The 115343-nt window shown below is 48.9% G+C and carries 86 protein-coding genes, 3 rRNA genes and 1 riboswitch (2 of these 90 cut by a window edge); of the genes, 29 read left to right on the top strand and 60 right to left on the bottom strand.

The annotated features are described in order from the left end of the window. Positions 1–1136 carry the 3' portion of an asparagine synthase (glutamine-hydrolyzing) gene (gene asnB, locus HRM2_RS11325; RefSeq protein ID WP_015904145.1) on the top strand. The gene continues 793 nt to the left of window position 1, outside the view, so the window shows 1136 of its 1929 coding nt (coding positions 794–1929); its start codon lies beyond the left edge, outside the window; its stop codon occupies positions 1134–1136. A 275-nt stretch (positions 1137–1411) separates the two neighbouring features. On the opposite strand, the gene HRM2_RS25195 is transcribed toward asnB, so the two are convergent. Continuing rightward, the gene (locus HRM2_RS25195; protein ID WP_015904144.1) at positions 1412–2059 is read right to left on the bottom strand and encodes an LbetaH domain-containing protein; all 648 of its coding nucleotides are present in this window, start codon (positions 2057–2059) and stop codon (positions 1412–1414) included. A 183-nt stretch (positions 2060–2242) separates the two neighbouring features. Between HRM2_RS25195 and HRM2_RS11315 the strand changes: the two genes are divergently transcribed. Beyond that, complete coding sequence (locus HRM2_RS11315; RefSeq protein ID WP_015903451.1) at positions 2243–3499, top strand: IS110 family RNA-guided transposase; 1257 nt, start codon at positions 2243–2245, stop codon at positions 3497–3499. A gap of 472 nt (positions 3500–3971) precedes the next feature. Here the strand turns inward: HRM2_RS11315 and HRM2_RS25190 are convergent, their stop codons facing one another. Next, positions 3972–5240, bottom strand: coding sequence for a hypothetical protein (locus HRM2_RS25190; protein WP_015904143.1), 1269 nt, complete (start codon positions 5238–5240; stop codon positions 3972–3974). 323 nt (positions 5241–5563) lie between these two features. Between HRM2_RS25190 and HRM2_RS27635 the strand changes: the two genes are divergently transcribed. Both HRM2_RS27635 and HRM2_RS11300 read left to right on the top strand, forming a co-directional pair. Beyond that, a complete protein-coding gene (locus HRM2_RS27635; RefSeq protein WP_232364257.1) occupies positions 5564–5827 on the top strand; it encodes a hypothetical protein in 264 nt (87 codons plus the stop codon). Further along, complete coding sequence (locus HRM2_RS11300) at positions 5821–6216, top strand: hypothetical protein (protein ID WP_049770438.1); 396 nt, start codon at positions 5821–5823, stop codon at positions 6214–6216. Before HRM2_RS27635 ends, HRM2_RS11300 begins: the two co-directional genes overlap by 7 nt. Positions 6217–6447: 231 nt before the next feature. Here HRM2_RS11300 and HRM2_RS11295 read toward each other — a convergent pair whose 3' ends face one another. The 9 genes from HRM2_RS11295 to HRM2_RS11255 form a co-directional block, all read right to left on the bottom strand. Further along, positions 6448–7338, bottom strand: a complete 891-nt coding sequence (locus HRM2_RS11295) for a CoB--CoM heterodisulfide reductase iron-sulfur subunit B family protein (protein WP_015904141.1) — start codon at positions 7336–7338, stop codon at positions 6448–6450. Beyond that, the gene (locus HRM2_RS11290; protein ID WP_015904140.1) at positions 7335–7862 is read right to left on the bottom strand and encodes a 4Fe-4S dicluster domain-containing protein; all 528 of its coding nucleotides are present in this window, start codon (positions 7860–7862) and stop codon (positions 7335–7337) included. The genes HRM2_RS11295 and HRM2_RS11290 overlap by 4 nt, the downstream gene beginning before the upstream one ends. Positions 7863–7872: 10 nt before the next feature. Continuing rightward, positions 7873–11358: a response regulator gene (locus tag HRM2_RS11285; RefSeq protein WP_015904139.1), complete on the bottom strand. Its 3486-nt coding sequence runs from the start codon at positions 11356–11358 to the stop codon at positions 7873–7875. A gap of 65 nt (positions 11359–11423) precedes the next feature. Continuing rightward, positions 11424–12551: a Coenzyme F420 hydrogenase/dehydrogenase, beta subunit C-terminal domain gene (locus HRM2_RS11280; RefSeq protein ID WP_015904138.1), complete on the bottom strand. Its 1128-nt coding sequence runs from the start codon at positions 12549–12551 to the stop codon at positions 11424–11426. Positions 12552–12563: 12 nt separating this feature from the next. Then, positions 12564–12986, bottom strand: a complete 423-nt coding sequence (locus tag HRM2_RS11275; RefSeq protein WP_015904137.1) for a hydrogenase iron-sulfur subunit — start codon at positions 12984–12986, stop codon at positions 12564–12566. 12 nt (positions 12987–12998) lie between these two features. Then, positions 12999–16478, bottom strand: a complete 3480-nt coding sequence (locus HRM2_RS11270) for an FAD-dependent oxidoreductase (protein ID WP_232364256.1) — start codon at positions 16476–16478, stop codon at positions 12999–13001. Then, positions 16423–16857 carry a response regulator transcription factor gene (locus HRM2_RS11265; protein WP_015904135.1) on the bottom strand — a complete coding sequence of 145 codons (435 nt, stop codon included), beginning with the start codon at positions 16855–16857 and terminating at the stop codon, positions 16423–16425. Before HRM2_RS11265 ends, HRM2_RS11270 begins: the two co-directional genes overlap by 56 nt. A 316-nt stretch (positions 16858–17173) precedes the next feature. Continuing rightward, positions 17174–18904, bottom strand: coding sequence for a sigma 54-interacting transcriptional regulator (locus HRM2_RS11260; RefSeq protein WP_083776569.1), 1731 nt, complete (start codon positions 18902–18904; stop codon positions 17174–17176). A 188-nt stretch (positions 18905–19092) separates the two neighbouring features. Beyond that, on the bottom strand, positions 19093–19488 hold the full coding sequence (locus HRM2_RS11255; protein WP_015904133.1) for a secondary thiamine-phosphate synthase enzyme YjbQ: 396 nt from the start codon (positions 19486–19488) through the stop codon (positions 19093–19095). A 266-nt stretch (positions 19489–19754) separates the two neighbouring features. Here HRM2_RS11255 and HRM2_RS11250 point away from each other — a divergent pair, with 266 nt between their 5' ends. Continuing rightward, positions 19755–20741, top strand: a complete 987-nt coding sequence (locus tag HRM2_RS11250) for a thiamine pyrophosphate-dependent dehydrogenase E1 component subunit alpha (protein ID WP_015904132.1) — start codon at positions 19755–19757, stop codon at positions 20739–20741. 12 nt (positions 20742–20753) lie between these two features. Next, the gene (locus tag HRM2_RS11245; RefSeq protein WP_015904131.1) at positions 20754–21737 is read left to right on the top strand and encodes an alpha-ketoacid dehydrogenase subunit beta; all 984 of its coding nucleotides are present in this window, start codon (positions 20754–20756) and stop codon (positions 21735–21737) included. A 62-nt stretch (positions 21738–21799) separates the two neighbouring features. Here HRM2_RS11245 and HRM2_RS11240 read toward each other — a convergent pair whose 3' ends face one another. Continuing rightward, entirely contained in the window at positions 21800–22930 is a 1131-nt protein-coding gene (locus tag HRM2_RS11240; protein WP_187149361.1) for a hybrid sensor histidine kinase/response regulator, read from the bottom strand. 1 nt (position 22931) lies between these two features. Continuing rightward, complete coding sequence (locus tag HRM2_RS11235; protein ID WP_015904129.1) at positions 22932–24905, bottom strand: patatin-like phospholipase family protein; 1974 nt, start codon at positions 24903–24905, stop codon at positions 22932–22934. Between the two features lie 210 nt (positions 24906–25115). Between HRM2_RS11235 and HRM2_RS11230 the strand changes: the two genes are divergently transcribed. Together HRM2_RS11230 and HRM2_RS11225 are read left to right on the top strand one after the other, a co-directional pair. Further along, complete coding sequence (locus HRM2_RS11230; RefSeq protein WP_015904128.1) at positions 25116–27404, top strand: tetratricopeptide repeat protein; 2289 nt, start codon at positions 25116–25118, stop codon at positions 27402–27404. A gap of 85 nt (positions 27405–27489) precedes the next feature. Beyond that, the gene (locus HRM2_RS11225; protein WP_015904127.1) at positions 27490–29055 is read left to right on the top strand and encodes a glycerol-3-phosphate dehydrogenase/oxidase; all 1566 of its coding nucleotides are present in this window, start codon (positions 27490–27492) and stop codon (positions 29053–29055) included. Between the two features lie 63 nt (positions 29056–29118). On the opposite strand, the gene HRM2_RS27075 is transcribed toward HRM2_RS11225, so the two are convergent. The 3 genes from HRM2_RS27075 to HRM2_RS11210 are packed head-to-tail and all read right to left on the bottom strand — an operon-like array spanning position 29119 to position 32962. Then, on the bottom strand, positions 29119–30207 hold the full coding sequence (locus tag HRM2_RS27075) for an ABC transporter ATP-binding protein (protein ID WP_015904126.1): 1089 nt from the start codon (positions 30205–30207) through the stop codon (positions 29119–29121). Next, positions 30207–31880, bottom strand: a complete 1674-nt coding sequence (locus HRM2_RS11215) for an ABC transporter permease (RefSeq protein WP_232364255.1) — start codon at positions 31878–31880, stop codon at positions 30207–30209. The genes HRM2_RS27075 and HRM2_RS11215 overlap by 1 nt, the downstream gene beginning before the upstream one ends. After that, a complete protein-coding gene (locus tag HRM2_RS11210) occupies positions 31859–32962 on the bottom strand; it encodes a thiamine ABC transporter substrate-binding protein (protein WP_232364254.1) in 1104 nt (367 codons plus the stop codon). The genes HRM2_RS11215 and HRM2_RS11210 overlap by 22 nt, the downstream gene beginning before the upstream one ends. 76 nt (positions 32963–33038) lie before the next feature. Then, positions 33039–33141: riboswitch (TPP riboswitch) on the bottom strand. Between the two features lie 231 nt (positions 33142–33372). Between HRM2_RS11210 and HRM2_RS11205 the strand changes: the two genes are divergently transcribed. From HRM2_RS11205 to HRM2_RS11195, 3 genes are all read left to right on the top strand, one after another. Further along, complete coding sequence (locus HRM2_RS11205; protein ID WP_015904123.1) at positions 33373–33687, top strand: hypothetical protein; 315 nt, start codon at positions 33373–33375, stop codon at positions 33685–33687. 216 nt (positions 33688–33903) lie between these two features. Beyond that, entirely contained in the window at positions 33904–36312 is a 2409-nt protein-coding gene (gene lon, locus HRM2_RS11200) for an endopeptidase La (protein WP_015904122.1), read from the top strand. Positions 36313–36873: 561 nt separating this feature from the next. Continuing rightward, on the top strand, positions 36874–37398 hold the full coding sequence (locus HRM2_RS11195) for an excalibur calcium-binding domain-containing protein (protein ID WP_015904121.1): 525 nt from the start codon (positions 36874–36876) through the stop codon (positions 37396–37398). Positions 37399–37907: 509 nt separating this feature from the next. Here HRM2_RS11195 and HRM2_RS25185 read toward each other — a convergent pair. From HRM2_RS25185 to HRM2_RS11065, 24 genes are all read right to left on the bottom strand, one after another. Next, entirely contained in the window at positions 37908–39581 is a 1674-nt protein-coding gene (locus HRM2_RS25185; RefSeq protein ID WP_015904120.1) for a hypothetical protein, read from the bottom strand. A gap of 696 nt (positions 39582–40277) precedes the next feature. Beyond that, positions 40278–40394: ribosomal RNA gene (gene rrf / locus HRM2_RS11175) — 5S ribosomal RNA — on the bottom strand. A 108-nt stretch (positions 40395–40502) separates the two neighbouring features. Beyond that, positions 40503–43493 (bottom strand): 23S ribosomal RNA (locus HRM2_RS11170). Positions 43494–43793: 300 nt separating this feature from the next. After that, positions 43794–45356 (bottom strand): 16S ribosomal RNA (locus HRM2_RS11165). The 16S, 23S and 5S rRNA genes sit together here, the layout of an rRNA operon. A 298-nt stretch (positions 45357–45654) precedes the next feature. Further along, positions 45655–46773, bottom strand: a complete 1119-nt coding sequence (gene aroC, locus HRM2_RS11160; protein ID WP_015904119.1) for a chorismate synthase — start codon at positions 46771–46773, stop codon at positions 45655–45657. After that, on the bottom strand, positions 46763–47284 hold the full coding sequence (locus HRM2_RS11155; RefSeq protein ID WP_015904118.1) for a shikimate kinase: 522 nt from the start codon (positions 47282–47284) through the stop codon (positions 46763–46765). Before HRM2_RS11155 ends, aroC begins: the two co-directional genes overlap by 11 nt. Beyond that, the gene (gene aroA, locus HRM2_RS11150; protein ID WP_015904117.1) at positions 47281–48600 is read right to left on the bottom strand and encodes a 3-phosphoshikimate 1-carboxyvinyltransferase; all 1320 of its coding nucleotides are present in this window, start codon (positions 48598–48600) and stop codon (positions 47281–47283) included. The genes HRM2_RS11155 and aroA overlap by 4 nt, the downstream gene beginning before the upstream one ends. Next, positions 48597–49412: a shikimate dehydrogenase gene (locus HRM2_RS11145; RefSeq protein WP_015904116.1), complete on the bottom strand. Its 816-nt coding sequence runs from the start codon at positions 49410–49412 to the stop codon at positions 48597–48599. The genes aroA and HRM2_RS11145 overlap by 4 nt, the downstream gene beginning before the upstream one ends. 21 nt (positions 49413–49433) lie before the next feature. After that, positions 49434–50549 carry a prephenate dehydratase gene (gene pheA / locus HRM2_RS11140; protein WP_015904115.1) on the bottom strand — a complete coding sequence of 372 codons (1116 nt, stop codon included), beginning with the start codon at positions 50547–50549 and terminating at the stop codon, positions 49434–49436. A 262-nt stretch (positions 50550–50811) separates the two neighbouring features. Next, on the bottom strand, positions 50812–52041 hold the full coding sequence (locus HRM2_RS11135; RefSeq protein ID WP_015904114.1) for a hemolysin family protein: 1230 nt from the start codon (positions 52039–52041) through the stop codon (positions 50812–50814). A gap of 126 nt (positions 52042–52167) precedes the next feature. Beyond that, positions 52168–53358, bottom strand: a complete 1191-nt coding sequence (gene lpxB / locus HRM2_RS11130; RefSeq protein ID WP_015904113.1) for a lipid-A-disaccharide synthase — start codon at positions 53356–53358, stop codon at positions 52168–52170. After that, positions 53355–54170 (bottom strand): LpxI family protein, encoded by an 816-nt coding sequence (locus HRM2_RS11125; RefSeq protein ID WP_015904112.1) that lies wholly within the window; start codon positions 54168–54170, stop codon positions 53355–53357. The genes lpxB and HRM2_RS11125 overlap by 4 nt, the downstream gene beginning before the upstream one ends. Before the next feature lie 4 nt (positions 54171–54174). Continuing rightward, complete coding sequence (gene lpxA, locus HRM2_RS11120; protein ID WP_015904111.1) at positions 54175–54960, bottom strand: acyl-ACP--UDP-N-acetylglucosamine O-acyltransferase; 786 nt, start codon at positions 54958–54960, stop codon at positions 54175–54177. Next, the gene (lpxD, locus tag HRM2_RS11115; RefSeq protein ID WP_015904110.1) at positions 54957–56009 is read right to left on the bottom strand and encodes a UDP-3-O-(3-hydroxymyristoyl)glucosamine N-acyltransferase; all 1053 of its coding nucleotides are present in this window, start codon (positions 56007–56009) and stop codon (positions 54957–54959) included. Before lpxD ends, lpxA begins: the two co-directional genes overlap by 4 nt. A 9-nt stretch (positions 56010–56018) precedes the next feature. Beyond that, entirely contained in the window at positions 56019–56558 is a 540-nt protein-coding gene (locus tag HRM2_RS11110; protein WP_015904109.1) for an OmpH family outer membrane protein, read from the bottom strand. 132 nt (positions 56559–56690) lie between these two features. Then, positions 56691–59297, bottom strand: a complete 2607-nt coding sequence (bamA, locus tag HRM2_RS11105; protein WP_232364253.1) for an outer membrane protein assembly factor BamA — start codon at positions 59295–59297, stop codon at positions 56691–56693. A gap of 71 nt (positions 59298–59368) precedes the next feature. Next, positions 59369–60064, bottom strand: a complete 696-nt coding sequence (locus tag HRM2_RS11100; protein WP_015904107.1) for an ABC transporter ATP-binding protein — start codon at positions 60062–60064, stop codon at positions 59369–59371. Further along, positions 60057–61280, bottom strand: coding sequence for a lipoprotein-releasing ABC transporter permease subunit (locus HRM2_RS11095; protein WP_015904106.1), 1224 nt, complete (start codon positions 61278–61280; stop codon positions 60057–60059). Before HRM2_RS11095 ends, HRM2_RS11100 begins: the two co-directional genes overlap by 8 nt. Before the next feature lie 3 nt (positions 61281–61283). After that, positions 61284–62762 carry a lysine--tRNA ligase gene (lysS, locus tag HRM2_RS11090; RefSeq protein WP_041273886.1) on the bottom strand — a complete coding sequence of 493 codons (1479 nt, stop codon included), beginning with the start codon at positions 62760–62762 and terminating at the stop codon, positions 61284–61286. A 289-nt stretch (positions 62763–63051) separates the two neighbouring features. Then, positions 63052–63561 (bottom strand): HyaD/HybD family hydrogenase maturation endopeptidase, encoded by a 510-nt coding sequence (locus HRM2_RS11085; RefSeq protein WP_015904104.1) that lies wholly within the window; start codon positions 63559–63561, stop codon positions 63052–63054. A 90-nt stretch (positions 63562–63651) separates the two neighbouring features. Continuing rightward, positions 63652–65289 (bottom strand): nickel-dependent hydrogenase large subunit, encoded by a 1638-nt coding sequence (locus HRM2_RS11080; protein ID WP_015904103.1) that lies wholly within the window; start codon positions 65287–65289, stop codon positions 63652–63654. 3 nt (positions 65290–65292) lie between these two features. Beyond that, positions 65293–66237: a hydrogenase small subunit gene (locus tag HRM2_RS11075; protein ID WP_041273212.1), complete on the bottom strand. Its 945-nt coding sequence runs from the start codon at positions 66235–66237 to the stop codon at positions 65293–65295. 638 nt (positions 66238–66875) lie between these two features. Beyond that, positions 66876–68189: a two-component system sensor histidine kinase NtrB gene (locus HRM2_RS11070; RefSeq protein WP_015904101.1), complete on the bottom strand. Its 1314-nt coding sequence runs from the start codon at positions 68187–68189 to the stop codon at positions 66876–66878. A 10-nt stretch (positions 68190–68199) separates the two neighbouring features. Further along, positions 68200–69408 carry a type II secretion system F family protein gene (locus HRM2_RS11065; RefSeq protein ID WP_015904100.1) on the bottom strand — a complete coding sequence of 403 codons (1209 nt, stop codon included), beginning with the start codon at positions 69406–69408 and terminating at the stop codon, positions 68200–68202. 429 nt (positions 69409–69837) lie between these two features. On the opposite strand from HRM2_RS11065, the gene HRM2_RS11060 reads away from it, so the two are divergent. The 3 genes from HRM2_RS11060 to HRM2_RS11050 all read left to right on the top strand — a co-directional run bounded on the left by HRM2_RS11060 (position 69838) and on the right by HRM2_RS11050 (position 74304). After that, positions 69838–70389, top strand: coding sequence for a lysophospholipid acyltransferase family protein (locus HRM2_RS11060; RefSeq protein WP_232364252.1), 552 nt, complete (start codon positions 69838–69840; stop codon positions 70387–70389). 172 nt (positions 70390–70561) lie between these two features. Then, positions 70562–73234 (top strand): CBS domain-containing protein, encoded by a 2673-nt coding sequence (locus HRM2_RS11055; RefSeq protein ID WP_015904098.1) that lies wholly within the window; start codon positions 70562–70564, stop codon positions 73232–73234. Positions 73235–73293: 59 nt separating this feature from the next. Next, complete coding sequence (locus HRM2_RS11050; RefSeq protein WP_015904097.1) at positions 73294–74304, top strand: tryptophan--tRNA ligase; 1011 nt, start codon at positions 73294–73296, stop codon at positions 74302–74304. Between the two features lie 158 nt (positions 74305–74462). Here the strand turns inward: HRM2_RS11050 and HRM2_RS11045 are convergent, their stop codons facing one another. From HRM2_RS11045 to HRM2_RS11035, 3 genes are read right to left on the bottom strand one after another with little or no spacing between them, the layout of a single operon-like run. After that, positions 74463–75815 carry a sigma-54-dependent transcriptional regulator gene (locus HRM2_RS11045; RefSeq protein ID WP_015904096.1) on the bottom strand — a complete coding sequence of 451 codons (1353 nt, stop codon included), beginning with the start codon at positions 75813–75815 and terminating at the stop codon, positions 74463–74465. Next, the gene (locus tag HRM2_RS11040) at positions 75812–76504 is read right to left on the bottom strand and encodes a hypothetical protein (protein ID WP_015904095.1); all 693 of its coding nucleotides are present in this window, start codon (positions 76502–76504) and stop codon (positions 75812–75814) included. The genes HRM2_RS11045 and HRM2_RS11040 overlap by 4 nt, the downstream gene beginning before the upstream one ends. Before the next feature lie 12 nt (positions 76505–76516). Further along, on the bottom strand, positions 76517–77962 hold the full coding sequence (locus HRM2_RS11035) for a HAMP domain-containing sensor histidine kinase (RefSeq protein WP_232364251.1): 1446 nt from the start codon (positions 77960–77962) through the stop codon (positions 76517–76519). 479 nt (positions 77963–78441) lie between these two features. Between HRM2_RS11035 and HRM2_RS11030 the strand changes: the two genes are divergently transcribed. Next, the gene (locus HRM2_RS11030; RefSeq protein ID WP_015904093.1) at positions 78442–79839 is read left to right on the top strand and encodes a glycosyltransferase family 2 protein; all 1398 of its coding nucleotides are present in this window, start codon (positions 78442–78444) and stop codon (positions 79837–79839) included. A 46-nt stretch (positions 79840–79885) separates the two neighbouring features. Here HRM2_RS11030 and htpX read toward each other — a convergent pair whose 3' ends face one another. From htpX to argJ, 7 genes are all read right to left on the bottom strand, one after another. Beyond that, positions 79886–80815 carry a zinc metalloprotease HtpX gene (htpX, locus tag HRM2_RS11025; RefSeq protein ID WP_015904092.1) on the bottom strand — a complete coding sequence of 310 codons (930 nt, stop codon included), beginning with the start codon at positions 80813–80815 and terminating at the stop codon, positions 79886–79888. Positions 80816–80927: 112 nt separating this feature from the next. Next, positions 80928–81659, bottom strand: coding sequence for an SGNH/GDSL hydrolase family protein (locus HRM2_RS11020; RefSeq protein WP_015904091.1), 732 nt, complete (start codon positions 81657–81659; stop codon positions 80928–80930). After that, positions 81660–82685 carry a GGDEF domain-containing response regulator gene (locus HRM2_RS11015; protein ID WP_015904090.1) on the bottom strand — a complete coding sequence of 342 codons (1026 nt, stop codon included), beginning with the start codon at positions 82683–82685 and terminating at the stop codon, positions 81660–81662. Continuing rightward, positions 82678–83136, bottom strand: coding sequence for a response regulator (locus tag HRM2_RS11010; protein ID WP_015904089.1), 459 nt, complete (start codon positions 83134–83136; stop codon positions 82678–82680). The genes HRM2_RS11015 and HRM2_RS11010 overlap by 8 nt, the downstream gene beginning before the upstream one ends. Beyond that, positions 83136–86099: a HAMP domain-containing sensor histidine kinase gene (locus tag HRM2_RS11005; RefSeq protein ID WP_015904088.1), complete on the bottom strand. Its 2964-nt coding sequence runs from the start codon at positions 86097–86099 to the stop codon at positions 83136–83138. Before HRM2_RS11005 ends, HRM2_RS11010 begins: the two co-directional genes overlap by 1 nt. A gap of 112 nt (positions 86100–86211) precedes the next feature. Further along, on the bottom strand, positions 86212–86904 hold the full coding sequence (locus HRM2_RS11000) for a pseudouridine synthase (RefSeq protein WP_015904087.1): 693 nt from the start codon (positions 86902–86904) through the stop codon (positions 86212–86214). Then, positions 86901–88070, bottom strand: coding sequence for a bifunctional glutamate N-acetyltransferase/amino-acid acetyltransferase ArgJ (gene argJ, locus HRM2_RS10995; RefSeq protein WP_015904086.1), 1170 nt, complete (start codon positions 88068–88070; stop codon positions 86901–86903). Before argJ ends, HRM2_RS11000 begins: the two co-directional genes overlap by 4 nt. A gap of 311 nt (positions 88071–88381) precedes the next feature. On the opposite strand from argJ, the gene HRM2_RS28440 reads away from it, so the two are divergent. After that, positions 88382–88567 (top strand): dual CXXC motif small (seleno)protein, encoded by a 186-nt coding sequence (locus HRM2_RS28440; protein ID WP_420024964.1) that lies wholly within the window; start codon positions 88382–88384, stop codon positions 88565–88567. Continuing rightward, positions 88564–89304: a tRNA pseudouridine(38-40) synthase TruA gene (gene truA / locus HRM2_RS10990; RefSeq protein ID WP_015904085.1), complete on the top strand. Its 741-nt coding sequence runs from the start codon at positions 88564–88566 to the stop codon at positions 89302–89304. Before HRM2_RS28440 ends, truA begins: the two co-directional genes overlap by 4 nt. Before the next feature lie 22 nt (positions 89305–89326). On the opposite strand, the gene HRM2_RS10985 is transcribed toward truA, so the two are convergent. The 3 genes from HRM2_RS10985 to HRM2_RS10975 all read right to left on the bottom strand — a co-directional run bounded on the left by HRM2_RS10985 (position 89327) and on the right by HRM2_RS10975 (position 92820). Continuing rightward, entirely contained in the window at positions 89327–91102 is a 1776-nt protein-coding gene (locus HRM2_RS10985; protein ID WP_041273882.1) for a chloride channel protein, read from the bottom strand. 29 nt (positions 91103–91131) lie between these two features. After that, positions 91132–92457, bottom strand: a complete 1326-nt coding sequence (locus HRM2_RS10980) for an aminotransferase class I/II-fold pyridoxal phosphate-dependent enzyme (RefSeq protein WP_015904083.1) — start codon at positions 92455–92457, stop codon at positions 91132–91134. A 90-nt stretch (positions 92458–92547) separates the two neighbouring features. Continuing rightward, complete coding sequence (locus HRM2_RS10975; RefSeq protein ID WP_015904082.1) at positions 92548–92820, bottom strand: PxxKW family cysteine-rich protein; 273 nt, start codon at positions 92818–92820, stop codon at positions 92548–92550. Between the two features lie 280 nt (positions 92821–93100). Between HRM2_RS10975 and HRM2_RS10970 the strand changes: the two genes are divergently transcribed. Beyond that, a complete protein-coding gene (locus HRM2_RS10970; RefSeq protein ID WP_015904081.1) occupies positions 93101–94078 on the top strand; it encodes a KpsF/GutQ family sugar-phosphate isomerase in 978 nt (325 codons plus the stop codon). A gap of 51 nt (positions 94079–94129) precedes the next feature. Then, the gene (locus HRM2_RS10965; RefSeq protein WP_041273209.1) at positions 94130–95479 is read left to right on the top strand and encodes an ATP-dependent 6-phosphofructokinase; all 1350 of its coding nucleotides are present in this window, start codon (positions 94130–94132) and stop codon (positions 95477–95479) included. Here the strand turns inward: HRM2_RS10965 and HRM2_RS10960 are convergent. Both HRM2_RS10960 and miaA read right to left on the bottom strand, forming a co-directional pair. Next, complete coding sequence (locus HRM2_RS10960) at positions 95445–97046, bottom strand: penicillin-binding protein activator (RefSeq protein ID WP_015904079.1); 1602 nt, start codon at positions 97044–97046, stop codon at positions 95445–95447. The genes HRM2_RS10965 and HRM2_RS10960 overlap by 35 nt on opposite strands. A gap of 47 nt (positions 97047–97093) precedes the next feature. Further along, positions 97094–98014 carry a tRNA (adenosine(37)-N6)-dimethylallyltransferase MiaA gene (miaA, locus tag HRM2_RS10955; protein WP_015904078.1) on the bottom strand — a complete coding sequence of 307 codons (921 nt, stop codon included), beginning with the start codon at positions 98012–98014 and terminating at the stop codon, positions 97094–97096. 232 nt (positions 98015–98246) lie between these two features. On the opposite strand from miaA, the gene HRM2_RS10945 reads away from it, so the two are divergent. From HRM2_RS10945 to HRM2_RS10905, 8 genes are all read left to right on the top strand, one after another. Then, positions 98247–102695 carry an FAD-dependent oxidoreductase gene (locus tag HRM2_RS10945; protein ID WP_015904077.1) on the top strand — a complete coding sequence of 1483 codons (4449 nt, stop codon included), beginning with the start codon at positions 98247–98249 and terminating at the stop codon, positions 102693–102695. Positions 102696–102709: 14 nt separating this feature from the next. Further along, positions 102710–103132: a hydrogenase iron-sulfur subunit gene (locus HRM2_RS26015; RefSeq protein ID WP_015904076.1), complete on the top strand. Its 423-nt coding sequence runs from the start codon at positions 102710–102712 to the stop codon at positions 103130–103132. An 11-nt stretch (positions 103133–103143) separates the two neighbouring features. Beyond that, the gene (locus HRM2_RS10930; protein WP_015904075.1) at positions 103144–104091 is read left to right on the top strand and encodes a 4Fe-4S dicluster domain-containing protein; all 948 of its coding nucleotides are present in this window, start codon (positions 103144–103146) and stop codon (positions 104089–104091) included. Positions 104092–104173: 82 nt separating this feature from the next. After that, positions 104174–105229, top strand: a complete 1056-nt coding sequence (locus tag HRM2_RS10925; protein ID WP_015904074.1) for a 4Fe-4S dicluster domain-containing protein — start codon at positions 104174–104176, stop codon at positions 105227–105229. Between the two features lie 18 nt (positions 105230–105247). Next, positions 105248–106093, top strand: coding sequence for an FAD/NAD(P)-binding protein (locus tag HRM2_RS10920; RefSeq protein WP_015904073.1), 846 nt, complete (start codon positions 105248–105250; stop codon positions 106091–106093). Positions 106094–106228: 135 nt separating this feature from the next. Then, positions 106229–106546 (top strand): TusE/DsrC/DsvC family sulfur relay protein, encoded by a 318-nt coding sequence (locus HRM2_RS10915; protein ID WP_015904072.1) that lies wholly within the window; start codon positions 106229–106231, stop codon positions 106544–106546. Positions 106547–106638: 92 nt separating this feature from the next. Then, the gene (gene ahbA, locus HRM2_RS10910; protein WP_015904071.1) at positions 106639–107094 is read left to right on the top strand and encodes a siroheme decarboxylase subunit alpha; all 456 of its coding nucleotides are present in this window, start codon (positions 106639–106641) and stop codon (positions 107092–107094) included. Beyond that, complete coding sequence (locus HRM2_RS10905) at positions 107091–107891, top strand: nitrilase-related carbon-nitrogen hydrolase (RefSeq protein ID WP_015904070.1); 801 nt, start codon at positions 107091–107093, stop codon at positions 107889–107891. The genes ahbA and HRM2_RS10905 overlap by 4 nt, the downstream gene beginning before the upstream one ends. Before the next feature lie 19 nt (positions 107892–107910). Here the strand turns inward: HRM2_RS10905 and HRM2_RS10900 are convergent, their stop codons facing one another. The 5 genes from HRM2_RS10900 to HRM2_RS10880 are packed head-to-tail and all read right to left on the bottom strand — an operon-like array spanning position 107911 to position 111334. Beyond that, positions 107911–108633 carry an MlaA family lipoprotein gene (locus HRM2_RS10900; protein WP_015904069.1) on the bottom strand — a complete coding sequence of 241 codons (723 nt, stop codon included), beginning with the start codon at positions 108631–108633 and terminating at the stop codon, positions 107911–107913. Further along, the gene (locus HRM2_RS10895) at positions 108630–109253 is read right to left on the bottom strand and encodes an MlaC/ttg2D family ABC transporter substrate-binding protein (protein WP_015904068.1); all 624 of its coding nucleotides are present in this window, start codon (positions 109251–109253) and stop codon (positions 108630–108632) included. The genes HRM2_RS10900 and HRM2_RS10895 overlap by 4 nt, the downstream gene beginning before the upstream one ends. A gap of 33 nt (positions 109254–109286) precedes the next feature. Then, the gene (gene mlaD / locus HRM2_RS10890; protein WP_015904067.1) at positions 109287–109736 is read right to left on the bottom strand and encodes an outer membrane lipid asymmetry maintenance protein MlaD; all 450 of its coding nucleotides are present in this window, start codon (positions 109734–109736) and stop codon (positions 109287–109289) included. 28 nt (positions 109737–109764) lie between these two features. Further along, positions 109765–110517: an ABC transporter ATP-binding protein gene (locus HRM2_RS10885; protein WP_015904066.1), complete on the bottom strand. Its 753-nt coding sequence runs from the start codon at positions 110515–110517 to the stop codon at positions 109765–109767. Between the two features lie 7 nt (positions 110518–110524). Next, entirely contained in the window at positions 110525–111334 is an 810-nt protein-coding gene (locus HRM2_RS10880; RefSeq protein ID WP_015904065.1) for an MlaE family ABC transporter permease, read from the bottom strand. A gap of 266 nt (positions 111335–111600) precedes the next feature. Here HRM2_RS10880 and HRM2_RS10875 point away from each other — a divergent pair, with 266 nt between their 5' ends. Both HRM2_RS10875 and HRM2_RS10870 read left to right on the top strand, forming a co-directional pair. After that, a complete protein-coding gene (locus HRM2_RS10875) occupies positions 111601–112053 on the top strand; it encodes a hypothetical protein (protein ID WP_015904064.1) in 453 nt (150 codons plus the stop codon). Further along, positions 112054–115343, top strand: the 5' portion of a protein-coding gene (locus HRM2_RS10870) for an acyl-CoA dehydratase activase (protein ID WP_015904063.1). Its footprint extends 925 nt past the window's final position; the window shows 3290 of its 4215 coding nt (coding positions 1–3290); its start codon is at positions 112054–112056; the stop codon falls past the right edge of the window.

Genomic DNA, 115343 nt, shown 5'->3' with positions numbered 1-115343 from the left:
TATTGAAAAAAGCGGTGTCGTCACAGCTCATAAGCGATGTTGAAGTGGGGTGTCAGTTATCTGGTGGAATCGATTCTTCCCTGATTACAACCTTTGCCCGCCCCTATTTTCCGGGTGGAATGAATACCTTTTCCGTAATTCCTGAAAACAGTGATTTCTCAGAAGAAGACTATATTGATCAGGTGATCGAAAAGACAGAATCCAATGCCCATAAAATAGAAATAACGCCACAGTATTGGGTAGAGAATATTTGCAGCGCGACCTATCACATAGATGTGCCGCTGAGTTTTCCTCACGCACTGGGCATAAAAAAAATGGCCGAAAGAGCGAAAGACTATGTAAAAGTGCTGTTAAGTGGTGAAGGGTCTGATGAGTTGATGGGCGGTTACCGTGAATTTTACAGACATGCCTATCGGCAGTGCTATCCAGGAAGGATTCGCCTGATGTCTAAAATACCATTCAGAGGGAAAAGATATCGCAAATATTTTCTCCCGCATATGAGTAAAAATGAATATTTCATCCGTATTCGGAGTAGTCATTTTAACCATGCCCACTCAGTAAAAAACGACATCAACGACTCGGTTTTCTTTACAAACCAACAAAATTTGATTCCGGACAACCCGGATTCTCTAAAAAATATCAGGGTCTATGATATGAGAGGCAGACTGGCACATTTACTTTCAATGCAGGATCGAATGACAATGGCATACTCAATTGAAAACCGGGTGCCATTTCTCGATAAAAATGTTATCGATTACGTATTTTCAAAACCATCTGAATATTTCCTGCAGGCCAGCAATAATCCCAAAGAATACAAAGCACCCTTCCGGCATACTAAAATGCTGCTTAAAAAAATTGCCGCCAAATACTATAATTCGCAATTTGCATATCGAAATAAAATAGGATTTAATCAGCCCATTTACGATTATATGATATTTCCACAGATGAAAGAGATGATAAATGACATAATTTTGCCCGGGATTCGAAACAGGGGCGTTTTTAACTATGATCTGATATCGAAAACCTATAAAAAAATGGAAAAAAAGTCTTACCGAAAGCACAGCAGATGGCTCTGGTCATTTTTTGCTTTTGAATTATGGGCTCAGATATTCATTGACAGGAAATTAAGTCCCTGACCACTTTTTTCACAGTCCTCACAGCTTATTCTTTTGGCACAGGTTTTTTTCCAGCATTGAAGTTTCCGATATTTCTTTGAACTGGATCCTGGTGCATTTGAAATCGACCCCAGCACTATTGTTTTTCGTGGCGCCTCACTGTTTCGATGATTTCGGTCGGTCAAACCGGCACATGGGTCAAAGAGTTGGTGGGGATCATAGCTGTGGGAGTGAAGTTGATGATAATCTGGTTGCCTGCATCCATGTGGTGTTTCTGTGCAAACGCCGTTGTCTGGTTATGGGGTGTGATGTTTGATGATCTTTGCGGGCACACCCACCACGGTCACGTTGTCCGGGACATCTTTGGTCACCACAGCCCCGGCACCGACAATACTGTTTTCGCCAATGGTGAGCCTGGGCAGGATGGTACAACCAGCTCCAAGGTCAGCACAGTTTTTCAATGTGGTACATCCACACACCGTGACACCCGGGCTGACGTAAACGTAATCTCCAATGGTCACATCATGACTGATGGTGGAATGAAGACGGCAGGTGAAGTGCCGGCCAATGGTCACTTTGGATCCAACAGCAGCTCCTTCTGACAGAAGGCAGTTTTCGCCAATTGTCACATGGCCCAGGTCAATGTCGGGATGGATGAGCGAAACAATTGTGCAGTCGTGTTGGGCCAGGAAGACTTCTGCTTCTTTTACATCAGCGAGCGGCGAATTGATGTGATTGAAAAAGACAAGGTCTGCATGTTGCTCGAGCAGGGCCGGGATGGCTTCATACCCACCTATAACAGGGTGCCCCAGTATGGGCGGATCGTTATCAAATTCTTTGGTGATAAACCCGATGAGTTGATAGGTGGGGGTGTGTCTGTTGATTGCCTCGACGAGTTTAACAACAATATGATTTGTGATACCTAAAATAACGAGTTTTTTCATTGATTCCTCTCTGGTTTTACCCGGCCTCCGTGTCTGCAGGGTGCTGTTGGTGCCCGCAACATGTTCTATATAACCCACATGTCCTAGCGGACACAACGAAGCATGAAACACTTGCAAAAAATGAAAAATGGTCATAACTATCCAATTTTTTTTATCTTCCCAAACAAAAGCGAAAGGATAGTCATGACCAAGAGATCAAATAGCACATTAATCCAAATCGTTCACCCTATTTGTTGTGGTTTGGATGTTCATAAAGACAAAATTTCAGCTTGTTTAATCACTTTGAATAATGCAGGAGGTGAGCACCATGAGATTCGAGAGTTTTCAACATTCACTCACGATCTGCAAGAAATGAAAAAATGGCTGCTTGATAATAATTGCCCAATTATAGCAATGGAAAGTACCGGGGTATACTGGCATCCGGTTTATAATACCATTGAAGATAAAATTGAAGTCGTTTTGGTGAATGCCAGACATATTAAAAACGTTCCTGGCCGAAAAACTGATATCTGTGACAGCAAGTGGCTTGCCGGACTGCTTCGACACGGTTTAGTAAGAGGTAGTTTCATCCCTCCGGGGAATGTCCGGGAATGGCGAGAATTAAGCCGATTGAGAAAAACATACACCGAATCCCTTGCCGATTATAAAAGACGTGTTCACAAGCTGTTCATTACTGCAAATATAAAAATTGATTCAATAGTTTCGGATTTGTTTGGTTTGACAGGCACGAACCTGATCAATTTATTATGCAATAATAGTGAACTAAGCTTGGAAAAGGTCCAGGAGTGCACCAAAGGCGGCCTTAAGAAAAAAACGCAGGAACTGCATAAAAGCCTTAATGGATATTTCAAAGATCACCATCGTTTTCAACTTGTTGAGATGATGGAAATTATCAATATTTTTAAAAAAATGATTGAACAAGTTAATACTCGATTGGAATCTCTTACACGTGAGCACAAAGATTTATTGGAGCGTTTAGACGAAATTCCAGGTGTTGATAAAAAATCGGCACAATCCATTATAGGAGAAGTCGGGGTTACGCTAAATGAATTCAAAACTATGTCAGCATTTGTTTCATGGGCAGGCCTGTGCCCCGGGAATAATGAAAGTGCAGGAAAACGGAAAAGTGGCAGAAATGCAGTTAGAAATCATCCATTCAAAACGATTTTAGTCCAGGTTGCATGGGCAGCAATCAAGAAAAAAGGCTCTTATTACAAGGCCAAATATTACAAACTGAAATCCAGGAGAGGTGCCAGAAAGGCCATTGTTGCTATAGCCCATAGAATTGCAAAAGCCATTTACAGCATCATTAAAAATGCAGACACGTATAAAGATCTTGGCGAAGAGTACCTGAGCAAGCCCAACAAGCAAAGAGTATTAAAAAATTTAGCAAAAAAGGCTGATGAATTAGGCATGAAACTTGTGCCTTGTGGAAATTAATCGAATTGACAGCACGTTTTTAACAGGTATTGTTTAGAGAAGGACAGCAGACAAAGAAATTATTGATTCGGTAAACAAACGTCGGATGATCAAATGAAGCCTTAGAGCGCGAATATAACATGACGGGTCGGTTTTTTGCACAACAAACTGTTAGTCCTCCATCGGGGGAACTACGCATATAAAACTTATCTAAAATAAACCGACCACTACTGATGATTTAAAAACTTGTCTTCCGTGCCTGAATTATTAACCCGACAGGAAGAATTCTATCGATTTGATATTTTCAATCTGTAGCGTCAATCAAAGTGTTCTTGGGACAAGACCCAAAAACCAACAGGATACTATTCCCTTTTTCGAGGGGAGTGTTACATATAAACCGGCACGGCCGGAACGAGGTATGGTTCCCAGCCACAACGAACGATGAAACGCCTCTGTTTGTAATGCTTTGGTGGGTGTTTCATATAAATTTGTTTTAACGGAATGCTTTGAACCACTTGCGTCTGAACAGCATCCATGATCCCATTGGTGCCCCCTGGTTCAGTCGGTTTTCATGAAAACTGCAGCAGGCCTCAAAGTCTGACACCCAGGGGGCTGTGTTGCCGCGTTCCCTGGCAAAGGCGGCTAAAGCCTGGATGCGTAAAAGGCCGCTGGGCTTTATCGGCAGTAGCTGAAGGGCTTTAATTGTCTGTTGGATGGACCCCACATTTAAACAGTCCGGTATTGGATGCCGGGTTGCTGCAAAACAAAGGGCGGTGATCAGGCACTGGGCACAAACCCCACAGTTTTCATCTTTGTGCCGGCCCTTGTGACAGACCCTCAGATGCTGCACAGCAGGTTCCCAGCCGGCAATGGATGCGGCTTTCTGCCAGCGGGAGCATTCGCCGCCGTCATTGAATATTTTCATTTGTCTGCTGGACAACAGGGTGTCTGTCAACGGATTGGAACCCCACGGAAACCGCAGTGCATCATACGAATGGGAGCTTGCGATCAGGCCGGCTGAAAACCGCCGGTTGAACAGGTGCAGGCAGGATGCCAGGGCTGTGGCATGGGACTCTTCCCAATCGCCAACCACCTGCCGGAAATTATACTGAACAGGAATCAGCTCAAGGTCAATACTATCCGTGATCTGCCGGGCTTTTAAAAGCGTGTTTGAAAAGCCCCGGGTGTCGTCCAGCGGAATATCAAACCCATGCACCAGTATGGCGGCATCCGGTGTTCTCCGGGGAAAGGTCTTGGCTGCAATGGTGTGTTTCCATGCAGTAAAGCACGAATCCAGACCCCCGGAAAACATCATGGCGGTTTTTTGCGGTACTTGTGTGGCCTCATTGACGATCGAATCCGGCAGGATCTTGACATGGGTATAACGGTCCGGGTACCACTTTGTCCAGATCTGCTGAAAATCACTCAGATTTTCGATCAGGGACTTGCTGACCGGTCCCCGGACGATTACGTCGCAGCCGACCCGCATGGCCAGAAAAACACATGCCGTGACAAAGGGATCCAGCAAATCGGTGACCGCATTCTGGACTGTTGCGGGAAACTTGAACCAGAGCCGGGTTTTTGCTTCGAGGCTGTGGATTTCGACGGCCGTCTGCACTTGCTTGCCCTGCAGCACAGGGGAAAGCGGCACAAGTTCGATGGGGTGTTGAGTATGTTGTTTTCGTATTGTCGAATAAAAGGACTTCACGTTATTCCATGGGTGTTCTTTTACTGTTGCATGGGGTTCCCGGATCTGTTTCATGTGCCGCAACTGCTGCGGCCAGACCCCAGAATGATAAAAGGATAGGTAAATGCTTTTTTGCCTTTTGTCAAGATGAAGACAAATTTCTTTTACAAGCCTAAAAAATATTCTGTTGTTTGCCAATATTAGATTACACTATAATATCAGTATATTGCGGGTTCTTAAAACTTATTATCAATACCAAATGAACCTGATATTCAGTTGTGTCTCTTGCTTAAAATTAAATAAGGAGCACAAAAGGTATCGGGCCTTACTTAATTCGACTGATGACTTTTCAGTTCACAATAATACAGATCCTATTCAAATCAAAAAATGACCTTGTTTTGGAAACTATTGAACTGCGGCAGCAGATGGCAAAGAACAAAGGCCTTAAAAACATCACTGATCTGACCCGTTCGTTTTTAGTCTCGTTAAAAAGGGCTTGGCCAAAATCGATGGATGCTCTGATAATCGTTAAACTTGAGACTGTTATTGACTGGCAAAGGCGGCGTTTCAAGAAATATTGGACTAAAAAGTCAGATAAACATAAAAGACTTTGCAGGCCATCAATAAAACTGGAAATCCGCCAGCTTATAAAAAAATGGTAACTGAAAATTTTATCTGGGGTGCTCCCAGAATATATTCTGAGCTTTTGAAATTTGGCTATACTAAAAATCAAATTTCTCAAATAACCAGATCTCGATACCTTAAAAAAATTAGACCCGATGACCCGGATAAAACCAAGGGAAAAAGACAACAATGGAAAATATTTTTAAAAAATCATCGTCAATATATATTGGGTATGGATTTCTTTACCGTCCCAACAATTAGCTTCAAGACTCTTTATGTATTTTTCATTATTGATAATGCCAGAAGAAAAATTATTCATTTCAATGTTACTGAGCATCCTACAGCAGAGTGGGTGGTTCAGCAGTTGAGAAAAGCATTCCCTTTTGGCGGAGATGATATTCTTATTAGTGGAAAATCTGATCTGTAATGGCCCTGTACCTTGGCATGAGCCGTGCCAATGCCGTTTTAGGCCCATGATCGGAATAAAATCTTCCAAAACATGGCGTAGGATTTTAAGTCGTATTCAAGGCGCATTAATAAGTGCATATTGAAATATGTGCCCATTAAGGCAACGAATAAGACGGCTTAAAAGACACGCCATGTGGGAGGTTTTATTTTGATAATGGGCCTTATCCCTGATTATTTCAAAAAATCCGTGTCAATGCTGAACCGCAAGGGTAAGCCCGGATAATTTTTCCTTGAATTCAGGTGTCAGGGCAAGGTTTTTATCAAGTTTTACCTCTGATTCGCCAAGGCCCAGGGCCAGCCCCATGAGCTGGGGCAAATAAAGTATGGAGATGGAAAGGTCAATCCCGGCGTTGTGGGAAATCTTTGTCTGGAAGCCCTCAAGGTTGAGCTGGCACATGGGGCAGACAGTAACAATGGCATCGGCCCCCCTTGCCGCCATGAGGATCTTCTGGACAAGCTTTCGAGCGGAACCGGGTTTTGTGCTCATGTTTGAAGCGCCGCAACAGCTTGCCCCCATATCCCATTTAAAGACCTTTGCACCACAGGCGTTGACAAGACCTTCCATGGACACTGGGGCCTCGGGATCATCAAATACAGGATAGGGTCTGAGACACTGGCATCCATAGTAGGGGGCGATTTTAAGCCCGTTGAGGGGCCGGATTATTTTTTTGTAAAAGGTGTCAGTTGTAATATCGTTGACCAGGACATCCAGCAGATGACGCACCCCGGGCGGATTGGTGAGCGTAAGCTGTTCTTCAGCAAGGATGGTGTCGAGCTTTTGGGCAATTCCGGCATCTTCTTTTCTCTGGATTTCTGCCTTCTTAAGATTGAGGTAACAGGCGCTGCACGGTACAAGGATATCTGAATTGGGGTCTGTCTGCTCTGCAAGGGCAAGATTTCGTGCGCCAAGGGCAAGGCTTAAAAGGGCGCTCGTTGCCTCGCCAGCCGTGGCGCCGCAGCAGTTCCAGTCATTGATGTCAGTCAAAGACACCCCGAGGCAGGCCATGAGGGCACGGGTGGACACATCATACTCCATTGCAGACCCGGACAGCGAGCAACCCGGATAATAGGTGTAGTTCATGACGCCTCCTCAATTTCTGCAACCTTTTTAAAAAGCCCCTCAAGGTTGCCGGGTCCTGTCTTTGACGGCAGTTCAAAGGCCACCTTGTTTTTTTTCACAAGCTTGATGCCAAGGGAGGCAAAACGAAGGGGTAACATGGGATTTTTCATGGACAGAAAATAAAGTCCCATGAATTCACCCTCCCTGACCCTGCCGTGGCGGCGAACGCTCTCCATGAAACTTGCATAAAACCGGGTACTCTCCCGGTGTTTTTTAAGGTCTTTTTGGGTGGCAACGGCCTTAAGGGCAGCCATGGCTGCGGTCAGGGGCAGCCCCCTGGGGCATCGCAGGGTGCAAAGATAACACGAAGAGCAGAGGGTAAATGTTCGGCTGTCCAGGATGCTGTCGACCCTGTCCATGAGCACCATACGCCACAGTTTCCTTGGCACAAGGTCCATCTCATCGGCGTTGGGGCATGATCCCGTGCAGGTGCCGCACTGGATACAGGTATTCAGGGCCGCTTTTAACCTTTTCATTTCGTCCATAAAACCCCCTTTAAACGGCAGCATCGATGATTTCAAACATCTGCTGATCCAGAAAATTATTTACATAGGCGGCGCTGTTGGTGCAGACCGAGGCACAGGCCCCACATCCCTGGCAGATAATGGGATCGATCTTGATCCGATTGGTGTCAGGATCAAGGGTTCTTGCCCCAAAGGCGCAGGCATCAATGCACCGGCCACAAACACTGCACAGGCTTTGTTTAACGGCTGCAGTCACAGGGGAAGATGCAATCCCCGAGCTTGAGAGAAGCCGGACAGCTCCCATGGCCGCAGCCCCTGCAGAAGCTATGCTTTCTTCCACATCCCTTGGCCCCAGGGCAAGGCCGCAGGCAAACACCCCGCCTGTGACGGCGTCAACCGGCCGCCACTTGGGGTCTGCCTCTTTGAAAAAATTGTAGGAATCGACACCGGCCTTGAAAAATCCTGCCAGGGGTTCCACTCCCTTTGCAACAATACCCGTGGCAAGGACAACAAGGTCGGCCTGAATTTCCAGAATTCGGTCAAGTATGGGTTCATTGACCCTGACCATGGCCTGGTCAGACTCAAACGCCACCTCTGGTTTTTTGTCAAGGGTGTATCGGATAAAAATCACCCCAAGATCCCTTGCTTCCTTATAGTATGCTTCGGTAACCCCCTGGGTCATCATCTCCCGGTAGAGCACATAGATGTCAAGTTCCGGGTTGGCACGTTTTAACTCAAGGGCGTGCTTGAGAGATGAGGTGCAGCAGATCCTGCTGCAGTAAGGTCTTGCATCCATCCGTAACTCCCTTGAATCCACGCACTGAATCATGACCACCGCATTCAGGGTTTCAGGGTCAAGTTTTCCTGATCGAAGGGCTATTTCAACCTCCTGGTTGGTCATGACAACGGGACTTGTCCCATACCCGTAGGCCTTGGTTTCGGCCGCCTGACCACCTGTGGCAAGGATCACAGCCCCGTGAAAGATTTCCCTTAACCCCTTCGGGGATGGACCATGGGGATTCGGGCTGCCTGGGTTTGAGCCGTCAGGGTTTGATTCGGTATTGATGTTGATAACGGTTGAATATCGACCCGGACCTCCCCTTGTATTGTCCACCGTGGCATGGGTGTAAACGGTTATACCGGGTGTTTTCCCAATGCGCTCACGGGTGGTCTTCAACAACGCTTGTAGATCGTTTCCACTGATATTTTTATCAAGCCAGGCAAGATTCCCGCCAAGCTCGGACGATCGCTCAACAAGGACAACCTCAAAACCTGCCCCGGCAACCCCAAGGGCCGCAGTCATTCCCCCAATACCGCCACCGACCACAAGTACCCTGGGCACCATGGCAGGTGTATGGGTCTTGGGGCGGGCAAGGTGGCGAATCCGGGCAAGCCCCATCCTGACACTGGGGCCAGGTGGCTGGTCCCTGTGTATCTCAGCAAACTCAATATAGGCCGGATCAAGGCCCATGGCTGCAGCGATTTCCCCCTTTTTTTTAATAAAAAGCAGTGGGTCACAGGCCACAACAAGCAGTCGGTTAAATCGCGTTCCACCCAGGGTATGTACCAGGTCATCCCAGCCGGCCTGGGTACAGATGCGGTCAATTTTTATCATTTTTGAGACGTGGATGTCCTGTTCAACAATGGGGGCAACCTGCTGGGCAATATCCGGACCAAGTGGGCATTGACAAACTACTACGCCGATGTCGGAAATTTCAGACGAGACATCCCGAAGAACATTGGGCAAGGCAGGTTCTTTGTCCGGCCCATCCCCTGGTCCCGCGGCTTTGGCTGCCCGGATGGTCTTGAGAGCCAGGCTTGAGGCCCATGAGGCGTAAATCACGGATTCGCCGATCTCCTTTAGCCCGGAGGCGGAACCGCCGACAAACACGCCAGCCTTTTTTCCATTGTCCAGGAATAGGTCCTGGTAGGGAGAAGACAGAAAACCAAAGGGGTTCAGGTCAACACCCGTGGCAGCGGCAAGGTCATTTGTGTCTTTGCCGGGTCGCTGGCCCACAGAAAGGACCACCATGTCAAAAATCTCATCTGCTCGTTTACCCGAATCCTCGGAGATGACCACCAAGAGCCCCCCTGACTCCGGTGGTGTGCCAGGGCTGGCAGCGGCAACTGGAGCGGGGCAAACCGAATGGGGGCGGGCCCGTTTCAGAATCACGCCATACTCGTTTTCAGCCCGTTTCCGGTAGGCCTCAAAATCTTTGCCGGAACAGCGCATATCCATGAAATAAATAACCGTCTCAATGGTGCCGCAGGAACGCTGCCTCACAAGCACGGCCTCCTTAAGGGCGATCATGCAGCAGATTGACGAGCATATGGGAAAATCCTTCTGCCTTGAACCCACGCACTGAATCCAGGCCATGCGTTGGGGAACCCGGCCGTCCGAAGGCCGTTTCAACTCACCATTGAAGGGTCCGGTCTGGCTTAATATCCGTTCAAGCTCACTGTTGGTCACCACATCCGCAAGTGCCTTGTACCCAAAGGTGTTGGTCCCGGCCATGGGATCATAGTAATCAACGCCCGTGGCAAGGACAATGGCCCCCACGTCAATTCCGGCTGACTCCCGAAGGTCTGGCCGTTGCTCAAGAAAGACCTTTTTAACCAGGGAGACAACCTTTTCCGGGTCAAAGGGTTTGATCACATACTCAAGGGCCCCGGACCGCATGGTAGAGACTGCTGTTTCAACCGTGGCATAGGCCGTCATCATGACGGCCACAAGATCAGGGAACTGCTCTTTTGCCCTTGAAAGCACCTCTGTACCGTCCATTCCCGGCATTTTTATATCCAGGAACATCATGGCAAAGGGCGTGGCCTCAAGGCGCTCCAGGGCCCCTTGACCGGAAGTTGCGGTTTCCACCACAAACCCTTCAAACTCAAGCCAGTCCTTTAAACTTTCCCTTACAATCTGTTCATCGTCCACCACAAGGATCTTGAAATTTTTCCTGTGGTCGGCTGGAAGGGTAATGGCGTCAAAGGGACATGTCTGCTCACATTCGCCGCAAAGGGTGCAATGGTTCATGTCAATGGTATAGATATTTGGAACAGCATGGGGAACGGGCAGATAGATGGCCTTTGTCCGGGACAACCCATGGTTAAAGGGGTCGTCAATGGAAACCGGGCACACCTGGGCACACAGGTTGCATCCGGTGCAGCGGTTGGGGTCGACTATGGGCACTGGGCTTTCAAGGGTTGCATGGTAGTTGCCGGGTTCTCCCTCGACCTTGACCAGGCGGGTCAACAGTTTCACCTCAATATTTTCATGAATCAACCCCTTTCTCAGACACCCCTGGAAACAGCTCTCCCTGTCCGTGTTAGGCAACATTCGGCACATGCCACAGCCGTCGGTGGGAAACTGGTGCTCAAGCTTTGAAAGAACACCCCCCATGTGGGGGGCAGCATCAATCAAGGTCACCCTGCATCCTGCTTCAGCAAGATCAAGGGCAGACCTGATACCGCTGATTCCTGCGCCCACCACCAGTGCTTGACCCTGTTTTTTAATCATACCATCACCTTGAATTTCACATTTGTCACGTTTTTATCTTCATTGTGACCGCTATGCCATGGCGGTCAGATTCCGGTTACATCCTGAAACTCGTCTTCAAAGAAAACAGACAGGGGAAAAGGCTCAGCAAGGTTGGCGCCGGCACGGTAGCCAAACCCCTTTTGGGCCGCCTTGCCAACGGATGTAAAAAGCTCGGCAAGGGGGATGTCATTGGGGCAGGCATTGGAACACTGGCCGCACCCCACACAGGAAAGACCCATGTGGATCATCCGGGTCATATGAAAAAAAACCGTGTCCATGGGCATGCGAAGCGTACCCCTGTTCTTTGACCAGGTGGCGTATTGAAAGGGCTCATAATCAAACACATCCGTGTTAAACACGCACTCCCGGCAGAAGCAGACCGGACAGGCTACCCGGCAGTTGTAGCAGTTAACGCAGGCCGACAGATAGTTCCCGAGCCCCTCCAGGGTGGATGTGGTGGCGGTGAGGTCCTCAAACACCTTTTTTTCAACACTGACTCTTTGGGCCAGCACCGCCTTGAGGCGCTCTTTACGGGTTTTGGGAAGGGGACGTTCCCCAAGGGCAAGGCCCATGAGCAATTGTTGTCCCCTGTCTGTTCCGGCAAAAACACCCAGGGTGTCATCGGGCTGGTCAACAAGGGTAATGCAGATGTCGGCATTTTCCGGGAATGGGGAGGTGCAGATGGTGCAGGCGGTTGACAGCGGAAGGGCTTTGTCCTCCTCGAACCCGGATGCAAAACGCTTTGCCAGAAATTCAAGGGTGTGACTTCCCCCCCTTTCCGGCAGCTGGTTGAAGGTTTTATTTGGATAGGCCCCGGGGCAGTCAAACGAGATGGTGATAAGATGATCCATCCTGGCCTGCTTGATTTTTACAAGCTCAACCAGGGCCCTTAATTCACAGGGCCTTAAAACCACGGCAACGGTTTCATCCGTTGGCCGCTTGGTCAGTTTTGAGACAAGTTTTGCCCCGTTCAGGGGAAAAAACGGAGCAAAGGGGTCGGCCATGGCAAGGGCTGCCGGGTCTGAGACCAGGGTCGGCATGATGGCGTGGGTGGTTTCACTCTCCAGGGGAATCAGCATGGAACCGATATCATCTTTTTCGAACAGGGTTGCAAGAAAAACTCTAAGGGCGTCAAGCCGGTTTTTTCCTTTGATTTCATAGGCGTCTTCCATGTAGTCTCCCCCCTAAATCACCTGTTTCATATCGGTAACGGCAGGCCCAAGTGCCTTTAACTCGGCCACCATTGATCGGATCACCTTGGCAAATTCAATACCATCGCTTGCCCCGATCCAGGTGAGCCTGAGCCGCTCCCGGCCGATTCCGAACCGTTCAAGGATGTTGTGGACAAGATGTATCCTGCGCCTAGCCTTGTAATTTCCGTTAATGTAGTGGCAGTCACCTGGATGGCAGCCGCTGACCAGAACCGCATCAGCCCCGGAAAGAAAGGCCTTGAGCACATATTTTGGGTCCACCATACCCGTGCACATCACCTTTATAAGCCTTACATTGGGCGGGTACTTCTGCCGGCTTGTTCCGGCAAGGTCTGCGGCCGTATAGGTGCACCAGTTACAGACAAATGCGATGATAGTGGGTTCAAAATCCGCCATCCCTTTTCTCCTTTATAAACTGTTTATGCTGTCCATCACCCCGGAAAGCTCGGCAAACATCTGTTTTTCATTAAAATGCCTCACCTGGGCCGCCCCGCTGGGACAGAACCCGGCGCACGAACCACATCCCTTGCAAAGGGCTTCGTTGACCACGGACACCCCATGCAACTCATCAAAGGAGATGGCCGTGTAGGGGCAAAGCCCGATGCAGGTCTTGCAGCCCGCACAGATATCAGGGTCTATGTATGACACCGTGGAAGGAACAGTGACCTCCCCCCGGGAGGCAAGTAAGAGTGCTTTTCCAGCAGCGCCCGAGGCCTGGGCCACGGCATCGGGAATATCCTTTGGACCCTGGCAGGCACCTGCGATAAACACCCCGTCGGTTGCCGTATTCAAGGGACCAAGTTTGGGATGCTCTTCAAGGAAAAATCCGTCCGATCCCTGATTAATGCCAAGGACCCTGCCAATATCCCTTGCATCTGCCCTTGCCTCCATGGCCGTGCACAGCACCACCATGTCCACGGGCACCCTTATTTTTTCAGCCAAAAGGGTGTCCTCGCTGATGACCACAAGCTTTCCCTGTTCACTGTCTGTTTCGGCCCGGTCGGTTATTTCAGCCACCTTGCCCCGGATAAATACGGTTCCCTCTTGCTGGCATTTGGTGTAAAACTCCTCATACCCCTTTCCGAAACAGCGCATGTCAATGTAAAAATTATAGACAAGGGTGTCATGGCCCACCTTTTCATGGACCAGGTGGCCATATTTCAGGGCATACATGCAACACACCCTTGAGCAGTACTCGTGGTAATTCACATCCCTGCTGCCGATGCAGTGGAGAAGGGCAACACTTCGGGGACTTCGGGTCAACTGACCCTTGTCGTCCCGGATGAGAATCTCCCCGCCCGTGGGACCGGTGGCATTGCTCAAACGTTCAAATTCAAGGCTGGTAAATACATTGGGATACCGCCCATAGCCGTACTGTTTCATGGGGGTGGGGTCCAGGGGATCAAAACCGGTTGCCGTGATGATGCTGCCCACCTTGACCTCAACAATTTCAGCCCTCATTTCATGGTCAACGGCCCCTGGCTCACAGGCATCAACACAGAGCTTGCACTCACAGCACCCGCCGCAGTTGATGCATCGTTGGGCCTCAAGGGCAGCGGCCTCCGGGGTAAATCCGGGATCCACCTCGTCAAAGTTATTTTTCCTTGTTTCAGGATCAAGGAAAACAGGTGTCTGCCTTGGAAGCTGTTCAGGATCTTTCGGCATGGGAGCATAATCAGTTGACCGCTGTTCCTGGATCAAATCTGTTTTTCCGCCCGGGTCAGGCCGGTCCTTTTCCTGCTCAACCGCCTGTGATTGTTTGCTGTCCAGATATTGGGCCATGGCAGCAACCACCCGGTGGCCGGCAGCAACGGCCTCGATCACCGTTGCAGGACCTGTCACAGCGTCCCCTGCGGCAAACACGCCAGGAATACTTGTCTCCATGGTGGTGTGATCCACACTGACCGTTCCCCAGGAGGTGAGTTCAAACCCCTCATCAATGGTACCAAGGTCAAGGCGCTGGCCAATGGCAGGTATCAGGGTATCGCAATCCAGGGTGAAAAGGGTGTTTTCAACCGGAACAGGTCGCCTGCGTCCGCTCCTGTCCGGTGGGCCCAGGGTATTTTTAATGCACGTCACCCCTGTTACCCTGCCCTGATCAGCAATCACCCGGACTGGACCTGCAAGGACCAGAAAAAATATTCCTTCGTCCCTGGCACCCTGAATTTCCTCCCTGTCTGCTGGCATTTCCTGCTCGGATCGACGATAGAGAACCGTTACCCTTTGGGCGCCAAGTCGAACAGCTACCCGGGCCGCGTCCATGGCCACATTCCCCCCGCCAACAACCACCACATGTTTACCAATGGCTTTGCGTTCACCCTGGTTAACGGCCCGTAAAAATTCAACCGCATCCACCACGCCCAAAGCATTCCCATTGTCAATGCCAAGATCCACTGGACCATGGGTTCCCAGACCCAGAAAGACCGCATCAAACCCGTCAGCGTTAAGGCTTTTTAAGGTAAAATCCCGGCCCAGTGCCGTGCCTGTCCTGAGGGTTATTCCAGTTCCAAGGATATGATCGATCTCCCGATCAAGGACGGCAGGAGGCAGGCGGTAGTCGGGTATGCCCCACCGAAGCATGCCGCCGGGTTTTTCATGGCGTTCGAAAATCGTCACCTTGAATCCCTTTTGTCTGAGATAGTAGGCAACAGTGAGCCCGGCAGGTCCTGAGCCGACTACGGCAATTTGCTGATTCCGTTCCGGGCCCATGGCAACAGGAACCTGGGCAAGGTCCCCCAGGTCCGCTGCAACCCGTTTTAAGTCTCGAATGCTGATGGCGGTGTCGATCAGGGCCCTTCGACACTCGTTCTCACAGGGATGGGGACAGACTCGACCCAGCACCCCCGGCAGGGGCAGCCGTTCCATGATGATGTTAAGGGCCTGCTGGTAATTGCCCATCTTGACCATCTGCACATACCCCTGGACATTTGTGCCGGCCGGGCAGGCAATTCGGCAGGGTGGTGTGGCATACTTGTCAATGGCAAAGGTGATGGGAACGGCCTGGGGAAACGACCGGTAGATGGCCTTTCGTTTGAGCAGCCCTAAATCCCAGGGGCTGTCCATTTCCACCGGGCAGACGGACGCGCACTCGCCGCAGCCCGTGCAGCGATGGTTCACATACCTGGCCTTTTTCCTGATCCGCACCGTATAGTTACCGATATAGCCGGACACCTCTTCAACCTGGCTTAAGGTCATGAGTTCCACAAAGGGATTCTGGGCTGTTTCCACCATTTTGGGCGTTCCGATGCAGGCGGCACAGTCAAGGGTGGGAAAGGTCTTGTCGTACTGGAGCATGTGTCCGCCAATGGTGGTGTCCTTTTCCACAAGATAAACCTGCAACCCGGCGTTTCCAATGTCGATGGCCGCCTGCATACCGGCAATACCACCACCCACAATCAGCACGTTGGGATTGATGGTCACGGTTCTTGAATCAAGGCTCTCATGGAAGTTGACCCGGTTAAGGGCTGCGGCACTCAGGGTCTTTGCCTTGAGGGTTGCGCTGTCTTTATCGTCAGTCACCCACGAGACCTGCTCCCTGACCGATGCCATCTGAAAATTGTAGGGGTTCAAGCCGGCCCGCTGGCAGGCATTCTGGAAGGTCTTTTCATGGAGCCTTGGCGAGCAGGATGCCACCACCACCCGGTTGAGACCCAGTTCCCTGATATCACGTTCAATGAGTTCCTGGCCCGGATCCGAGCACATGAACTTATAATCCCTTGCCACAACCACGTTCTTGACCGAACGGGCATACTCGGCAACCTCCTCAACCCGCACCATCCCCGCAATATTGATGCCGCAGTGACACACGTAAAAACCGATTCTGACGGCCATCTTATCCTCCCATATCCATTGTGTCTGTCGTCCCGTTCCCACGAGTCTGTCTGCCATCCCGGATGCTGACCAGAGCATTGATCTGATCCAGTAGTTCGTCCTCCTGAAGGGGTTTTTCGATAAAGGGAAGTCCGGAAGTCTGTTTCAGGCCGTTATGGGCATGAATGAGCCTGTTGCGAAAAAAAAGAGATCCAAGGGGAACAGGTGAGATAAAAATCACCGGCCGCTTTGGATCGCAACCGCAAAAGGAAAGGGCCCCTTCGTCGGGCAAAAGAGCGTCCACGATCATCAGGTCCGGACAACAGTCGCGTCGCTTGCATCTGCCCTCATCCACCCCCTTTGCACAATGGACGACAAACCCGCGATTGGTCAACAGGGTGCGTAAGAAGGCACGTGTTTCCGGTTCCTGGTCCACGATAAGAATGGAATATGCCATGGCATTGTCTCCGTTTCTCAAACAATCCTGGCGGCTGATCTGCCTGCGCCTTGGAATATAAGAAAGCAGGATGCATGCCAGGACCACACAAACGCAATTAAAACCGGCAAAAACCTCGGTTTGAGCCTTGTTCAGGTTGTCAAGAGGGTTTAAATAACCGATTATGGAATGAATATATATCAGGAAACATTGAAACAAACATGCAACATAATCAAAGAGAATTCAGTTTAAAAAAATGAATTTAAAGGGAATTAATGTTGCAAAACAGACTGCAACTTGTATGCAACAAATCTGCAACATTATCTGAAATTCTGGGCTAGGGCGAGATCTTGAATTTTCTCATTTTCCGCCACAGGGTGGTCCGGTCCATGCCCAGGAGGTTGGCCGTTGTTTGCCTGTGCCAGCGGTTGGCCCTGAGGACATCCAGAATTTGTTGACGCTCCTGGGCTGTGCCGGAAAACCCGGGGTCTACCGTGGACGGGTCAGAAAAACCGTCCCGTTTCCCCTCAAGTCCCGAACAGTCAAGGATGTAGGCAGGCAGATGGCAGGAACGGATCACCTCCTCCTGGCAGAGGATAATAGCGTGCTCGATGATGTTTTCAAGCTCCCGGATATTCCCTGGATAGTGGTAGTTCAGCAGGATCTCCATGGCAGTCTCACAGATGTCTGGAAACGGTTTTTTCATGATGCCGGCCTGTTTTCGCATGAGATGGCGAATCAAGAGGGGAAGATCCCCCCGTCGATTCATCAGGGGAGGAAGATCAATCCTGAGCACGTTGAGCCGATAGAAAAGATCCTCCCGAAAAAGCTTTTGGGCAACCAGGGATTCAAGCTTTCGATTGGTTGCCGAGAGAATTCTCACATCCACCCGCTGGGTCTTTCTGCTGCCAAGGGGATAAAATTCCCGGTCCTCCAACACCCTCAATAATTTTGCCTGGAGGGCCAGGGGAAGATCGCCGATTTCATCAAGAAAAATGGTACCGCTATGGGCCTCGCTGAACCGACCGGGTTTGTCCCGGTCAGCCCCGGTAAAGGCCCCCCTGACATAGCCAAAAATTTCAGATTCAACCAGATTGTCGGGAATGGCTGCACAGTTGACCTTTACAAAGGGCCTTTTGCTTCTATTGCTCTCGGAATGGATGATCTTTGCCAGAAGATCCTTGCCCGTTCCCGTGGCCCCTTCGATGAGCAGGGTGGATTCAGTCTTGGCAACCACCCGGACCATGTCAAAGATACGCTGCATGGCTGGATCCTTGCCGATCATGTGGTGGAAGTGATATTGACCTTTGATGGCCTGGTTCAGCTGCTGTACCAGGGTCATGTCCTGGAAGGCGGCCAGGGCACCGATGACACCGCCGTGATCGTTGAGCAGCGGAATATAATCGCCACTAATGGGAATAACCTCCCCCTGAAAACTGAGCAGTTCTCCCCGGACGGCCGTTGCCGGAATCCGATCGGCAAGCACCTGCTTGAGGGCCTGACAGACCTGTTTTCCCTCACCGGCAAAAAGCGTTCCACAGGCCTTGCCCAGCAGATTCATACGGCTGAAACCCGACACTTTTTCAGCGGCCCGGTTAAAAAAAGTGATCAGCCCGCCCCGGTTGACGGTGAAAATCCCCATGTTCAGGCTGTCAAGGATGATCTTGAGGCTCTGCTCCTCATAGTGAATCCGGTTGACCAGCTCGTTGAACGGAGAATGGTCCTGGAGAACGGTGACGCACCCCTGCACCCGTCCCTGGTCATCGAGCAGTGGCGCCCCCACCCGGGTGACCCGGTGCTTTTCACCGGCCTCATCCAGGAACTCCACATCCATGTCCCTGACATCACTGGTTTCAGGGTCATGGAACGGACAGGTCGGAAAGCATGGCAACCCGCAGAAAATCTCCTGGCAGTCACCGCCAATAATTTCATCCTCACTGAGCCTTAGAAGATTCCTGGCGCTGGTGTTGCACTGCCTGATTCTCCGGTGGTTATCGACCAGGATCACACCAATATTGAAATGATCCAAAATCTTCAGCCACTGATCGTAGAGGTTATGCCCCATCATCGCTCCTGAAAAGGGTTCGGGTATACGTTAAACCCTAACGTATTCATCAACGCCAATGCAAGGAGAAAAAACCAGTATCAAGCTGGGGTCGTTAAGGTTAATTGACCTGTCAGCTCAATTAAAGACGATCGGGGCAGATGCAGGGAAACAACACAAATCATAAATCAAAGGTTTCATATTTAAAAAAGCTATAAATCGGCCAGAATTTTCACATTAACCTGCCGATTTCTCGGACCATCAAATTCGCAGAAAAATATTCCCTGCCAGGTTCCAAGGACCAGTGAACCCTCCTCAAGGGCGATCAATTCAGAAGGTCCAAAAAGACTGACCTTGATGTGGGCTGCAGAATTTCCTTCCAAATGCTTGAAATGATCATCCCAGGGAATCACCCGGTTAATAGTGGATAGAATATCTTGTTCAACGTCAGGGTCGGCATTCTCGTTAATGGTAACGGCTCCTGTGGTGTGCAGGGAAAAAACATGGACAAGACCATTTTTAATCCCGGATTCTTCAGCCACACGGCGCACCTGGGAGGTGATTTCGATCATTTCTGTTCGGGCATGGGTTTTGACGCTAATCTGCATGCTATCCTCCTTGGATAAAATTCAAAAAAGACTTGACTTACATCATACCATTTCCTTATGAATTAATATCAGTTCGCACGGTTAGGGACTCAGATGTAAACAATTCCACAAATGCAGAATCAACTATCCCCCACACCGACGCAATTGGAAAACCGTATGATTACCCATCCCACACACAGATTTGAAAAACAAGAATTTTCGCTGGTCATACGGGGAGAATCCATGCGCATTCCGGTGAAATTTTCAACACAGGCAAAGGAGGGTTTATGACAGAGAACCAGATCTCCCCGGACCTTCAAACCCGGCTCTATTCAAACATGGTCCTGACACGCAAATTTGAAGAAAAAATCGTTGCCCTCAGCCAGAAACCCCATCAAATGCCGGGGATGCAGATTCTGGCCAACGGACAAGAGGGTGTTTCAACGGGCATGGTTTCAGCCCTTACACCCGAAGATGTCATCGTCACCAACCACAGAAGCCACGGCCACCTCCTGGCCAGGGGCCTGGACATGAACCTCCTGATGGCTGAAATCATGGCCAAGGCCACGGGTATCAACGGCGGCAAAGCCGGCACCCTTCACCTTGCCGCACCAGAGGTCAATATCTTGATGACCTCCACGGTGGTTGGTGCAGGATCGCCCCTGGCTCTTGGTGCGGCCTTTGCACAGCAGTACAAACAAGAAAAGGCCATCACCGTGGTTTTCTTCGGAGATGGTGCAGCAGCCGAAGGAAGCGTGCATGAGGCCATGAATCTGGCCGGTATCTGGAAACTGCCACTCTTGTTTGTATGCGAAAACAACTGCTGGGCAGGCGCCCAGCGCCATGAAGAACATTGTGCGACACAACACATTTTCGAACGTGCCAAAGGTTATGGCATGCCCGGCCAGAGCGTGGACGGCAACGATGTGGAGGCTGTTTACTCCCTTGCAATGGAATTTGCTGAGCACTGCCGTTCGGGAAAGGGACCCGCCCTCATGGAGGCCTTGACCTATCGCATGCGGGGCCACGGCGAGCAGGACCACCAGCACTATGTGGACCCAAAAGAACTTGAGGCCTGGGCAGCCAGATGCCCCATCAGCCGCTACCGTACAAAGCTCCTGGACAGGGGTGTGCTTGATGAACAGAAAATTCAGGCCATTGACCAGGATGTTAACACCCGTGTGGCTTTGGCTGAAGCTTTTGGCAATCAAAGTCCCTATCCCGGACCAGACACCCTGCTGACCGGTCTATTTGTTCAACCTTCCAGGGGTTAAAGGAGCAATACCATGAGTCAAACGACATTTGGACAGGCCTTGAACCAGGCCCTTACCATTGCCATGGAAATTGATGACAACGTATTCATCGCAGGTGAAGGTGTGGGGGTTTCCATTCACCAGGACCCCAACCGGGCCACCCAGGGACTTCTTGAAAAATTTGGACGGCGCCGGGTAAAGGACACCCCGGTCAGTGAAGCTGCCATTGCAGGGCTCGGGGTGGGCGCTGCGTGCATGGGCCTGCGGCCCGTGGTGGAAATCATGTTTTTTCCATTCATCACCCTGGCAAGCGACATGCTGGTCAACCATGCCGGCAAGCTGCGTTATATGAGCGGCGGGAAATCAAGCTTCCCCCTGACGGTAAGGGTCAAGGCGGGTGTCGGCTTTGGTGCCGGGAGCCAGCACTCCCACAACCTTGAATCCTGGATCGCCCACAGCCCAGGCCTGAAAATCGTCTGGCCATCAACGCCGGAAGATGCCAAGGGGCTGCTTCTGAGCGCCATATTTGACCCGGACCCGGTCATCGTGGTCGAGGAGATGATGCTCAATCGAATGCCTGGTGAGGTGTTGCCCGGCGACATTCGTACGCCCCTTGGCAAAGCCCGCATGGTCTGCCTGGGAACAGACTGCACCCTGGTGGCCTATGGCGCAGCCCTGTACACGGTAATGGAGGCGCTTAAAACCTTGCACGAATTGGGAATTTCCTGTGAGGTGATTGATCTGCGTTCCCTTGTGCCCCTGGACAAACATACTGTCCTTGACTCTGTTTGCAAAACAGGTCGCCTGGTCGTGGTCCACGAGGCCAACCAATTCTGTGGATTTGGTGCCGAAATTGCCGCCATGGTAGCAGACGAGGCCTTTGAAGCCCTGAAAGGCCCGGTCAAACGGGTGGGTGCGCCCCAGATTCCTGTGCCAGCAGCACCCACCCATGAGCGGCTGTTTAAACCAGGCCCTGAAGACGTGGTCCTGGCCGTCAGGCAAACAATGAAAAAATAAAACCCGGCAATAATGGCGGGTAGAAACGGGGGGGGGCACCCGGATCAGATTAAGGCAAAAACTTAAACAGGAATTTCCAGGGTAAACGTACTTCCCCTGCCCGGGGTTGAATCAACCGTCACACCCCCCCCGTGCCGTTCCATGATGCCAAATACAATGGAAAGCCCAAGGCCCACCCCATGGCCCTCATCCTTTGTCGTAAAGAACGGTTCATAGATATGCTCAAGATTGCCGGCATCGATACCGGTTCCGGAATCGCTAACCTTGAGGGACACCTTTTTTGATTCCGGGCAAAAGGCGGCAGACACCCCAAGGCGCCCGCCCCCTTCCATGGCATCTATCCCGTTAAAGATAAGGTTGATCAGGCATTGTTGAAGCAGGTTAAAATCGCCCCTGAACAAAGGAATTTCCTTTTCAACGTGAACGCACAGCTCAATCCCGGACAGTTCAAGCCTGTGGCGGGCCAGCACCAGGGATCGTTCCACAAGTTCATCCATGGAGACAGGGGTAATGGTGAACTCGTTTTTCCTTGAAAAGGTCAGAAGACTTGAAACGATGGTTGAAATCCTTTCCGCCTCCGACGCCACAAGATTAAGATGGGCCGCGAACCGTATTCTTCGCTGGTCGTCGAGTTCGCCTTGTTTGAGCATCTTTATCATGAGTTTTGCATAGTTCAGAATGCCGGCCAGGGGATTGTTGATTTCATGGACCACACTGGCACTCAACCGCCCAAGGGAGATGAGTTTATCCCGGTGCATGAGCTTTGCCTGATTGATGTTCTCCTGCTCAAGGAATCGGGCGTAGTCCTTGAGCTGCTGCCTTGACCGGTAACGCTCCATGGCCCGTTTCAAGGCAAGGTGAATGGCCTGGTCTGAAACCGGCTTGGTGATAAAATCCGAGGCATCCAATTGAAGGGCACGGATGGCCAGATCAAGCTCACCAAAGGCCGTGATCACAATCACCTCCATGTCTGGAAATTTTTTTTTAAGGTGTTCGAGGACACCAATCCCGTCCAATCCCGGCATTCGGATATCCGTGATTACAATCTGGGGGCAGACGGACTCACACAGTTCGATTCCGGCCCGGCCATTGTCGGCGGTTTCCACGGCAAACCCGGCATCCTTTAATACAAGGGATACCACCTCCCTGATATCGGGTTCATCGTCAATTAAAACAATCGTCCATTCATTCATGCTAAGCCCCTCCAGAATCGGCCAGACACCTTTTAATCTCATCCATTGCCCTGTGACAGGCCTCACATCCCCTTTGCATAAGGGTTTCGCCCCTATGGAAATCGTCCCAGGCAAATCCCTGGACGTCTGGATAGATCACAACATCGGCCGCCTTGGAAAAACTGTTAATGGCTCGGCCATGGACAATGCTGATGGTCCTTGAAATGACCTTGAGCACACTCGGTTTTTTGCAGCTTGTGGCACTGCTCTGACCCTGGCTTTCCACACACACGGCAATGAGATGATCCGCCCCTTTTTGTTCGAGAATGTCCACGGGAACGGGGTTGAGAAGGCCGCCGTCCACCATCCATCTTCCCCGGTGAAAAAAAGGAACAAAGATGGCGGGAATGGAGAGGCTTGCCCGTATGGCTCCAGCCACGTCTCCCTCCTCCAGAAGAACCTCCTCGCCGTTTAAAATATCGACCCCGACAAAATAGGCAGGAATTAAAAGGTCCATGAAATCGGCATGGTCAACTGCGTTTGCCACAAGCTGCATGGCCTTACGTCCCCTCAGCAACCCCTGGAAAGGAAGGGTATAATCAAAAATTTTTCTCTGGGCAACTTTTTTTGAGGTAAAACGGTCAATGGTGACTTTTTTTAAATGATCCAGGGACGCCCTGGCAGCATAGATACCTCCCACAAGGGCACCCATGCTGGTTCCTGCAATCATGTCAATGGGAATTTTCTCCTCTTCCAGGACCTTTAAAACACCAAGATGTGCCCACCCCCTTGCCGCCCCTGCCCCCAGGGCAAGACCCACACGGACACCGGCAATCTCCCTTGCAACGGCTCTGGCACCTTGAATGGGCATTTTTTTTTCCATGTCAATTTCCATTCCAAAGGCCGCCTGGGAACGATCCACCCATATCCTGGGGGTTTCAGAAAGTTTGAGGGTCTGTTTAAGCTGTTTTCTGGGGACCCCCCAGGTACCTGAAAGATGACTGACCCCGACCCTTACCCTGTCAAGCCCGGGTCCTGCAATCTGATCAACAAGGGCAAGACGGTCCCGTACCCTTTCCAGGGCCTCCTGGGTATTGTTTATGAGTACATAATTTTTATCGCACAGGCGAATTAAAAGCCGTTCAAGTTTATTCAGGTGGTGGGAGAGGCTGAAAAGAATCAGGTCAAACCGATCCCTGAATCCCTCCATGAGATGGGGAAGGGCTGTGCACAAACGTTCAGAAAACCCCTGTTTAACCTGGAGCACAAGAAAACCAGCACCATGCCTGAACCAGTGAAAATCTTTTTCCCTGTAAATTCCAGGCGATAAAAGGCGAAACAGCCCGGGGTCAGGACAGGGACAATGGAAAAGCCCGAGGCGGTTCATGGCCTGGGATAATTCAAGATGGGGTTCCACCACCAGTACCCTTTTAACCGATTCAGTGGCAACGTGAAAACAGACTGAATAGAGAAAGTGTGACAGCCCAAGACCGGAATGGGTTGCTGAGACGGCATAAAACTTCGGTGTCCGTGATTTGCCTGGCCCCTCATGGGCAAGGGACATCCGCCGTGCATAAAACCTACTCAAAAAAAGCCCCATGCTTTTATTCCTGGCCAACAGTGCCTGGAAATCTTTTTTTAACAGATAAAAGAGCACTGCATCAAGGGCCACCTTTGCCGTTGCACTCCTGGGCGTGTCAGACAAAAGGGCCATCTCACCAAAAAAATCTCCCCGTCTCAAATCTGAAAGATAGATCGGTCCCCCAGGGTTTTCACCATAGATGCAGACCACCCCTGACCTTATGATATACATGGTATCACCAGGTTCTCCCTGGCGGCAGATGACGTCATCTTTTTTATATTCAACGGTTTGAAACAGCTGTGCTGTCTCCTGGATGTGAATCAGGGGAATTGAAGAAAAAAGGGGGACCGTTGCAAGAAACCGTATAAGATCCTGGAGGTGATCCAAGCGACCCTGATCATCGTTGTTAATCATGGCAATTTCCCTATTAGCTGGACCGATCAATTGTTTGATTTTAAATTAAACAAAATATTGACAATTTACAATCCCCAACACCCCTTTTCTGACATTTGACTCCTGGCATATCCCCGTAAAAAAGAATCGCCAACAGCCTTTTTATATGCTATTTCGTTGTTCAAGAATCGATAATTCCATACGGTCACAAATTACCCTGGAGGATATATCATGGCTCGCCGTCACCTTAACATGATCACCATTTTTTTCTGGATCATTCTTCTTTTATCAGCCTGCACGTCTGAAAAAGAAAAAGCAGGGGATTACCTGTCGTCGGGTAAAACCTATTTTGACCAGAAGGCATTTGACAAGGCAAAAATACAGCTGATGAATGCGGTCAAATCAAACCCGGAATCCGTTGAGGCCCACAAACTTCTGGCCATGACCTATTTAAATCTTGGAGACGGCCAGGAGGCATTCAAGGAATACCTGAGACTCGAACAGATGGAACCCGGCAATGTTGAAACGCTGAACCGGCTGGCAGCCTTTTTCCTTGCAGGAAAAAAACAGCCTGAAGCAGAACGCAGAATCAATACCGTTCTTGAAAAAGAACCGAACAATATTGAGGCCCGATACCTTGAAGCAGGACTGCTTGCCCTGAAACGAGAAAGCGTTGAAACCCTGATCGAACGCTACCAAAAGATTCTTGAAATCGATCCCAGCCAGACAAAGGCCCTTCTCAGTCTCTCCAGGCTGTACATGGTTGATAAAAAAGTTGACCTGGCTGGGGAGAGCATCAAAAAAGCCTTATCAATTGAACCTGAGAATACCCAAATCTACGCGACATTATACTTTTTTTATCTTTCTCAAAAGGACCTTGACGCTGCTGAAAAAACCCTTAAAGCCCTTGTCGATAAAAAGCCAGGCACCCCTGAACCCCTGATCATGCTGGCCGGTTTTTATGCAGGCAGGCAATCGTTTCAGCAGGCAGAAGAGACCTTTTTAAAGGCCATTGACCTCAATCCGAACCATGTAAAGGCCCGAATGCTTCTTGCCAGGCTTTACAACGCCACAGGCAGAGAAGACCAGGCCGAAGCTCAAATGCAAAAAGCCCTTGAAATTGAACCGGAAAACGTGGCTGTGAAAAATACCTATGCAGAGTTTTACATACTCCACCGGAAAAACAAAGAGGCAGAGACTCTGGTGGATGAGATCCTTGAACAAAGGCCCAATTATTCGCCTGCCCGGGAGTTGAAAGGTAAACTTCTGGCTTTGAAAAAAGATTATGACGGGGCGATCTCCATATTCCGGGACCTTGTCCAGGAAGAACCCGATTCTCCCAAGTTTAACTTTCTGCTGGGTTCAGCCCTGCTTGAAAAAGGTAAGGTAGACCAGGCCATGGCCTCACTATCAGAGGCATTGGAAAAAAAACCCGACTTTCACCAGGCCAGGTATTTGTACGCAACCATCCATTTTAAAAAAGGGGACCTTGCCCAGGCAGAAAGGGAAATCTCAAAGGTACTCAAAGCTTTACCCCGGCACTACAACTCAAACATCTTACTTGGAAACATTAACATGGCCAAGGGAGAATCGGATAAGGCAGCGGCAATTTTTAAATCCATGTTAACCCTTGATCCCAAAAGACCCGAAGCCCTGGTGGGTCTTGGAAGACTTTTCGGGATAAAAAGGGACAATGAAGCCTCCCTGTCTTACTTTGAACAGGCCCTTGCCATAGCCCCAGACCAGATGGATGTTTTTTCAAACGTGATTGCCATTCTGGTGTCCCAGAAAAAAATCGACCAGGCCCAGGAGCGATGCGACAAAAGATTGAAGGCAGAAAACATCACCCCTCTAACAGAGGCGATACTCTTCAACATAAAGGCCAACCTCTATTTGACAGCAAAAGATTTCACCAAAGCTGAAGATTTTTTTAAAAAAGCCATCGCAAGTGATCCGCAATTCATCCAGCCCTATCTATCCCTTACAAGCCTTTTAAAATTCCAGTCCCGGACGGATGAAGCCATCACCGAATACAAGGCACTGATCAAGAAAAGGCCTGAACTTGCCGCGCCTGAAAATTTACTTGCAACCCTTTTCGATGAAAAAGGAGAGTTTGACCTTGCTGAAACCCACTATAAACGAGCCCTTGAAATAGATAAGGACTTTATCCCGGCCCTGAACAACCTTGCATACCTCTATGCCCAGCAGGATAAAGACCTTAACATGGCCCTGGACCTTGCCCAAAGGGCAAAGCAAGAAAGCGCAAACACCCCTGCCATCATGGACACCCTGGGGTGGGTTTACTTTAAAAAAGAGCTCTATGACATGGCCATTGCCGAATTTAAGGGAGCCATTGAAAAGGATCCGGAAAATCCCATGTTTCACTACCACCTGGGTCTTGGTTACAACAAAAAATGGGACTATGCAAACGCCAGAACTTCCCTTGAACGTGCCCTTGAAATCGACAAAAATTTTAAAGAGAGTCAAATGGCCAGGGACATACTGGCACAGCTCAAATAGAGAGACACAAGCATACATGATCGGAGGTTAAGACCGTCCTTTGGTTGCCGAAATGATACAAGTTTCATATTAAAAGGAGCCCCAAATGAAGCGCAAAAAAATGATCAACGTATTAAATGATTCATCCAGGCGATGGGATATGATCATCATCGGCGGCGGAGCCACAGGGCTTGGCTCAGGGGTGGATGCCGCATCAAGGGGATACAGTACCCTTGTCCTTGAACAGGCGGACTTTGCAGAGGCAACCTCAAGCCGGAGCACCAAGCTGGTCCACGGTGGTGTTCGCTATCTCCAGCAGGGAAACATTGCCCTTGTCATGGAGGCGTTAAAGGAAAGGGGTATTTTGCTCAAAAATGCTCCCCACCTGGTGTACAACCAGGCCTTTGTGGTTCCAGACTACAGATGGTGGGAACGCCCCTTTTATGGTATTGGCCTGAAACTTTACGATGCGCTGGCAGGCCAACTGGGATTTGGACCCTCCCGGATTTTATCAAAAATAGAGACCCTGGAACGGATCCCCACCCTTAAAACCGACGGTCTAAAGGGTGGTGTAATCTATCATGACGGCCAGTTTGACGATGCCAGGCTTGCAGTCACCCTTGCCCGAACCATGGAGGATCTGGGCCAGTTCCCCGTCAACCACATGAAGGTGGAATCCCTGATTAAGGACAACAATGGATTTATCAGGGGGGTCACGGCCCGGGACCAGATCACAGGACAAACCTACGCCCTTAAATCAAAGGTGGTGATCAATGCCACGGGCATCTTTGTGGACTCCATCCGCAGGATGGACGATGACGACTCGATCAACATGATCTCTCCCAGCCAGGGAATTCACCTTATCCTTGACCGATCCTTTGCCCCTGGGGATTCGGCCATCATGGTGCCCCACACGGACGACGGCCGGGTAATTTTTATTGTGCCCTGGCATGACCGTGTCATTGTCGGAACCACCGACACCCCCATCAAGGAACCGATCATGGAACCGGTTCCCTTTCCAGATGAGATCACCTTCCTTTTGACCCATGCGGCACGTTATCTTTCCAAGATTCCCACGAAAACGGATGTGTTGAGTGTGTTTGCCGGAATTCGACCGCTGATCTCAGGGGAGCATGCCCAGGGAAACACCTCTTTTCTGTCAAGGGACCATCACCTGACCATCTCCCCAACGGGCCTTGTGAGCATTGCCGGTGGGAAATGGACCACCTACCGAAAAATGGCCGAGGATACAATAGATAATGCGGCCCGCCTTGCAAACCTGATGTTTCGGCCATCTGGAACCCAGACGCTTCACCTCCACGGCTGGACCCGGGAAGCTGACATCAGGGACCACATGCATGTCTACGGCAGCCAGGCTGATGAGATAAAAGAACTTGCCCTGGCGTTGCCCGATCTTGCCCAACCCCTGCATAAAAAGCTGCCCTACACCGGGGTTGAGGTGGTCTGGGCCGTTCGCCATGAATATGCATTGACCCTTGCAGACGTGCTTTCCAGAAGAACCCGTTCCCTGCTCCTTGATGCCCGGGTCAGTATGGAAATTGCGCCCCGGGTGGCCGCAATCATGGCAGAAGAGTTGAAAAAAGACCAGTCCTGGGAAGACAACCAAGTCCATGATTACTTGGAGCTTGCAAAAAATTATATTCCGAGTTAGGCCCATAATCGGAATGGAATCTTCCAAAACATGGCTTAACGTTGAAGCCATTGCACGGTCGGATTAAGAACCCTTGTTCCCCTTTAAGCGTCCATCCTTGCCAAGGAATCGTAACCCGTCCGAACAAATCTTGAGGAAAACTGCTTCCCCTTGCCTGGGAAGTTTCTTCCTGGGTGGTATGTCAAAGGCAAACACTTGATCGTCTGCTGTTTTAACCACAAGTCGCGTCATACTTCCCTGGAAAAACAGATCCAAGACCCTTCCAGACAAACGGTTCTCTGTCCGTTTAAACCATTCGTGTTCAGGAATGGGACTTGCGGCCCAGGGCAGGATGAGAAGATCACAGGCGTTTGCTTCGGGCAAAAATGCATCAGGCACGAACCGTCCCTGGGGGGTTAAAAAACATCCATGGTCGGAATCGACAGCCCCGGCAATCAGGTTCTGGAAACCCAGGAAGTCGGCCACCGCCAGGTTCTCGGGATGGTTATATAAATGTTCAGGGGTGTCGATCTGCTGGACCTGCCCCTGGGTCATAATGCAGATGCGGTCTGCCGCGGCAAAGGCTTCGTTCTGATCGTGGGTGACAAAAATAGTGGTCACCCGGGTTTGGGTAAGGATGTGACACAAATCGGCCAGCAACCGTTCCCGGAGAAGCCGGTCAAGGGAGCCAAGGGGTTCATCGAGCATCACAAGGTCCGGGGACGGTGCAAGTGTCCTTGCAAGGGCCACTCTCTGGCGCTCTCCGCCGGAAAGCTCATCCACCCGGCGATGGCCGTAATCTTCAAGATTTACAAGTTCCAGCATCTGGGTCACCCGACGGTTGATCACGGCCTTTTTCTCTTTTTTCATCTCAAGGCCAAAGGCGATATTGTCAAAAATATTTCGATGGGGAAAAAGGGCAAAATCCTGGAACATCATGCCAAAGTTACGCCGGTGGGGGGGGATCTTCATTATGCTCCCTCCCTGGAAAATCACATCCCCCGCATCGGGTTGCTCCAGGCCTGCTGCCACCCGCAGGAGTGTGGTCTTGCCACAGCCCGAGGGGCCAAGCAGACAGATCCGCTCCCCCCTATGGACGGCCAGGGTGATGTCTGTAAGGGCGCCGTAGGCCCCCATGCTCTTGCATATATGGCTTAAAACAAACTCATCCATCAGAATCCACCATGGCCAAAGGGTCTGAAGCGTTCAATGAAAAAAAACCCCATTGCCGTCACCCCCATGAGCATGGAAGAGACAGCCATGGCCTGGCCGTAGTTCATTATTCCTGGCTGCCCCAGAAAACGATAGATGGCAACGGGCATGGTGGCCATTTCAGGACGTGCAATAAAAAGGGTGGCCCCGAATTCACCAAGGCTCATGGTAAACGCAAACACGGCCCCGGCAGTTATGGCCCTTGCCATGATGGGCAAATCCACATGGAACCAGACCCTGGAAGGGACGGCTCCAAGAAGGGCTGCAGCCTCCCTCAGGGATTGGGGAATCGATGAAATGACCGGAAGAACCGAACGAACCACAAAGGGAAAGGCCACCAGGGTATGGGCGATGGGCACCAGCATCACCGAAGTTCTTAAATTCAAAGGGGGCCGGTCAAGGGTGATGATGATGCCGAACCCCAGGGTCACGGCCGAGGTTGACAGGGGCAACATGAAAATCGGATCAAGGATCGAGGCGAATCTGTGTCTGTTCCGGAGGATGGCAAATGCCGCACACACGCCTACAACCACGGCAAGGGCAAGGGTGGCAACCCCGAACATCAGGGAGTTGGAAATGGCCCGCACCGGCGAAACATAAAAAAGGGACCCCGAGGTGTTGTGGAAAAGTTCCCGGTAAAAAGCCAGGGAAAAATGGCCTTCCAGTACAAGGGATTTAACGACCAGGGCGGCCATGGGCCCAAGACAAAAGAGCAGTATAAACGCAACGCAGCCTGCAACCATGAACCCTTCGTTAATGGTTTTGACCGGTTTCAGGGACAGTGTTGCAGCCTGGGGCGTAAAGGTGGGCACCTTTCGTTGTAAAAGAGTGTATACCCACATCATTGCAAACGTACAGCAGATCTGAAACAACGAGAGAACGGCTGCCCCGGGCAGGTTAAACAGGTGGGCTGCCTGGCGGTAGATCTCCACCTCCACCGTTGAGAATCCGGCACCGCCAAGGATGAGGATCACGCCAAAACTTGAAAAGCAGAAAATAAAAACAAGGATGGCCGATGCTGTAATGGCCGGCCGCAACAGCGGCAGGGTAACGCTGAAAAAGGTCCGGGCAGGCGTTGCTCCTAGCATGGAAGCGGCCTCGCTCATCTGACTCTGCAAAAAAGACCAGAAGCTTGTGGTGATCCTCAGCACAACACTGAAGTTGTAAAAGGCATGGGCCAGGAAAATCATGCCCATGGTATGTTCAAGGTTGATGCCCTTAACAAGGCCGTTGGCTCCCAGCAACGCCTGGAATGCCGCAGCAACCACAATGGTAGGAAGCACAAAGGGAATGGTGGCAAGGGTCATGATCAGTTTTTTTCCCCTGAATCTGTAGGTTGCCATGACATAGGCGCACGGCAGGGCAAGGGCCAGGGTCAAAAGGGTCGAAACCCCGGCCTGCCACAGGGTAAACCAGACAATCCCTGTAATCCGTCTGGATCCTGCAAGGTCTAAAAACGATGCCAGGGAAAATACCTGTTCCTGGAAAAAACTTCTAAAAAAAATCCCGGCCAGGGGGTAGAAATAAAATACTCCCAGAAAGATTAGGGGAATAAGAGCCACACCCCATGGGATAAGGGACTCCAACTCACCCCTTAAAGCCTTAATTTTGTTTAAAGCATTAATTCTGTCCAATTGATTATCCAGGATTCCCGGTTTTTCGATATGATGTCATAGTCCAGTCTTGCAGGTTGATCAGTGATAACAGCATGTTTTTTAAACACATCGGGCAAAACGGCCTCCTTGTTTGCAGGAAAGACAAACATCTGCAGGGGAATATCTTCCTGAAAGGTTTTGGACACAAGAAAATCCATGAGTTTTCCGGCAAGTTCAAGCTTCTTTGTTCCCTTTAATATCCCTGCAAATTCAACCTGGCGAAAAGCTGCGCCATTGTCGACCATAACCCCGGTGGGCGCCTTGTCCATGGGATTTTTTGCATAATAGACCTCGGCAGCAGGGCTTGAGGCATAGCTGACCACAACGGGTCTTGTTCCCTTGGAGGCAGCGGTAAACTGACCCCAGTAGGCCTCTTTCCACCCGCTTGTGATCATCACTTGGTTCTGCTTCATCCCCTTCCAGAAATCAAGGTAGCCTGTTTGTCCGAACCGTGCCACCGTGGCCAGTAAAAAGGCCAGCCCCGGGGATGAGGTGGCTGGATTTTCCACCACAACAAGATCTTTAAACCTTGGCGCCAGAAGATCTTCCAGACAGACAGGGGGATCCAGGTTTCTCTGTTTAAACCAGGCAATGTCAAAGTTGATGCACACGTCCCCGAAATCCACTGGGATGAGCCTGTTCTCAGGATCAAGCCGTAACGATTCAGGCAAACGGTCAAGCAGGGGAGAGTCATGGGCAACAAAGATATTCTCTGAAAGGGCCCGGGTCAAAAAGGTATTGTCCACCCCGTAAAAGATGTCGGCAATGGGGTTGTTTTTTGAAAGAATCGCCTTGTTAAGCGCCTCTCCCGCATCCCCTGATTTTAAAAAAATTATTTTAGCATGGTTTGCCTGTTCAAAGGCCTGGATAACATCGGTACTTGCCGAGAAACTGTCATGGGTCATGAGGGTGATTTCCTGGATCCCATCGGCCTTGACGGCCTTGTCGTTTGAATCATCCTTTGAACAGCCGGTTATGGAAATAATCATCAACACTGAAATAGCTGCAAAAACAGCTGCAAGAATCGGTCGGTATGGGGACGTGCGAACGATGGGTATCATAAGATGAATCCCTCTTTGATAAAAAAACATAAAAAAAACCATCCCTGGTTCTGGTGACATAAAGAACCGGTGATGGCTGACTAATGTCTTCGGTTCCTACGCCGGCATTACCCGGATCAGGTCATGCGGTCGGGAATGATTCCCCTCTCAGCAAACAGCTTGCTCCCGCCTATCTATAAGTTGGTTAATTAAATCTATTTCCATGCACTGTCAAGAGCTAATCCAGTGCACAGGTATCAAATCCAATCGGTAATAATGGTTTCGCGATTGATATGATCATTACAAAATGAGAATTTTCATACCCCATATTCGGCCTTGACTTCAATGGTCCATGAAAATATAATTTAAATATAGATATGAGGAGTACGTAAGATACACCTGGTAAAAAACCCTTTAGGGAGGAATCTAACATGTACGAAATCATCGCAAATCCTGAAGACTATCAAATTGACGATCTGATCAAAGGAACCGGAAATGCACCGATCAATTTTTCAGGTGAAGAAAGAAAACAATGGGCCGTTGAAATTGACGCCTTTTCCAATAAGCTTGTCCAGTTCTCAGAACGATCCCAGGAACTTGCCAAAGTATTTAAAGGAACCGAAGCCATCACCGCCACCCCTGCATCTTTAAAAACGCTCAAGATTCAATTCTTTAAAATCAACGAGGCCCTGAACAAGGCACTTGAAATTTCAAAGAAACTCGAGTCAGACATCGTTCCGAAATAAATCTTCCACGACAACTCTTCTTTTTTATCAACCCCAGGGGAGCGGAGAGATCGTCTCCGCTTCTTTGCCTGTCACCTCAAATATAGACCCGGCAGTAGGATCTCGCACAAGAATAACTTGACACATAATTTATGCATGACTAATCTTCTTCAAGTTCAGTCTGAAATCATGGTCAAAAAATTTGACCGTTAAATTTACTTACAAGTGGAGGTGACCATGGGTGATCAAGACTCCATCATTCCTGAAGTTGTCAACGAAGAGAACGAAAATCAGAACCAGTCCAAAAATCCGTCAGGAACGCTGGCACTACCCCAGAATATACTACCGGACAAGCTTTACATACTCCCCATGCTTGAACGACCCTTTTTCCCTGCCCAGGCTCAACCCATCATGGTCAACATGGCACGCTGGAAAGAAACCATCAAACGAGTGGGTATGTCCGGTCACATGGTCCTTGGACTCTGCTATGTTGAAAAACTCGAAGAGGGAAAACTTTCAGCGGATATTTTCCCGGAAATCGGGTGCGTTGTTCAACTCCATCAAGTCCAGGAGGTCGAAGACAAAATTCAATTCGTTGCCCAGGGATTAAAACGGTTCAAAATCATTCAATGGATCAGTAAAGAACCGCCGTTCATGGCCCTTGTCAATTATCCCAAGAGCCCTGAAGAGGATGAGGAACGCCTGAAGGCCTACTCGATTACCGTGATCAAGGCCATCAAGGATCTGTTACCCCTGAATCCACTGTACAACGAAGAGCTCAAGCTTTATCTTTCAAGATTCACCCCCAACGAGCCCTCATTGCTCTCTGATTTTGCCGCAACCATCACCTCGGCCACGGGAAAAGAACTCCAGCAGATACTTGAAATACTGCCGATCACAAAACGCATGGACAAGGTACTTCTCCTTCTTAAAAAAGAGATTGAAATGCTTAAGATGCAAAAGGAGATCAGCCAGGAGGTCAACCGAAAGGTCAGTGAAAACCAAAGGCAGTTTTTTCTTAAAGAGCAACTCAAAATCATTCAAAAAGAGCTGGGGCTCTCCAAGGATGATAAGACCGCTGAAATAGAAAAATTCACCAAACGCCTTGAGGATATGACCGTACCTGAACATGTCCAGGCAAAAATCGACGATGAAATCGGCAAAATCAAGATTCTTGAAACAGGATCAGCCGAATATGGCGTCACAAGGAACTACCTTGACTGGCTCACCTCCATTCCCTGGGGGGTTTACTCAAAGGACAATCTTGATCTTGATCTTGCAAAAAAAATCCTGGAGCGGGACCATGACGCCCTGGATGATGTCAAGGACCGGATCATTGAATTTCTGGCAGTCGGGGCCTATAAAAAGGAAGTTTCCGGGTCCATTCTTTTACTGGTGGGCCCGCCCGGTGTGGGCAAGACTTCCATTGGAAAGTCCATTGCCGATGCCCTTGGACGTAAATTTTTCAGATTCAGCCTCGGTGGTATGAAAGATGAGGCCGAGATTAAAGGTCATAGGAGAACCTACATCGGTGCACTACCCGGAAAGCTTGTCCATGCCCTGAAAAATGCCAAAACATCCAACCCTGTTATCATGCTCGATGAAGTTGACAAAATAGGCATGTCCTACCAGGGTGATCCGGCATCTGCACTTCTTGAGGTGCTTGATCCGGAACAGAACGAGAATTTCCTTGACCACTATCTGGATCTCACCCTGGATCTTTCCAAGGTGCTGTTCATATGCACGGCCAATCAGCCAGACACCATTCCAGGTCCCCTGCTTGACCGGATGGATGCCATTCGACTGTCGGGCTATATCAGCAAGGAGAAGGTGGACATTGCCAAGCATCACCTCTGGCCCCGGCTGTTAAAACGGTCTGGGCTTAAATCAAAACAGCTGAAAATATCCGACGCAGCCATTCGTGAGATTGCCGAAGGGTATGCCAGGGAGGCAGGGGTCAGGAACCTTGAGAAACACCTTGCCAGAATCGTCAGGAAATCCATTGTCAAGCTCTTGAAAGAACCGACCCTTGAGCAGAAGATATCGTTGAAAAACCTTGAAGATCTCCTTGGAAAACCTGTATTTCAAAAGGAGCTGTCCATCACTGGAAAGGGGGTCGTAACCGGGCTTGCCTGGACCGCCATGGGGGGTGCAACCCTGAGCATTGAAGCGATCAGGGTCCATTCAAAAACCAAGGGTTTTAAACTCACCGGTCAGCTGGGAGATGTCATGCAGGAATCCGCTGAGATAGCCTACAGCTATATTTCAGCGAATCTAAAGGCATTCAAGGTTGACCCCGAGTATTTTGACAGCGCATTTATCCATCTCCACGTGCCGGAAGGTGCAACACCCAAGGACGGACCCAGTGCAGGTGTGACCATGGCAACGGCCCTTTTATCCATGGCAACAGGGAAAAAGATCGACCGAACCCTTGCCATGACAGGCGAGCTGACTCTCACGGGCCAAGTGCTTCCGGTTGGGGGCATCAGGGAAAAAATTATTGCTGCCAGACGGGTAAAAATTTTTGAACTGATTCTTCCCCATGCAAATCAAAAGGATTTTGACGAACTTCCCGATCATATCAAAGAGGGTGTCACGGTCCATTATGCAAAGATTTACAAGGATGTGGCAAAGGTAATCTTTTAAACTCAATAAGCCCTGACCTTAGGTAGTCAACCCAAGGTCAGGGCTTTGTATAAAGTATAAAATCAACCAAACCCACCAGCCCACTTTCAATTTTAATTGGCGAACAGGCAAACCCTTGGGACCTGCTCCAACCCCAGGATGTGATGAGCCGACATTGAGGTGCCAAACCGCACCGTCGATGTGAACTTTTAGGGGCGATAAGCCTGTTGTTATCCCCAGCGTACCTTTTTTCCGTTGAGCGACGTCCTTTCCATACTGAACCGAGTGTGGACTAACAGGGATAGTCTACAGTGCTCATTCGCCTGAAAAACTGAGCTTGTCAGACGAGTAGTCCGCGCCCCAAACCCTTGGGTCTGACCTGTCAAATTTTATGTATCAGGCCCCAAATAACAGATCAAAATAACGCCCTGTAAAAACCAAAATCCAGGAGATTAAATTCGCCCTTGCCATCCAAGCGGTAGTCAGGTTATTCTCCAATTAAATTGACTGCTGAATAACATCCCAATAATAATGTTATCCAAATTCATATAATCCCTTGGTTAAGCAAAAAAGAAATCCTGTATGAAACAAAAAGGTAAATTAGTTCGCTGGAATGAAAATCGTGGATTCGGATTTATAAAATCTCCCGCTATTAAAGGGGATTTGTTTATCCACATTTCCGAATTAAAAAAAATGTCCCGTCGACCGAAAGTTAATGACATCATATATTTTGACCATGTAACAGATGATACAGGTAAGAAAAAAGCAATTAATGCCAGAATTGAAGGTGTTGAAGAGGTTATTTATAGGCCAAGAAAAAAATCAAAAGGAAGGAGCTTTACTTCGAAATTGATATCATTGTTAATATTTGGGGGCTTAGCATTTGCAGTATATGCAACTTACCCATATTGGTCACAGATGTTTGTAAAGTCATTGCCAGTTGGTTTCATCGATGAAGACTTTACTGGTTACCGTTGTGAAGGAAAAAAATATTGTAGTGAAATGACTTCATGTAAAGAAGCAAGATTCTACCTTATGAATTGTCCAAATGTGCAAATTGATGGCGATAATGATGGTATTCCATGTGAATCTCAATGGTGCAACTAAAAAAAAATGGAGTTCAATCAATCGTTTCACCACAGTTCCATTGTACTCTACTGAATCCGCTGAAACTGAGGTATACGGCTTCAGTGCTAAAAAAGATGGGGGCTGACAGGGATAGTCCGGGGGATTTTTTGAACCCTCAAAAGGCAGTACTATAGCCAGTCGTCAACACCTAAAATGTTATCAAGATTTGATCTGGTATCATTGATACTTTTGATGTTTTGTTACAGTTATCCATAGGATAATTAGTCATAACTCCAGACAGGTGCAAAATTGGTATTCAGAATTCAAACGTTTGATGAAGACAAGGAAATCCTCGTATACCAGATGTTGTGGTTTAAAGAGTTCCCTCAAAAGCGACACATACACGTTAAAGTGCTCACCATGCCAGAACAAAGGACTTATAGACAAAGTCAACAGCTTTTCTGGCCCAAAATAAAAGGAAATTTAACAGTGACTGTCAAATATAATCTTCTATCTTCCCAGTGAATACCGTCAATGTTCGAATAATATTATACTGCCTTGGCAGGTCCTGAACCGCTTACATCAATGTTAATTCCATTCATATTTGCTGGAATTACATCTTCTTGTGCTAATTGAGAAATAGGCATTTTTATTTTGACAAAGACTACTAAACATTCTTCCGATGTCATTTTGCCGCCTCTTTCACGAAATCCAACGCCCACACCTACAAAGTTTTTTTTGGAACGATTTTCCGTTATTAGTTTTTCCAAAGCAATACTTATCTTTCTATCTATTACAGGCCTATCAACATCAGGAGAAGGTGATTTTTGACCTGGAAAGTATACTTCCAACTCTTCGATTATTTTGTCAATCGGATTGTAGAAAGAATGTTCACCTGAATTAGCAAACAACAATCCGACTGCCTTATTTGTATTTGTTTCATGAGAGATGAGAATTGACCCAACATCTCCCGGTCTTGCCATCAAGGTTGTCACGATTTGATCTTCAAAATAAGCAATCCGATCATTCCCATAATTCACTTTTAGGAATACGTGATGAGCTACAATAGTGCTTTCGGCATAATTGCTAATCCGACCTACCATTTTAACTTGCAAACCGAGCCGTGCAAATGTATAACCTCTCAATTCTCCAACACCTGGAATTGTAGTTGAAACCGTTACATTTTCACGTGGTCTTGCAAGTGCCGCATCAAATTTGTTTGATTTCTCAGAATCGAAAACTATGGGTTTAAATCTCTCAAGGTAAAAAGAATCATCTTTCCCTGCTTTCCCACCTTCAAAAGTCGGCGGATATATTATCGGATCACCAATTTTGGCAGCATTAACACATGTCAGAACTGAATTCGTTGAAAGAATGAGCTCAACATTTGTCTTTTTATCACGAACACTGCAACCCAGAGCCCCCCCTGTAACCCGATAGTGCCCGATGCTTTGCCCTGGATATAAGATTTGTTTTTCGTCAGTCGAATGATTAATTGTGAAACGTTTGGAATTCGGTATACGCAGCCCCTTAGGATCAAGAAAATTGATGAGAGAGATTAGAGCATGGTGCAATTTGACAAGACGTTCTGAATATTTGCCAGGGTTCACTGATAATGTAATCAAATCATTTCTTAAAATACTTAGCCATTCTTGAAATTGTTTATTATCTATTGCGAGAAAAGATGCAAAGCCAACACACTGATAATCGCCGCCATAACTCATAATCATCTGTTCGCCGATGGCTCGTTGCTCGCCTTTGAATACGAGAAACAGTTTTTCGAAACTGTCATTGGCAAACAAATGACGTATTTGATCAAGTAGATTAGTCATAGTTTGAGTTGCTTTTTCTTCGCCCAAATCTAAATATTGAACCTCAACTCTTATAATTTCAGTCCAGGCAAAGTACTGAGAAAAAAGGTACAATGTATTCTCAATTGAATATAGTTTTTCTCGTTCATTACCATTTACATAGTATATCTGTAAAAATTCTTGTCGTATAATATTATATATTCTACTTTGAAGGTCAAAAGCAGCTTGTATTAATGGTTCACGGTATTTTGCGATAATCAACTCAATCTGATCTCTTTTTTTTCGTTCATCGTCTCTTTCTTTTATCTTTGCTTTTTCTCTTTCAATTGTTAACTGGCCTCTAATCGACAAAATGGCACTGAATATTGCAACAATTGCTGAAATTATGGCTACTATTAATGAGAGTTCCATACTTTTCTCCAATTGATTTTTTACTTTACATTAACTTCTATGGCTTACACCGGCCACTGTTGAGTCGCGAGAATTGCAAGCCAAAATATCTCTTTTTTTTAACATTCTCGCCATAACTAATTGTCATTAGTCCCTGAGAAATGGACACTATCCAAACTATTTTAAACCAGATTGTATTTACCTAAAAATCAATATTCAAGATTATCCTACCTGCCTCCAGAATGCAAGGCAAAGAGATAGTGCTTGGGTCAACGCTACTGGTATCATTGGAAATGCCCAGAAAACTATTGTAATAGAATAATCTTCTTGATCCAAATGAGTAATACCGAGGTCACCAATGATGGTATTAGTCGTTGGTTGAACCTGGCCTCAAAAAGCAAGGACTTGTATTCATAGTCCGCTCCCATAATTGTTTCTGTCAGGGAGTGGACTATTATTAAAAGTCTGGGGGGGGGGGGGGGGACAAACTGTAACCAAGTATCGCATCTTTTTGGTTGGTGTGAATTTGGGCCTCATCAGATTAAGAAGAGCCTTCTTGACTTTGACCGGGTGATTGGTTGACCTATTCATCCACAGCTGACACAGACAAAGCACAGAAGTCATCCACAAAAGAAACCCCAAAAAGGCAGGGGCCTCTTTCCAAATAAAAAAAGCCCTGACCATACGGTTATGTATGGTCAGGGCTTTATAAAAATAACCCGGCGGCGTCCTACTCTCCCACAGGGCCTCCCCTGCAGTACCATCGGCGCTAGAGGTCTTAACTTCCGTGTTCGAGATGGGAACGGGTGTGGCACCTCTGCCATTGCCACCGGATTAAACTTGGCAATATACGGGACAGATTTTAAATCTGACCCTAATCTGCTGAAAGTATTTTCTGTATATCCGCATTAAAGCGTTCAAACCTAAAAGGGTTTGTAGTTAGTGGCTAAGCCTCACGACCTGTTAGTACCGGTTAGCTGAACACATTACTGTGCTTACACACCCGGCCTATCAACCTTGTAGTCTTCAAGGGGTCTTTAGTCACTTGCGTGATGGGATATCTAATCTTGAAGTTGGCTTCCCGCTTAGATGCTTTCAGCGGTTATCCGTTCCGAACTTAGCTACCCTGCAATGCCGTTGGCACGACAACAGGAACACCATTGGTTCGTCCATTCCGGTCCTCTCGTACTAGGAACAGATCTCCTCAAATATCCTACGCCCACGAAAGATAGGGACCAAACTGTCTCACGACGTTTTAAACCCAGCTCACGTACCACTTTAATTGGCGAACAGCCAAACCCTTGGGACCTGCTCCAGCCCCAGGATGTGATGAGCCGACATCGAGGTGCCAAACCGCCCCGTCGATGTGAACTCTTGGGGGCGATAAGCCTGTTATCCCCGGCGTACCTTTTATCCGTTGAGCGACGGCCCTTCCATACAGAACCGCCGGATCACTAAGACCTAGTTTCCTACCTGCTCGAAATGTCTCTCTCGCAGTCAAGCTCCCTTATGCCTTTACACTCTTAAGCTGGTTTCCAATCAGCCTGAGGGAACCTTCGCGCGCCTCCGTTACTCTTTGGGAGGCGACCGCCCCAGTCAAACTACCCGCCAGACACTGTCCGTAATCCCGGTAAGGGACCCACGTTAGAACCATAGTACATGAAGGGTGGTATTTCAAGGGTAACTCCACGAACACTTGCGTGCCCGCTTCAAAGTCTCCCACCTATCCTGCACATCATGTACCAAAATCCAATGTCAAGCTGTAGTAAAGGTGCCGGGGTCTTTCCGTCTTTTCGCGGGTAGACGGTATCTTCACCGCCATTCCAATTTCGCTGAGTCCCTGGTTGAGACAGTGCGGAAGTCGTTACGCCATTCGTGCAGGTCGGAACTTACCCGACAAGGAATTTCGCTACCTTAGGACCGTTATAGTTACGGCCGCCGTTTACCGGGGCTTCGGTTCAAAGCTTCGCTTGCGCTAACAAATCCCCTTAACCTTCCGGCACCGGGCAGGCGTCAGACCCTATACCTCGTCTTACGACTTTGCAGAGTCCTATGTTTTTAGTAAACAGTCGCTACCGCCGTTTCTCTGCGACCCTCCCACGCTTTGAAGAGCAAGTCTTCTAACACGGGGGGGCATACCTTATCCCGAAGTTACGGTATCATTTTGCCGAGTTCCTTAACCAGGGTTCTCTCAAGCGCCTCGGGATACTCTCCCTGCCTACCTGTGTCGGTTTTGGTACGATCACCTGTTATCTCGATAGAGGCTTTTCTTGGCAGCATGGGTGCAGTCAGTTTATGGGATCAGATCCCTCCTCATCGCTTCTCGGCCTTAAAAAGGAACGGATTTGCCTGCTCCTTAAGCCTACCAGCTTGAACCGCCTATTCCAGCAGACGGATGACTTGCCCTCCTGCGTCCCCCCTTCTCTCAAACGATAACTCGGTGGTACAGGAATATTAACCTGTTTTCCATCGCCTACGCCTTTCGGCCTCGGCTTAGGGATCGACTAACCCTGAGAAGATTAGCTTTACTCAGGAATCCTTGGGCTATCGGCGAGGGGGTTTCTCACCCCCTTTATCGCTACTCATGTCAGCATGGTCTCTTGTGTAAACTCCACATGACCTTACAGTCACGCTTCAATACTTACACAACGCTCTCCTACCATAGAAATAAATTTCTATCCGCAGCTTCGGTGCTATGTTTGAGCCCCGTTACATTTTCGGCGCAGAACCACTCGATCAGTGAGCTATTACGCTTTCTTTAAAGGATGGCTGCTTCTAAGCCAACCTCCTGATTGTCTGGGCATTTCCACATCCTTCCCCACTTAACATAGACTTGGGGACCTTAGCTGGCGGTCTGGGTTGTTTCCCTCTCGTCCGCGGAACTTAGCTCCCGCGGGCTGACTCCCACACTTTACATCATCGGTATTCGGAGTTTGGTTAGGTTTGGTAATCTGGTGAGACCCCTAGCCCATCCAGTGCTCTACCCCCGATGAGAAACATGTGAGGCTATACCTAAATATATTTCGGAGAGAACCAGCTATTTCCAGGTTTGTTTGGCCTTTCACCCCTAACCACAGCTCATCCCAATAGTTTTTAACCTATATGGGTTCGGTCCTCCACGCGATTTTACTCGCGCTTCAACCTGGCCATGGCTAGATCACCTGGTTTCGGGTCTACTCAATGCAACTTGCCGCCCTGTTAAGACTCGGTTTCCCTGCGGCTACACCTCACGGCTTAACCTTGCTACATTAAGTAACTCGCTGACTCATTATGCAAAAGGCACGCGGTCACTATGGCTAATGCCATAGCCCCCACTGCTTGTAGGCAAACGGTTTCAGGTACTATTTCACTCCCCTCACAGGGGTACTTTTCACCTTTCCCTCACGGTACTGGTTCACTATCGGTTGCCGGGTAGTATTTAGCCTTATGAGATGGTCCTCACAAATTCCCACAGAATTTCTCGTGTTCCGCAGTACTTGGGTGTCTGAAAAGAGAGAGCGATACATTTCGTCTACAGGGCTGTCACCTGCTATGGCCGGACTTTCCAGTCCGTTCGACTACACATCACCTTTGTAACTCTCCGCACCTTCCGAAACAGGTACAATTCAGATCCCACGACCCCTGACATGCAACGCCTTCGGGCTATCACACATGGCAGGTTTGGGCTGTTTCCCGTTCGCTCGCCGCTACTAGGAAAATCGTTTTTACTTTCTCTTCCTGGGGGTACTAAGATGTTTCAGTTCTCCCCGTTGGCCTGATCAGGCTATGTATTCACCTGAACATGTCACAGTATTTACCATGACAGGTTTCCCCATTCAGAAATCTCCGGATCAAAGTTTGTTAAGCAACTCCCCGAAGCTTATCGCAGCTTTCCACGTCTTTCATCGCCTCCCGGCACCAAGGCATCCACCGTTTGCCCTTTATAGCTTAGCCACTATAAAACCACAAATTAAGTTTAAACGCTTTAATGCAAATATACAGATACAACATCACAGAAAATTTCACCCCTGTAAAAAAATTTACAAAAGCTTCTATTCCTGTTTGTTATACGATACAACACCATTGGAATCCCTTGTCCAGATATTATCCGAACGCGACCATTCCTCTGGGTCATGTTGTTTCATTTTAACTTTCAACAGATTGTCAAAGAACAAAGAATCAATTAAATTGATCCCTCAAAACCGGTTAGTGACCAAGACTTGCATGTCTTCTGTATTGTATTTCTTTCCTTAGAAAGGAGGTGATCCAGCCGCTGGTTCCCCAACGGCTACCTTGTTACGACTTCACCCTAATTATCAACCATACCTTAGGCACCTGCCCCCCCGAAGGGTTGGCCCAATGACGTCGGGTACAATCAACTCTCATGGTGTGACGGGCGGTGTGTACAAGGCCCGGGAACGTATTCACCGTGGCATGCTGATCCACGATTACTAGCGATTCCAACTTCATGGAGTCGAGTTGCAGACTCCAATCCGGACTGGGATATGCTTTCAGGGATTCGCTCACCTTCGCAGGTTCGCTGCCCGTTGTACATACCATTGTAGCACGTGTGTAGCCCCAGACATAAGGGCCATGAGGACTTGACGTCATCCCCACCTTCCTCCCCGTTAACCGGGGCAGTCTCTTCAGAGTTCCCACCATGATGTGCTGGCAACTGAAGATAGGGGTTGCGCTCGTTGCCGGACTTAACCGAACATCTCACGACACGAGCTGACGACAGCCATGCAGCACCTGTCTCTGAGTTCCCGAAGGCACTCTAATATCTCTAACAGATTCTCAGGATGTCAAGTCTGGGTAAGGTTCTGCGCGTTGCGTCGAATTAAACCACATGCTCCACCGCTTGTGCGGGCCCCCGTCAATTTCTTTGAGTTTTAGTCTTGCGACCGTACTTCCCAGGCGGTATACTTAATGCGTTAGCTCCGGCACAGCAGGGGTCAATACCCGCTACACCTAGTATACAACGTTTACTGCGTGGACTACCAGGGTATCTAATCCTGTTCGCTACCCACGCCTTCGCACCTCAGCGTCAGTTTCGGTCCAGAAAGGCGCCTTCGCCACCGGTGTTCCTCCTGATATCTACGAATTTCACCTCTACACCAGGAATTCCCCTTTCCTCTACCGTACTCAAGTCTTGTAGTTTCAAATGCACTTCCAGGGTTGAGCCCCGGGCTTTCACATCTGACTGGCAAGACCGCCTGCGTGCCCTTTACGCCCAATAATTCCGAATAACGCTTGCACCCCCCGTATTACCGCGGCTGCTGGCACGGAGTTAGCCGGTGCTTCCTTCATGGGTACCGTCAATACGACATACTATTAATATGCAATAACTTCTTCCCCATTGACAGAGTTTTACGACCCAAAGGCCTTCTTCACTCACGCGGCGTTGCTGCGTCAGGGTTGCCCCCATTGCGCAAAATTCCTCACTGCTGCCTCCCGTAGGAGTCTGGACCGTGTGTCAGTTCCAGTGTGGCTGATCATCCTCTCAGACCAGCTAACCATCAATGTCTTGGTAGGCCGTTACCCCACCAACTAACTAATGGTGCGCGGACTCATCTTCAAACAACAGCTTTCAAGAAGAGGCTGTCTTTCATCAATCCTTCCAAGGAAAGACTGACTTCATCCGGTATTAGCGATTCTTTCGAACAGTTATCCCGGATTCAAAGGTAGATTATCCACGTGTTACTCACCCGTGCGCCACTCTACTCAGGATTGCAAGCAATCCCTTTCTCGTTCGACTTGCATGTGTTAAGCACGCCGCCAGCGTTCATTCTGAGCCAGAATCAAACTCTCCAGTTAAATTCTTTGAATATCTTTTGTGTGCTTTCACAGCACTCAAAAGACACGCTTCGTCTCTTTTGTCACTAACCAGTTTTCAAAGATCAACTATCATCCAGATACAAAATGTCTTTGTGGAAACGCTTCTCCCCAAAGACTCGATAAATCTACATGGATTTAATTACCATGTCAACTCTTTTTTAATCAAAAAATAACACAATCCATATCTATCTGAAATAAATCAGATAAAAATGACACAGGAATCAGAAAGGATGTGTCAAACGGTCACAACCTGTCCATAGTTTCTTGTCAACAGAGTTCACCGAAGGGTTTTCTGACGAAGAAGAAGATCTGCCAGCACAATGGCAACCATGGCCTTGCACACGGGATTAATCCGTGGAATGGCCGACACATCATGGCGCCCCCGGGTGGAGACAAGGGTCTGTCTGCCCGTTTCATCAACGGTTTGCTGCTCCATTGTAATCGAGGGTATGGGTTTTACATGGACCCTGGCAATAATTTCATCGCCATTGGAAATTCCGGCAAGAATGCCACCGCTGTTGTTGGTTTGAAATTGTTGTCCCACAACGGCGTTGACAATGTTTAAATGCTCTTTCGAGAAATCACCACCAGGGGGCTGGGTCTTACTCAATATCTGGTCGTTATTCTGTGAGCCTGTCATCTGTGCTGCCCCGCAGCCAGCCCCTATTTCAACGGCCTTGACCGCCCCAATGCCCATGAGTGCCCCTGCAAGCATGGCATCAAGCTTTTCAAACACCGGCTCGCCAAGGCCCGGGGGGACGTTGGTCACCCTGATCTCCACAACCCCGCCAATGGAATCGCCCTGCCCTTTTACCTCTTTTACCCTGGTCTCCATGGCCGCAACCATTGATGGATCCGGACATTCAAACCGGTTGTTTCGGGTTTCGTTCCAGTCGATCTTTTCAGCCCTTACCCCCCCAAGTGCAAGGGTGCAGGTATCGATCCTGATGCCGTAACCGTCCAGAATGGCCTGGGCCACGGCACCTGCCGCCACCCTTGATGCGGTTTCCCGGGCCGAGGCCCTGCCGCCCCCCCGGAAATCACGTATGCCATATTTGGCATGGTAGGTAATATCCCCGTGACCTGGCCTGAACACCCTGGCAATGTCTGAGTAGGCCCTTGAATCTGCATCCCTGTTTTTAATCTCGATCATGATGGGGGTGCCGGTGGTCATGCCTTCAAATACCCCCGAAAGAATAACCGGTATGTCCGGCTCTTTTCTTGAGGTGCTTGCAGACGTCTGGCCCGGTCTTCTACGATCAAGGTCCGCCTGGATCCTGGCCTCGTCCAGACAAATCCCGGGAGGACAACCATCTACAACCACGCCGATAGCCCTGCCGTGGGATTCTCCCCAGGTGGTCACCCTGAAACACGTTCCAAAACTGCTACCTGCCATTATCAAGTTTCCTTTTTATCGTTGCGGCTATTTCAGCAGAATCCGCCAGGTCAGTATCAATCACCATATCAGCTGCACTCCTGTAAAGTGGAGTCCGGAACTCCAGGGTTTCTATTATTTCAACTTCAAGGGATTTGTCCGTCAGGGATGGCCGTAATTCAGGTGTGGCCACATCCTGGGACATCCGCCTTAATATGGTGTCACTGGATGCCCTGAGCCAGACCACGGTCCCGGCCGAGCCCATGGCCAGAACGTTATTGTTGTCAAGGATAATACCCCCGCCCGTTGCAATCACCATGGATTCGGCGGCCAGGACACCCTTGAGCACCTGGGATTCAATTTTCCTGAACCGGGCCCAGCCATGGTCGGCAACAATGGCCGCAACCGTTGACCGCATGGTTTGTTCAATAATATGGTCCGTGTCAACGAACGGGATCTCCATGATGCGGGCAAGCTCCTTACCCGTGGTGCTCTTTCCAGTACATCGATATCCGATCAGAATTACATTCATTGCAGGGTTTCAAATACCTCCCAAAAGGTTGGAAAGGATTTACCCACACAGGATTCATTTTCAATGATGACATTGTCGACCATGAGTCCTGCAACGCTGAAGGCCATGGCGATTCTGTGGTCGTTGAATGTATCGATGGACGCGCCGTGGATTGAAAGTCCATGATTGAAATCATCCTGCCCTGAGCCCATACCACCTGTCCCATGCCCAGCAGCTGTGCCGGTAATCGAAAGCCAGTCAGCTCCCTGGTCGGCATGGACGCCCATTCTCCCGAGCTGAGACACAACCGCGTCAATGCGGTCACACTCCTTGGCCCTTAAATGGGCAACGTTAACAATCCGGGTGGTTCCCTCTGCAAAGGCCGCCACAACGGCAAGGGTGGGAGCCACATCCGGACAGTCGCCCATGTCCACCTCAATCCCCCTCAGACCATTGCCCTGGACCGTGATACCCCTGTCCGTTGTGTCTACCTTACACCCCATTCGTTCCAGGATATGGACAAAGGCAAGATCCCCCTGGGAAGAAGTTTGTGTGGCACCCATTACCGTCACAGGAGCCCCTGATACAGCCCCTGCCGCCCAAAAATAACTTGCATTGGACAAATCCGGCTCAACGGAAAAATGCCCAGGGACATAGACCTGACCGCCATTGACCTTGAACCGGGTCGGGGCGAGCCGCTGGCCCTTTACCTGGAACTTTGACATGACCTCCAATGTTAAATCAATATAGGGCGAAGACACAGGTAAAGATGTGAGGGTGATATCGAGCCCATCCTTGAAGAACGGACCGATCATCATCAAGGATGAAAGGTATTGGCTGCTGGTTGAACAGTCCAGGGTCACAGCACCTCCCCGACGGTTACCCCCCTTAATCACAACAGGGGGGCAGCCCTTACCATGGAGAGCTGCCGCATCAATGCCGATCATTTTCAGCGAAGACAACAACGCCTCCATTGGTCTTTGGGACATCCGATCATCCCCACAAAGGTGGTAGGGAGAATCGCCCAGGGCCGCAATCCCTGCTATAAGGCGCATGGATGTGCCTGAATTTCCGAGATAAATGGGGTCTGCAAAAGGACCTGGCATTCCGCCAAATCCTTGGATGGAATAAATATTTTCACCCTTGTTCTCAAAGGATGCGCCCATGCAGGCAAGGGCGTCCATGGTCAACCGGATATCCTCACTGTTCAACAAGTTATCCACCGTTGATTCCCCCGACGCCAGGGCCGCACAGATCACCATTCTATGGGAAATGCTCTTAGATCCGGGAACCACCACCGAACATGGGTTCAGTTTTCTCGTTTTTATCTGTTTCATCTTTTCTCCAAAGCCTTGAGCAACACAGACTTCATTGTTTGAATGGGTGCTTTTTTACCGGTAAAAAGTTCAAATTGAAGGGCACCCTGGTTGACAAACATGGCCATCCCGTCGATAACGGTGCACCCTCGTTCAGCGGCAGCCTTTATCAATGCGGTTCTCACCGGTGTGTACACGATATCCATGACAACCATGCCAGGTTTCAAAATTTCAGGGTCAAGGGGAATGGCATCATTGTCAGGGGCCATTCCAATGGCGGTTGCATTGACAATTATATCAGGATCTACGGTGGCAATATCCGCCTTTGGAATAAATGCAGCCCCAAGTTCATCTGCCAGGGTTCGGCCCCTTTTTATTGAACGGTTCACAATAAAGGGAATCGCTCCTTGTTGTCTGATCCCAAAGGCAACGGCTCTGGCAGCCCCGCCGGCACCCAAAACCACAACCCGCCGCCCCTTAAGGTCACACACTCCCTCAAGGGGGTCAACGGCTCCCATACAGTCGGTGTTATAGCCAAACAGCATGCCGTCCCGGTTGATGATGGTGTTTACCGCCCCCATACCACGGGCAAGGGGGTCTATCCTGTCAAGCAGGGGAATCACCGTTTCCTTGTGGGGAATGGTGACAGAAGCACCCGCAATACCAAGGGCTTTCATGGACGCAATGGCATCATCAATCCGTGGCACCCTAAAGGCAAGGTAAACCCCATTGATATTGGCCTTTTGAAAGGCAGCATTGTGCATGACAGGCCCAAGTGAGTGGGCAACCGGATCTCCGAAAAGGGCATATAAACGCGTATCTGAATTCAACATTTTTGCTCACACCTTATGTTTTTATTGTGCCTTAAATACAGGATATGAACCAAGAAGCTTCAGGTAAAGACAGTTTGCCTTCATCTTTTCAATGGTGGTACGAACAATTTCATCGTCCATATGTCCCTCAATGTCCATGAAGAAATAATAGCTCCAGTTCTGGTGGCGGGTGGGTCTGGATTCAAGCTTTGCCATGTTGAGTCCGGCAAGGTTGACCTGTTCAAGCACCTTAAACAAGGACCCGGGCACATGGGCGGTTGCAAAAATCACAGATGTTTTGTCCCTGCCTGTTTTTTTCACTCGATCCCGGCCGATCACAAGGAATCGGGTAACATTACCGGAAAGATCCTCGATACTGGACTCAACCACCTGAAGGTTATAGATGTGGGCAGCCCTGGAACTTGCAATGGCAGCCGCCCCCTTCTCCTTTGCAGCAATCCTTGCGGCCTGGGATGTGGAGGGGGCCTCCACGATTGTTACCCCTGGTAATCGTTTCTGGAGCCAGTTCCGGCATTGGGCAAGGGCCTGGATGTGGGAGTAAACCGTTTTGATGCTGTTAAGGTCACCGGACAGGGAGAGAAGATCATGGGAAATGGGTTCATAATGCTCGGCTTCAATGTTCAGGTCAAACTCATAGAACAGGTCAAGGGTATGATTGACCGCACCTTCAATGGAATTTTCAACAGGCACCACTCCATAGTTGCTCTCTTTTTTTTCTACCTGCTTAAACACATCCCGGATGGTTGTCTCATGGACAAACTGGCCTGAATGGCGGAAATGATTCAAAGAGGCAATGTGGGTGTAGCTTGCCTCGGGACCCAGGTATGAAATCCGCCGGGTCCGTTGTATCTGACGGGTTGCCGTCATGATGACACTGAAGAGATGACGGAGCAGATCGTCGTCACAGGGCCCCTGGTTGATGCGGGAAAGGCGTTCAAAAATCTTGTTCTCCCGCTGCTGATCTACAACCTCTGACCCTATGACCTGCTTGATTCCTCCGATTTTTTTTCCAATCTCAAGGCGTTGATTAATGAGTCCGACCATTGTATCATCAATGGTATCAATTTCGGCCCGAAATTGCGCCAGCTCTTTTTTCAGCCCCCTGGAAACTGGATCCGGTTCGCCTGTGCCTGACATGGTTCCTCCTTAAAAACAAAAAAGCCGCAGAGACCTTTGGTCTGCTGCGGCTTATCACTTTTGATTCTGATGATTATCGTCTCGTTCAGTGCACCACAGGCAGGCCTTTCTTAAAAAAGCTCCTAAAATAGAAATACATCATGCCTGTAAAAATAAAGTTCACTGTAAATTTATTTTCCTTTAAAAACCCATTCGCCTGCAATTACTTCAGTTGTGCGGAGCACGTTACAGGCACCTTTAAACAAAGTCAACCCCTTTTTGTTTATTTTTTAAACACAAAGGTTTTGATCCTGTTGCCGTCCTTTTCCTTGACCGTTACCGTGTAGGAATCAATTTGAATACTTTCCCCAACTTCTGGAATCCTTCCAATGCGCTCTAATATATAACCTGAAAAGGTGTCGTAATTGTTTGAATCTTCAATGGTGAGTCCGAGTTTTTTATTGACCTCATCAATGTCTGTCTTCCCAAGCACCACCCACCGTTTGTCCTTGAGTTTCACCACATGGGGATCAAGGTGATCGGTTTCATCACTGATCTCACCCACAAGCTCTTCAAGTACATCCTCCATGGTGACAAGACCTTCAACACCCCCATGCTCATCAATAACGATACCGATGTGGTTTTTCTTCTGCTTGAACTCGTGGAGCAGGGAATCGATCTTCTTAGATTCAGGAACAAAATAAGGACCCCTCATGATCTCCTTGACATCAAAGGAGGAGGTGTGATTTGACGTACAATATTTGTGGTAACTTGCAAAAAGGTCCTTGACGTTGAGGATGCCCACAACATTGTCAATGCTCTCCTCGATCACAGGAATCCTTGAAAAACCCGATCGAATGATCGCCTGTATATCAACAGGATCTTCAATATCAATCGTATACATATCGGCACGGGGTGTCATAATCTCTGAAGCACAGGTATCGTCAAATTCAAAGATATTTGAAATAAGCTGCCGCTCTCCCTCTTTAATCTCGCCCCCCTCTTCAACCACCTCCACCATGGTCATGAGTTCATCTTCGGTTACCGCAGGTTTATTAGTATAGGGGCCGAGGACCTTTGGAATAAAGTTCAAAATAATAATGATGGGGAAGAAAAGCTTTGACAGCCAGAAAATCGGATAGATGACGATCCTTGCCACAACCACGTTGTTATGGGTGGCAAAGGATTTGGGAAAAATTTCTCCAAATACGAGAATTAGAAAGGTCATGACACCCGTTGCAATGCCCACGGCATTGGAACTGAATTTTTCCATCACAATGGCCGTAGCAAGGGATGATCCACCGATGTTGACAAGGTTGTTGCCAATGAGGATGGTGGTCAACAGACTGTGAGAATCTCTTTTCATGCGAAGGATGAGCTGATCAAGTTTCCCGCCTTCCTTGGCAAGGTGAAGCGCCCTTACCTTGGAAATGGAAAAGAGCGCTGTTTCCGAAGACGAGAAAAAAGCGGACAAAATAAGACAGACAACAAGAAAAATTAACTGGGTGGCCATGGGTTTAACGCTTCCTATTTTTTAAATCAGGCATAAAGTACAGATCTGTTCCTGGCGCCCGGGTCCAGTGCAATGGTTATATCAGAAAATAGCGAAAAAAAACAATAACTTTCAAGCACAAAGCCTTCAACTTTTATTGCCCGAAAGGTTGCGGGATCTCAAAAGCTCCAGGGCAAGCCTTGCCGTGCGGTAGGCAGCGCCTTGCCCCCCGAGGCGTTTTCGGACCATCAACAGCCGTGTTCGCATATGCCCAAGGGTTTGCCTGTTTAAAAGAGTCAGGGCCGTTCGGGCAATATTTTCAGCAGTTGCATCGTCCTGGAGAAGTTCAGGCACAATCTGCTCGTTTGCAATGATGTTTGCAAGGCCCACATGTTTTATCCGGACAAAAATTCTGGCAATGAAATAACTCACCCGGGAAAGGTGGTAAACAATAATCATGGGAACGCCACAGATGGCTGCCTCCAGAGTGACTGTTCCAGAGGCTGCAATGAGCAGATCACACTGGTCGAATAGGGTCTGACAGGGGCCTTTGACTGCACCAAACAACGGCTGTTGGCCGGGAAATTTTTTATTGCAGGTATCAATGGTCTCAAGAATCCGACCCGGATCAACGGTTGCTGCCAGGGAAACAAGAAACCTGACCTTTTTATCTTGTTTCCGGATCAACAGGGCCGCTTGAACCATGGGCGCCAACAGGGCTGAAATTTCATTCTCCCTTGAACCGGGAAGAAGTCCAACAACAAAGGGGGCGTCATCTAAGGGGATCTGTCTTGCCGTGGTTTCAGGGTAACAATCCAGAAGGGGATGACCCACAAAGGTTGAGGCAATGCCAGCCTGTTTAAACAGGGGCAGTTCAAAGGGAAAAATCAATGCAGCATGGTCAACCACCCGTCTCATGGTCCTAAGGCGCGACTTTTTCCAGGCCCACACCTTTGGGGTGATATAATAGAGGACCGGCACTCCGTTCTTTTTGGCAAATGCCGCGGCCCGGAGGTTAAATCCGGGATAATCAATAAGAATGACAAGGTCTGGTTTTGTGGTCCTCACCCGTTGCCTGAAACGATTAAAAGCACGGTTAATGACCTTGAACTGACGGATCACCTCGGTCACCCCCATGACGGAGAGGCTTCTGATGTGAAAAAAAAGTTCCATGCCCTGGGCCGCCATCAGATCTCCGCCAATGCCGTTGATGGAAAGGGAGGGGTCAAGGCGTTTCATGGATCGGACAAGGTTTGCCCCATGGAGATCCCCGGAGGGCTCTCCGGCAAGAATCATGACATGAAAAGGTCGGGGTTCTGGACCCACATCTTGGGTCATTGGAACTCATCCTCGGCCATGGCAACTATGGCAATCCCATGTTCATCGGCAAGGGCCGTCATCTGTTCCCTGTCAAAGGAAATGCTCCTTTCCGCCTCAAGCACCAGAACGGACACACCGGAATCAACCATGGCCTGTATGGTTTCAACCCCGGTGGACGGCAAATCAAACCGCCGGTCCTGACCGGGTTTACAAAGTTTCACAAGAACGCTCCCCCCCCCTCCAAGGAGCCCCCCCCTACGAATGGTGGCGTCAGTTCCGTCTGCCGCTTCAACGGCAAGCACGGTACCGTTTCCGATGACAATGGCCTGACCCACATCCAGCCTGCCGATCTCCCTGGCAATACGCCAGCCGGTTCGAATGTCTTTTTTTTCCGACCGTCCCGGCCTGCGCTTTGTCCAGCACCCCCTGGGGGAAACAAGCTCGGGCAGAAGGAATGTCGAGGGTTTGATTGTGACACCCTGACTCTCAAGCAAGTCTGCAAAGGCCCGCAGAATGGAGTCATCGTGGGTATGGCCCATACGTGCAATAAAGGCCAGGGCCTTGAGATCCGGTTTGATATCCGTAAAAATCCGGGTTTTTTTAACGCTCCCGAGCATCACGGCCTGGGCAATTTCCTGACGTTTAAAAAACGTCAGCATGCGTCCAACCTGACCCAGGTGCATCCACTGAATGGTGTCCACATGATCAGAAAGGTCCGTGGAGGCCTCGTTAACATAGGCAACCGCATGGATTTCATATCCCTTGATTTTCGCCTTTTTTGCAAACAACAGGGGAAACTGACCGCCGCCAGCAATGAGTCCGATCTTCATGGCATTATCGGGTCACACCCCGGTTGGATTCCTGGATAAAGGTCATGAAATTGATCACCTCGGGAATCTGTTCGACCTCGGCTTTGACACGCTCTGTTGCCTGTTTCACGGTGAGCCCGATTCGAAAAACAATCCTGTATGCCTTTTTGAGCTCCTGAAGAGTGGCCTTGGAAAAATGATGCCGCTTCAATCCCACATTGTTCAACCCGTGGAGAGTTGCCCTGTCGCCTGCGGCAATCACATAGGGAGGAATATCCTTTACAACGGCCGATTTTCCGCCGATATAGGCAAAGTCTCCGACTCTGACAAACTGATGCACGGCAACAAGTCCACCCACGGTGACGTTGTCTCCAAGCTCAATGTGTCCGGCAAGGGTCGAATTGTTGGCAAGGATAACCCTGTTACCGGTTTTGCAGTCATGGGCAATGTGGGTGTAAGCCATAAGATAGTTTTCTTCCCCCACTTCGGTAACCCCTCCACCAAACTCCGTGCCCCGGTTGATGGTCACAAACTCGCGGATTACTGTACCACGACCGACCTTGAGGTAGGTTCGTTCACCGTGGTATTTCAGATCCTGGGGTGCCGCACCAATGGAGGCATACTGGAAGATCCGACAGTCACTTCCAATGGTAACATACTGATCAATGGTGGTGTAGGGGCCGATCTGGGTACCAGAACCGATACAAACATCACCCTTGATGATGGCATAGGGACCAATGGAGACGTTGGCATCGATTTCTGCTCCGGGATCAATGATTGCCGTGGGATGAATAAGCGTTGAAACACTCATGGGGTACTCTCCTTACTGTTCACCCGCTTTTCAAGGGCCAGAAGCCGCTTTCTGATATCGGGAAGTCTTGGGATTATTCGACCGACCTTGAGCCAGAGTTTATGGGGCATCTGGGGAACGCCTGAGACGATCTCACCCGGAGGAACATCCGATACAACACCTGCACCCGGACCAACAATGGCATTGTCGCCAATGGTAAGATGTCCGGAAATTCCGGCTTTGCCGGCAACAATGACATTCTTTCCAAGTGTGGTCGATCCTGCAATACCCACCTGGGCCACGATAAGCGTATTTTCACCGATGACCACATTGTGGGCAATATGAACCAGATTGTCGGTCTTAACACCACTTTGTAACCAGGTCCGTCCCAGGGTTCCACGATCAATGGTGTTGCAGGCACCAATTTCCACCTGGTCATCGATCTGGACAAACCCCGCATGGATGAGCTTTTCATGGATACCCCGGCTTGGGGTAAACCCGAAACCATCACTGCCGATGACCGTTCCCGGATGGATGATCACACCCTGACCGATCATGGTCTTGTCCATAATAGTGACATTGGGTTTGACAATGGTATAGCTACCCATGGTGACATTGTCGCCCACAAAGACCCCGGCCATGAGTTGGACATGATCTCCAAGGGTGACATTGTCGCCAATGGTGACCCCTGGGGCAATGGTGATCCCCTTTCCACCGGCAAAATTTTTACCAATGGTGGCCGTGGGTGCGATGCCGGGCACGGTCTTTTTCGCAGGATTAAACCGTTCAACGATCCTGAAAAAATGAAGCCTTGGATTTTTTGACCGAACAAGGGAACAAGTCAGGGTTTCACGATCAAAACCAGTGAAATCCCAGGGAACGATGACTGCACCGGCACGGGTCTGATCCAGCCGATTCAAAAACCTGGGGTCATCGGCAAAGGTAATGTCGAGATGGGCTGCCTCCCCAAAGGAAGCGCAGCCCGAAACCTCAAGTTGTGCGTTGCCTACCACCTCACCGTCAAGCATTGCTGCAAGGTCTTTTAGAATAAATTTAAAAAAAGATTTCATGGATCCGGTCTACTTGGCCTGCTTTGCACTGCTCTTGTTGAACGCATCAATAACCTTATCGGTCATATCAAGGGCGTCGGCAAAATAGACCACACCTGCAGCGTTCTGCTCAAGAATAAGGGTGTATCCCCCCTCTTTTCCCAAGGTCTGGGCAATGACCAGTACATCCTTGTTGATCTTTTTGATGAACCCGGCCTCAAAAGCTTTAAAGTCTTCCCTGTACTGGGTCTGCAATGTCTTAAAATCGTTGACCTTGATTCGGAACTCACGCTCTTTTTCATCCCGTTTTTCCTTGCTCATGACAAGGGCTTCACGTTCAATTGTTTTTTTAAGCTCCTCAAGCTCCTCGCCTTTAGCTTTAAGGGCGGTTTCCATCTCCTTACCCTTTTTATTGATCTCTTCTTTTGCAATCTTTCCAGAGCTTGAGGTGACAAGAATCTTCTGGAAATTAATGATGCCGATCTTAGATTTGTCTGCTGCAAAGGCTGAAACGATACCACAGAGAAACAAAACCGCCGTTGCCAAAGCTATTTTAGTCGTAATTTTCATGGTGCCCTCCCTACTTATTGTAAATAATCACGTTTTTTTAAATGAAACATCCACCGAAGTATTACAAACAGCGGCGCTTCATCGTTGGTTATGGCCAGGGCAGATACCTCGCTCCGGCCCCGGCCCTAACGGTTAAAATGAGCTGCCCATGGAAAACTCCCATCGGCTGTCTCCTGCACTTGACTCATCCGTGTCGTCCAGGGTGATGCCGTATTCGATCCGGATGGGCCCCATGGGTGAATACCAGCGGATCCCGGCCCCATAGCTTGACTTGAGGTCGTTGAACGTGATGTCCTCATCAGATGCAAACACATCCCCTGAGTCATAAAACAGCACGCCTGCAAGCCCCACATCTTCAAGAAGTGGAAAGTTGAGTTCAAAGTTGAACTGAACAAACTTGACACCGCCCTCGATATTGCCCTCACTGTTTTCACCGGCATTGATATCCTGCCAGTCATAGCCTCGTATAGAGTTGATGCCGCCCAGATAAAACTTTTCATAATCAATATCAATATCGTCACTGGATTGGTCATCCAGAAAACCGGTCTTCCCATGGACCAGGCCGGTCAGTTTACTGAAAATCGGAAAATGAACCCCGGATTCAGCAATGTATTTGGTAAAATCGATCTCTCCGCCCAGGAACCTGCCGGCATACTCCATGGAGATCGAATGCAGCATTCCCTCGGTGGCATTAAAACTCTTGTTCCTTGAGTCATATTTCAAGGTGGTGGTCAAGGAACTTGTCACATAAGTACCGGCATCAACAGAGGTGTAATCTGTATCAACATCGGAAATGGTAAAATCTTCAAAAGCATATTTGATACCGATGCTGGTAAAATCAAATATCATGTACCCGAGTCTCAGGGCCACGCCCTTGCTGTCCTTGTCGTAGTAGTCATACTCCTTGTCCCAGTTGTAGAGATCAAATCCTGCACTCAATGGAATATCAAACAGCCACGGTTCTGTAAAGCTCAGGGTATACTTGGTGGAGGAACCGGAAATTTCAGCCCTTACCGTCGCCACCTGACCCTTGCCGAAAAGATTACGCTCGGTCACGGAAACCATGCCGAACATGGAATCTTCACTGGAGTACCCCCCACCAAAACTGAATGTTCCAGTGGGTTTTTCCGTGATGTTCATGTGAACGTCCAGCCGGTCCGGCTTGCTCCCCTTGGAAGTGGTTACCTCGACATTCTCAAAATAATCGGTCCTCCTGAGGTTTTTCACGCTGTCCTGGAGCTTTGACATGGAATATAGCTCCTGTTCATAGACCTTGATCTGTCTTCTGATCACCTTGTCCCGGGTTTTGGTGTTCCCGCTGATCAGAATACGCTCAAAATAAACCGGTGATTTTTTGTCTAAATTAAAGGTGATGTTGACGATCTTTTTTTCCATGTCTCGACCAATGAGCGGAGAGACCTCGGCATTGGCATACCCCTTGTCTGCATAGATATCGGTAAGCGAGATCACATCGCTTCTCAGCTGCTTTCTGGAGTAAAGCTCAGTCCCCCTTGATTTAATTTCCGTTGTCAGGGTCTCAACCGGAACGATGAGATCTCCCTTGAAATCAACGGTGCCAATCCGATACTGAACCCCTTCATCTATCTTGAAATTAACGGAAATGCTTTCTTTCCCATACACAATCTCTGGGTCAGAGACCCTGGCATCCACAAACCCCTGGTCCTTGTAATAGGACTCCAACCTGAACACATCCTGGTCAAGTTCGTTCTGATCAAGGTCTCCAGACGAGGTGACCCAGAAGAAAAATCCTTTTTCCTTGGTCTTCATCTCCTTTTTGAGCTGTTTGTCTGAAAAGAAGCTGTTCCCTTCAAATACAAGGGATTCAATCCTGAGCTTGTTTCCCTCATCAATGATGAACTCAATGTCGGCCTGATTGTTGTCAAGGGGAGTGGTCTGATAACGAATATCACAATTATGGTAGTTCTTTTCCGTATACAGGGCCTTGACCCTTGCCACATCGGCATCCAGTTTGAAGATATTGAGAATGGAGCCGGTACTGGTCCTGATGACATCGGTAATTTCTTTTTCCTCGTACACCCGGTTTCCCTTGATCTTCAGCTTTCGAACACTGGGTTTTTCAACAACGGTAAAGATCAGTTCAATGCCCTTGTCCTGCTCATCACTCTCCACTCTGACATCGTCAAAATAGCCCATTTTATAGATCTTTTTAAGATCATCCGAAAGGGTGGCCGGATTAAAGATTTCTCCTGGTTTGACCGCCAATATCCTCAGAACGGCATCGGACTCGATCCTGCGGTTTCCCTCAAGCTTAACCCCGGTGATAAACTGTCGTTTAAAAATCACACTGGATATTTCACTGGAGAGTCGGTTGACGGCTGAAAAAAGATTTTCAAGTCCCTCAGCCTCAGCAAAATAGGCGGCCGGAAGCCGTGCATCAAAGGTGGCTGCCAGGCGGGCGTCAATGCTCAATCGGCCACCCACCATGAACAAAGAGCCCCATACCAGGTGATCTACCCCGTATTGAATCCCCAGCTCTTTGATCTTGTTATATCCAAGATCAATCCCTTCCGGCACCTTCTCAATAAGAACCGTTTCAGCCCCATCAGCCTGAAATTTTTCTGAAAGCATCCGTGGAATGCTCTTTTCGAGTTTATCCAGTGTCTTGTCGGCATGAACGGCAAAGGGAAGAATTCCAATGGTAATCTTATCTTTGGCAGAAACGGTAACACTGAAAAAAACAACAAAAAGCATCGCCATAAAGGCTGTTCGTTTGAAAATACCTGTATTCATAGTATCAGTCTCAACTTGGTGGTTGTATGGTTTATCGTTCATTGAACGGCCACTATTTCACTGTCTTTAAGGGTTAACCGCTGGTTCATGAGACCGGCAAGATCGGGGTTGTGGGTCACCACAATAACCGTCATGCCAAGTTCCCTGTTTAACTCCACGAGAAGTTCGTGAACGGCATCTGAATTTTTTCGGTCAAGGTTGCCCGTTGGTTCATCGGCAAGGAGCAGCATGGGTTCCATGACAAGGGCCCTTGCAAGGGCGACCCGCTGCTGCTCACCCCCTGAAAGATCTTCGACCCGATGGTCAAGACGAGCATTGAGACCGACCCTTTCAAGAATGGTTGTGGCCTTTTTTCTGGCGTCCAATCGTTTCATTCGGTCGATCAGGCAGGGAATCATCACGTTTTCCACTGCCGTGAATCCCCTTAGCAGGTGATGAAACTGGAACACAAAACCGATGGACTGGTTCCTGAACCGAGCAAGGGCCACCGGGTCAAGGCCGAAAAGATCATCATCGCCAAAAAACAGTCGCCCCTGATCGGGTCGGTCAAGGGTACCAATGATGTGAAGCAGGGTGGATTTACCAATACCAGAGGCCCCCACAACTGCCAGGGTATCCCCCTGTAAAATGGTGAAATCCACTTTATTGAGAATGTCAATCCGAGTGGTCTTTGTGTTAAAGCCCTTGGAGATGCCTTCAAGGGCCATGAGCCGCTCACCCTTTTGTCTAACCATAGCGAAGGGCCTCCACTGGATTCATTCTGGATGCCTTGTGGGCCGGATAGATCGTTGAAACAAAACAGATGGCAATGGCAGACAGGACAATGAAGAGAACGTCCATGGATTCAAGCTGCACCGGGATGGTTGAAAAAGGATAGGCAGGGGGAAGTTCAATGAATTTATACCGTTCAAGCAACAGGCAGACGCCAACCCCTGAAACCGTTCCCAAAAAAGTGCCGAACATGCCAACGACCATTCCCTGGACCATAAACACCTTTCGAACCAGGGCATCGGTGGCACCCATGGCCTTTAACACCGCAATGTCCCGGGTTTTTTCCATCACCATCATGATCAGGGCCGAGGCAATATTAAAGGCGGCAACCAGCACAATCAGGGTCAGGATCACGAACATGGCGGTTTTTTCAAGCTTCAGGGCTGCGAACAGGCTCTTGTTGATTTCCATCCAGTCCCGGCCATAAAAGGGATAATCTAATGCCGCCACAAGGGCGGTCTTGACTTTGTCTGCCTTGAAAAGGTCTTTGACCCATACGCCAAGGGCCGAAATCCTGTCCCCCATACCCATGAGTTTCTGGGCTTCAATGAGGTGAACATAGGCAAGGGAACTGTCATACTCGTACATACCTGATTCAAAGATGCCGGTCACCCGGAACCGCTTCAAAGCCGGGACATGCCCCACCGGTGAGATCATGCCACCAGGAGAAATAAGAACAATTTTATCTCCCACCGAAATGGCAAGGTTCTTGGCAAGTTCCTTGCCAAGAATAATTCCAGGCAAAACAACGCCATTTCCGTCCCGGGCAAGGCAGCGATCAAGTTCTTCCGGGGTAAACCCCTTGACCAGACTTAAGGAAACGGCTGGGTCCACCCCCCGAACAACTGCGCCTGAAAGCGAATGACTCGTTCGGATCATGGTCTGGGCAAACACCATGGGGGATACGTCGGCAACACCGGGAACGTCCATGGCCCTTTTGATGGTGCTGTTCACATCATAGGCCGTTCCCGAATGGTTCATCACGAGCACGTGGGGTTCCACACCCAGAATCCGCCGACGGAATTCAGATTCTGCACCGCTCATCACGGCAATGACAATCACAAGGGCCATGACGCCAACAGTCACACCTGCAACCGAAAGAAGGGTAATCAAAGAGATAAACCCCTCCCGCTGCTTTGCCCTGAGATATCGGGCCGCTATGAAAAATTCAAGGGGCATTGATCAGACAATATTTTTCATGTGGGGAAACAGAATCACCTCTCGAATGGAGGCAGAATCTGTTAAAAGCATTATAAGTCGGTCAATGCCAATACCTTCACCGGCCGTGGGCGGCATGCCGTACTCCAGAGCCTCCACATAGTCGGTATCCATGACATGGGCCTCCACATCGCCTTTACTTCGTTTGGCTGCCTGACCAAGGAAACGTTCATGCTGGTCAACCGGATCATTGATCTCAGAGAATCCGTTGGCAATCTCCCGGCCCGCAATGAACAGCTCAAACCGATCTGTAAGCTCTTGGTTTGCCTCACTTTTTCTGGAAAGGGGCGACACTTCCACGGGATATCCCGTGATAAAGGTCGGCTGAATCAGCTTTGGTTCCACCAGCAGATCAAAAAGCTTGGTGAGTATCTTTCCGTGGTGATCCTGGTCGGTCATATTAATGCTGTTCTTTTCTGCAAAGGCACGAAGGGCCGTCCTGTCTTCAAGGATGGCCGGGTCAACGCCGCCGATCTTGACCAGGGATTCCATCATGGGAAGACGCTCCCAGGATTTTGAAAAATCAATGGAGTCTCCCTGATACTGGATGGTTTCAGATCCTGTCACTTCAAGCGCTAAGTGCCTGAACATTACCTCGGTCATGTCCATGAGGTCTTCATAGGTGGCGTAGGCCTGGTAAAACTCAACCATGGTAAACTCAGGATTGTGCCGGGTAGACACGCCTTCATTCCTGAAATTACGGTTGATCTCAAATACCCGTTCAAATCCACCCACAACCAGCCGCTTCAGGTAAAGTTCCGGAGCAATCCGCAAAAATAGCTCCATGCCAAGGGCGTTGTGCCAGGTCTTGAAAGGAGTCGCTTCAGCACCTCCGGCAACGGGCTGCATCATGGGTGTTTCAACCTCCATGAAATCCCTTTGTTCAAAAAAAGTCCGCATCAGGCGTATGGTTTTACTGCGCCGGGTAAAAATAGCCCTTGCCTCCTTGTTCATGATAAGGTCAAGGTAACGCTGGCGGTATCTTTTTTCCGGATCCTTGATGCCGTGGAATTTTTCAGGCAGGGGCCGCATGGATTTGGACAGAAGCCGAAAGTTTTCAGCCAAAAGGGTCCACTCGCCGGTTCTTGTCTGGAACAGTGAGCCGGTAATTCCGACAAAATCGCCGATATCAAGTTTTTTAAACAGATCGTAAACCCCATCACCGACCCTGTTTTTCTGAAGATAGGCCTGAATCTGGCCAGTCCTGTCCTTGAAACGGATAAACGACGACTTTCCAAACTTGTTGACCGCCATCATCCTTCCTGCGACCGAAAACACAGGTCCATTCTCCCCAAGCCCTTCGGGATTTTCAGCAATGACGTTTTGCAACGCTTCCACGGTGTGGGAAACCTTAAAGTCATTGGGATAGAGAGGGATACCGGTATCCCGGATCTCCTTTAGCTTCTCTTGTCTTGCCGTCAATAGTGCGTTTGATTCATCCATACGTTCACTGTCTTTTATATTTGGGTTAATGATCAATAAAATTCACTAAACTATCCTATTCCATGGCAGAGTGTCAAGATTTTGTTGGCAATAAAATAATGTCAAACGCCTATAATAAATGAGGCACAGGCGTTTTATCCATGTCAGATGGGGATGTTATTACCTATTGCTGTGAGACCGGGAGATGGGCCTTTTGAGCCGAAAAAAACGGTGGGACCTCAAACAGGCAAAGAAAATTGACAGCAACCTGGGAGCCACTGCGTGGAGGTGGGGCTTCTTCCTGGAACTTTCATGTATGATGACAACCATTACTGATTTTTTTTTCTTTCCAGGGCACACCAAGGACTTCAAGCTCTTTGAGGACCATTAGAACGACATTTTCCACCTGGGCGGCAAGGGTCGATGTCAACTCTGCACTAAGGGTTTCTATATCCATGGGTTCCGCCCCCACAATAACCGTTTGGGGCACATGATCCAGAAATTGACAAAGGGTAAGTGCCTCCAGAAGGTCCACCTGGTGCAGGGAGTTTTTGGCAAGAATCCGGTTGGGGATGTCCGCACCTGCAAGGCGATGGAGGTCCCCGGGTTTTCCCTTGTTTAAAATAGTGTCCACCACAATGAGATGGTGTGCATGGGAAATAACGCCAAGGAGATTAATCCCTAAAACGCCGCCGTCAACCACGGAAACCTGGTCCGGAAATTGATAGTTTTCAAGCAGTTTTTCCACCACCCGGATGCCGAGTCCGTCATCGGAAAAAAGGATGTTGCCAACGCCGAGAATGAGAATTTCAGATGTCATGCCAGTTCTCCTTGATCTATTTTAATTCTAATTTTTCTACCCCCTTTTCACAGGGGGTAGAAAAAGACCTTCTCAAATAGAGGACAGGGATTAAACAACCCTGACCTTGTAAATTTCATTGGTATGGGGATCGATCACATGAACAGCACAGGCAAGGCAGGGATCATAGGAATGAACCGTCCTGAGCACCTCAAGGGGCTTCTTTGGATCTGCTATGGGTGTCCCAATGAGGGAACGCTCCACCGGCCCCTTGTTACCATGGGCGTCGGCAGGTCCAAAATTCCAGGTGGAGGGAACCACATACTGGTAATTCTTAATTTTACCGTCCTCAATTTCGATCCAGTGGCCAAGGGCTCCCCTTGGCACATCATTCAAGCCAAACCCCTTTGCCTTGTCCGGCATGGTCCAGGATTGATAAGTCTTTTTATCACCCTTTGCAATGTTGCTCCTGAGTTCATTCAGCCAGTTGCCCATGGCATCGCCTATTATAACTGTTTCAAGGCCCCTGGCCGCCGTCCTTCCAAGGGTTGAAAAAAGGGCGTCTGAACCCACACCCAGTTTTTTAAGGGTTTGATCCACCAGATTCTTTGCCGTGGCATCCCCCTTACCGTAGGCAACAAGAATCCTGGCCAGGGGACCGACTTCAGGTGCAAGCCCGTCATAACGGGGTGCTTTGATCCAGGAGTATTTGTCATCCGTATTATATGCTACTTCTCCCTTGATGGGTTCTGTCTTTCCGGCATAGGGATGGCTTGGAGTACTGTTTTCATACCAGGCACGGGTAACGTCCTCTGTGATAAGCTCAACATCCAGCTTTTCCACACCAAGGCCCTTTCTGATAAATCCGGGAGGCATGAGGAGGCGACTTTCTGAGCTGTTTTCAGCAAAATCACCATAGACGAGAAAGGCCTCATTATTACCACCAATAGCTCCCCAGTTCTTATAAAAAGATGCAATGGCCATGAGATCTGGAATATAAACCTCATCCACAAATGCCTTGGTTTCCTTCCAGATATCTTCAAATTCCTTGATCCTGTCTATGTTGAGATCCCTGACCGAGGTGACTCCACCCACCACGAGGAACTGGGGATGGGGATTTTTACCACCAAACACGGCATGCATTCTGGCAGCCTTGGCCTGGAGTTTCAGGGCCTCAATGTAATGGGCCGCAGCCATGAGATTGGCTTCAGCAGGCAAGGCATAGGCGGAATGCCCCCAATAACCATTGTTAAACGGCCCTAACTGACCGCTTGACACAAATGTCTTTAATTTATCCTGGATGGTTTTAAAATATTCGGAAGATTCCGGCCTTCCACTCACGTTGGCCGAAAGTTTTGCCGTTTTTACCGGATCGGCCTTCAAGGCATCCACAATATCCACCCAGTCCAGGGCATGGAGATGATAAAAATGAACAATATGATCGTGCTGAAACTGGGCTGCGTGGATGAGATTTCTGATGATACGGGCGTTGTCTGGAATGGCTATATTGCAGGCATCTTCCACAGCCCGGACAGACGAAAGGGCATGGACATAGGTACAGACACCACAGGATCGTTGGACAAAATGATGGGCATCCCTGGGGTCCCTGCCCTTTAACATCATTTCGATTCCACGAAACATCTGGCCCGAGCACCAGGCATCCTTTACTCGGTTATTCTCAATTTCAACTTCTATTCGTAAATGTCCTTCAATCCTTGTAATAGGATCGATCATTATTCGTTTGCCCATGGATTAATATTCCTCATAAAATGGAGTCATTGTATCCCAGAAATCTGGTTCACTGCACCCGATGCAGGGGTGGCCCGCCTGAATGGGGAAGCTTGTTCCATCGTTAAACTTAGCAGTGGGACAATTATTATAGGTTTCAGGGCCTTTACACCCCATATGGTAGAGACAATAGCCAAGTTCTGCCTCTTTAGAACCAAATTCTTCCACAAACTCATCATTTTCAAAATGTTTTAACCTGGGGCAACGATCGTGGACAGTCTCGGCATAGGCAAACAAAGGCCTGCCCAATTCGTCAAGCTCGATGGTTTCCTTGTTTAGATATTTAACAATGGTTGACAAAAGATTCAGAGGATTTGGGGGACATCCCGAGATATTGATGGTGGCAACACCAATGGCATCCTTTACCCCCTTGTAACCGCCGGGATTGGGAGCAGCAGAAGGAATGCCTCCATAGGCTGCGCAGGTACCAAGGGCAATGGTTACAGCAGCCTTGGGAATCACATCATTTGCAATCTCAAGAAAGGTCCTTCCCCCCACCTTGCCATAGGCGCCGTTATAGGCTGTAGCAATGGAACCTTCCACAACACAGATAAATTTTCCCTTGTGGGTCTTGATCGCCTGTTCCAGTGATTTTTCCGCCTGATGACCCGAGGCTGCCATAATGGTTTCATGGTATTCAACCGAAATGGTCTCAAGGATGATGGCTCCGACATTGGGCGTACGTAAAAATGCCTCAGAGCAACCCGTACATTCACCAAAATGAAGCCATACAACCGAAGGTCTCGTCCCTGAGGCTGCTTTTTCAATAGAACTTGCCACCTGTCCCACACAGGATGCCGACAGCCCCATGGAGGCTGTCATCACGGTGCAATACTTGAGAAAATCCCTTCGTGATACCCCTTTTCCTTCCAGTCGTTCATAAAAACTTTTTTCCTCAGTTTCTTTCATAGCACCTCCTTGATGCCGTTGTTTAAACTTGTTGTGGACGAAAGCCATACCTCGCTCCAGGCGTTTCGCTTACAAACCATATTCCGCAAGGTCAGGCCCGAGATAGGTTCTTTCATTTTCTCCCAGGATACCAAGACTCAGACAGATAATAGTCCATAGGTGAACTGTGTAATCCCCCCTGGGGTATTAATTCCCCGACCTTGTCCTTGAATCCATTTGGGGCGTATGAAATTTTTAATTGATCCAACATGGTTCGATCTCATCTGCATTTTTTTTTGATTGTATTGTTCAATCCAAGGCAGAGAAGGGCCAAAGAATAACTTTTAACGAGGAAACATTTTACAACAATCCCTGATCATCCTCACAATCCCTGGACGGTGAGCACCCGCCACAAACGGGCAGCATTTTTTATGGTCTGTCAGTATCTTCCAAAAACAGGATGCATGGGAATCTCCGGTAAAATCAAAATCTAAAATTATTATCAGCCCTTCAGCGTAAAAGGCCTGCAAACAAAGGCCTTGTGACATTATGCATATATGAGCCCTCAGGCAGAAGCAAATTGTTAGTTTCTATTGATATATGCCAAGGTATTTAGTTTACAAATTTTTGGTCAACAAAGGGAGTAAAGTTCGAATGTGTTATACAGAAGACTTCTGGGAGGAACCCATGAGAATAAGGGTAAATGTTGTTCCCTTGCCCGGACTGGTTTCAAGGTCAATAACTCCCTGGTAACTGTCGATGATCCTGTGGACAATGGAAAGCCCAAGACCGGAACCCGAGGGTTTGGTGGTAAAGAACGGATCAAACACGGTCTCCTGATCTGTCTCTTTAATGCCGCATCCCGTGTCGGATATGGTAAGATGAATTCGATCCGTCCGGGTAACCGCCATCCGGATCGTGAGGGTGCCTGTTTTTTCGATGGCTTCAGCACCATTTTTTAAAAGATTCCACAGCACCTGCTTTAAATGGCCGGGGTCCATGGCAATCCAAACGGGAGAATCAAGCTTAAGGTTGACCTCAATGCGGCCGACACAGATTGGGTCCAGCCGAAAAAGGGACACGACTTCGCCAATGGCAAGATCCAACCGCATTTCCTTGACCGTACCGCTCTTTGGCTTTGCAAACAACAGAAAATCCGTCACAATGGCACTCAGTCGCTGGGTTTCCCGGAGGACAATCTGCATGAGCCGCAGGTTGGGTGAACCCGGTTCCGTGTTCTCAGCCAGAAGCTGAATGGAGCCGGAGATGGAGGCAAGGGGGTTTTTGATCTCATGGGCCATACCGGCAACCATTTCACCCATGGCGGCCATACGCTCAACCCGTTTAAGGTGCCGTTCAACCACCCCGAGGTCCCGGTGGGCCCGCCTTGCCTGGAACGCCAGAATACCGCTCAAAAAGGCAACGGCTAAACAGGCAGATGCAATGATGACGACCCGATAAACCATCTGGGGCCAGTCGGCCATCATTGAAACGCTGGTCTGACCGCCCAGAAAACCGAGCATGCCCTGATTTTCAAAAAAGACAAGAACGGCATATTGTACGCTGGAACAAGCAGCGATCACCATGCTTCCCCCCCTGGGAAGCAACATGCTCGCACCAATGATGCCCACAAGGTAAAGAAAGGTGAAAATACTTTCAGAACTTCCCGTAACAAAAATAAGTGTCGTTATAAAAAAACTGTCAAGGAGGATCTGCCCATAGGCAAACATCACCTTGCGTCTCACCCGCCTGAGAACTAAAGCATACCCAAGGGAAAGAACGACAAGGAGGGCAGAAATAGAATAAAGAACCACAAAGGGGTGTTCAGTGGAGGAAAGATGCTCACCTGCGCTATAAACAAGGGTTGAAAGGGTCAGGATGGTTGCGAATGACACCCTGAAAACGATGAGCCAGCCAAGCCTTTTTTCCATGTCTGCGGCATCAACGGTGTCTGCCCCTGTTAAATTTTTCACTGTTTTCAGATTATCCTACGGCAGCCGCCATTTTAAATATGGGCAGATACATGGCAACCACGAGCCCGCCAATGACAACCCCGAGAAACACCAGCATGAAAGGTTCAATCATGTCTGTGAGGGTTTTTACGGCCTGATCCACTTCATCATCGTAAAAATCTGCTATTTTTCCGAGCATGTTATCAAGGGCACCCGTGGATTCGCCAACGGCAATCATGGAGCAGACCATGGAGGGGAACACCCCGCTTTCAAGAAGGGGATCTGCCATGGATCTCCCCTCTGAAATACCCTGTTTCACGTCATGGATGGCAAATTCAACCGTTTTATTTCCAGCTGTTTTTCCCACAATATCAAGAGCTTCCAGAATAGATACACCGCTTGACATCATGGTGCCCATGGTCCTTGTAAATTTAGCAACCGCCACCTTTCGAATCAGCATGCCAAACACAGGCAGCTTTAGGGCCAGATCATCCATGATAATATGGCCCTTTTCTGAGGCATAGACCCGCCGGGTGATAAAGGTTACAACGATAAACGCGCCAATAATATATAAAATATTGTTAATGACAAACTCACTCAGAAAAACCACCAAAAGAGTCGGGGCAGGCAGGGTGGAGCCGAAATCTGCGAACATCTCGGCAAAAACCGGAATAACAAAAACCAGAATAATCCCCACAACAATAACGGCAACGGCAAGGGTAATGGCAGGATAGGTCATGGCACCCTTAACCTGCTTTTTCAACTTTGCCATCTTTTCCATATAGGCGGACAGGCGTCTAAGAATGATATCAAGGATTCCGCCTGCCTCACCTGCCGCAACCATGTTGGTGAAAAGCTCGTTAAAGATATCTGGAAATTTTGCCAGGGCATCGGCAAAGGTTTCTCCGGATTCTACAGACTCCTTAATTTTTTTCAGGATTTTCTTGAATGTTACATTCTCCTGCTGGGCGTGGAGAATGTCAAGGCACTGGAGAAGGGGAAGACCTGCATCAATCATGGTGGAAAACTGCCTTGAAAAAATAATGACGTCCGATTCTTTGACCTTGGGCTGAAAAAATGAAATATTTTCAAACAAATCCTTGGGTTTGGGTTTAATCTTGCCCGGGGTAATTTTTCGACGGATCAGGCTGGACCGCACCTGTTCAACGTTCTCGGCCTCCATCTCCCCCTTGACCACCCTGTTTTTAGGATTTTTCCCCTTCCATAAATAGGCAACCATGATTGATCCTCACTGTTCAGGTTATCAGCAACAAACTGCGGTCAGGAGTAGACCTCAGCCAATATTTAGTATCATAGCCAAAGGGAGCGAACAACAAATTTTATCGCCTGTTCTGACCCGCCCAATGTAAAACTTTTGCAAAACACTCTTTTTCCCTTTACAGCCCCGGGTCTTTAACGAATATAGTTCACTCAACTTTCGGGGTTGGCTGTTTTCATGAGGGGCTTGCATTATTGCACTTTTGTCAGGCTTAGAAGGGGTATCAGATATTGTCAAACGTACAAAAACACAAGCCTGACCCCGATCATGAAAATTAACGTCTGAAAGTTGAGTCGTTCAAATTTTACAATGCAAAGATAAAGGATGGATTCATTGAATCACACGATTTTTGATACTCGTGGATGGTCATCATTTATGGTTTTTTTTTCCATGATCTGCCTGAAACTCAGCGGATGGAGGGTTCAAGGCAGACTGCCGGACATGAAAAAGGTAGTCATCATTGCTGCACCCCACACCTCAAACTGGGATCTGCCATTCACCCTTTTTGTTGCCTTTGTCATGAAAATAAATATCCATTGGATGGGCAAGGATACTATTTTTAAACCACCTTTTAACCGTCTGTTCAAATGGCTTGGCGGCATTCCCATTGATCGCAGCCGATCCAACAGTGTTGTGGGCCAGTCGATTGAACAGTTCACGACAAGGGAGCAGTTTGCCCTTGCCATCCCCCCCTCAGGCACAAGGGCAAAGGTCACATACTGGAAAACAGGTTTTTACCACATTGCCATGGGGGCAAAGGTACCCATTGTCCTGGGATTTCTTGACTACAGGCGAAAGATCGGCGGATTGGGGCCGATCATCACTCCAACGGGCAATCTGGATAAAGACATGGAGCGTATTCAGTCGTTTTACAGGGGCATCACTGGAAAACACCCCGAAAAAGCAACGGTCCTTGCAAAGATCAAAAAAAAACCACTGTAAACCAAAGGATCGCCTTGGATTTATCCGCCATTGGTGGTAAGAGGAATCACTTTGAATAGTCGGCATGGCCGGAGCATGATATCTGCCCTGGCCACAACGATCTTTGAAACATCACCACAGGGAATGCCTCGGTGGGTGTTTCATGCAAAAATAAAAGGCGGAGCCTCCGGGCATGGGCAAAAAAAAAATCAAGGCAGAAACGGTTATCACAAGCCATATGAATGCAGACTTTGATGCAGTGGCATCCATGCTTGCGGCTCAAAAAATCTATCCAGAGGCCGTAGTTCTCTTTCCAGGCTCCCAGGAGAAAAACCTGAAGGATTTTTTCATCTCCTCCATGAGCTATCTCTTTAATATGGCCGATGCCGGAACCATTGATTTCTCGAAAGTGAAACGACTTGTCATTGTTGACACACGCCAGGAGGATCGCCTCAAGCCCGTGGCAGGACTGCTCAATAAAGAGGGGATGGAGATTCACATCTACGATCACCACCCTGCCCTTGAAAACGACATCAGGGGCAAAGTTGAAGATATACGGCAAACCGGCGCCACAGTCACCATTTTAAGCAAAATCATCCAGGAACGAAAAATCCTCATAACCCCGGATGAAGCCACTGTCATGGCCCTTGGAATATACGAGGATACCGGTTCATTCACCTACGCCTCCACCACAGAACAAGATTTTCAAATGGCAGCCTTTCTACTCTCCTCAGGGGCAAACCTGAACACCATATCAAACCTTGTGACCAAAGAAATCAGCCCGGACCAGATCACCTGGATCAATGATCTGCTCAACGAAATGACCTGCCACAAGATCAACGGGTACGACATCAATGTATCGACCATCTCCTCGCCTGACTGGATCACAGACCTTGCCGCAATCGTTCAAAAGGTGGTCAAGATAGAAAACCTGGATGTTTTTTTCTCCATTGCACTCATGGGCAATAAAGTCCAGATCATTGCCAGGAGCAGGGTACCCCAGGTGGATGTGGGAAAAATTCTTTCAACCCTTGGTGGCGGCGGTCACCCCTTTGCCGCATCGGCCACCATCAGCAACATCCCCCTTGCCCAGATCGAACAGCAGCTCATTGACACGATCCAGCAGACGGTAAAGGTCTCCCTTGTGGCAAAAGAACTCATGTCGTCGCCGGCCATCACCATTGAGTCCCGGATCTCATGCAAAGAAGCAGCAACAACCATGGCCCGCTACAACATCAACGCCCTGCTCGTATTGGAACCCGGAACCCATCATATCCTGGGCTACACCACAAGGACTGTCATGGATAAGGTCCTTTACCACAAGCTTGAAGATCTTGACGTAAAAGAGTACATGACAACGGAAATCTCAACGATCTCACCCCGGGCTGATATCAGGGAAATCGAGGCCAAGATCATCGGGGGAAAACAGCGACTTCTGCCAGTGATTGAAAATGATGCCCTCCTTGGCGTCGTCACCCGCACGGATCTTCTCAACTTTCTTGTCCAGGACAACAAGGACGCACGAAACTTTCAAAAGGGAGCGGAGATCTACGAACACCATACAAGGAAACGAAATGTCAAACGACTTCTGGATGAACGGCTCAGCAAACAAGAGGTCGCCCTTTTACGAAAAATTGGCGCAGCCGGCGACAAACTCGGAATAAACCTCTTTGTGGTCGGCGGTTTTGTCAGGGATCTTCTGCTCTATCGCAAGGTCGATGACATGGACATTGTGGTAGAGGGAGACGGTATCTCCTTTGCAAAGTCCTTTGCCCTGATGTGCAAGGGGCGTTGCAATTCCCATAAAAAATTCGGCACAGCAGTTGTGGTTTTGCCCGACGGGTTCAAGGTGGATGTGGCCTCGGCAAGGCGGGAATACTATAAATTCCCAGCAGCCCTTCCCACTGTTGAAATGAGCTCAATCAAGCTTGATATGTTCCGTCGGGATTTCACCATCAATACCATGGCCATCCAGCTGAACCAGGAAAAATTCGGCACCTTGATCGATTTTTTTGGTGCACAGAGGGATCTAAAGGACAAAACCATACGAACCATCCACAACCTGAGTTTTGTGGAAGATCCAACCCGGGTATTTCGTGCCATAAAGTTTGCCAATCGGTTTGATTTCACCATTGGGAAACTTACCTCCAACCTCATTCAAAACGCCGTCAGGGTCGATTTTTTCAAGAACCTGAGCGGATTGAGGGTATTTTCCGAACTTAGACAGATTCTGGAGGAGGATGACCCTATTCCAGCCATTAAAACCCTTGAGACTTACGGCCTTGAACGGGTGATCCACCCCTATCTTGCCTTTGACAACCAAACCGTTGTCCTGCTTGAAGAGGTAAAAAAGGCCCTTGCCTGGCACGATCTTCTGTTCCTTGACACCCCTTACCTGAGATGGTCCATCTACTTTATGGTCATGATACGGCTGTGCAGCCCAAAGATCGTCCAGGAGATTGCCGACAGGCTCAAATTCTCTCCCACCCACCAGCGAATCATCCTCAACGATAGAATAAAGGCAGAACAACGGCTTGAAATTCTTGAGGCAAATCCGCCAAAAAGCAACAGCCGTCTGCACAGCATACTCAAAACCTTTCGAACTGAACTGATTCTTTACATGATGGCATGTGCCAAAAAAGATGAGACAAGAAAGGCATTATCTCTATTTTATACAAAGCTCAGGGATATAAAGGTGCTGATCAGGGGAGAACACCTCATCACGCTGGGCGTTCGCCCAGGTCCAGAATTCAAGAGAATCATGTCTTCGGTCCTCAAGGCCCGCCTGGATCACCAGGTGGCCACCCTTGAAAATGAAATTGATTTTGCAAAGGGGTATATCCGCCAGAACAAAATCGTTGATTAATCCCAGGGATTCTGTTAATCCCGATCCCTGATCTGAATTTTAAACAAGTAAGGGTAATTATGAAAAAAAGCGCAGACCTTCTCACAGGCATAACCACAACCGGAACTCCACACCTTGGCAATTACGTGGGAGCCATCCGTCCGGCAATAGATGCAAGCAAAGAAGCGAACAAAACCTCCTACTATTTCCTGGCCGATTACCATGCAATCATCAAGTGCCAGGACCCGGAAAGGATCAGACGATCCGTGGTCGAAGTTGCGGCAACCTGGCTTGCCATGGGCCTTGACACGGACCGATCCATCTTTTACCGCCAGACCGATATCCCGGAAATCCCGGAATTGTCCTGGATATTGAGCTGCATGACTTCAAAGGGGCTGATGAACCGGGCCCACGCCTACAAGGCATCGGTGGCCGACAACGAGGCCCGAGGCAAAAAGGACCTTGACAAGGACATCACAATGGGACTCTTCTCCTACCCTGTTCTCATGGCAGCGGACATTTTGATGTTCAACGCCCGAAAGGTTCCCGTGGGAAGCGATCAGATCCAGCACCTAGAAATGGCAAGGGACATTGCCGGTCGATTCAACAATACATATGGAACCCTGTTTGAATTTCCAGAGGCGGTGGTGGATGAAAAAACCGCCGTACTTGCAGGCCTTGACGGCAGAAAAATGAGCAAGAGCTACAACAACACCATTCCCCTTTTTGAGCCGGAAAAACGCCTTAGAAAGCTCATCATGAAAATCAAAACCAACTCCCTTGAGCCCGAAGAACCCAAGGATCCTGCAACCTGCACCTTGTTTGCCATTTACAAGGCATTTGCAACCCCGGAAGAGGTACAGCAGCTGGAAACCAGATATTTAAATGGAATTGCCTGGGGAACGGTAAAGCAGGAGTTGTTTGAATACCTCAATGAACTGTTAAGGGAACCCAGAAAAATCTACAATGAACTGGTTGAATCCCCCGGTGACATGGATGCCATTCTGAAAAAAGGCGCTCTCAGGGCCAGGGAGTATGCAACCCCCTTTCTTGAGAAAATCCGATCCGCCATCGGGATACAGCGGCTGTAATTTTTCAGCGACACCGTACTTGATTTTTTTTCAGATGAAACGTCCACCAATGCATCACCTGTGGACGTTTCATTGTTCGGCTTAGAAAGGGGACAAGGTCTTGTCCAAAGTACAATAACACAAACCCCGACCATCAAAGTTAAAGTCCGAAAGTTGAGCTATTTATATTCAGACGGCTGTATGTTATACTTTTTAACCTTGTAATGAATCGCACGCTTGCTGATGTTCAAAAGGTCGGCTGCATGTTTCTGCACCCCCTTTGTTTTTTTTAATGCCCGAATAATCGTACTTTTTTCACTCTCTTCTATGGAAAATTCCTGGTGTGCATCCGATACCAGGGTCGCACTTTGGCGAATATTTTCAATTTGAAGATCCCAGGGCTGTATGGTATGGTCCTGACAAAGAATAGTTCCGGCTTCAAGCATATTCTTGAGTTCACGGATGTTTCCAGGCCAAGGATGTTCAGTGAGCACCTTCATGGCTGTATCTGCAATCCGGGTCGGTTCAATGCCGTGGGCCTTGGTATATCTATCCACAAAAAAATGCGACAGCACCGAAATATCTTCTGCTCGTTCCCTCAGGGGAGGAATGGTCAGGGTAATGCCTTTTAACCGGTAATAAAGATCCTGTCGAAAATTTCCAGCTTCAATATCTGCCATCAAATCGGCATTGGTTGCAGCAATAACCCTGCAATCGATGATCTCATCTGTAACTGAACCCACCTGGCGGATTTTCCCGTCTTCCAGAAATCTCAATAATCGGCACTGCATATCCTGGGAGATATTACCTATTTCATCCAAAAAAAGTGTACCCTGGTCTGCAGCCTGAATCAGACCCTTTTTATCTTTTACCGCATTTGTAAACGCCCCTTTGCGATGTCCGAACAATTCACTCTCCAGTATACCGGCCGGTGTAGAGCCGCAATCAACAACCATATAAGGCTGATCCTGTCTGCTGCTGTTCTGGTGAATGTACCTGGCAATACATTCTTTACCTACGCCGCTTTCCCCAAAAATCAACACATTTACCTGGGTATTTGCAACCTTTTGGACCATGGAATAAAGAGATTTCATGACCCGGCTATTTCCCCAGTAATAATCTCCTTCAAAGGAGGTCGGACATTTTTTCTCTGTAGTCCTGTTCTGAGCAGCAAGGGTATCCTTGATTTTCCGGATCAGCATCCGACCGTCAAAGGGTTTTGAAACATAATCAACAGCCCCCTGCCTTATGGCATCCACTGCATCAGGAATGGTACCGTATGCTGTCAAAAAAATAACGGGAAGATCAGGAAGTGTTTTCTGGATCTGTGCAAATAATTCCATGCCACTTTTCCGGGGCATCTTTATGTCTGAGATTAAAAGGTCAATGGGCTGTTCCTTTAAAATTTGAATGGCAGTAGCTGCATCCTGGGCCCTTACTACTGAAAAATCTGACGCTGTAAGTCTTGCATCAAGCACTTCAAGAATACTTGGGTCATCATCAACGATTAATATTCTGGGAACGACTGTCATTGATTTTTCCTTTTTTCCTGAAGATCCTGGTCAATGCTTTCAAGGGTTGCAATCTGGTGCTGGAGAGTTTTCACAAGGGACTGTAATTTATGGATTTCCCTGTTTTGTTTTGCGTTTTTGGCTTTCAATCCGACAATTTGATTTAAAGTTGCCTCTTGTTCTGCCGTCATGAGGCGGCTGCCGTGTTCCAGGACTCGAATTAAAATTTCAGAACATTCAGGAGGAGCAACGCTTTTTCCGACAATGTCTGCCTGGGTGCTGTTCCGGTTATAATGCTGCAAAAATGAAACCAGGACCGTGTGAAATGCCGAGACATCCCCTGCGGTGACCAATTCCACACAGGCAAGTCCCAAACGCCCATAATTTTGATTTTCAGAATCTTCTGTCTGCTCTGACAGGACCTGAAATTGTTCTCTGGCAAGCAGGTAATCACCACTTAAGAAAGCCTGGCAGGACTGTTTGGCCATAATCATTTCATCGATAACCATATCCTCCTTGATCACCATATCTTCCTTGAATACACGATCTTCCTTGATCACACTCTCTTCCTTGATCACCGGATATATGCTCTGGTGTTGGCATCCAATCAGAACAAATCCCAGGCATAAAGATAAAACAGGCCTGTAAAACCACGAGAACAGCCCTGCATTAAATTCTAAAATGCCATCATTTACGTATAATCCAAGCATCAATCAAATCTCCTATACCGATATACTTTTTTCCACAGGCAGGGTAAACGTAAAGGTACATCCTTTGTCGATATTGTTTTCAACAAATATTTTACCACCGTGTGACTGTACAATTCTCCTGGAAATATTCAGACCGAGGCCTACCCCGCTCATATGGTTTCTAACTTCCTCTGCCCGATAATATCGCTTAAAAATCAAGCCGTGCTTTTCCCGTGGAATACCCGGACCGTTGTCTGAAATATTGAAACTCAAAAAACCATCCTCCCTGGATTTTGAAAGCCAGATATCCACCAGGCTGTTTTCATCTGAAAATTTTATGGCATTGCCGATAATATTCATCAATACCTGCATAATTTCCTTTTCTTCACCCATTACCCGGGGCGCTCGGATCAGCGTGTGTGCCTTGACAACCGTATGTTTTCTCTTGGCTGTGGTATCAAGGGACTGAATCGCTTCAACGATGAGCTGGTTTGGATCAAACGGAGCTGGATTTGATTTTTGAGTGCCGGCTTCGAGCATGGAAATGTCCAGCAGGTGGTTTAACAGGCTGGTAATCCGGGTAATTTCAGAACCGGCCAGTTTTAAAAATTTCTTTTGTCTTTCATTTACCGGCCCCAGGATCTCTTCAATAATCATATTCACCGACTCCTGAACAGAGGAGAGTGGGGTTCTGATCTCATGGCTCAAGGTGGCAATAAAATCAGACCGGATATCTTCGTCAGCCTTGAGTTGATGGCTCATGGCATTGAACGCATCCGCAAGTTCGCCAAACTCATCCCTGGATGAAACAACGACCTCGTGGGCGTAATTATCCGTTGAGATCTGGGTCAGCCCTTGTTTTAATTTATTCAGCGGGGTTAACATGGATTTTGAAATAAACAAAATCCCGAACAGTCCGACAACCATTGAAATACCGAATCCAATCACACCGTTCCTTACAACCTGCCTGGTTTGACGATTGATCTGGATAAGACCCTGTTTGATTTTAAGATCATTGGCTTCCCTTGCTTTTGAGATAAGGTCCATCCATTGAATGATCAGGTCTTCCTGCTCCCATTGTGACGGCAGGTCCATAAGGCTCTTTGGAGGACGAAACCCCGTAAATTCACCATATTTTTGCTGAATTTTTTTCCAGTCTTTCAAAAATCCCCAGGGATGTGATTCCAGGTGGATGATTTGATCCAGGTCCCGAAGATATGCCTTTCGTGCAGTTTCAAAATAATCAAAGTACAGGGGATTTTTCAACAACCTGAATTTTTTATCATTGACCTCCATATCCATGAGGCTGTCCTGGAGATTCTTGGACAATTCGGCTATCTGATTGTTTATGGTCACGATTCGGGATGATATCTTTGACATATCCTGAACCCTTATAAACATATCCACGACCGTGCCGTAAAAGATAAGAATAAAAAGGGAAAAAAATAAAATCAGTTTTCTTGAGATGCCTAATTTCATGGGCCTGGCCAATATCCAAATTTTACAGGTACCATTGGGTCAGCCTTATGCAAAGCGCATTGATCAGCTGATTATCCTGTACATTTTAAAGGCTTTTAGCATTTGAAGGATCACAAGTCAAACACGACAGGACGCCGACAGTAAGGTATTCAAAAATAAACGACTCCCCTGTATAGCTTATCTTTCAACTCGTATTCTGCACCAGATTGATGGACGTATTTACATCCGAACCCTTAGAAACAAAGGTCCCCCATGAAACAAAGGGTAATTTTCGTACCTGAGGGTGCAACTTCCGTAACTTTTTAAGGATCAAACAGGACGAAACCACATAAAGATCTACGATTATCAACACAATTAAGCCTTGGCATGGCTGTTGCTATGGTAACAGGCAAAGTAAATGTGGATACGGCAAAGTATGTCGTAAAAAAGACAAAATTTAGATCATATTTACCAAAAGAATGAAGCGTGGAGGATTAAAAATGGTATTACGCACAAATCCTGGATCGAAACTTAAAAAAACAAAAAGAATTGCAGCCCTTATCTGCATAGCCATTGTTGTATTTGCGGCCTATAAGAGTGTCATTCATGGCGCATCCATGGTGAATTTCCTCATGGATACATCATTGGGAAAGGTGTTTGTTCAATTTTGCGGGGTCTTCATGGTGCTTACCTTTGCCGAACTGGCATGGCGGGCTGTACTGGTTATGAAATACAGGCCCATTGAAAGCTGTGAAGATGAGCAACTTCCAGTCTGTACGGTAATTGTTCCTGCCTACAACGAAGGCAGGCAGGTTTTTGTAACCCTTGAGAGCCTTGCTGCCAGCGATTATCCTAGGGATAAAATCAAAATAATTGCCGTGGATGACGGAAGTGTGGATGATACCTGGAAATGGATTCAAAAAGCCAGGAGAACCCTGGGAGATAGGATTGTCACCATTAAGCAACCCTGCAATAAGGGAAAACGTCATGCGCTCCATGCCGGATTTAAAAAAAGTATTGGAGAGGTTCTGGTCACCGTTGACAGTGACTCAACGGTCGATACAGACACCCTGAGAAATATGGTGACCCCTTTTGTTGTGGATAAAAACGTGGGTGCTGTTGCTGGGAATGTAAGGGTTTTAAATATGGACAAAGGCATTATTCCCAAAATGCTGGATGTGGTATTTGTTTACAGTTTTGATTTTATCCGCGCCAGCCAGAGCATGGTTAAAGCCGTTATGTGCACCCCTGGTGCACTGTCAGCCTACCGCAGAAATGTGGTGATGGATGTATTACACGAATGGCTGAATCAAAAATTCTGTGGCCAGCCTGCCAATATCGGCGAAGACCGCGCAATGACCAACCTGATTCTCAGGCAAGGGCACCATGTCCTGTTTCAGCAAAATGCCAGGGTATATACGGAAGTCCCTGTTAACTATGTGACCCTCTGCAAGATGTATCTGAGATGGGCAAGGAGCAATATCCGTGAAACCATTGCCATGACCCGTTTCATCTTCAAACCCTTCCGCAAAGGATCCAAACTTGGCGCAAGAATCAATCTTGTGTCAGGCTGGATGGCGCTGACCAAAGCCCAGCTTTTTCTTGTGATCACCTGGGGACTGATGGTCTGGCACCCTTTGACCTTTGGAATAAATACCATGCTTGGAGTAATTATCTCCTCAAGTCTGGCTGCAACAATATATGCATGGAAATTTGGTCGTTTGGCCGCCCTCTGGTCTTTTGTTTATGGGTTTTACTTTTTTATCTCTCTGTTCTGGATCAAACCCTACGCACTTCTGACACCCCATAAATCAGGCTGGCTGACACGCCAGGTTGAAACTCGATCAGCCACTGCTGGGAAAACCGTATTTTTGCAAAAAGTCAAAACAGCAGCATGACAGATTGAATCTGACCGTCTTTAATAAGAGCGGCCTGTGACCGGGTTTATCTTAACCGGTCCCAGGCCGCTTTTGCTTCTGTGTTCATATTCCTTCTCCGGATTGATGAATCCCTGTTTCCAGTTCCGCTGTCCGAACCATGGCGTAGACGCGCAATCCGGCTCTCCAGGGGTGGATGGGTTGAAAAAAGGTTCATCAGGGTGGTGCCGGACAAGGGACTTACGGTAAATATGTGGGCGGTGGATGGATTGGCCCTCATGGGAATCTGTTTTGAATAGGTACCCAGCTTTTCAAGGGCACTGGCCAGGCCTTCAGGATTTCCTGAAATGGCAGCTCCAGTGGCATCAGCCAGATATTCCCTTGAGCGGGATATGGCCATTTGAATGACCATTGCAGCCATGGGGGCAATAATGGACAGGGCGATTAATCCAATAACACTGGATCCGCCTTCATCGTCACTGGACCTTGTCCCGCCGAAAATGGCACCCCAGCGGGCCATGCTTGCCAGCATCATGATGGCACCGGCCATGGTTGCCGCAATAGTGCCGATGAGAATATCACGGTTTTTCACGTGGGCCAGTTCATGGGCAAGAACGCCTGTAATTTCCTGCTCGTCCAAGAGGTTTAAAAGCCCTTCAGTCACGGCAACCACGGCATGGTCTGGATTCCTGCCTGTTGCAAAGGCATTGGGTGTGTCCTGGGGAATGATAAAAATCCTGGGCATGGGAAGATTAGCCCGTTGGACCAGGCGTTGTACAATCGCATACAGTCCATGGGCGCTTTCCGGAGTGATTTCCCGGGCCTGATACATTTTTAATACGATTTTATCAGAATACCAGTAGCTTGCAAAATTCATCACACCGGCAAAGATCAGGGCGATCATCATTCCCTGCCTGCCGCCCAGCATTTGCCCAATGATCATCATCAGCGCGGTCATGGCCGCCAGCAAAACGGTTGTTCGAATCTTATTTCCCATGGCTTTTCTCTCTCTGATAAATTTAATTTAAACGCGATGCTTATACCTGTACGACATTCATAATGTTAGGGCGGGAGGCTTTCTTGTCAATGGGACAGACGTGGATAATCCATCATTGCCCCAGGATCATTTCAGCAATGGCAGTGCCAAGGGTCCGATGGCCAAAGCCGTTCGGGTGTACATCACAGCCCTGGAAATCATCTTCATCCAGCAGGGTGTAGACGTCAGGCCCACACACCACACCCGCATGGGTATTGCATATGTCCCCCACAATGGTGCGATATGCTTCCAGACGCCTGACAACGTCTGCATTGGCAGATTCACACATGTGTGGCGGCGGCATCAACATCACTTTTCCAGCGCCATCTTTAAGCAGATGGGTCACAAGGTTGGCAAGGTTGGTACGGTACGCAACTGGAGAAATCGGTGCAGGCTCGTAGAAACCAGTGGCATCATTGGTACCCAGCATAACTGTCACCACATCAGCGGGAAGATTGGGCCGAGCGAGTGATTCATAGACATTTGGCTCCCAGAACCGGCCACCGCAAAAGGTTACTCCGCCGAGTAACGACCAATCCCATGTTGTGGCTCCCCCGCACCCGATCGCAGTGACTGTGAATCTTTGCCCCAGCACCTTTGCTGCAACGGTGGTGTAGGCCTCTGCAAAAGGACGGCTCTGCACCCCCTCGGTGATGGAATCGCCTATCATGAGGACACTTGTCTGGTGCCACTCTTTGACAGGGATCACTGTTTTTATTTTCTTTTGATTGGTGCAGGATATTGATGAAACAATTAGAACAATCATAACTGAATTTATGGTATTGAGTTTAAGTTTGAATTTCATTCACCCCTCTTTTCCAGCAACCATAGATTCAACCCGGTTACGCCCTTTTTCTTTTGCCAGGTATAATGCCTTGTCTACTTTATCGACAAGGGTATCCAGATTATCACCTTTTTCATAGACGGTAACACCGAAACTTGCTGTTTTTTCCCCAACCCCTGGAACAGCGATACTTTGCACGGCTATCCTCAATTTTTCCGCCAGTAAAATCAGATAATCCTTTATAGTTTCAGGGCATATAATCAAAAATTCCTCGCCACCCCATCGCCCTAGAACATCGACCTCACGAACGCCTTGTTTCAGCTGGTCAGCAAAGCGCTGCAGAACCTGATCACCGATCTGGTGGCCATGGGTGTCATTGACCGTTTTAAAAAAATCGATATCCACCATGATCAACCCAAATGAATTACCATATCGTCTGGAGCGTATTAATTCTCTGGACAACATTTCATCCAGTTTTCTCCGGTTAAAAAGTCCTGTCAGTTGATCAATGATCGCAATTTGTTCCAGTTCCCGGTTCTTTTTTTCCAATTCCCGGGTGCGCTCCATCACTTTTTGTTCAAGGGCCTGGTTAAGCTGGATGAGTTCTCGATTTTGCCGGTCAAGGAGCGTTTCCTGTTCATATGCGGTAATGGCACCACGGATCGTCAGAAGCATATCGTCATTAATCCATGGTTTTTCCAGAAAACGGTAGAGATGGGCCTTGTTAATCGCTTTTTTGACGCCGGTAATGTCGCTTTGTCCCGTCAGCATTATTTTTTTGGCTTTGGGAAATTTTTTGTGAATATCAACCAGAAGTTGATCACCTTTGACCCCCGGCATAATGTAATCCGAAATCACAACCTGCAAATCCACCCCATCTTCAATGAATTCTTCTATTACTTCCATGGCTTCTTCTGCGCTGTGGGCGATTTCGATGATTTCGACATTCTTCAGCGTTTGAGAAAACAAGGAGCGAAGACTTTCCGTGACTACCGGTTCATCGTCCACACATAAAACAGCGACTTGCACAGGGGAATTTTTAGTCATTTTTTACGTTCCACACAGAGACAACAGCGTTTTTTTCAATGCACGATTTAAATCGTTCAAGCCCTTTATCAATGGACTGGATCAATTGTTCAACATCCCAGGGTTTCCTTATGAATTCATACATATCCGCCTGGTCTCTGGTCCTTTGAACGGCGGCTTCGTCCACCTGACCGGACAACATCAGCTTGATGATATAAGGAAAACGGCGGTGGGCTTCGATCAGAAATTCATCTCCCTTCATGCCGGGCATCAGCCAGTCGGAAATGATGATTAAGGGAATGAACCCATTGGAGGAAAGCTCTTCCAATATCTCCAGGCCTTCTTCAGCGCTTTCCGCAATCTCGATGAGATACCTGTTACCATACACCTTGTACAGTTGATCCCGCAGTGAATGCAATACAATCTGTTCGTCATCCACACATAACAAAAGGCCGTTGATTATATCGTTCATTACGCATCCTCACTCTGTGGCAGTGACACCGTAAATGTCGTTCCTTTTCCCACTTCACTTTCCCAGTCAATCCTGCCGCCATGATTCTTGATAATCTTGTTGATGATATCAAGCCCCAGGCCGCTTCCTTCACCCCTTTCCTTGGTTGTAAAAAAGGGTTTAAAAATTTTCCCTCGATGGTCCGCGGGGATGCCGCAGCCGGTATCCGTGATGGAGACAACGATTTGATCGTTTATGTTTTTGACATTGATTTTCAATACGCCCTTATAATTCATGGCCTGAAGCGCATTGTGTACAAGATTGGTCCAGACCTGATTTAATTCATCCGGATATCCCATAATGAGTGGAACCGATTCATATTCCCTGATCAATTCCGTATTCAGTTTAATCTGATTATGGTAAATCGTCAACACCGTCTCAATTCCTTCAACAACATCTGTCGCTGTTTTTTTCTTGGAATCACTTTTCCGGATATACGATTTGAGCGCATAAATGATTTTACTGATTCGATCGACGGCCTGGTTGATGTTATGGGTATTGCTGGTTATGGTATGAAGTCCATAAGCGGTTTCAAAAATAAATACGGATTCCTCGTGCTGAAACAGCGGCAGAAACCGCCCCCACTGTTCATGGGCGTTCAACTGTACTATAAAAAAGGCCATATGCCGACTGTTATCAACACCGGCCCCGGCAAGATTGCCGCTGACTGCCCGTATCAACTTGCGCTCTTCACGACTGGTCAGCAGTGGATACTCTTCTTGAGACTTTTCCAAAAGTTCATGGAAAAGCAACAGGCTTTTTTGATCAAGCCTTCCCAGTAACACAGGCAAATCAACCAGCACCTTTTTCATCGCATCTGAAATATTGCAGCCGCTGGACTTGATAGCGCCCATGGGGGTATTGATTTCATGGGCGATGCCAGCAATCAATTGTCCCAAAGCAACCATTTTTTCAGAGTGGACCAGCTCTTTTTCCGCCCGTTTCCGCTCCCGGATTTCTTTTTCCAGTTCCGAGGTTCTTTCCTTGACCATTTCTTCCAAATGATCCCGGTTACGGGAAAGTGCCTCCTGGGCCGTCCGCCGTTCACCCACCTCCACCTCCAGCAGGGCATTGGCCTTTTCCGTAGTGGCCTTAGCGGACTCGACTTCTTCGATATACTGTTGGATATTGTCCGCCATCTGATTGAAAGAGGAGGCCAGTTGACCGATTTCATCGTTAGCGCTTTGTTGCAGACGAAATGTTCGATCCCCCTTCTGAAAAATTCTAATACCGCGAATCATCTGGGTTATTTTTCGGGTGAGGACCGCAGCCATCCAGAGAGCAATGAGAATGACAAGCATAACCATGACCAAGGTGTACACGGTCATTTTGATGGATGTATCATTGAGACTGGTCTGGATAAGTGCATGATTGTGTGCTTCCTGTTCATGGAGGTTTTTTTCAAAATTCTTTCTGACGGACAAGATCTTTTCTGCGGTTTCCATGGCGGGTTTATGAAATTCATCAACATTGGCCCCAATTGTGACAAACCCGAAGCCCCGCGGGTGTTTTCCGTAAATACCGGTATGGTAGGGAATGGCCGCAGCCGTTGTCAGTTTCCAGAGATGGCTCCAGAAAATGACAAATGAGCCTGATCCCCCATGTTCGGTCAAGGTATGCCATCCTGTGCACTGGGGAGCGAAATTGAGGAAACGACCATCCAGGCCGACAAATCCCTGACGCGTCAACTCCGACGACGGCTTCTTCTTCAAGGATTGCTCATCGAACCAGGGCACGGCTTTTTCAAATTCTTCCATGGAGCCGTTACTTTCAAGCCATTTGGGATAAAGAGATGCTTCGAGCCATGGGACAGCCGGTTTGCCGGTTTCCGGATCATAGCCGACGATGAAATAATCCCGGGCGTGGGAGATATTCCGTCCCTTGTAATCCCACATAAAGGCATAATTGCCACTGCCAGCATCGGAGGTAACACAGTATCGCGCTTCCGTCGGCAATATATGATCCGTAAATTCCATGATATGGGTATGATCAAGGGCCAAGGTCACATAGCCTTTAATTTGCCCTCCGTCTCCGATCACCGGCGTGGCCCATCGGATCAATCCGCGGAACCGGATTCCCAATGGATTTTCCTTACCGGCATAGCCCGATGTTTCCGGCTTGAAAGGAATTCCAGCTTTTTCAGCACGATCCTCACTGTATGCCCCTCCGATCAGATAGCCTTTGACGTAGGCTCCGATCACTTCAGAAACGTAAATCTCACCCGGTTTGAGTTTGTTCAGGGAAGCAAAATAGGTTTCAGCCTTACAGAACGTGTTTTCCTTTTTCGATACATCCAGCAGTCTGTCCGGCAAAAGGTCCAATGTGGTGACCTTGAACTGTTCCATACCTGCCAGATCGACATAGGTCATCTCCAGGTACAGGGGGTGCTCTTCGACTCTGGCTTCCGGTTCCGGCAGACGGTAATGAAAATTTTTTCGATTTTCATCGTTTCGAGCGGAGACCTGCAGTGCATTTTGTGTTTTGGAATCAGCCGGCACCCATTTTTTTTTATCCGCATCCATCTTCCAGTTCCCGTCATCCATAAGCACCCCACGGGTACGGTGGGAAAGGAAGCGCTGATACGTTTCCTTGTCCGGTTCAACCCCGGCGGCCAGCCTGATATCCGTATCCCTGCCATATAAAAAGTCAGCCACCTGACGAGCGGTGTCCGTAGTCAGACGTTCAATGGCTTCTCGTGAATGGTCATTCAATGCATTAATGGAATTGCTTGTCGCCATTTCGGCAATCCCGCCGACAAGTTTGTTAGTTTCTTCCGTCATTTTGGCTGTCTGGTTTCCGAGAGTATCTGCCAGTTCCGAAATAACATTCCAGGAAAACCAGGCCAGGACAACAAGAGGTAATACCTTGATAAACACAAAGATAACAATGAGTTTGGTTCGGATACTCAAGGATATGTCAGCCATCGGTTTCCTTTCTAATCCCTCACAGTCCGGTTCATCCAGGACTTTTTGCACAAGCAACCCTTCCGTTTGTGCTGCCGAACAGGGTGTCCCTGGAGGGCACCCTTCCCCGAATTTATTCCTTGAGTGCCCTGACCTCCGTGTCAGTCAGATACCGCCATTTTCCAGTTCCAAGATTTCCCAGCCTGACGCTGCCCATCCTCACCCTTTTGAGCAGTTTAACCCGGTTCCCAACGGCTGTGACCATGCGTCGTATCTGACGGTTGATTCCCTGTTTGAGCACAATATTAAAACGATTGTCTGACAGCCGCCTCACCCGGGCCTTCCGGGTTATCTTACCGTCAAGGACAATTCCTGCGGCCATTTGGGCAAGGGCCTCGTCATTGATGGGAGCCGTTGTTTCAACCACATACTCCTTTTCATGGTCAAACGAAGGGTGGGAGAGCCTATTGTGCAGATTTCCGTCATCGGTCAACAGCAGCAGCCCCACAGAATCCTTGTCCAGGCGGCCGATGGGGTAGACCCGATCCTTGATATCAATCAAATCAACAACCACCTTTTCGCCTGGATGGGAACAGGAACTCACAACCCCCGCGGGTTTGTTCAGGGCAATGTAAATTTTCGCCTTTTCACTGGCGAGTACGATGGGCTTTTTATCCACCTCCACAAGGTCGATTTCAGGATCAATCTTTGTTCCAAGGGAAATAACCACCTTGTGGTTGACACTGACCCTTCCTTCAAGGATGTACACCTCCCCCCGCCGCCTGGAACAAACACCTGCATGGGCCAGGAACTTCTGAAGTCTCATGATCGATAGTCGGCATTGATTTTAACGTACTCTTCTGAAAAATCACAAAAGAGATACCAGTCCCTGCCCTGACCCATTTTAAGATCCAGAACAATCTCTATTTCCTTGTCCTGCATGACCTTTGCAGCCTCGACTTCAGCCGCCGTTCCCTGCCAGGTACCGTCCTTGACAAGGAAGACATCACCAAACCTGAGATCTACAGTGTCAGGTTCCATTGCAGCCCCCGACCTTCCTGCGGCAGCAATGATTCTGCCCCAGTTGGGATCTTCTCCGTAAACAGCTGTTTTCACCAGATTTGACTGGGCAACGGTTTCTGCAATCTTCAATGCATCCTCCGGGGTGGCCGCTCCTTCAACCTGGATCTTGACAAGTTTTGTGGCCCCCTCACCATCCCTTACAACCATTCGGGAAAGCTCAAGAAGCACCTCGTCAAGGCATCTCTGGAACTCAATCGAATCATCACTGTCCTCGAGAACAGCCTTAGACATGCCATTGGCAAGGGCTATAACCGTGTCGTTGGTACTGGTATCGCCGTCCACACAAATCCGATTAAATGACCGGTCACAGGCCTTTTTAAGGCAAGACTGCAACAGGATCGAAGAGATGTCCAGATCCGTCACGACAAACGACAGCATGGTGGCCATGTTAGGTTTAATCATGCCTGACCCCTTGGCAACACCGGTGATGGTGAATCGCCCCCCCTTTACCCTGCATTCCCTGGTCGAGATTTTGGCCGTGGTGTCCGTGGTCAGAATTGCCGTTGCAAAGGCGTCCACCCGATCCGGTTCCATGGTGTCAACAAGGTCGGGAATGGCCTTTTCAACACGATCCATGGGAAGGGGTGCCCCGATCACTCCGGTGGATGCGACCATGACAAGCTCTGGTGCAATGTGAAGGGCATGGGCGGTAAGGGCGGCCGTTTGTTCGGCATCCTTAACCCCTTTTTTCCCTGTAAAACAGTTGGCATTTCCAGAATTGACAACAACGGCCTGGCACACCCCTGCCTTGATCCGCTCCCTGCCAAGGATGACAGGCGCTGCAACCACCTTGTTTTGTGTGAAAAGCGCTGCTGCCGTGGCTGGTTTTTCAGAAAAAATGATGCCGAAATCCATAACATCTTTTTTTTTGATTCCGGCTTTGATTCCGTTAAATTTAAAACCTTTCATTCAGATCTCCACTAAACGGTATGGTTCAAGCAGTCTCTCTGCTCTGACCACAACGAAATTTGAAACTTCACACCCCATGATACCTCGGTTGATGCATAGGTAAGAGTTTCATATAATAAAACGAAATAGACAAATAGACGATTACTTCCCAATGGGAATAATGGATTATACACCCAGGCAGAAAAGTTTAAACTTTTTTTTTACCTTTAAGAATATATTCAGAGGTAAAATGCCGGGGCCTGAATTTGACTTTTTATTTTTTTGTCATATTTTCAAATCTGATTTTTAACCACAAACAAGGAAAGACAACGATGAAACCCATTGGAGACCCGCCATGCCCCGTGTGCGGTGGCAGGTTGCAGATCAAACGCACATGAACCCAAATCGACATCTGCTGCAGGTCCTGCGGTAAAAACATCCCCAAAGAAAGTTACAAAGATTTAATGGACGACTATTTTGAAGAGCAGCTTGCCAATGTCCCCTGCAACAGACTATGAAAACAAACTTTAAGCTCACCCTGGAATATGACGGGACGCCCTATTCGGGCTGGCAGGTCCAGAACAACTGCCCAACGGTTCAGGAAGAGATTGAAAAAGCCCTCAGCCGGATGCTTAACCAACCCATCCGGATAAGTGGGTCAGGCAGAACCGACGCCGGGGTTCACGCCCTGGGCCAGGTGGCAAATTTCCAGGCGGCCACCACCATTGGGGCAGCACAACTCAAACGAAGCTTGAACAGCCTTCTCAAGGGTCCCATTGTGGTGCATGAATGCAGGAAGGTGGATCAAAGTTTTCATTCAAGATACAGTGCCAGGGCAAAGGAGTACCACTACCACTTCCTTAACAGGGAGGATCCCTGCGGGGTTGGCCGCAACTATGTGTGGCACATCCGGACACCGCTTTCGATTCCGGCCATGGAAGAGTGCTGTCCGATCATAACCGGGACCCACGATTTCAAGGCGTTTGAAGGTTCTGGAAGCCCGCGATCAACCACGGTGAGGACTCTTTTTTCAACAGGATTTGAACGAACAGCCGAAGATCGTTTCACCTTCAAAATCAAGGGTGACGGATTTTTGCGTTTCATGGTGAGAAACATCGTGGGCACACTTGTCCTTGCGGGGGCTGGAAAAATTACCCCGGAAAATTTCAAGACGATCCTTGAAGGTAAAGACAGGGGACGTGCAGGGGCGACAGCCCCGGCAAAGGGGCTTTTTCTCGTGGAGGTTTTTTATTAAAACAGGGATACCTGTTCCTGCCTCAATGGTCTTTCATTTTTTTCAGGTACTGATTGTAATGGGCAATGACATCCCGCCGGTATAGAAGGCCAAGCAGGGTGCCGTGATCATCCTCCTTGACAACGGGAAGGGCATCGATATTTTTGATGGTCAGTTTCTGAAGAACAGTATTGATGTCCTCTGAAGGCGTTGTCACGATGAGATCAGAAACCATGATGTCCCGCATTACCACAAGATCTTCAATATAACTTGCAAAAATAACCTCCCGGATGTCGGTGCTGGAAAAAATGCCGCAGAACCGGTTGTGCTGGTTCATTACCGGAAAGTAGTGCTGCTTTGTCTTTGAAAAAAGAGTCTTGAATTCTGAAAAGGGCAAGCTCTCCTTCACGTAAATGACCTTTTTCACAAGCCCCATCAAATCCTGAACCTTGATGGTCTGGAGAATATCCATCATAAATTCACCGGCATGGGCCGGGGATTCCACCCGACTTTTTACCTGATTGTGAAAAATGGTCCAGGGCTTGGCCAGAAGATAGCACAGAGAACAGACCAGAAGCGAGGGAAGCAGCAGGTAATAGGAGTTGGTCATCTCGCTGACAAAGATGATGGTTGAAATGGGTGTGTTCGAGACAGCAGTGAAAAATCCTGCCATGCCTACAATGACAAAGGTTCCAGGATTGGTCACCACGGAGGGGATCAACATATGGAACAACTTTCCAACCACACCTCCCATGGCGCCGCCAATGACGATGGACGGACCAAACACCCCGCCACTGCCACCTGAACCAATGGAAAATGAAGTGGTGAAAATCTTGCCAATGGCCAGGGCTAAAAGAATGGCGATGGACAGCTCATTAAAAATGGCCTGCTGGGCATACCCATAACCAAAGGCAAGGGTGTAGGGAAGAAAAAAGCCGATGATGCCAGTGGCAAGTCCGCCAATTGCGGGTTTCAAGGCATTTGGGATTTTTAAACGATGAAAAAAACCTGCTATCCCGTAAAAGGTCTTGACGTAAAAAATGCCCGTTACCACAAGAACAAGGGCAAGCACCATGTAGGGCCCAAGTTCCAGCGGATTCTGGAACTTAAACCCCGGGGAGTCGAACAAAGAGCCCCAGCCAAAAACCAGACAGAAGATACAATAGGCAACCACCGAAGAGATCCCGGCAGGAATGATCACATCCGATTCAAACTCGGGGTCCCGGTAAAGAACCTCTGCGGCAAACAGGGCCCCGGCCAGGGGGGCACGGAATATACTGCCGACGCCTGCGCCGACGCCTGCGGCCATCATGATACGCCGCTCCCTGTCGGAAAGTTTCATGCGCGTGGCAAGAAACGACCCGAAACCTGCACCAATCTGGGCGATGGGTCCTTCCCTTCCACCGGAACCACCCGTGGTAAGGGTAATGGCCGAGGCAAGGGTTTTTACAAAGGGAACCCTGGATCGGATGAAACCGCCCTTTGAATGGTAGGCCTCAATGGCGGCATCTGTACCATGACCCTCGGCTTCCGGGGCAAATGTATAAACGAGCCATCCACTTATAATTCCGCCGGCAGCCGGAAGGATCAGAAGTATCCAGCGATTGAAAACCGAATGGGTGGGGGGAAAGAGATGATGTTCGCCGGCAGGAGAAGCCGGTCTGTACCCTGCCATGAAGTCCATGAAAAAGTGGAGGCCCAACTGGCAGAGGTATTGGAAAATCACAGATCCAAGACCAGCAATGATCCCGATGAGAATAAAATTGAAAAGCCAGCGTCCGGCAACGGCAATGTCCGGAGATCTTACCCCTTTTATCATCCCGAAGAATAGTTTCTTCACACCCCTTTTCATCCCCCTGATGTGGTTAGATCGTTAACTCCCTTCAGGATGGTGTCAAACATCAAACCGACATCCCCCAGCTCAAGGCAGGAGAATGCAACTCGAATATTTCTTGACCCAATAGCAATCACACCGGTTCCATAGGTGTCAAGGAGGTGAACCCTCAGGATTTCCGCATCCACTTCCTTGAGGCGGACACACATGAAGTACCCTGAATTAAAGGGGTAGACATCAAAGGCAGATGCGTATTTGGGATCCTTGAGTACTTCCTTGATCTTAAGAGCCCTCTCCTTGAGAAGGTCAAACTTTTCCTGTTTATATACCGGGTAATTTTCGTTTTCCATGGATTTTAAAACGATGGACTGGCTCAGGTGGGAGCAGTTGGAAATGCAGCCACGGATACAGCCTGCTGTCTTTTTTTCCAGGGCGCCATAAAGCACATCATTTTGATCATTTTTCACCTGGGTCCCATAGGTGATAAATCCCACCCTGAGCCCCCACACATAGTCCTCCTTGGTGGCTCCGTCAAGCTTAACGGCCAGTATCCGTTCATGGGCATTGGCCAGCAGGGCAAACAGGGATTCCTTCATGGTTTTCTGTTCAAAAAAGAGTCCAAAATAGGCGTCATCAAATGCAACAACCACGTTGGTTCCACCTTCGGCAACCGCCGTGAGTATCTGAGCGATCTTTTTCCCCTCGTCCACCGTTGGGGAATACCCACTGGGATTATTGGGAAAATTCAGGACAACGATCACCTTGGTGCTCGCTTTGGCTTCACCCTGGACAGCGGTTTCAAATCCATCAAGATCAAGGCCAGTGAGCTCAAGGTTAAAGGTGTTGTAATGAACAATTTCAGCCCTGTTCCTGATGCCGAAGGTCATGTTGTAGTTTCCCCACATCATGTCCGGAAGAATCACCCTGTCCCCAGGGTTGATAAAGAGATCTGCAAAGGTGGACACGGCATGGGTGATGCCGGAAGTAACCACTGGAAGCCCAATCTTTGCATTCTTGAGAGAAGGATTTTTCACATAGAGTGACTGTTTCCAGGTTTTTCTCAGCTCAGGAATTCCAAATGAGGGGGCATAGGGAAGGAAATTGTTGGGATCGATACCGCCGACAAGGCCTGCAACAGAAGGAAGGTTCATCACCACCCCTCCTTGCTTGGCAATGCCGATGGTTGCATTAATTTTGTCAGCCTTGAGTTTTGCTTCAGCGCTTTGGCTCAGTATTCCCTTTGGGAAAAAAAGATTTTTCCCCATATCTGAAAGCATTTCAAAGACGTGGGGATTAAGAGCTTGAATCGAAGAGTTGAGTTCCTGGGCAAGGGGATTCATCTTGAACTTTTTCCTTTTGCGAGACATGGGAAGGAGAATGCCCTTGAACCCGGCATTAATGGTGAGGCCGGGTTCAAGGAAAATTTTATCTTAACGCCGTTTTGAAGCCTTGATCGGATTGACCTTCTGCTTCTTGGTTTCGACAGCCGCTTTTATATGGGTGGCAAGATTGCAGTTACCATTTTTCCACTTGAGCGCCGGATCCGGTGCTGAAGTACAGTAGTTGCCGGTCTCATATGATGAAACCCTCTGGCACCCTTCGCAGGCTTCTACCACAGGTTTGCACGCACCGCCGTTATATTTACAGCCACTGGCTGTCATGAAAACACATTCATCACCTTTTCTGATTGTTGTACAGATCATTTTTAAAACCCCGTCTATATTTCCCAAAAATAATGGAAACCATGTTTAGTTTCCGCCCTGTGCTTGAAAACTTAATTTTCAAAACTGTTACTATATCATTGCCCGCCTTTTTGTCAACACCATTAATTCACCGCCATTAATTTTGAGCCTTGATTTTTCCACAAAAAACTGCCATGAATAGCCAGTAACCTAAAACTTTTAGGTGTAATTCTTAATCCGGGGCAGAGTACTTCCGCAACCTGCAAACCGTGACACCCTAAACCCATACAAGTGAAAATAAATGATCATAGAAGCAGCAAAAGAGGTACTTGAAAAAGAAGCCGAAAGCATCCTTCATCTGACGAAAAAAATCGGCCCGGAATTTGAACAAATGGTTAAAACCATTCTCTCGTCCAAGGGACGCGTCATCATTTCCGGTATCGGCAAATCCGGCCTGATCGGTAAGAAAATAGTTGCAACCCTCACAAGCACAGGGACCAATGCCATGTTTCTCCACCCGGTTGAAGCCATGCATGGAGATCTTGGCATGGTGATTGAGCAGGATGTGTTCATCGCCATCTCAAACAGTGGAGAAACAGGAGAACTCAACGTTCTATTACCCTCCATCAAAGCCTTGGGCTGCGCCATGATTGCCTTTACCGGCAACCCCGGATCCACCATGGCTAAACTTTGTGACATGGTCATTGACACAGGTGTTGAAAAAGAGGCCTGCCCCCTGGGACTTGCCCCCACCTGCAGCACTACCGCCCAGCTTGCCATGGGAGATGCATTGGCCGTGGTCCTCATTAAAAAGAAAAATTTCAAGGAAAGCGACTTTAAACGGTCCCATCCAGGCGGCGTCCTTGGCCAACGCCTGTCATGCATGGTCAAAGAGATCATGAACCACGACGACCCTCCACCGGTCGTTGCCAGGGGAACCACCATAACCTTCGCCATCGGGGTCATGGAACAGTTCAAGCTCGGTGCGGTACTCATTACGGACACGGACAACACCCTTCTTGGCATCATCACAGACGGGGACATCCGGCACAGCATCGCCAGGGGTCAGTTTGATTTTGACCATATAGTTGTTGAAGATGTGATGAGTTGCGACCCCTTTACAATTCGGCCCAATTCCCCCCTGTACGACGCCCTGAACATTATGGAAAAGAATGAGATAACTGCCCTTCCCGTGACCGACAACAGCAAGAAACTATGCGGGATTCTCCATCTCCACGAAATTCTCGGCAAAGGCGCCTTCAGTTTCAACGGCGCGTAAACCTTGAAAACGATGCCCACCGAAACCATCCCCTATAGTAAGGAGAGTGCCATGAAAGAAAAAACGATAACCACCAAAATTGAAACCCTTGGAGAAGCAAAGGTCCTCTCTCCCCTTGCTGCAAAGGCACAGGGTGGGTACACAGAACGGTTTGTCAAAGATGAAGACCGGGTGCTCATTGATGTGAATCTCAACAAGATTAAAGACACCATCAAAAACAACGTTGAACCACCAAGCTTTGAAAAGGCAGGTCCAAGGGAAAAAATCTACTTTGATCCGAGCAAACTCAAATGCGCCATTGTCACCTGCGGTGGACTATGCCCTGGACTCAACGACATCATACGATCGGTTGTACTTGAACTCTACCACTGCTACGGGGTCAAGAATATCTACGGCATTCGCCACGGCCTTCAGGGATTTATACCCGAGTTTGGCCATGAGGTCATGGAATTGACAGCAGCTTCGGTATCAAACATTCTTGACATGGGTGGCACCATACTTGGCAGTTCCAGGGGCACCCAGGATATCGGCACCATTGTCGACTGCCTGGAACGCATGAACATCGGCATTCTGTTCATGGTTGGTGGAGACGGCACCCTGGTGGCAGCCAAAAAAATTGCAGAAACCATCACCGAACGTAACCTCAAGGTGAGCATCATTGTCATCCCCAAGACCATAGACAACGACATCTACCTGGTTTCCAGGACCTTCGGGTTTGACACGGCCGTTGACATCGCAACCATAGCCATCAAGGGTGCCCACAACGAGGCAAGGGGATATCCCAACGGTATCGGATTGATCAAGCTCATGGGCCGCCACTCCGGATTTCTGGCTGCCACGGCAGCCCTTGCCCAGCAAGATGCTAATTTCGTACTCATTCCCGAGATAGAAATCCAGCTCACCGGTGAAAACGGATTTTTAGCTGCCCTGGAGCGCAGGATGAAGGAGAGAAAACACGCTGTCATCGTAGTTGCCGAAGGGGCGGGTCAGCGTTTTTTTGAAAATCAGACCACCGAATATGATCCGTCAGGCAACATTAAGCTCAAGGATATTGGCACCTTTTTAAAAAACGAAATCTCCCAGTGGTTTAAAGAGCGAAACAACCCCGTAACCCTGAAGTATATCGACCCGAGCTACATAATCAGGAGTCTTCCCGCCAATTCAAACGACTGCGTTTACTGCGGGTTCCTTGGAAGGGACGCCGTCCATGCGGGCATGGCCGGCAAGACCAAGCTTCTGGTCAGCAACTGGAACAACCACTATGTCCATATTCCCATGGAGGCTTCAGCTGGACAAAGGAAATACGTGGATCCAAAGGGAAAGCTATGGCAGTCGGTCCTGGAGGCCACGGGCCAGGGTGCCCTGATCAACGGGAAAGCTCACGAAACTCACCCTGCTTGATGGTAATAAAGACAAGCTCCTTCTGGGCGTTGCCGTCCGGATCAAACATGGTTCGGCCTGTAACGCCCTCAAAGACTCTTTTGTCTGACAGTCCTGCTCTCAGGTCGGCCCTTGAATTAACGCCCGGCTCCATGGCTGTCTGAACAAGCATGGTCAGGGTATCGTAGGCCACGGCCTCCAAAAACCCCGGATCCTCCCCATACAGAGAGCGAAATCGCTCGGCAAAGGCCTTTGCCTTTAAATTCATTCCATTAGCAAAAAAACCATCTGTGATGACGGTATTTACGGCATATTTTTTTGCAGAAGTGATCAGGGAATCATCATGCCAGAGGTTTGTTCCCAGAAGATAGCAGCCGGTGATGTCGTGGTATGCAAGCTGGGGAAGAATCATCCCCACCTTGCCAGGGGAATCTGGAATAAAAAACGCCGTAGAAGCAAAGCTTGATTGCCGGGAAAATTGCCGGGTGAGTTTTTTAATGGCATCGGAAAAATCAGTCTGGTCCTTTCCATAGGATTCTGCCCCCAGGATCTCACCTCCCATCTCAATCACCTTGTCCATGAAGAGGTTCATATAGGTTCTGCCATATCGATCATCAGGGTAAAGGATGGCAAACTTCTTCACCTGAAGCATTCGTGAGGCATAGGAGGCAAGGGCCTGGGTCTGGATTTCAGGTGTCAGAAAATTAGAGAACACATATTCTCCATCCCTGGCCACCTGGGTCTTCTGTGTCATGGCAATCAGAGGAAGACCCAGATGCTGGGCCGTTTGGCCGGCCACCTCTGCGGTTATTATCGGTCCTGCTATGCCTGCCACCTTTTCAGCGGCCAGTTCTTGAACACAGGTGACTGTCTGATCATTGTCAGATCGGGTATCCTTGATGAGCACGTTGATCTTCACATGGTATTGATTTGAAAAATCCTGAACGGCAAGCTCAATGCCCTTGAGGGCCCGTTCTCCAAAAATGCTGAACCGTCCAGACAGGGGAAGCAGGCAACCCACCGAATTTTTTTTAAACAGATGTTCCTGCAAAAGCAAGACAAGCTGCCTTGCATTTTCACCATCCTGATGATCGGGATGGTCCTGGAGGAAGCGAACAAAGGTGTCAATGGCAAGCTGATTATTTCCCTGGGATCCATAGTTGAGCCCCAGTCGGTAAAGTATCTCAGCCCTTGGGAACGACGCGTCTTCCGATGCTGCTATACCCTCAAGTTCAGCAGTGTCAACCGTGGCAAGAAATCGGTTGAGACTCGACCTCACCCGATCCTTTTCATGTTCAGGTGCAAATTTAAGGGCCTTGGCATACAGGCGCAGGACATCAACGACAAGCCCCTTCTCTTCAAGACCCTGGGCAAGTTCAAAGGCTGTTTCAGCCTCTGTTTTTTCCGACACAACCGCTGGAGCCTCCTCAACCTGGGGTTCAGAAATTTCAACCCCTGGAGCCAGAGGGGGTTTTACCCCACACGAAGTGAGCATCACCAACGCCACTGCCAATAGCAACACCACAACCACCTGGGGCATGACAGCCAATTGGGGCACGACAACCAATCTGTTGTTTCTTGTTTTCATTAATCCCGACCCTTTGTTAATTCCCTGCCGATCCGGGTTAGTTCTGGTCAATCCCGGTCAACAAGAAAATCTGATGCAAGGGAAAAAGCCCGCTCGATCTCCTGGGGCATGAGCCAGATCATTTCTTTTTCCCGCCTGAACCAAGTAAGTTGACGTTTAGCATAACGGCGGGTATCACGTTTTAACAGCCCCACCATTTCATTAAAACCGATCTCTCCTTTGAGATACAGACACACGTGTCTGTACCCAATGGACTGCATGGATTTCAAATCCGACGTATATCCACGATTAAGAAGTCCTTCAACCTCCTGGATCAATCCCTGGTCAAGCATCATGTCCACCCGTTTTTCTATTCTCTGGTACAGTTTTTCACGGTCCATGTAAAGGCCGAACTTTAAAGCCCTGTATCGTTCACCTTCAAACCCATGGGCTTCTTGCAGGGATGAAATGGTGGCGTTATGTGTGGTGGCCACCTCAAGGGCACGGATGACCCTGAATAGATCATTTGGATGAATTTTTGCAGCGGCAGATGGATCAACCCTTAAAAGCCTGGCATGGAGGTCTACTCCCTTTGCCGCCTCCTGTTCAAGTGCCGCAAGGACCCTTGGATCGGCTTTTGTTCCCCTGAAAAGCCCATGCACAAGGGCCTTAAAATAAAAACCCGTGCCCCCGGCCACAACTGCCGCCCTTCCTTTTTTATGGAGTTCCTCAATGGCAAGATCCGCCATGCGGGCAAAACAGGCCGCATCAAAATCCTGGTCCGGGTCCACCACATCCACAAGGTAATGACGGACCGCTGACTGCTCCCGTGCATCGGGTTTTGCCGTTCCAACGTCCATGTAACGATAGATCTGCATGGAATCTGCACCGATGATCTCTGCACCCACACGTGTGGCAAGATCAATGGCAAACCCGGTTTTTCCTACGCCTGTGGGACCGCAAACAAGGATAATTTTTTTTTTATTCATTTCCATCCCATTCAGCAACAGAATCCTGTTCAGCCTCATAAATTCATTGACATCGTATTTTTTAAACTCTAAGTACCATATAAAATATGGTTAGTATTGTAGAGTCAAACTTGTACCTTGTTAAAAGTTCAAGTAACATATTATAAAAACTATAAAATTAAAAGAGTTTTAGTTCTCAATGTAAAATTTAAGTGGTGAATAAATTTCATCAACTTCATATGGGAGAAAAAAAATGACAAACAAAGTAACAGGCTCGGTAGCCGTGATCGGAGGCGGAATCTCCGGTATGCTCTCTGCCCTTGATCTTGCTAATTCCGGATACTATGTCCATTTGGTTGAAAAAAGCCCATCCATTGGCGGGGTAATGTCCCAGTTAGACAAGACATTCCCCACCAATGACTGTGCCATGTGAATTATTTCACCCACACTGGTCGAGGTCGGCCGGCATTTAAACATTGAGCTACACACCCTTAGCGAAACAAAATCGATAAAAGGTAAGGCTGGAAATTTTCAGATCACCCTGGACAGAACTCCAAGATTCATTGATACGGCAAAGTGCACCGGTTGCGGCGAATGTGCCGAGGCCTGTCCTGTAACCCTGCCCAGTATCTTTGAACAGGGACTTACGACAAGGCATGCTACTTATAAACCCTATGCCCAGGCAGTGCCCGGTGCCTTTTCAATCACCAAGAAAGACCGCTCTCCCTGCACAAACGCCTGTCCCAACAGCGTCAATGCCCACGCCTATGTGGCCCTTGCAGGCAAGAAAAAATACAAGGAGGCCCTGGAGGTAATCCTACGAAACCTTCCGCTACCCGGATCCATCGGCAGAATCTGTCCCCATCCCTGTGAAGATGCCTGCCGGAGGGAACAGGTGGAATCTGCCGTTTCCATATGCACCCTGAAACGGTTCGTTGCAGACCAGGTCAACATCAAAGACCTTCCCGCTCCTGAAATAGCCCCAAGACCTGAGCGGGTTGCCATTGTGGGGGCTGGACCTGCAGGGCTTTCCGCTGCTGCCTTTCTTGCCGGCAAGGGGGTGAAAGTCACCATTTTTGAAGCCCTTCCAGCGGCCGGCGGCATGCTCAAGGTCGGTATTCCCGATTATCGACTTCCCCCAAAAGTGCTCGAAGATGAAGTCTCCTACATTACCAACCAGCTTGGCGTTGAAATCCAGTACAATAAGGCACTTGGCCGTGATTTCACAGTTGACGCATTGTTTGCGGAAGGTTTTGCCTCGGTTTATCTGGCCATTGGCTGCCATCGGGGAATGGAACTTGGCATTCCGGGTGAAGCCTTTAACGGAGTAATCTCCGGGGTAACACTTCTCAAGGAGGCGGCCCTTGGCACCGGTAAACCCCTAAAGGGCAAGGTAGTCATCATTGGCGGCGGTGACGTGGCAATTGATGCCGCCCGAACTGCGCTTAGAATCGGGGCCGAAAAGGTGAGCATTTTATACCGAAGAACCGAGACTGAAATGCCGGCCCGGGATGAAGAGATCGAAGATGCCCTTGAAGAGGGGGTTGACATCCAGTTTCTCACCGCCCCCAAGGAGGTGGTTGCAGAGGACGGCAAAACCGTTGGCATCCGGTGTTTTCGCATGGAACTTGGCGAACCGGACAAGAGCGGTCGCCGACGACCGGTTCCGGTTGAAGGCAGCGATTTTATCATTAATACCGATTACATCATCCCGGCCATCGGTCAACGCACCGACACATCGTGCATTGATGAAAAACAAGGAATAACCATCAACCGCTGGGGTAACATTGAAGTCAACCCCCTCACCTTTGAGACACAAAGAAAGGGGGTTTTTGCAGGTGGCGACGCTGAAACCGGTGCTTCTATTGCCATCAATGCCGTTGCTGCAGGCAACCAGGCAGGCGTTTCCATTCTGAGGTTTCTTGACCACGAGGACCTTGCCCAGGGGCGTGAACCCGTTGAATATGCCCAGAAAAACTTCAACCCCATCCCGGACAGGATCAAAAAGGTCCAACGCCAGACCATGGCAAGAATCCCCATGGAACAGCGTCTGGCTGGCTTTGACGAGGTTGAACTTGGATTCACTGAAGAACAGGCCATTGCCGAGGCCAGCCGGTGCCTTGACTGCATGGTATGCTGTGAATGTTATGAATGCGTCAAGGCCTGCGGCGCGGGTGCCTTAACCCTTGAGACCCACCTTGAAAAAGGAGCCACCGAAACCATAGATGCAGGGGCTGTGATCCTGGCGCCTGGCTTTACAGCCTTTGATCCCCAGGGGCTTGACAACTATCAGTATGCAAACCACCCCAATGTAATGACAGCCATGGAATTTGAGAGAATTCTATCCGCCTCAGGTCCCACCCAGGGCCACCTTGCACGGTTTTCCGACCACAAGGAACCCAAAAAAATCGCCTGGTTCCAGTGCGTAGGCTCAAGGGATATGAATCGATGCGACCACAAGTACTGCTCGTCGGTCTGCTGCATGTATGCCCTGAAAGAGGCAGTCATTGCAAAGGAACATGCAGGAGACAGCCTTGAATGTACGATCTTCTTCATGGATATGCGAACCCATGGTAAGGATTTTGAACGCTACTACAACCGGGCCAAAGATCTCGGCATCCGATTTGTCAGAAGCCGGGTCCACACGGTCAATCCCGTGGCAGGAACCGACGACCTCAATGTACGCTATGTTGATGAAATGGGGTCCATGGAGTCTGAAACCTTTGACATGATCGTCCTTTCCGTGGGTCTTGAAATCAGCCCGGAGGTGGTGGATCTTGCCAACAGGCTTAATATCGAACTCACCGAAGGCAACTTTGCCCGAACCGAAAGCTTTGCCCCGGTGGAAACGACCCAGAGAGGCATCTTTGTGGCAGGTGCTTTCCAGGGCCCCAAGGATATTCCCCAGTCCGTTGTTGATTCCAGCGCTGCAGCAGCAGAGGCAGGCGCCCTGCTCTCAAGCGCCCGGGACACCATGACCAAAAAGGCCGAGGAAATCCCAGAGACAAACGTCATTGGTGAACGGCCCCGCATCGGGGTGTTTGTCTGCAAGTGCGGGTCCAACATTGCCGGTATCGTGGATGTGGAAAGTGTGAGGGATTATGCGGCAAAGCTTCCCTATGTGGAGTACTGTTCGGACAATCTCTACACCTGCTCCCAGGATACCCAGGACACCATGACTCAGATCATCAAGGAGAACAACCTCAACCGGATCGTGGTGGCCGCCTGCACCCCGAAAACCCACGAACCCCTATTCCAGGAGACCCTTATCAATGCTGGTCTCAACAAGTATCTCTTTGAAATGACCAACATCCGGAACCACGCCTCCTGGGTCCACAAGGCAAGCCCTAAACTTGCCACTGAAAAATCCAAGGACCTGGTTCGCATGGCGGTCTCAAAGGTTGCCCTGATGGAACCCTTGAAAGAGGCAAAACTCAACGTCAACCAGACCGCCCTGGTCATCGGTGGTGGGGTTTCAGGCATCGCCAGTGCTAAAAACCTTGCCGAACAGGGATATGAAGTTCACCTGGTGGAAAAATCAGACAAACTTGGAGGGCAGGCCAACAATCTGTACCGGACATATCTGGAAGAGGACATTCAGCAGGGGCTCACAGACCTTGTGACTTCAGTAACCAGCAACGACAAGGTCCACCTCCATCTGAATACCACCCTGGACGATGTGGAGGGATTCGTGGGCAACTTTAAATCCACCCTCACCACAAACGGTAAACCTGAAACCATTGAACATGGTGTGGCCATTGTCGCAACCGGTGCCACCGGCCTGAAACCCAAGGAGTACCTCTATGGTAAGGATCCCCGGGTATTGACAAGCCTTGAGCTTGATCGACGCTTCATCGACAGGGACGAGGAACTCAAAACCCTGAATTCGGCGGTTTTTATCCAGTGCGTTGGTTCAAGGGACAAGGACCGACCCTATTGTTCAAGGGTGTGCTGCACCCATTCCATTGACAATGCCATTGCCCTTAAAACCATCAATCCCGACATGGACGTTTACATTCTGTACCGGGATATCAGAACCTATGGCGAGCGCGAATACAAGTACCAGCAGGCAAGGGAAATGGGGGTCATCTTCATCCGTTACAGCCTTGACAACAAGCCCGTGGTCGAGGCTTCAAAAGAGAGTCTCAAAATCACGATCACCGACCATGTACTGGGCATCCCCCTTGAGATCGAGGCGGATATTCTGACCCTGGCATCGGCCATTGTGCCCAACAGGGACGAGCGCCTGGCAAACTTCTTCAAAGTGCCGCTGAACGAGGATGGCTTCTTTGTGGAACGCCACGCAAAACTTGGACCCTCTGAATTTGCCACTGACGGGGTGTTCCTTTGCGGACTTGCCCACTATCCCAAACCCATTGACGAGGCCATTGCCCATGGGCAGGCCGCAGCCTCAAGGGCCGTGACCCTTCTGGCACGCCAGACCGTCTCCATGAGCGGCAACGTTGCAACCGTGGATCCCATGGTGTGCAGTTCCTGCGGCGTGTGTGTCAGCATCTGCCCCTATTCAGCCCCAAGTTTTGCCACGGAAGGCCGTTTCAAGGGCAAGGCTGAGATCAACCCGGTACTGTGCAAGGGCTGCGGATTGTGCGTTGCCTCCTGCCGGTCGGGTGCCCTTCACCTCAAGGGCTTTGACACCAATCAGATTTTTGCCCAGATATTTGCCCTGGACGAAGCAGTATAAAGGAGAAAAAAATAATGACGGAAAAAAAGACAAAGATCGTCGGTTTTTTGTGCAACTGGTGCAGCTATGGTGCCGCCGATCTTGCTGGTGTAAGCCGAATGCAATACCCGGCCGATGTCCGGGTGATACGAATCCCGTGCACGGGAAGAATGAGCCCGAAATTTATCCTGAGCGCCTTCAGGGAGGGTGCCGACGGGGTATGGGTGTCCGGTTGACATCCGGGTGAATGCCATTACCTGGAAGGTAATTACTACGCACGCCGGAAATTTGCACTCATGGGAAATCTGCTTGAGCACATGGGTATCGAACGGGACAGACTCCACTTCTCCTGGATCTCTTCGGCAGAAGCCACTAAATTTGTGGACGTTGTCACACGGGTGACCAAGGCAGTCAATGCCCTTGGACCCAACCATAAACTTGTCAAAAAAGCGGGTTAGGGGAAAGTTAAATGAATGCATATACTGAAAAAATCAGGGAACTCTCCTCAAACCTGTTACGGGAGGGCAAGGTAGACCTGGTCATTGGCTTCAAACAGGGCACCGTGCCCATGGCCACCGTGCCTGCCATTGCAAGAACCCCTGAAGAGGCAGCTACCTTTGTCTGGGACGCCAACTGCAGTCTCAATCTTGCCAATTACCTGACCAATCGAACGGAAAAAATCGGCATCATTGCAAAGGGATGCGACTCAAGAAATATTGTCAACCACATTGTTGAAAACAAAATTTCAAGGGAGCAGCTTTACATCATTGGCGTGCCGTGCACGGGAATGGTTGACAAACCAAGCATCCGTGCCCTGTTTGACCTTGAAATCACCCAATTCAAGGAAGAGGGTGAAACCCTTCTGGTCAAGACCCTTGAAAATGAACTTAAAATTGACAAGCAGGATTATCTCAGGGCCAACTGCCGCACCTGCATGCACCGGAATCCCGTTATCCACGACGTGCTGGTTGCAGAACCCGTGGTCGAGCAAACCCTTGAGGACCCGTTCAAGGACGTCAAAGCCATTGAACAGATGGATGACGACCAGCGGTGGAATCACTTTGAAACCCTGCTTGACGGGTGTATCCGCTGCTATGCGTGCAGAAATGCCTGCCCCCTGTGCTACTGCCCCACCTGCTTTGTGGATGAATCCAATCCCCAATGGGTTGGAAAGGGCCAGGACCCATCAGATGTGAGGACCTTTCACTTTTTACGGGCCTACCACTGTGCCGGGCGCTGTACCGATTGCGGAGCGTGTGAGGAGGCCTGCCCCATGGATATCAGAGTCAGGGACTTCACTCGAAAACTTGTCAAGGACAGCCTTGAGATCTATGGATGGGAAGCAGGCCTCACCCTGGACCAGCGGCCGCCCCTGGATACATTCAAACCCGATGATCCCGATGCATTTATCAAGTAACCGGCCCGGCCGGAACATGGTATTTTTAAAACGCATTTAATTTCAACATCCTGGTGGGAGTTATCTATAAAAAGGTATCCATATGAAAGTCATACAAATCGATAAAAACGACTGGAACAGGGGCATTGATGCATCCAGAAAGGCGTATCATCTCTTTGGCCCTGTAACAGACAACAACCAGTCAATGTTTAAACAGCTGGCCCCGGATCAATATCCGGACATGGAAAAACCAGATACGATCATGTCACCCAAGTCGGTTCTTTTTCCCCAGACGGAAAAACTTCTTGGGGCAACCCTTGATCCAACCGCTGAAAACCACCACATCATGGAAAGGCCGGAAACGGACTATTCCCCCCGTGCCGTCATCGGTATTCGACCCTATGATGCAAGGGCCGTGGCTCTGGTCAAACTCAACTTTGACACCCCGGAATACCGTGACCCCTATTGGTGTGATGCCTATGCGGCAACAACCTTTGTGGGGCTTGCCGTAAACCAGCCGTCTGTTACGGATTTTTCAACAGCCATGGGTAGCGGGCCCTTTGCCGAAGAGGGCCTGGACGCCCTTCTGGTGGACGCAGGAGATCTTTATCTTGCCAAGGTCTTGACCCCAAAGGGAGAGGCTTTTTTCAGTGCAGCCGGATTTGATACCGTTGCAGACACGGATGAAAGCCTTGAAAAGATTGAACAGTTAAAAAACAAGGCTGAAACTGCCATGGGGCCTCTGGCTGTGTTTACAGACAAACTTGCACAAAAATCGATCCTGGACCTCCACGGCGCACCGTTCTGGGAGGATCTTGCCTTTACCTGCATCAACTGTGGCACCTGTACCTTTGTCTGCCCCACCTGCTGGTGCTTTGACATCCAGGATGAGACAAAGGGCAATTCTGCTGCAAGGTTTCGCAACTGGGACACCTGTATGTCGCCTCTGTTCACAAAGCACGGCTCAGGCCACAATCCAAGGGGTGAAAAGACCCAACGGGTACGTCAGCGGTTCATGCACAAGCTCAAGTACTTTCTGGACAAGTACGACAGCGGAACCATGTGCGTGGGGTGTGGAAGATGTGTGGAAAAATGTCCAGTCAACATCGACATACGCCAGGTCTGCAATAAAATGAACTCATACGAGCCGCAGAAATAGGGCACAATTGGAGGAAAAATGGATAATCCATATCGGCCTTATCCCGTACGCATCGATGAGATAGAGATCGCAACCGAGGATAAGTCGCTCAAGACATTCAAGTTTGTCTTTTTAAACGAGGAAGACGGGGAAAAGTTCTCCCACAGGGCCGGCCAGTTTGCCGAACTTTCCATTCCCGGCAAGGGGGAGATCCCCATTGGGATCGCCTCTTCACCCACGGAAAAGGGATTTGTCAAATTCACCGTATTCAAGACAGGGGTGGTCACCTCATACCTTCACAACATGAAGGTCGGTGACATCATGGGCATCAGGGGACCGCTTGGCAATTCCTACCCCTGGGACAAACTTGAAGGCAAAAACCTTGTGATAATCGGTGGCGGATTTGCCTTTACCACCCTCAGGGCATCCATCGTATATATGCTTGACCCTGCCAACCGGTCAAAATTTGGCAAGATTGATGTGGTATACGGGGCAAGGTCCCCCGGCATGCTTCTCTACCGGGATGAACTCTTTGAGTGGGAACGAAGGGACGATATCAACATGCACATAACAGTTGACGGCACCGATGATCCCACCTGGGGCTACAACGTGGGATTTGTGCCGACCATTGTCGAACAAAAGGCACCCAAGGCGTCGCCCGAAACCTATGCCATCGTGTGCGGACCGCCCATCATGATCAAATTTACCCAGCCGGCCCTTGAAAAACTGGGGTACGGCGATGAGCAGATCATCATGTCACTTGAAAACCGCATGAAGTGTGGCATCGGCATGTGCGGGCGGTGTAACATCGGCAAAGAGCTGGTGTGCAAAGACGGACCTGTGTTTACCTTAAAGGAGCTCAATCGTACCCCCAGGGAGTATTGATCTTTTTTTTACAACTTCGTCAATCTTTGATATTGACAATAGAGTGTTGGTGGTCTATTGTCAAAAAATTAAATTCTAAAGAGACGGCAAGTCTTGCTTATAGAAAACTTTTTATTCTTTACAGGAGGTAGTTTCATGGCAACAGTTGAGATGAATGGAAAATCATTCGAAATTGATGAAGATGGATTTCTGCTTGACTATAAAACTTTTGACAAAGAGTGGGTTGAGTATGTTCGTCAGCAAGAAGGCATCGATGAGATGAACGACGAGCACTGGAAAGTGGTTAACGTTCTTCAGGACTACTATGAGAAAAACGGAATTGCACCCATGGTTCGGGTTCTTTCCAAGCTCACCAAATACAAACTCAAACATATCTATGAGCTGTTCCCCTCAGGACCTGGCAAGGGCGCCTGCAAGATGGCCGGTCTTCCCAAGCCTACCGGATGTGTATAAAATCAAAGTTTTGATCTGATAAATTATATTCATGACCGCTAAAAGGCCCTGCATTTTTATGCAGGGCCTTTTTTGAGTTAAGGAGCCCATGCATGACCCAGTTAGATGCGGTTGACAAAAGAATAATCAATAGAATCCAGGATCTGTTCCCCATTGAACCAAGACCCTTCAGGGCGCTTGCAACCGAACTTGGACTCTCAGAAAAGGACATCATATCCCGGGTAAAGCACCTCAAGAAACAGGGCATTATTCGACGCATCGGTGGCAATTTCAGCCCAGATCGACTTGGATTCTACTCGACCCTTTGTGCAGCAAGGGTGGCCAGAAAAAAACTGGACCTTTTCACTCGAACGGTCAACGCCTATACCGGCGTCACCCACAACTACATGAGAAACCATACCTACAACGTCTGGTTCACCTTTATCGCCCCTGCCAGGGAAACCATTGAGGAGAGCCTCAGACAGATCTCAGCTGCCACGGGTGTTACCGATATTCTCAACCTTCCCGCCACCCATATGTTCAAGATCAGCGCCAAGTTCAAGGTATGAAACCAGTCAGGGTTGCACTTGTCATCCAGAAATCCGTTCCGGGAAATTCCAGGGTCAACCTGGAGACCTGTCTTGAACTTGCCGGCATGGCTGCCAGGAGGGGGGCTGAAATTGTTCTTTTTCCCGAACTCAACCTCACGGGATACTCCCTTGGAAAACAACTCATATCCACCGCAACAACCATTCCCGGTGCCCTGACCAAGGCCCTGATAGACGCAAGTATTGAAAACAAAATTACCCTTTTAGCAGGCATGGCGGAAAAGGACAATGCCGGCCACCTCTTTTCCACCCATGTGGCGGCCATGGCCGACGGTACACTCGGGGTCTACCGAAAACTTCACATCCCGCCGCCGGAAAAAAAGGTGTTTACACCGGGCACAACCATCACCACCTTTCAAACGGACACTGTCAATTTCGGCATTCAAGTCTGCTACGATGCTCATTTTCCTGAACTTTCCACTCGCATGGCCCTGAAGGGTGCTGAAGTCCTCTTTTTCCCCCATGCATCGCCCAGGGGAACACCCCAGGGAAAACTTGACTCCTGGCTCCGTCACTTAACGGCAAGGGCCTTTGACAACTCTGTGTTTGTACTTGCCTGCAACCAGGTCGGCAACCACGGCAACCACCGAAGCTTTCCCGGCGTTGCCGTGGCCATTGGACCGGATGGAAACATCATCTCCCACCTTCTGGCAGACAGGGATGAGCTGTTGATCGTGGATCTTGACAGCGCCCTTCTTGAACAGATCAAAGGACACAGGATGCGGTATTTCCTGCCCAACCGGCGGGAGGACCTGTAAAACCAGCAACAGAGAAGGCCTATTGTGAAATTCGCTTGCGTCTGAGCTGGATATAGGCGTCCTTCATGGACACATAGGGATCCACTGCCGCCTGCTTAAACGACTCGTAGTAACCCAGTTTAAGGGAGAGATCGTTGACCGTTTCAAAGGCCGTAAGCCCCAGGGATGCTTCCAACGGGGTAACATAGGACAATGGGGTGATAAACCGATCGCCCACGTCACCAACAAGATCCCTGAGGGTTGAAGGCCCCAGAAAGGGAAGAACAATGTAAAATCCCTCGTTTATGTGACAAACGCCAAAGGTCTGACCCAGGTCTTCCTTTGAGTTTTTCAATTTAAAATGATCCTGGGCAACGGAGAAAAAGCCCAGAAGACCCACGGTTGAGTTGAGCACAAAAATCCCCACCTCGGACTCGGCACCCCTTACTTTTCCCTGCAACAGAGAGTTCACAAACCGAACAGGAAACATGAGGTTGTCAAATATGTTGCCAATACCGATCCTGACCGGTTGCGGAACCACACGGCCATATCCGGTTGCCACGGGTTTGTACACCCAGAAATAAACCTTATCATTGAACCGGTACATGAGCTTGTTAAACCCAGCAATGGGGTCTGCCACGGACTGCTCTTTCTCAACCTCATTGTAATCCCCGAACAGGTCACCCACATCCTGATCCTTGGCCAGGGCAGAAGCAGGAAGGGCCAGGGCAACGATCAACAGCGTAAAAATAATATATCTCATTTAGCAACCTTTTTTTTGAGTTCTGCAATCATGCTTTCAGGTGTGTCCATGAACCTTACCCTGTACTGCTCCCGGTAATTTGCCACCATGCTCACCCCTTCTATGATCACATCGTAGACCTTCCAAGCAGAATTTTTTTCAAGCATCCTGTAGACCACCGGGGTTTTGACACCATTATGGGAGACAAGGGTTGGAATGTCCGCCCGGCGCACACCCGAACTTGTCGGGGGCAGCATTTGTGCCTCGTCATAGGAGATCAAAACATCAGCAAAGTCATGGCCTTCCATTCTTGAAAAATAGCTGTCCGCCACCACATGGGAAAAAAGACCTATAAATTCAGTCCTCTGTATCGGGCTGAATCTTCGCCAGTTGCTGCCAAGGGCTCCCATGGAAAGACTTGCAAAATCAAAAACCTCGCCGGCCTTATCAAAGAGTCGCTGGTTCCTGTGGACCAACCCTGCGTCGGTTGTTTCAACCGGCTCATTCAGGATCAGGATAACATCATCAATACAGCGTTTTAGAACAACGCCCGGCAATTCCTCCTGGGCCTGGGCCAGACTGAAGGTTGATCCTGCACAGATCATCACCATGACAATTATAAAAACAATTTTTTTAATCATTTCAGCTCCCATCGTTTTTGACACAAGAGCGCTTTACTCTTTGCCGGAAAAAATATACTTGCTCACAAGGGATTCAAGATCCAGGGCTGATTCAGTATGAAAAATAGTGCCCCCCGGAGAAAGGGTGGTTTCAGATCCACCTGGAGAAAGATTGATATACTTGTCGCCAATGATCCCGGAGGTTTTAACAGACGCGATAACATCCTCACTTAAAAGGATTTTCTTATCAAGACTTATCTCAACCTTTGCCACAAAACGTTCCCGGTCAAGGGAAATTGAAGCCACCTGACCAACGGCAACACCTGCCATTTCTACATCTGCGCCGGGCTTGAGCCCTGCCACCGAGCCAAAGAAGGCATTGAGCGTATATTGATCCCCCTGGTTGATCCTCAGTCCGCCCAGTTGAACCACAATATAGGCACAACAAACGAGCCCGATAATCACAAAGAAACCCACATAAAGCTCAACGGTTGTTTTTTTCATCTATTTCTGCTCCTCTTCTGCTCCTCGTTCATTTGTCCTCTTCCATTCCTATGCCATTGATAAAGGAACTCACCTCTTCCAGGGTCGAATGCCGGATCTCGTCCGGGCTGCCCTGGAAAATAATTTTACCTTTATCCAGCATGGCAACCCGCTGGGCTATTTTAAAAATGTCGGGAATTTCGTGGCTCACCACAACGGCTGTGAACCCGAACCGCCGCTGGTACTCCTGAACCATGGCATGGACGGCATTTTTCCTCACTGGATCAAGACCGGTTGTGGGTTCATCAAACAGCACCACATCCGGTTCAGTTACAAGGGCCCGGGCCAGGGCCACACGTTTTTTCATTCCGCCGGAAAGCTCGGCAGGATAGCGACCCTCAATGCCCGAAATTTCGAGCTGCTCCATGCGTGACATCACACGTTCACGGGTCTCGTTTTTTGATAATCCAAGCCCTTCGGTCAGGGGAAGGGCAATGTTTTCAAAAATATTCAATGAGTCAAAAAGCGCGTTGTCCTGAAACATATAACTGGTTTTTCGCTTAAAACGCTTTCTTGCACCTTTGTCCATGGCTGACAGATCTTCACCTGCCATGATAATGGACCCGGAATCCTGTGTTTCAAGGCCGATGATATGTTTCAAAAGAACACTTTTTCCGCACCCGCTCTTGCCAATGACAACGGTGATCTCTCCTTTGTATATGGAGAGATTAACCCCCTGCATCACAAAATTTAAACCAAAACGCTTTCTGACATCCTTAAATTCAATAAACGGCTTTACCATGATGCCCCTAGAGCAATAAATAGGTTATAACGTAGTCACACACAAGGACAAGAACACAGGAATTGACAACGGCCGTTGTGGTGGAAAAACTCACCCCCTTGGCGCCAAACCCTCCCCCCCTGTGCAGATGTGTAAAATAGCCCCGACTGCAGCACACGGTTGTCACCACAAGGGAAAACACAAGGGATTTCACAAAACCGCCCGTGACATCGGTCATGAGGACACTCTCCTCGACCCTGAACAGGTAAATACCTGAATTTATACCGAGCATCAGAGAGCCGGTAAGGTAACCGCCAAAGATTCCGATCACATCAAACAGGGCCGTAAGCAGTGGAAAGCTGATGACTGCGGCAATGATCCGTGGCGTAAACAGATACCGAACAGGATTAATATCCATGGTATCAAGGGCATCTATCTGCTGGGATATGCGCATCACCCCAAGTTCGGCAGCCATGGCAGACCCGGCCCTTGCCGTCACCATAATGGCCGTCAGCACAGGCCCGAGCTCCCGGATCAGGGTAAGGGCCACGGCCGAACCAAGCATCCCCTCACTGCCGAAACGCACAAGGGTGTAGTACCCCTGCAGGCCAAGAACCATGCCGGTAAAAATTCCGGTCAGAATGATCACCATCATGGATTTCATACCGATAAACCAGATGTGCTCAATAATCTTGGACAGTTGAAACGGCGGTATCAGGAGCTGGAACAATCCCTGGGAAAGAAACAGCCAGGCCCTTCCAATGCCTTGAACAAAGTCCAGGGTATTTGATCCAAGAGCCCCTACCCTACCAGTAAATTCGTTAATCTTTGATTTCAATGGAATTTCCTGCCATTTTACCCGTTTGTGGGTTGTATTAGTATCCAGTGTCCTTTGTCAGTAAATACCTTGGTAATCTCAAAAAATAATTAGCGTATCATATAACAGATCCCCCCACAAAACAAAAGCGTATTTATCCGCATTTTCCATTGACACCACCTTTATTTTGGAATACGTATTAAAAAAAGAGTACATACTAAAAGCAAAATCACGCATTAAAAACGCAATTTAACAACAACCAACACCTAACACTACGGATTAGAATTATGGCACGTAAGATAACCTTGAGCATACCCGATCTGCTCCACGAAAAAATGGAAGAGTGGAGGCAATCGTTTAACCTTTCAAAAATGTTCCAGGATGCCCTTGCTGAAGCCATTCTAAAGAAAGAAGAATTCCAGCGGCGGTTCCAAGAAGATACCTCAATGTCCGAGACCATTGAACGGCTCAGGAGGGAGAAGAGAGTCTCCGAGGGTAATTTCCTGGAAAACGGGAGAATCGAAGGGTTTCAATGGGCAAAAAGCGCCCACTACGATGACCTCATGTATGCCCTTGCCCTTGAATCAGTAACGGCCCTGGCCAATGACGAACGGCTTGCACCCTGTTTTGCCCCGATCAGTGAAAGAGACCAGCTCACTGACAAGCACGTACGACTGTTTATCCAGGGATGGCAGCGAGGAATCACCGAATTCTGGAATGAAATCAAGGAGAAACTTTAAATGAATTCATCAACTGTTCTGGGCATTGACATCGGTTCTGTATCGGTTTCAATCGTCACCATGGGATCTAACCGGGGGTTGACCGGTTCAGCATCTGTTTTCCACCATGGAGACATTCCAACCGCCCTTGAAAAGACCCTTGACGCAATTGATCTTTCCAGGGTCGCCCTCATTGCTGCAACCACATCCACTCCCCAATCCATCAAACGGGATGTTGAGATCGACGACCAAGTGGCCATCATTGGCGCTGCCAAGCATATCCACGGCAAAAAAATAGGATCCATCCTCAATGTTGGCGGTGAGAAATTTTCCTTGAGCCTTTTTGATGAAAACGGCAACTACTCTGGATCAAGGACAAACACCTCGTGTGCGGCAGGAACTGGCAGCTTCCTTGACCAGCAGGCACGCAGGCTTGAACTTGAGACAGCCGAACAATTAAGCCGGGCCGCAGCCCAGAACACTGAAGCAATCCCAGACATTGCCACACGGTGTGCTGTATTTGCAAAAACAGACCTGATCCATGCCCAGCAGGAGGGTTTTTCCATTGCCCAGATTTCAGAAGGGCTCTGCCAGGGCCTCAGCAGAAATATTTTCAACACGGTGTTCACATTCGGTGACATCCGGACACCCGTTATCTTCTGCGGTGGGGTCTCCAAAAACGAGTCGGTCCGGGCCCATCTGTCATCGTTGATCAAGGCCCCCCTTGTATGTGATGGAAACTCCCATCTCTATGGTGCGGTGGGGGCTGCCCTGGCAGGAGTTGAAAAGGTTGACCTCATTAAAAAAGGCAATCACCCCTATGCCGGGATAACCGACATTTTCATCCCATCAACGGGATCAAACAATCACACCTATCCCCCTTTGGATTTAACCCTTTCCGACTATCCAGAATTTAAAAGTTTTAACTCTTTTGTTCAAAACGGTGTTGAAATCGACATCTATGTCGACCCAGAAACCGTGGAGATACAAACCGGCTACCTTGGCATGGATGTGGGATCCACAAGCACTAAGGCCGTTCTAATCACCGGCAAGGGAACAGTGATTGCCGGATTTTACGCAAGGACCGCATCAAAGCCCGTCAATGCGGTTCAAAAAATCATACGTGCCATGGACGCGTTCATCAACGACAATGGACTGTCCATCACCATACTCGGGTGCGGCACCACGGGTTCCGGCAGAAAGCTGTCGGGCGGCATCATCAATGCCGATCTTGTTCTGGATGAAATCACAGCCCACGCACGGGCTGCCCATGAACTCAACCCAGACGTCGATACCATCATCGAAATCGGCGGTCAGGATGCCAAGTTCACCACCATGAAAAACGGCATGGTCACCTCCTCGTTCATGAACACGGTCTGTGCCGCTGGCACGGGCAGTTTTATCGAGGAGCAGGCATTAAAGCTTGACTGCCCCCTTGACGCATACTCAACAAGAACCCTGGGGGTCTCATCTCCTGTATCAAGCGATCGGTGTACGGTTTTCATGGAGCGGGACATGAACCACTTTTTATCCGAAGGGTACAACGTGAACCAGGTACTGGCATCGGCCCTTCACTCGGTGCGGGACAACTACCTCACCAAAGTGGCATCCATTAGCAAGATCGGCAGCACTGTCCTTTTCCAGGGAGCAACGGCAAAAAACCGGGCCTTGGTTGCAGCCTTTGAGCAGAAGCTTAAAAAACCGATTCACGTATCCAGATACTGCCATCTCACAGGGGCTCTGGGCGTGGCCCTGACACTCAAGGACCAGGGCGTTAACCAGAAACAGTTCAGGGGCTTTGACCTGTGGAAGACCCCCATCCCCGTCCGCCAGGAAACCTGCAAGCTGTGCATGAACCACTGCAAGCTCACCATTGCCGACATCAACCATGAAACCGTGGCCTTTGGCTTTCTCTGCGGCAGGGATTACAAGGATGAACATTACGTGGCAAAGCAGGAACATTTCCACCTGATCCGGTCAAGGAAACCAGCGTTGAAACTGCCGGAATCCCCCCTCCCTGACTCGGGGTTCACCCTGGGAATTCCCGCAGGCCTTTACCTTGTGGAGGACCTTGAAATGTGGCAATTATTTTTCAGCCTTTTAAAGATCAAGACCGTCACAAGCAAAGGTTTCAAAAACGACGTAGCCCTTGGGAAAAGCGTTGCCAATGCCGAGTTCTGTACGCCCATGACCGCCATGCACGGCCATGTATCCCATCTTCTGACAAAGGCCGACTACATCTTTCTGCCCTTTTACTTTGAAGACAAGGATAAGGCGGAAAAGGATAAATCGACAAGACGCCAGTACTGCTATTACACCCAGTATCTGCCAAGTGTGGTGTCAAACATTGCCGGCATGGACAAAGACCGCCTGGTGTCACCGGTGATCAAATATCTTTACACAAGCTTTCACACCAAGCTTGAACTCTACAAAGCCCTGAAACAGATTTCACCCACCAGGATCAGTTTTTTTGACATCTCCTCGGCCTTTGACAAGGCCGTTGAATGGAAAAAAACCGCTGGAACAGCCTTGAAAAAAATATACACGGACAATGGTGCCAAAGGGTCAGACATTGACGTATTAGTGATTGGAAGACCCTATACCGTCCTTTCCGATTCGCTTAACTCAAAAATCCCGGATATCTTTTCCTCACTCAAGGTCAACCTTTTTTTCCAGGACATGGTCGACCTTGACGGGGTGGATATAAGTCCCATTGCCCCACTTTTAAAAGAGATCCACTGGAAACATGCGACAACCATTTTGAGGGCAACCCTTCTGGCGGCCCAAACAGACAACCTGTATCCCGTGTTTGTCACCTCGTTCAAGTGCTCGCCAGATTCGTTCACCGTCAATTATTTCAAACAAATCATGGAGGCCCATGACAAGCCCTACCTTGTACTGGAACTTGACGAACACGATTCAAGCGTGGGGTATGAGACCCGGATCGAGGCAGCCATCCGTGCCTTCAGAAACCACAGCCACTACGGCAAAATTCCCGCCACAGTACCCCTTGGGCACCTAAACCCCGATATTAAGGACAAACCCGGCAAAAAAAACCTGGTGGTTCCCAACTGGGATTCCATCACCGGCGCTTTTCTGGTAGCCACACTGAGGGGTGAAGGCTTAAATGCCATCCTCATGGACGAGACTCAGGAAACCATCAAACAGAGTCTTGCCACCAATACAGGCCAGTGTATCCCCTTGAATGCCATTGCAAGCGGGTACATCAAAACCATTGAAAACCATGGCCTTGATCCAGCCGACACCCTTTTATGGTTGAGCAAATCAGATATCGCCTGCAACATAAAGAT

It is taken from the genome of Desulforapulum autotrophicum HRM2 (assembly GCF_000020365.1).
GTDB lineage: Bacteria > Desulfobacterota > Desulfobacteria > Desulfobacterales > Desulfobacteraceae > Desulforapulum > Desulforapulum autotrophicum.
Note: the sequence above shows the minus strand (reverse complement) of the source record. Positions and strands in the feature narration are given on the sequence as shown.

Excerpts from the sequence above, each read along its gene's own strand:
- HRM2_RS25195 (WP_015904144.1), bottom strand. The coding sequence starts at position 2,059 with ATGAAAAAACTCGTTATTTTAGGTATCACAAATCATATTGTTGTTAAA.
- HRM2_RS11315 (WP_015903451.1), top strand. The coding sequence starts at position 2,243 with ATGACCAAGAGATCAAATAGCACATTAATCCAAATCGTTCACCCTATT.
- HRM2_RS25190 (WP_015904143.1), bottom strand. The coding sequence starts at position 5,240 with ATGAAACAGATCCGGGAACCCCATGCAACAGTAAAAGAACACCCATGG.
- HRM2_RS11300 (WP_049770438.1), top strand. The coding sequence starts at position 5,821 with ATGGTAACTGAAAATTTTATCTGGGGTGCTCCCAGAATATATTCTGAG.
- HRM2_RS11295 (WP_015904141.1), bottom strand. The coding sequence starts at position 7,338 with ATGAACTACACCTATTATCCGGGTTGCTCGCTGTCCGGGTCTGCAATG.
- HRM2_RS11290 (WP_015904140.1), bottom strand. The coding sequence starts at position 7,862 with ATGGACGAAATGAAAAGGTTAAAAGCGGCCCTGAATACCTGTATCCAG.
- HRM2_RS11285 (WP_015904139.1), bottom strand. The coding sequence starts at position 11,358 with ATGATTAAAAAACAGGGTCAAGCACTGGTGGTGGGCGCAGGAATCAGC.
- HRM2_RS11280 (WP_015904138.1), bottom strand. The coding sequence starts at position 12,551 with ATGGAAGACGCCTATGAAATCAAAGGAAAAAACCGGCTTGACGCCCTT.
- HRM2_RS11275 (WP_015904137.1), bottom strand. The coding sequence starts at position 12,986 with ATGGCGGATTTTGAACCCACTATCATCGCATTTGTCTGTAACTGGTGC.
- HRM2_RS11270 (WP_232364256.1), bottom strand. The coding sequence starts at position 16,478 with ATGGCAGACAGACTCGTGGGAACGGGACGACAGACACAATGGATATGG.
- HRM2_RS11265 (WP_015904135.1), bottom strand. The coding sequence starts at position 16,857 with ATGGCATATTCCATTCTTATCGTGGACCAGGAACCGGAAACACGTGCC.
- HRM2_RS11260 (WP_083776569.1), bottom strand. The coding sequence starts at position 18,904 with ATGATGGGGCATAACCTCTACGATCAGTGGCTGAAGATTTTGGATCAT.
- HRM2_RS11255 (WP_015904133.1), bottom strand. The coding sequence starts at position 19,488 with ATGCAGATTAGCGTCAAAACCCATGCCCGAACAGAAATGATCGAAATC.
- HRM2_RS11250 (WP_015904132.1), top strand. The coding sequence starts at position 19,755 with ATGACAGAGAACCAGATCTCCCCGGACCTTCAAACCCGGCTCTATTCA.
- HRM2_RS11245 (WP_015904131.1), top strand. The coding sequence starts at position 20,754 with ATGAGTCAAACGACATTTGGACAGGCCTTGAACCAGGCCCTTACCATT.
- HRM2_RS11240 (WP_187149361.1), bottom strand. The coding sequence starts at position 22,930 with ATGAATGAATGGACGATTGTTTTAATTGACGATGAACCCGATATCAGG.
- HRM2_RS11235 (WP_015904129.1), bottom strand. The coding sequence starts at position 24,905 with ATGATTAACAACGATGATCAGGGTCGCTTGGATCACCTCCAGGATCTT.
- HRM2_RS11230 (WP_015904128.1), top strand. The coding sequence starts at position 25,116 with ATGGCTCGCCGTCACCTTAACATGATCACCATTTTTTTCTGGATCATT.
- HRM2_RS11225 (WP_015904127.1), top strand. The coding sequence starts at position 27,490 with ATGAAGCGCAAAAAAATGATCAACGTATTAAATGATTCATCCAGGCGA.
- HRM2_RS27075 (WP_015904126.1), bottom strand. The coding sequence starts at position 30,207 with ATGGATGAGTTTGTTTTAAGCCATATATGCAAGAGCATGGGGGCCTAC.
- HRM2_RS11210 (WP_232364254.1), bottom strand. The coding sequence starts at position 32,962 with ATGATACCCATCGTTCGCACGTCCCCATACCGACCGATTCTTGCAGCT.
- HRM2_RS11205 (WP_015904123.1), top strand. The coding sequence starts at position 33,373 with ATGTACGAAATCATCGCAAATCCTGAAGACTATCAAATTGACGATCTG.
- lon (WP_015904122.1), top strand. The coding sequence starts at position 33,904 with ATGGGTGATCAAGACTCCATCATTCCTGAAGTTGTCAACGAAGAGAAC.
- HRM2_RS11195 (WP_015904121.1), top strand. The coding sequence starts at position 36,874 with ATGAAACAAAAAGGTAAATTAGTTCGCTGGAATGAAAATCGTGGATTC.
- HRM2_RS25185 (WP_015904120.1), bottom strand. The coding sequence starts at position 39,581 with ATGGAACTCTCATTAATAGTAGCCATAATTTCAGCAATTGTTGCAATA.
- aroC (WP_015904119.1), bottom strand. The coding sequence starts at position 46,773 with ATGGCAGGTAGCAGTTTTGGAACGTGTTTCAGGGTGACCACCTGGGGA.
- HRM2_RS11155 (WP_015904118.1), bottom strand. The coding sequence starts at position 47,284 with ATGAATGTAATTCTGATCGGATATCGATGTACTGGAAAGAGCACCACG.
- aroA (WP_015904117.1), bottom strand. The coding sequence starts at position 48,600 with ATGAAACAGATAAAAACGAGAAAACTGAACCCATGTTCGGTGGTGGTT.
- HRM2_RS11145 (WP_015904116.1), bottom strand. The coding sequence starts at position 49,412 with ATGTTGAATTCAGATACGCGTTTATATGCCCTTTTCGGAGATCCGGTT.
- pheA (WP_015904115.1), bottom strand. The coding sequence starts at position 50,549 with ATGTCAGGCACAGGCGAACCGGATCCAGTTTCCAGGGGGCTGAAAAAA.
- HRM2_RS11135 (WP_015904114.1), bottom strand. The coding sequence starts at position 52,041 with ATGGCCACCCAGTTAATTTTTCTTGTTGTCTGTCTTATTTTGTCCGCT.
- lpxB (WP_015904113.1), bottom strand. The coding sequence starts at position 53,358 with ATGACCCAAGATGTGGGTCCAGAACCCCGACCTTTTCATGTCATGATT.
- HRM2_RS11125 (WP_015904112.1), bottom strand. The coding sequence starts at position 54,170 with ATGAAGATCGGACTCATTGCTGGCGGCGGTCAGTTTCCCCTGTTGTTT.
- lpxA (WP_015904111.1), bottom strand. The coding sequence starts at position 54,960 with ATGAGTGTTTCAACGCTTATTCATCCCACGGCAATCATTGATCCCGGA.
- lpxD (WP_015904110.1), bottom strand. The coding sequence starts at position 56,009 with ATGAAATCTTTTTTTAAATTTATTCTAAAAGACCTTGCAGCAATGCTT.
- HRM2_RS11110 (WP_015904109.1), bottom strand. The coding sequence starts at position 56,558 with ATGAAAATTACGACTAAAATAGCTTTGGCAACGGCGGTTTTGTTTCTC.
- bamA (WP_232364253.1), bottom strand. The coding sequence starts at position 59,297 with ATGGCGATGCTTTTTGTTGTTTTTTTCAGTGTTACCGTTTCTGCCAAA.
- HRM2_RS11100 (WP_015904107.1), bottom strand. The coding sequence starts at position 60,064 with ATGGTTAGACAAAAGGGTGAGCGGCTCATGGCCCTTGAAGGCATCTCC.
- HRM2_RS11095 (WP_015904106.1), bottom strand. The coding sequence starts at position 61,280 with ATGCCCCTTGAATTTTTCATAGCGGCCCGATATCTCAGGGCAAAGCAG.
- lysS (WP_041273886.1), bottom strand. The coding sequence starts at position 62,762 with ATGGATGAATCAAACGCACTATTGACGGCAAGACAAGAGAAGCTAAAG.
- HRM2_RS11085 (WP_015904104.1), bottom strand. The coding sequence starts at position 63,561 with ATGACATCTGAAATTCTCATTCTCGGCGTTGGCAACATCCTTTTTTCC.
- HRM2_RS11080 (WP_015904103.1), bottom strand. The coding sequence starts at position 65,289 with ATGGGCAAACGAATAATGATCGATCCTATTACAAGGATTGAAGGACAT.
- HRM2_RS11075 (WP_041273212.1), bottom strand. The coding sequence starts at position 66,237 with ATGAAAGAAACTGAGGAAAAAAGTTTTTATGAACGACTGGAAGGAAAA.
- HRM2_RS11065 (WP_015904100.1), bottom strand. The coding sequence starts at position 69,408 with ATGGTTGCCTATTTATGGAAGGGGAAAAATCCTAAAAACAGGGTGGTC.
- HRM2_RS11060 (WP_232364252.1), top strand. The coding sequence starts at position 69,838 with ATGATCTGCCTGAAACTCAGCGGATGGAGGGTTCAAGGCAGACTGCCG.
- HRM2_RS11055 (WP_015904098.1), top strand. The coding sequence starts at position 70,562 with ATGGGCAAAAAAAAAATCAAGGCAGAAACGGTTATCACAAGCCATATG.
- HRM2_RS11050 (WP_015904097.1), top strand. The coding sequence starts at position 73,294 with ATGAAAAAAAGCGCAGACCTTCTCACAGGCATAACCACAACCGGAACT.
- HRM2_RS11045 (WP_015904096.1), bottom strand. The coding sequence starts at position 75,815 with ATGACAGTCGTTCCCAGAATATTAATCGTTGATGATGACCCAAGTATT.
- HRM2_RS11040 (WP_015904095.1), bottom strand. The coding sequence starts at position 76,504 with ATGCTTGGATTATACGTAAATGATGGCATTTTAGAATTTAATGCAGGG.
- HRM2_RS11035 (WP_232364251.1), bottom strand. The coding sequence starts at position 77,962 with ATGAAATTAGGCATCTCAAGAAAACTGATTTTATTTTTTTCCCTTTTT.
- HRM2_RS11030 (WP_015904093.1), top strand. The coding sequence starts at position 78,442 with ATGGTATTACGCACAAATCCTGGATCGAAACTTAAAAAAACAAAAAGA.
- htpX (WP_015904092.1), bottom strand. The coding sequence starts at position 80,815 with ATGGGAAATAAGATTCGAACAACCGTTTTGCTGGCGGCCATGACCGCG.
- HRM2_RS11020 (WP_015904091.1), bottom strand. The coding sequence starts at position 81,659 with ATGAAATTCAAACTTAAACTCAATACCATAAATTCAGTTATGATTGTT.
- HRM2_RS11015 (WP_015904090.1), bottom strand. The coding sequence starts at position 82,685 with ATGACTAAAAATTCCCCTGTGCAAGTCGCTGTTTTATGTGTGGACGAT.
- HRM2_RS11010 (WP_015904089.1), bottom strand. The coding sequence starts at position 83,136 with ATGAACGATATAATCAACGGCCTTTTGTTATGTGTGGATGACGAACAG.
- HRM2_RS11005 (WP_015904088.1), bottom strand. The coding sequence starts at position 86,099 with ATGGCTGACATATCCTTGAGTATCCGAACCAAACTCATTGTTATCTTT.
- HRM2_RS11000 (WP_015904087.1), bottom strand. The coding sequence starts at position 86,904 with ATGAGACTTCAGAAGTTCCTGGCCCATGCAGGTGTTTGTTCCAGGCGG.
- argJ (WP_015904086.1), bottom strand. The coding sequence starts at position 88,070 with ATGAAAGGTTTTAAATTTAACGGAATCAAAGCCGGAATCAAAAAAAAA.
- truA (WP_015904085.1), top strand. The coding sequence starts at position 88,564 with ATGAAAACAAACTTTAAGCTCACCCTGGAATATGACGGGACGCCCTAT.
- HRM2_RS10985 (WP_041273882.1), bottom strand. The coding sequence starts at position 91,102 with ATGATAAAAGGGGTAAGATCTCCGGACATTGCCGTTGCCGGACGCTGG.
- HRM2_RS10980 (WP_015904083.1), bottom strand. The coding sequence starts at position 92,457 with ATGAATCCCCTTGCCCAGGAACTCAACTCTTCGATTCAAGCTCTTAAT.
- HRM2_RS10975 (WP_015904082.1), bottom strand. The coding sequence starts at position 92,820 with ATGATCTGTACAACAATCAGAAAAGGTGATGAATGTGTTTTCATGACA.
- HRM2_RS10970 (WP_015904081.1), top strand. The coding sequence starts at position 93,101 with ATGATCATAGAAGCAGCAAAAGAGGTACTTGAAAAAGAAGCCGAAAGC.
- HRM2_RS10965 (WP_041273209.1), top strand. The coding sequence starts at position 94,130 with ATGAAAGAAAAAACGATAACCACCAAAATTGAAACCCTTGGAGAAGCA.
- HRM2_RS10960 (WP_015904079.1), bottom strand. The coding sequence starts at position 97,046 with ATGAAAACAAGAAACAACAGATTGGTTGTCGTGCCCCAATTGGCTGTC.
- miaA (WP_015904078.1), bottom strand. The coding sequence starts at position 98,014 with ATGAATAAAAAAAAAATTATCCTTGTTTGCGGTCCCACAGGCGTAGGA.
- HRM2_RS10930 (WP_015904075.1), top strand. The coding sequence starts at position 103,144 with ATGAATGCATATACTGAAAAAATCAGGGAACTCTCCTCAAACCTGTTA.
- HRM2_RS10925 (WP_015904074.1), top strand. The coding sequence starts at position 104,174 with ATGAAAGTCATACAAATCGATAAAAACGACTGGAACAGGGGCATTGAT.
- HRM2_RS10920 (WP_015904073.1), top strand. The coding sequence starts at position 105,248 with ATGGATAATCCATATCGGCCTTATCCCGTACGCATCGATGAGATAGAG.
- HRM2_RS10915 (WP_015904072.1), top strand. The coding sequence starts at position 106,229 with ATGGCAACAGTTGAGATGAATGGAAAATCATTCGAAATTGATGAAGAT.
- ahbA (WP_015904071.1), top strand. The coding sequence starts at position 106,639 with ATGACCCAGTTAGATGCGGTTGACAAAAGAATAATCAATAGAATCCAG.
- HRM2_RS10905 (WP_015904070.1), top strand. The coding sequence starts at position 107,091 with ATGAAACCAGTCAGGGTTGCACTTGTCATCCAGAAATCCGTTCCGGGA.
- HRM2_RS10900 (WP_015904069.1), bottom strand. The coding sequence starts at position 108,633 with ATGAGATATATTATTTTTACGCTGTTGATCGTTGCCCTGGCCCTTCCT.
- HRM2_RS10895 (WP_015904068.1), bottom strand. The coding sequence starts at position 109,253 with ATGATTAAAAAAATTGTTTTTATAATTGTCATGGTGATGATCTGTGCA.
- mlaD (WP_015904067.1), bottom strand. The coding sequence starts at position 109,736 with ATGAAAAAAACAACCGTTGAGCTTTATGTGGGTTTCTTTGTGATTATC.
- HRM2_RS10885 (WP_015904066.1), bottom strand. The coding sequence starts at position 110,517 with ATGGTAAAGCCGTTTATTGAATTTAAGGATGTCAGAAAGCGTTTTGGT.
- HRM2_RS10875 (WP_015904064.1), top strand. The coding sequence starts at position 111,601 with ATGGCACGTAAGATAACCTTGAGCATACCCGATCTGCTCCACGAAAAA.